This is a genomic window from Myxococcota bacterium (assembly GCA_041389495.1).
Lineage (GTDB): Bacteria > Myxococcota_A > UBA9160 > UBA9160 > UBA4427 > JAWKRT01.
Genome location: JAWKRT010000007.1, coordinates 1 through 115,343 on the forward strand (window position 1 = coordinate 1; position 115,343 = coordinate 115,343).

Here is a 115,343-nt window from a genome sequence, read left to right on the forward strand (position 1 = left end):
ACTGCGAGCCGGCGGCGGTCTTGATCTCGACCGGGCCCGGCCGCAGCGCCGAGAGGAACCGCTCGTGCTGCTCGAGCACGCCGAAGTCGCCTTCGGTACCCGGGAGCACGACCTGCTCGACGGCGCCGTCGAAGGCCTGGCCGGTCGGCGTCACGACGGTGAGGTGCAGACCCATGGCCTACGCCATGCCCTCCGCCTTCTTGATGGCGTCCTCGATCGTTCCGACCATGTAGAAGGCCTGCTCGGGCAGCGCGTCGTGCTTGCCCTCGAGGATCTCCTTGAAGCCGCGGATCGTGTCCTCGAGCCGCACGTAGACACCGGGCGTTCCCGTGAACTGCTCCGCGACGTGGAAGGGCTGCGAGAAGAAGCGCTCGATCCGGCGCGCGCGGGCGACCGTCAGCTTGTCCTCCTCGCTGAGCTCGTCCATGCCGAGGATGGCGATGATGTCCTGCAGGTCCTTGTACTTCTGCAGCGTCGCCTGCACCTGCCGCGCGACCGTGTAGTGCTCGTGGCCGACGACCTGCGGGTCGAGGATGCGGCTCGTCGAGTCGAGCGGATCGACCGCGGGGTAGATGCCGAGCTCCGAGATGCGGCGCGAGAGCACCGTCGTCGCGTCGAGGTGCGTGAACGCCGTCGCCGGGGCCGGGTCGGTCAGGTCGTCGGCGGGCACGTAGATCGCCTGCACCGACGTGATCGACCCCTTCTTCGTCGACGTGATGCGCTCCTGCAGCTCGCCCATGTCCGTCGACAACGTCGGCTGGTAGCCCACCGCGGACGGGATGCGGCCGAGCAGCGCCGACACCTCCGAGCCCGCCTGCGTGAAGCGGAAGATGTTGTCGATGAACAGGAGCACGTCCTTGCCCTCGACGTCGCGGAAGTACTCGGCGACGGTGAGCGCCGAGAGCGCGACGCGGGCGCGGGCGCCCGGCGGCTCGTTCATCTGCCCGTACACGAGCGCGGCCTTCTGGAGCACGGTGGTGCCGTCGGAGAGCACCGAGTCCTCCATCTCGTGCCAGAGGTCGTTGCCCTCGCGCGTGCGCTCGCCGACCCCGCCGAACACGGAGTAGCCCGAGTGCTCCTTCGCGATGTTGTTGATGAGCTCCATGATGACGACCGTCTTGCCGACGCCGGCGCCGCCGAACAGGCCGATCTTCCCGCCCTTCTGGTAGGGCGCGATCAGGTCGACGACCTTGATGCCCGTCTCGAAGGCCTCGACCGAGGTCGCCTGGTCGACGTACTCCGGTGCGGCGCGGTGGATCGGGTGCTCCGCGTCGGCGCCGACGGGGCCGCGCTCGTCCACCGGCTCGCCGATCACGTTGATGATGCGTCCGAGCGTCTTCGGGCCCACCGGCACCTTGATCGGCGACCCGGTGTTCTTCACTTCCTGGCCGCGCATCAGGCCGTCGGTGCCGTCCATCGCGATGCAGCGCACCGTGTTCTCGCCGAGGTGCTGGGCGACCTCGACGACGAGGTTGTCCGGCCGGTCGTCGATCGCCGCGTTCGTCGTGCGAAGCGCGGTGTTCACCTCGGGCAGCGCGCCGGGCGGGAACTCCACGTCCACGACGGGACCCATCACCTGCACGATCTTGCCATTCTGCGACATGCCTGTTCTCCGTGGCCTCCGGTGCGCGGGCGTGCGGCGCCGCGCCCGGGGCGCGTTAGTCGAGCGCCTGCGCGCCGCTGACGATCTCGACGAGTTCCTTGGTGATCGCGGCCTGGCGCGCGCGGTTGTACTGCAGCGTCAGGGACTCGATCAGGTCCTTCGTGTTGCGCGTGGCGCTCTCCATCGCCGTCATGCGCGCGGCGTGCTCGCCCGCCTGGTTCTCGAGCGCCGCGCGGAAGACCTCGACCTCGATCGCGCGCGGCACGAGCGTCGTCAGGAGCTTCTCGGCGTTCGGCTCGAACTCGTACGGGAGCGCGGCGCCCGCGCCCTCGGCCTGCTCCGGCGTCGCGAAGGGGAGCAGCTGCACGGCGACCGGCGTCTGCGTCATGACGGTCTTGAACTCGTTGTAGACGAGCACGACCTGGTCGACCTCGCCGCTCGCGTAGCGCGCGGCGAGCTTGCGGCCGATCGCGGCCGCCCACTCGTACTCGACCCAGCCCGTGCCGACCTCGATGGCCTCGCGCAGCGCGCTCGCGTGGCGCCGGCGCACGTGGTCCGCCCCCTTGCGGCCGATCGCCGTGATCGACAGCGCGTCGATGCCGTGGCGCCGCTCGGCGATCCAGGCGTCGGCGCGCTTCGCCGCGCCGGCGTTGAACGCGCCGGCGAGGCCGCGATCCGACGTGAGCACGACGAGCTCGACGTTGTGGATCTCGTTGCGCGCCGCGAGCAGCGGGTGCTCGACGTCCGTCCCCGCCGCCGCGACCTCCGCGACCGTCTGCCGCATGCGCTCGGCGTAGGGACGCGCCTTCTTGATCGCCTGCTCCGCGCGCCGCAGCTTCGCCGCCGCGACCATGCGCATCGCCGACGTGATCTGCTGCGTCTTCTGGACGCTGCCGATCCGGCGCTTGATGTCCTTGAGGCTCGGCACCGTCAGGCGGCCTCGCTCGAGGCGGGCGCGCGGCTCGGCTGGAAGACGTTCGCGAACGCGTCGAGCGCCGCGTCGAGCTTCGCCTTCGTGGCGTCCGAGAGCACCTTCGTCTCGCGGATGTCCGCCAGCACGGCCGCGTGCTCGGCGCGCAGGAACTCGAGCATCTCGCGCTCGTAGCGCCCGATGTCGTCGAGCTCGAGCCCGCGGATCCACGACTCGCGCGACTTCTGCGGCGTCGACGCGTAGATGGAGACGACCTGCTCCTCCATCTTGAGCGGCGAGTACTGCGGCTGCTTCAGGATCTCCGTCTGCCGCACGCCGTTCGCGAGCTGCTCCTGCGTCGCCTTGTCGAGGTCGGAGCCGAACTGCGAGAAGGCCGCCATCTCGCGGTACTGCGCGAGATTCAGCTTGAGCGTGCCCGCCACCGACTTCATCGCCTTCGTCTGCGCCGCGCCACCCACGCGCGACACGGAGAGGCCGACGTTCACCGCCGGGCGCACGCCCGAGTTGAACAGATCCGTCTCGAGGAAGATCTGGCCGTCGGTGATCGAGATGACGTTGGTCGGGATGTAGGCCGACACGTCGCCGGCCTGCGTCTCGATGATCGGCAGCGCGGTGAGCGAGCCGCCGCCGAGCTCGTCGTTGAGCTTGGCCGCGCGCTCGAGCAGCCGCGAGTGCAGGTAGAAGACGTCGCCCGGGTACGCCTCGCGGCCCGGCGGGCGGCGGAGCAGCAGCGACAGCTGGCGGTACGCGACGGCCTGCTTCGAGAGATCGTCGTAGATGATGAGCGCGTGCTTGCCGTTGTCGCGGAACCACTCGCCCATCGTGCAGCCGGTGTAGGGTGAGAGGAACTGCAGCGGCGCGGGATCGGACGCGGTGGCCGCGACGACGATCGTGTAGTCCATCGCGCCGTGCTGCGTGAGCTTGTCGACCACCTGCGCGACGGTCGACTGCTTCTGCCCGGTCGCCACGTAGATGCAGAAGACGTCCGTGTCCTTCTGGTTGATGATCGTGTCGATCGCGATCGCCGTCTTGCCGGTCTGGCGGTCGCCGATGATCAGCTCGCGCTGGCCGCGGCCGACCGGCGTCATCGCGTCGATCGCCTTGATGCCCGTCATGAGCGGCTCGTTCACCGACTTGCGCGTGACGATGCCCGGCGCCTTCAGCTCGATGCGGCGCTGCTCCGCCGTCTGGATCGGGCCCTTGCCGTCGATCGGCTGGCCGAGCGCGTCGACCACGCGCCCGAGCAGCGCCTCGCCGACCGGCACCTGCACGATGCGCCCCGTGCGGCGAACGAGGTCGCCCTCGCGGATGGCGTGCGACTCGCCCATCACGGCGATGCCGACGTTGTCCTCTTCGAGGTTCAGCACCATCCCGTTCACGCCGTTCGCGAACTCGACGAGCTCGCCCGCGAGCGCGCGCTCGAGGCCGTACACGCGCGCGATGCCGTCGCCCGCGTTGAGCACGGTGCCGGTCTCGGCGACGTCGATCTCGCGGTCGTAGTCGCGGATCTCGCGCTTCAGGATGTCGGTGATCTCGCCGGGCTTGATGTCCATCGCTCAGGATCCCTTCGTGAGAGTGCTGCGCAGCCGTCCGAGCTGCGTGCGAACGCTGCCGTCGAAGACCATGTCGCCCACCGTGGCGATCGCGCCGCCGACGAGGCTCGGGTCGACCCGGATGTCGAGACGGACCTCGCGGCCCGTGCGCTGCGAGAGCGCGCGGCGCAAGCGATCCTGCTTGCGCTCGTCGAGCTCGCTCGCCGCGCGCACGTGCGCGGTGACGAGCCCGGACGCCTCGTTCGCGAGCCGCTCGAACTCCTCGTGGATGGCCTCGAAGTGCACGAGCCGGCGCTGGTCGATCAGGAACTGCAGGAAGTGCGCGACCGTCTGGGAGAGCCCTCCCTGCCGCGCGATCGCCGTCAGCACCGACTTGCGCTCCGACGCGCGGAAGCGCGGCGTGAGCAGCGCGTCGCGCAGCGGCTTGTTCTCGGCGAACAGGCTCGCGAGCTCGCCGAGCTCGCGACGGACCTCGGTCGTCGCGTTCGTCTCGCGCGCGAGCTGGAAGAGAGCGCGTGCGTAGCGGCGCGAAGATGCGGAGCCGCGCATGGCCTAGGCCCTCCCTCGGGCGCCGGTCGCGCCGTCGGCCTGCTCGACGCGCGCGATGAACTCGTCCATCAGACGGTCGCGGTCGCCCGACCCGACCTCGCGCGAGAGGATCCCCGCCGCGAGCTCGATCGAGAGGTTCGCGGCCTCCTCGCGAAGCGCGGACTGCGCGCGGCGCAGCTCCTGCTCGACGGAGGCCACGGCGTCGCGGCGGATGCGCTCCGCGGCGTCGGCCGCCTCCGCGAGGATGCGCTCCCGCTCCTCCTCCGCGCGGCGACGCGCGCTCGCGCGGATGTCGTCGAGCTCGCGGTCGAGGTCGGCGAGGCGCCGCTGCCACTCCGCGTTGCGGTGCTCGGCCTGCGAGAGCAGCTCGCTCGCCGACTTGATGTCGCCCGTGATGCGCGCGTGGCGCGCGCCGAACATCTCGCGCAGCGGCCCGCGCCCGAAGTACACGAGCGCGACGACGAGGATCGCGAAGTTGACGATCTCCGACGTCGGCAGGGCGGCTTCGCCGTGGCCGTGCTCGCCCTCGCCGCCGGAGGCGAGCGCGGGAAGCGCAGCCAGCAGCAGCGCGGCGACGCGACGCACGACGGGGGCGACGCGACCGAATCGGGAGGCGCGGGTCGCGCGGCTCATGCCACCGTCCTTCCGAGGATGCGCTCCGCGGCCTGGCGGGCGAGCTGCTCGGCCGCACCGCGCAGGCTCGCGCGCGCGTCGGCGAGCGACGCATCGAGCTCGCGGCGGCTCTGCGCGATCTCGCGCTCCGCCTCGCTGCGCGCCTCGCTCGCGATCTCGGTCTGCTGCGCGCGCGCGGCGTCGAGGTGCGCGCGGCGATCGCGGTCGCACGCTTCGCGCGTCTCGCGCACCGCCTCCTCGTAGCGCGCGAGCACGGCGTCCGCGTCGCGCTCGAGCTTCTCGGCGCGGCGGCGCGCGCCGGCGATCTTGTCCTCGCGCTCGTCGACGACCTTGAGCACGGGCTGCACGATGAGCGCGTTCACGACGGGGATGAGGAGCGCGAAGCCGACGACCAGCACGATGACGACGTTCCAGTCGTCGGGGATCAGCTTGAGCTGGCCCGCCGCGTGCGCGGCCGGTGCGGCGAGCGCCGTCGCAGCGCCGGCGAGCCACGCACCCGAGCCCGCGCGGCGAACGAACCGTCTGCGTGTCGTCACTTGCGGATGACTCCTGTCGGCGGGGCGAAGCCCGGCGCGCTCCGCTCGGAGCCTCGGCCGGGTCGGCGTTCGCCGCGCGCTCGGTCTCTCGTCGGTCCTCGTCGGTCCGTTCGCTCTCGCTCGCCGGCAGCGGGCCGCCTAACGTCGAGCCGGGTCGGAGGCGCGATCGCGTCGGCGCGATCGGCGGCAGCGAACGACTCTTCGGGAACGTGCGCGAGCACCTGGCCAACGCGTGCGGTGTCGAGAGCGAAGCCGCTCTCCGCGCCCTGGCGAGGCGGCGGCGATTCTTGCACAGGCGCGCCGAGATTCAAGGCACAGCGGGGAGCGAATCCGGCGCGGCGGCGGGGAGTTCGGGCAGTTCGAGGCGTTCGTTCCCGCTCGGCATGCGAAGCCGCCCGCGCACGCGGCATCCCTCGCGGAACACGACGCGCGGCGCGTCGATCGCTCCCACGACGGTCGCGGTGGCGGCGAGCTCCACGCGACCGCGCGCGACGATGTCGCCCTCTACCGCGCCCTCGACGCGCAGATCGTCGACGTCGATGCGACCCGCGACGCGCGCCTCGGGTCCGACGCGCAGCGCGCCGTCGGCGACGACGTCCCCGCACAGCTCGCCGAGCACGCTCGCCCGCCCGCGGAAGACGAGGAGCCCGACGAAGCGTCCACCGCGCGGCACGGCGACCGGCGCTTCGTCGCGCTGCGCGTCGGCGAGGCGGGGTGCAGCAGTTCGTTGCGGCGCCGCGACCGGCTCGCGCGCCGCGCGATCCGCCGCTGCGCGATCGGGGGTCGCGGAGTGGGCGGCTCGCTCGATCGGGTGCGTCTGCATGGCTGTCACCTCGGTTTCGCTCGTGGCCTCGCTCGGGGCCGATCGCGCGCATCGCGGCGCGCGCTCTCGCGATCGTCGCACGCGACCGCCCGCGGCGCGCGTGCTCGCGCCGCGGGTGCGGATCGCTTCAGCGCCCGCCCAGCAGGAGATCGGTGATCCGCTCCAGGTCCTCGTCGCCGAAGAACTCGATCTCGATCCGGCCTCGCTCGACCTCGCCGGTGATGCGGACACGCGTCTGGAGGCGCTGGCGAAGCTGCTCGGCGACGGGCTCGAGCGCACGGTTCACCGCGCGCGCGTCGCCATCGGACGCGGGCGGCGCATCGGCCGCGTCGGCGCGCGCGCGCTTGCGGGGTCGATCGGGGCCTGCGTAGTCGCGCGCGAGCGCCTCGCTCGCGCGGACCGAGAGCGCGTCGCGCAGGATGCGCTCGCGGAGCAGGCGCTGGCGCTCGGGGCTCGTCACCTGCAGCAGTGCCTTCGCGTGCCCCATCGTTAGGCGGCCGGCCTCGACGTCCTCCTGCATCTCGCGCGGCAGCTCGAGCAGGCGCAGGTGGTTCGCGACGCTCGAGCGGTCGAGCCCGACGCGCGCGCCGATGTCGTCCTGGGTCGCGCCGGTCGCCGCGAGCGCACGATAGGCGTGCGCGAGCTCGATCGGGTTCAGGTCGTGGCGCTGCACGTTCTCGACGATCGCGAGCTCGAGGCGGTCGCGCGGCTCGACGTCGGCGACGACGGCCGGAATCGTCTCGCGACCCGCCGCGCGCGATGCGCGCCAGCGGCGCTCGCCGACCACGAGCTCGTAGTGCCCGTCGCCCGCGCTGCGCACGACGACGGGCTGCAGGACGCCGTGGCGTGCGATCGATTCCGCGAGCTCCTTCAGGTGCTCGGGGTCGAACACGCGGCGCGGCTGGTCGGGGTTCGGGCGGATCGCGTCGACGGGAAGCTCGAGCGGGCCGGGCGCCGGTAGCGCCGGCGCGGCGGCGGCGCCGGGAGCAGCGGGCGGGCGCGGCGCGGGCGCAGCGGCGTCCGGCGTCCTCGCAGTCGGGATGAGAGCGCCGAGCCCGCGGCCGAGCGCGCTTCGCTTCGCGGTCATGCTTCGTCTCCCTCGTCCTCGGCGTCGCTCTCTGCGTCGTGCGCGCGCGACGGCAGCGCGAAGCCGCTCGCACTCGCGCTTCCGCTCGCGCGCGCCCCCGCCGCGAGGGGAGGTGGCGCGCTGCCGCCCGCCGGCACGTCGAGGCGCGCGAGCAGCTCGTCGGCGAGCTCGAGATACGCGAGCGCGCCCTTCGACTGCAGGTCGTAGAGCAGGATGGGCTTGCCGTGGCTCGGCGCTTCCGAGAGGCGCACGTTGCGCGGGATCGTCGTCTGCAGGACGCGATCGCCGAAGTGGGCGCGCACCTCGGTCTCGACCTGGCGCGCGAGGTTGTTCCGGCGATCGAACATCGTGAGGACGATGCCATCGAGCTCGAGCGCGGGGTTGAGACCAGAGCGCACGAGCTCGACGGTCTCGGTGAGCCGCGCGAGGCCCTCGAGCGCGTAGTACTCGCACTGGAGCGGGATCAGCACGCTGTCGGCCGCGGTCAGCGCGTTGAGCGTGAGGATGCCGAGCGAGGGCGGACAATCGATCAGGATCAGGTCGTAGAGGTCGCGGACGTCGGCGAGTGCGCGCTCGAGGCAGCGCTCGCGCGCTTCGGCCGTGACGAGCTCGATCTCGGCGCCGACCAGATCGGGGCCCGACGGGACCAGGTGCAGGTGCTCGAGCGCGGTCGCGCAGGTCGCGTCCTTCATGACGCACGCGCCGATCAGCGCGTCATAGACCTGGGTCTCCGGGTCGCGGACGCCGTACGCGCTCGATGCGTTCCCTTGGGGGTCCAGATCGATCAGGAGGGTCGGGTGCTCGGAGACCGCGAAGCTCGCAGCGAGGTTGACCGCGGTTGTGGTTTTTCCCACCCCACCCTTCTGGTTGACGATCGCGATGACTCGGCTGCGAGGCGGCATCGGCGGAACCTGGGCGCTCGGGATTCGCGGTCGGGGGGATGGCAGCGTAGGTACCACAGGCGCCGGATGCGCGCAGGGCGAGCCGCATCAGGTCGCGCGCGACAGCCAGACGGCGCGCTCCTCGAAGCGGCCAGGCGCATCGGGATCGGGTGTCCGGTAGCGACGCACTTCGATCGCTGACGTGCCCGCCGCACTCGTGGGAGGAGTGGCGTGGCCGGACGCCGGAATGCCGAGCAGGCCGCCGGGCCGAACCCAGCCGCGAATCATGGCGAGCACCTCGCTCGGTGGGCCCACTGCCTGGGCCAGGGCCACGTCGTGCGGGATCGCCTCGATCTCCTCGATCCGGCCTCGAAGCGGCGTGGCGTTCGCGATCTCGATCTCGCGGATTGCAGCCCGCTGGAAGTGGTGGCGCCGCTCGCGCGACTCGACGAGCGTGATTCGGGCCTCGGGCCGCAGGATGGCGATGGGGAGGCCCGGGAAGCCGGCGCCCGACCCGAGGTCTGCAAGCGAGCCGAAATCGGGGAGGGCCTCGGCGAGGCAGACGGCCGGGACCGCAAGCCGATCGGCAATGCGCTCCGGCTCGCGGTGCCCGGTGAGGTTCATTCGCTCATTCCACTGGGCGACCAGCAGCGACAGAGCGGCAAGCCGGCGTCGCGCTCCGGCGTCGACCGCGATTGCGAGCGACTCGAGCGACGCTTCGATTCGCGCATCGATCCGGTCGAGATCCCGAGCCACGGCGAGTCCTCGTCGGCGTCGTCCCGCGCCCGGGACGCTTGCGTTCCCCGTGGAACGCTCCAGAGCAGGTCGGGCGCGCCCCCTGCAGCTCTCGATACGCCCCGAATGAGAAAGGGCCGGCGGGCACCATCGCCCGCCGGCCCCTCATTCTTGCGCAGCCGCTCGCGCAGAGCTGCGCGGAACCTCCGGAATCCCGCGTTCCACGTGGAACCCGGAATCTCCGGATCGGACCCATCACCCCCCGTTGCCGGACTTCTCCGAGCTGCGAACGGCGTCCTCGTACTCGGGCGCTCCCTCCGGGACCACGAGCACCTGGCGATAGCGGCCGGAGCCCTCGCTCAACGTCGCGATTCCCTCCGCGTCGCGCAGCGCGACGTGGATGATGCGGCGGTCCTTCGGACTCATGGGGTCGAGTGCAACGGTCCGCCCGGAGTCCGCGGCGCGCTTCGCGGCGCGGTCCGCGAGCCGGCCGAGGAACTCCTCTCGCTTCTCCGATCGCCCATCCGCATCCACGATCACGCGGGGCGCATCGGCGTCGAGCTGCAGCGCCGCCTGGTTCGCAAGCATCTGGAGCGCGTCGATCGCGCGCCCATCACCCGCACTCAGGCGCTCGACTGCTTCGCCTCGGATCTGGAAGATCGTGAAGTCCCCCTCGGCGCTCTGCTCGATCTCGAACCCACCGAGCACCATGCGCTCGATGGCCCCGACCAGGAAGCGCCCCGCATCACTCAGCTCGCCGCGAACGGTTCCCTTCGACTCGCCGATCGGAGCGGAGGGCGCGGGCCCGGGCTCGTCGTCTTCGGCCGCTCGCGCTCGCGCACGGTCGCGACCACGACCGCCGTCGCGGTCCCGATCGCCGTCGCGATCGCGGCCTCCGTCGCGGTCGCGGCCCCCGTCGCGATCCCTCCGACCGTCCCGGTCTCTCCCGCGGCCGCGCTCGCGATCACCGCGGTCCCCTCGCTCTCCGCGCCCGCCGCGGTCGCGCCGGCCGCCCCTGTCGCCGCGATCTCCGCGATCGTCGGAGGCGCCGCCTCCCGCCGGTACGCGCGGCGCAGACGCCGGCGCCGCCACGACCAGCGCGCGGCCGGCCAGTCCGTGGACGGACAGCACGTCGAGCGTCGCGATCCGCAGCTCCGCGGCCTCGACGCCGAAGTATCGGGCGGCCTCCGCGACCGCGTCCTCGCGCGTCTCGGCGACGAACTCCCTGGGCTCTCTCTTGTGGTCGTACATCGATGACTCTCCCTCGTCGGATGCCGCTATGCGCCGTCTCTCAGGCGCCCGCCGGCTTCATGTTCCGCCCGATCCACCACTGGTGCGCGATGCCGAGGAAGTTGCTCAGCATGTAGTAGAGCACCAGGCCGGACGGAAACTGGTAGAAGAGCACCAGCATCATGATGGGCATCATCACCATCATCATGCGCTGCTGCGCGGGATCGGGGCCGGCGGGCTGGAACTTCGCCTGCACCGCCATGCTCACCGACATCAGGATCGGGAGCACGCGGAACGGGAGGCCGACCCCCGGAATCGTGAACAGGGATTCCGGAGCTGACAGATCTGTCATCCAGAGCACGAACGGCGCGTGCCGCAGCTCGATCGAGCTCTGCAGCGCGTAGAAGAGCCCGATGAACACCGGCATCTGCAGGAGCAGCGGCAGACACCCACCGAGCGGGTTGACGCCGCTCTCGCGGTAGAGCGACATCATCGCCTGCGACTGCTTCTCGCGGTCGTCTCCGTACTTCTCCTGGATCTCCTTCATCTGCGGCTGCAGCTTCCGCATCTTCTCCATCGACTTCATCTGCTTCTGGAGGATGGGAAGCGTCGCGACGCGCACGAGCAGCGTCAGCGCGATGATCGCGACGCCATAGTTCGGCACGATGCTGTACAGCGCGCGCAGCAGCCAGAGGAAGAAGTGCGTGAGCGGCTCGAGCCAGCGATAGCCGAGGTCGATCGACCGCTGCAGGTTCGCGCCGAACGCGAGCAGCTCGTTTTCGAGCTTCGGCCCGACGTAGCCCTCGAACTCCTGCGTGATGCGGTTGCCCGACGGCAACGCGATCGGCGCATAGCGGAACACGTTGACCGCCGACGCTCCGAACAGTCCGTCGCGCGCGGGCGTGCCCACTGAAGTCCGCGCGTAGATCGTCGCTGCACCGGCCGTGCGACGCGGTGCGAGCACGCCGATGAAGTACTTCGTATCGACGCCGAACCACTCGAGGCCGCCTTCGCCCGCCTCGTTCGGCTCGCCCTTGTCGCCGCCGAGCCCGAGGAAGCCGCTCGAACCCACGCTCTCGACGGCCACGCGACGCACCGAGCCGTCGTGCAACGTCACGAGCGAGAGCTGTCGATAGTCGTTTCCGTGCACCTGGTTCGCGGGCCACTCGACCGCGAACCGCGGCGAGAGCAGCTCGCCCGACGCGTTCTCGACCGACACCGAGAACTCGAACGCGTGACCGTCCGGCTCGAACCGGAACGTCTTCCGAACGGTGACGCCGCGCCGCGTGAGCACGAACGACGCTCCGTGCTCGCTCCGCTCTTCGACGGCGAAGGACGCGGCGCGCAGATCGCCGAGCCCGAGCTCCTCGAAGGGCGTCGCTCCCACGCGCACCGGCGCCGTCTCGGGCGCCAGGAGCAGATCGATCGGCGCCTCGCCCGGCGGGTCCCAGCTCACGTAGTCCGTGATCTCGTACGAGACGAGCACGGCGCCGCGACTGCTCAGGACGGCGCGGTAGTCGTCGCCGCGGATCTCGATCCGCTCCTCCGGTGCATCGGGAAGCGCCGGCGGCGCGCTCGCTTCGAGCGCCGGCGACTCCGCGACGGTGCGCGGGTCCGCTTGCGCCGCCGCGGCGTTCGCCTCGGACGCGACGCCCGGGGACGCGCCCTGTTCGACCTTCTCGGCGTCCGCACCTTCCGGTGTGCGCGACTGCTGGCTCGTCCACAGCGTGACGACGAGCAGCGACAGCACCACGGCGAGCAGGAAGTTCCGATCCAAGGCCTGACGCTCCTAGCTCGCTCGGCGCGCCGACGGACGCGCGGGAGGTACGGGATCGAATCCGCCCTCGCAGAGCGGATGACACCGAGCGATTCGAGTCGCGGCGAGTCGGCTGCCGCGCACGACGCCGTGCACCTGCAGCGCCTGCGACGCGTAGGACGAGCAGCTCGGGTGGAAGCGGCAGCGCGGCCCGAAGAACGGCGAGACGAAGCGCTGATAGACGCCGATCGATGCGCACGCCGTTCGAACGACAGCGTCGCCGAGACGTCCCCCCGCCGCGCTCACGACTGCGCCCGCGCGCGGCGCCGGAACATCGCGCTGAGCCGCTCGCCGACGACGTCGGGGCGGAGCTCCGCCGCCTCCCGCCTCGCGATCACGACGATGTCGAGACCCGCTTCGGGCACCGGAAGTGCAGACGCACAGGTGCGGAACCACGTGCGAACGGCGCGCTTCACGCGATTTCGCGCGACCGCGTTTCCGACCCTTCGACTCGCCGTGATGCCGAGACGCGCGCGACCGGTCGCTCGTGGCCCCGGTGGCGACAGCAGCACGACGAACTCGCGCGAGCTCATGCGCTCCGAGTTCGCGGACACCCGTCGGTAGTCACGCGACGAACGGAGGCGATCCGACCGCCGGAAACGGCCGGTACCCGAGCTCATTGCTATTTGGACGGCGTGGTCGCGGCCAGCCGCTTGCGACCCTTTGCGCGGCGCCGCTTCAGAACGTTGCGACCACCTGCGGTCTTCATTCGGGCGCGGAAGCCGTGCGTTCGACGGCGGCGGATTCGGCTCGGCTGATACGTTCGCTTCATGGTCTCGCGTCTTTCCCGGATCCCCGAGGTCGAGGGGATCGGTCGGCGTGGTCTCGCTGTGTGGATGGCGCGCGGCGATGGAGCCGCGGCCGAGCGCTCGGAACGGGTGCGCTCGAGAGCCCGCGGAGGATACCGGCGGCGCGGCGTGTCGCCACCCGAATCCGCCGCCGGTCGGCGCCTTCCAATCGCGTTCGCGACGACGTGCCGACGCCGCGGTCGTGGTAGTATCGCCGCCGCGAACCCCTCTGGCTCCGAGCCCTGCCGGGCAGGCGTCGGGAAGTCGCCACCCGGTCGGTCCCGCGCACCGAGCGCACCGAGAAGAACCTTCCTCCGATCGCGGAGATACGTGGGTTCTGTCGATCCGATCCGACGCCTTCTCCTACGACTTCCTCCTTCCTTCGAGAGAGTCGGAAAGAGAGGAGAGGCGAACGTGATCCAGAAGAACCGCAAGGAGATCATGCGGCCATGAAGCTCGTGATTGCGAAGAGTGAGCTGCAGAGGGGCCTGAACCGGATCCAGGCCATCGTCGAGAAGCGCAACTCGATGCCGATCCTCGCGAACGTCCTCCTCGAGGCCCAGGGCAAGGGCGAGGAGGGCTCGCTCCGCCTCGCCGCGACCGACCTCGAGGTGGGCATCCAGGACGTCCATCGGGCGGAGGTCAAGAAGGACGGCGGCCTCACCGTCTCCGCGAAGAAGCTCTACGAGATCGTGCGCGAGCTCCCCGACGAGCCCATCGAGCTCGAGGCGACCAAGAACTCGTTCCTCTCGATCCGCTGTGCGCGAGTCAGCTTCACGCTCGCCGGCACGGCGCCGGAGGAGTACCCGACGCTCCCGAGCTTCGCGCCCGAGAAGACCGTCGTGGTCCCCGCGGCCGTGCTCGCTGCGATGATCGAGCGGACGATGTACGCGGCCTCGCTCGACGAGACCCGGTACAACCTCAACGGCGTGCACCTCGAGGTGCTCGCGGACAGCGGCAAGCTGCGCATGGTGGCGACGGACGGCCACCGCCTCGCGAGCGTCGACCGCAGCTTCGGCGACGACGTGAGCGCGCTCGCCAGCGGCGTGATCATTCCCCGCAAGGGGCTGGGCGAGCTGAAGCGGCTCGTCGACGAGGACGACGCCGACGAGATCGAGCTCGCTTTCGAGGGCAACAGCGGTCTCGCGCGCAAGGGCGCCGTCACGCTCGTCATGCGCCTGATCGAGGGCGAGTTCCCGAACTACGGGCAGGTCGTCCCGAAGAACGTGACACGGCGGGTCACGCTCCCCGCCGAGAACCTCGCCCACGCGCTGCGCCGCGTCGCCCTGCTCTCCTCGGAGCGGAGCCGCGCGGTCAAGCTCGAGATCGGCGACCACAAGCTCGCCGTCTCGTCGAGCAACCCCGACCTCGGCGATGCCCGCGAGGAGCTCGACATCGACTACGACGGCGAGCCGCTCGCGATCGGCTTCAACGCGCGATACCTGCTCGACGTGCTCGGAGCGCTCCGCACCAAGGAGGTGACGCTCGGGTTCCAGGACGAGCTGTCACCGGCGAAGCTCGCACCGACCGACGACGAGGACACCCTCGCGGTCGTCATGCCCATGCGGATCTAGCCGGCGCGGGGGCTTTGCGAACGCGCTCGCACGAGCGGGCGCGCTCCGCGTCGCGAGTGGGCGCGAAAAGGCGAACTCGGAGCCTTTACGCGCACTTACCCTTCGACTACGCTCGCCCTCGCGCTCGCCCCGTCCCATCCTTAGAGGGCGGCTCCACCACCTGCGGTGGAGCCGCGACTCCCGAAGGCGGACGGAGGTCACCCCCGACCGGGCGCAGCACGTGACTGCCGGCCTTCGTGGCGCGTGACCCGAGGCGACGACGGGACTGGACAGGACTTGGCCGACGCTGACGAGCCGGACGGCGTTTGCTCGCCGATCCACGCTCGACCTGCAGCAGTGCAGCGACCCGCAGGCTGCGCTGCCTTGACGAGCTGGCGCGATGTCGGCTCGAGGATCGACGGGATCGAGCACCTGTGAGCTACGACGCGAGTTCGATCGAGGTCCTCGAAGGCCTCGAGCCGGTCCGCAAGCGACCGGCGATGTACATCGGGACGACCGGCCCGGACGGCCTCCACCATCTCGTCTACGAGGTCGTCGACAACTCGATCGACGAGGCGCTCGCCGGCTACTGCAAGGAGGTCGGCGTCACGATCCACGCCGACAACAGCGTCACCGTCGTCGACGACGGACGCGGCATTCCGGTCGACGAGCATCCCACCGAGAAGCGGTCCGCCGCCGAGGTCGTGATGACGACCCTCCACGCCGGCGGGAAGTTCAACGAGAACAGCTACAAGGTCTCGGGCGGCCTGCACGGCGTCGGCGTCTCGTGCGTGAACGCGCTGTCGAGCCGTCTCGAGCTCGAGATCCGCCGCGAGGGCAAGGTCTGGCGGCAGACCTACGAGCGCGGTGTCCCGACGAGCGCGCTCGAGGCCATCGGGACGACGGACAAGACGGGCACGCGCGTCACCTTCCATCCCGACCCCGACATCTTCCCCATCACCGAGTACTCGTTCGACACGCTCTCGCAGCGTCTGCGCGAGCTCTCGTTCCTGAACGCGGGAGTGCGCATCCAGATCTCGGACGAGCGCACCAAGAAGAGCCACGACTTCTGCTACGAGGGCGGCATCCGCTCGTTCGTCGAGCACCTCAACAAGAACCGCGCGCCGCTGCACCCCGAGCCCGTCTACATCGCGGGCGAGCGCACCTTCTCGGATCACGGCCGCGAGGTGCCCGTCACCGTCGACATCGCCCTCCAGTACAACGACTCGTACAACGAGGCCGTCTACTCGTTCGCGAACAACATCAACACCGTCGAGGGCGGAACGCATCTCGTCGGCTTCCGCACCGCACTCACGCGCACGCTCAACCGCTACATCCAGACCTCGCAGGGCGGCAAGGACGCGAAGTCGAAGGCCGAGAACGTCTCGGGCGACGACCTGCGCGAGGGGCTGACGGCCGTGGTCTCCGTGAAGCTCCCGCAGCCCGAGTTCGAAGGGCAGACCAAGGCGAAGCTCGGCACGAGCGACGTGCGCGGCATCGTCGAGCAGATCGTCTACGACCAGCTCGGCGCGTTCCTCGAAGAGAACCCCAACGTCGCGAAGCCGATCGTCGCGAAGGTCGTCGAGGCGATGAAGGCGCGCGAGGCGGCCCGCAAGGCGCGCGACCTCGCGCGGCGCAAGGGCGCGCTCTCCGACTTCAGCCTTCCCGGCAAGCTCGCCGACTGCCAGGAGCGCGACCCGACGTTGTGCGAGCTGTTCATCGTCGAGGGCGACTCGGCCGGCGGCACGGCCAAGCAGGGACGCTCGCGCGAGACGCAGGCCATCCTGCCGATCCGCGGAAAGATCCTCAACGTCGAGCGCGCGCGCCTCGATCGCATGCTCGCGAGCGCGGAGATCCAGGCGATCACGGCGGCGATCGGATGCGGCATCGGCCCCGACTTCGAGCTCGCGAAGGCGCGCTACCACAAGATCATCATCATGACGGACGCGGATGTGGACGGCTCGCACATCCGCACGCTGCTGCTGACGTTCTTCTACCGCCAGATGCGCCCGCTCGTCGAGGCCGGCTACCTCTACATCGCACAGCCGCCGCTGTTCAAGGTCAAGCGCGGACGCAGCGAGCGCTACATCAAGGACGAGGCGGCGCTCGAGACGCACCTGCTCGACAACGCGCTCGGCAACCTGAGCGTCACGGCCGAAGGACAGGCCTCGCCGCTCGCCGAGCCGGCGTTGCGCGAGCTGCTGCGCCACGCGAGCGCCGCGAAGCGGCTGCTCGACCTGCTCGCGCTGCGGAAGATCGACGAGCGCGTCGTGCGCGCGGCCGTCGTCTCGGGCACGCCGAGCGAGCAGGATCTCGCCGACGCCGAGCGCCTGCGCGGCCCGGTCGCCGACCGGCTCGAAGCCGAGCTCGCGCGCATCGATCCCGAAAGCGACGGCGTGCAGTGGAGCGTCGAGCCGGACACCGAGCACGGCGCGCACCGCCTCGTCGCGACGACGCGCCGCGCGGGCGCCACGCAGCGCACCGTCTTCGACACGCCCTTCCTGCGCTCGCCGGACTTCCAGCGGCTCCAGCAGCTGCAGGCGGCGATCCGCGAGGTCGGCGCGCCGCCCTACGCGCTGCGCCAGGGCGACGACGAGGCGCTGGCGATTCCCGGCGCGGTGCGGCTGCTCGAGGCGGTGCTCGACATCGGGCGCAAGGGCATCTCGATCCAGCGCTACAAGGGCCTCGGCGAGATGAACCCCGACCAGCTCGCCGACACCACGATGAACAAGGATCGGCGCACGCTGCTCCAGGTGCGCATCGAGGACGCGATCGCATCGGACGACGTGTTCGCGACGCTCATGGGCGACGACGTCGAGCCGCGGCGGGCCTTCATCGAGGAGAACGCGCTGAACGTCGAGAACCTCGACATCTAGCGCGCGGAGAGGGACGTGGCGGACGAGCCGAACCAGCCCGGTCAGCCGGACGCGCCGCAGGACGACGCGGCGGCGACCGCCGCATCGTCGTCCGGCGGTGCCGGCGGCAACGGAGCCGACGGCGGCGGGGCGACGCCGCCCGGCGGCGCGTCGAGCTCCCAGCCGATCGCGATCGAGGACGAGGTCCGCTCGTCGTTCCTCGCGTACTCGATGTCCGTCATCATCTCCCGCGCGCTGCCCGACGTGCGCGACGGTCTGAAGCCCGTCCACCGCCGCATCCTCTACGCGATGAACCAGGAGGGCCTGCTCTCCAACCGCGCGTACAGCAAGAGCGCGGGCGTCGTCGGCGAGGTGCTCAAGCACTACCACCCGCACGGCGACTCGGCCGTCTACGACGCCATGGTGCGCATGGCGCAGGACTTCTCGCTCCGGTACCCGCTCGTCGACGGCCAGGGGAACTTCGGCTCGATCGACGGCGACCCGGCCGCCGCCTACCGCTACACCGAGGCCCGCCTCAACCGGCTCGCCGAGGAGATGCTGCGCGACATCGACCGCGACACGGTCGGCTTCGCGCCGAACTTCGACGGCTCGATGCAGGAGCCCGTCGTCCTGCCGACGCGCGTCGCGAACCTGCTCGCGAACGGCTCGTCCGGCATCGCGGTCGGCATGGCGACCAACATCCCGCCTCACAACCTGCGCGAGCTCACCGAGGCCATCGTGCTCGAAGCGCGCAACCCCGACTGCACCGTCGACGACCTGCTCGAGAAGATGCCCGGGCCCGACTTCCCGACGGCCGGGCTGATCTGCGGGCGCGAGGGAATCCGCAGCTACTACATGACGGGCCGCGGCCACCTCACGCTGCGCGGCCGCGCGCAGATCGAGGAGACGAAGAAGGGCACGCCGCGCATCGTCGTCACCGAGATTCCGTACCAGGTGAACAAGGCCGCGATGCTCGAGCGCATGGCCGAGCTCGTGCGCGAGGGGCGCATCGAGGGCATCACCGACCTCCGCGACGAGAGCAATCGCGAGGGCATGCGCGTCGTGATCGAGCTGCGCAAGGATGCGCCCGACGAGGTGATCCTGAACCAGCTCTACAAGCTCACGCCGCTGCAGCAGACGTTCGGCGTGAACCTGGTCGCGCTCGTGAACGGGCGCCCGCAGACGCTCTCGGTGAAGCAGTGCCTGCGCCACTTCATCGACTTCCGCCGCGAGGTCGTGATCCGACGCGCGGTCTACGACCTCGAGCAGGCGCGCGCGCGCGCCCACATCCTCGAGGGCTTCGAGATCGCGCTCGACCACCTCGACGAGGTGATCGCGATCATCCGCGCCGCCTCGGACACGGCCAACGCGCGCGAGCAGCTGATGGCGCGCTTCGGCCTGTCGGAGCGCCAGGCGCAGGCCATCCTCGACATGCGCCTGCGCGCGCTCACCGCGCTCGAGCGACAGCGCGTGCTCGACGAGCTCGCCGAGCTTCGCGCGCGCATCGCCGACCTCGAGGACCTGCTCGCGAGCGACGCGCGCGTGCTCGACGTCGTGATCGAGGAGGTGCAGGAGGTCGCCACCGCGTTCGGCGACGACCGCCGCAGCGAGATCACGGGCGCCGTCGAGGACTTCCACGCCGAGGACCTGATCGTCGAGGAGGACATGGTCGTCACCCTGTCCCACTCGGGGTACATCAAGCGCAACCCGCTCACGCAGTACCGCGCGCAGCGCCGCGGCGGCAAGGGCGCTCGCGGCATGCAGACGCGCGAGGAGGACTTCGTCCGCCACCTGTTCGTCGCGAGCACGCACGCGTACCTGCTGTTCTTCACGAACCGCGGCCGCGTGCACTGGCTCAAGGTGCACGAGCTGCCGCAGCTCGGGCGCGCGGCGAAGGGCAAGCCGCTCGTGAACCTGCTGCAGCTGCAGAAGGACGAGCGCGTCCAGACGATGCTCGCGGTGCGCAGCTTCGACGACGTCGAGGGCGACTGCGTGCTGCTCGTGACGCGCGCGGGCGTCGTGAAGAAGACGACGCTCGACGCGTTCTCGAACCCCCGCCGCGGCGGCATCATCGCGATCAACCTGTCCGAGGACGACGAGCTCATCTCGGCGGGCCGCACGCGCTCCGGCAACGAGGTGATCCTCGCTTCGCGCACGGGCAAGTCGATCCGCTTCGACGAGAGCCAGGTGCGCCCGATGGGCCGCGCGGCCGGCGGCGTGCGCGGCATGACGCTCGCCGCGGGCGACGAGATCGTCGGCATGGAGATCCTGTCGCCCGGCGCCACGGTGCTCACCGTGACCGAGCGCGGCTACGGCAAGCGCACCCCGCTCGAGGACTACCGCGTCCAGCGCCGCGGCGGCCAGGGCATCATCACGATCCGCGCCAACGAGCGGAACGGCTCGGTCGTCGGCGTCGCCCAGGTGGTCGACGACGACGATCTCATGCTCATCACCGACGGCGGCAAGGTCCTCCGCTGCCGCGTCTCCGGCATCTCGACGATGGGCCGCAACACGCAGGGCGTGCGCGTCATGGACCTCGAGGAAGGCGAGACGCTCGTCGCCATCGCGCGGCTCGCGGAGGGCGACGTCTCCGAGGGAGACGGCGAGGCCGGCACCGCCTAGCACCGAGGAGCGCGCGAGCCCCGTGCCTTCCCGCAAGACGACGAAGTCGAGCCAGCTCTTCCGGCGCGCGAAGCGGCGCATCCCGGGCGGCGTGAACTCGCCCGTGCGCGCATTCGGCTCGGTCGGCATCTCGCCGCCACCCTTCATCGCGCGGGGCAAGGGGAGCCGCATCGTCGACGTCGACGGCAACGAGTACGTCGACTACGTGGGCTCGTGGGGGCCGCTCATCCTCGGCCACGCCGACCGCGAGGTGCTGCGCGCGATCGAGCGCGCGGCGAAGAGCGGCACCACGTTCGGCGCGCCGACGGCGCGCGAGATCGACCTGGCCGACGCCGTGCGCCGCGCGCTGCCGTCCATCGAGATGATGCGCATGGTGAGCTCGGGGACGGAGGCGACGATGAGCGCCATCCGCCTCGCGCGCGCCGCGACGGGGCGCGAGCGCGTGCTCAAGTTCGAGGGCTGCTACCACGGCCACAGCGACGGGCTGCTCGTCGGGGCCGGGAGCGGCGTCGCGACGCTCGGCATCCCGGGCTCGCCCGGCGTTCCGAAGGCCATGACGCGCCTCACGGTGCAGGCGCCGTACAACGACCTCGACGCGACGTTCGAGGCCTTCGAGCGCTGGGGCGACGACATCGCCTGCGTCATCGTCGAGCCGATCGCGGGCAACATGGGCTTCGTGCCGCCGGTGCCGGGCTTCCTGCCCGGCCTGCGCCGCCTGTGCGACCAGTTCGGCGCGCTGCTGATCTTCGACGAGGTGATGACGGGCTTCCGCGTCGCGCACGGCGGCGCGCAGCGTCTCTACGACGTGAAGCCCGACCTCACGACGCTCGGCAAGGTGATCGGCGGCGGCCTGCCCGCGGCGGCCTACGGCGGCCGCGCGGAGCTGATGGAGCGCATCGCGCCGGCCGGCGACGTCTACCAGGCCGGCACGCTCTCCGGGAACCCGCTCGCGGTCGCCGCGGGGCTCGCGACGCTGCGAAGGCTCGCGAAGCCCGGCGTCTACGAGAAGCTCGAGCGGCGCGCCGAGAGCCTCGCGCGCGGGCTCGTCGAGGCGGGCGAGTCGGCGGGCGTCGCCGTGCACGCGGGCTGCGCGGGCGGGATGTTCGGCTTCTTCTTCCTGTCCGAGGGCCAGCAGGGACCGATCCGGAGCTTCGCCGACGCGAAGCGCGCCGACGCCGATCGCTTCCGGCGCTTCTTCGCGGCGATGCTCGACCGCGGCATCTATCTCGCGCCGTCGCCGTTCGAGGCGGGCTTCGTGTCGCTCGCGCACACCGGGCGCGACGTCCGCAAGACGCTCGAGGCGGCGCGCGAAGCGATGCAACGAGTCGCTGCAGACCGTTGAGGCCCCGGGGGCGAGCGGCTAGCATCCGCCGGCCCTCGGACCGCGTGGAGGGCTTCCGCGTTGGGCTTTCCGCGTCCTCGATTGCCGAAGCCTCCCGAGTCCGGAAGGCGTCGGCAGGCCAAGGCCTATGAAGGCGCCTTCGAAGCCGTCGCGGCCGTCATCATCGCGGCGCTGCTCGGATATGGCGCCGACGCGAAGCTCGGCAGCACGCCGTGGGGGCTGCTCGTCGGCGTCGCGATCGGCTTCGCGGCGATGGTGCTTCGATTGTTCCGGCTCGGGCGCGAGCTCGAGCTCGTGGATGCGCCGCGCGCCGGGACACCGGGTGAACGGGAGACCGGCGAGGAAGCTGGCGCGAGCGACGGGAGCGACGACGGGCCCGGCCCGCCCCGCTGACGGCGCGTCGAGTCAGGGCGAGCGCGGGTCGGGTGGAGCCGGCCACCGCAGGATGCAGGCGACGTGAGGATCCGCGACGACATCGAGGGCATGAGCCTCGCCCTGAGCGCCGGCGCCGTCGGCGCCGCGTACGCGCTCGCGCCCGCGCCGTTCGCCGACGGTCTCGCGATCGGCGCGGCGATCGAGGCGCTCAACCTGCGCGCGCAGGTGCGCGCGGCGCGCCACTTCTTCCGCGCGAGCGCCGACGCCGAGCAGGGTGCCGGCCCGTGGATCGGCGGCTTCGGGTTCCGCTTCGGTCTGACGGCCGCGGCCGTGATCGCGGCGCTGCATTTTGGTACCGATCCCGCCGGCCTGCTCCTCGGACTCTCGCTCGCGATGCCCGCGGTCGTGGTCTGGGCGTGGCGCAACCGGCCGCCGGTCGTCGCGCACGAGCTCGCCGCACCCCTCGAGCCCGACGACCCGAGCTGGGACAACTGGAGCATCTGGCGCGCCACCGAGGTCGAGCCGCCGACCGACGAAGAGCGCGACGACAGAGGAATGCAGATCATCCCATGAGCATCTACGACCTCGTTCCCGGCCATCTCCCCGTCGTCTACTCGGCGTCGCTGCTCGCCGCCGCGCTGCTCGTGCTCGCCGGCCTCTCGGTGAAGCGCAAGATCGAGGCCGGCGGTGTCGTGCCCGACCGGGGCATCACGCTGCGCAACGTCTTCGAGGCGATCGTCGAGTACCTGCTCGACATGGCGGACGCGACGATGGGCCACGAGGGGCGCAAGTACCTCGGCGTCGTGTGCTCCATCTTCTTCTTCATCCTGATCGCGAACCTGATGGGACTCGTGCCGCTCGTCGGCGGCGCGACGAGCTACGTCGAAGCGGCGTGCGCCTGGGCCATCATCGCGTTCCTCGTCTACAACTTCGTCGGCATCAAGACGCACGGGTGGAAGTACGTCTACCAGTTCATGGGGCCGTCGCTGCTCGACCTCCACGTCGGCGGCAGGAAGTTCCACGTGCGTGCGCTGGCGCCGCTCTTCCTTCCGCTCGAGCTGCTGCTCCACGGTGCGCGCATCCTCACGCTCACGGTCCGCCTCCTCGCCAACATGTTCGCCGACCACACGGTCGTCGGCGTGTGGATCAGCATGGTGCCCATCGCGGTGCCCGCGATCTTCATGGGCCTCGGGACGCTCGTCGCGTTCCTGCAGGCCTTCGTGTTCGCCCTCCTCACGATGATCTACATCGGATCTGCGCTCGAAGAAGCGCACTAACCAGAACGACGCACCTCACAAAGGAGATCTCGTCATGCGTAAGTTTGCGAAGCTGGTCCTGTGGACCCTGGTTGCGACGGTCCTGCCGGCCGCCGCGATGGCCGAGGACGGCAGCGGCAGCGGCGCGCTCGGCGCGGGCCTCGGCGCCGGCATCGCGATCGGCCTCTCGGCCCTCGGCTGCGGCCTCGGCCAGGGCATCACGGCCGCGAACACGACGGCCGGCATCGCGCGCAACCCCGGCGCGGCGGGCTCGATGTTCACGAACTTCATCCTCGCGATGGTCCTCATCGAGTCGATCGCGATCTACGGCCTCGTGATCGCGTTCCTCCTGCAGGGCAAGGTCTGATCGTTCGCGCCGGGCGCACCCGGCGCGTGCGCCGCGGTCCCCGCTCGCGCGTCTCCCTCGACGGCATCGCGCCGTCGAGGGAGACGCTGGGTGGCGACCAGGAGCGGGGTTCACCCCGTTACGACCCCGCTCCATACCGAGGCCGCCACCCAGCGCCTCCGGACCCGTCGACCCCCGGTCCCGATGAAGGGGTAGGACGGGCGACGCCCAACGGCGTCACCCCGCGAAGAGAGCAAGCAGCGTGCCCGCGCGCGTGCGCGGCGCGCATGCGCGCAACCGCGCGGATTCGCGCGCGCTCGGCGCGCGCACCGGAGCGCGCGCCGCACGTCCGGGTCCGCGCGTTCACGGGCCGCGCGTGAAGCGCGGTTCACTCGTCGCGTTCGAGGGCATCGACGGCTGCGGGAAGTCGACGCAGTGCGAGCGGCTCGCTCGGGCGCTCGGCGCGCGCGGCGTCGACGTGGTGCAGACGCGCGAGCCCACGGACGGGCCGTTCGGTCGGCGCATCCGCTCGATGGCGCGCAGCGGCGCCCCGGTCGCGCGCGAGGAAGAGCTCGCCTGGTTCGTCGAGGATCGCCGCGCGCACGTGCGCGACGAGATCGAGCCCGCCCTCGCGCGCGGCGCCGTCGTGCTCTGCGACCGCTACTTCCACTCGACCGTCGCCTACCAGGGCGCGCGCGGCTTCGACCCGTGGCAGCTGCTCGCCGACAGCGAGCGCGAGTTCCCGTCGCCGGACCTCGTGCTCTACTTCGCGATCGACGTGCGCGCGGCGCTCGCGCGCGTGCGCGCGCGCGGCGGCCCGCCCGAGCCCGCCTTCGAGCGCGCCGACTTCCTCGAGCGCGTGGCCGCCATCTTCGAAGCCCTCGCGGCCGCGTGCCCCGCGTTCGCGCGCATCGACGCGACGGGCGACGAGGACGCCGTCGCCGCTCTCGCGCTGCGCGCCTTCGAGGAGCGCCTTCCCGGCGTCGCCGGGACGCCGCCCGCCGCGCGCCTCCCGTGAGCGCGCGCCGCGCGGCGCTCAGTCGTCGTCGCGCGGGCGGTCGGGCTCGATCGGGAGGACGACCGGCTGCGCGGCGAGCCGCCGCGCCACGAGGACGAAGCCGAGCCCCGCGCTCGCCGTGCACGCGAGCAGGAGCAGCGGCGGTGTGAAGCTCTGGTCGAGCTGGTTGAAGCCGGGGATCGGCAGCGCGTCGCCGAGCGAGATCGCCGCGACGCCGATCGCGTTCCATCCCATGTGGAGCAGGATCGGCGCGAGCAGCGAGCCGCTCGCGACGCGCACGACGCCGAGCAGCGCGCCCGAGCCCACCGACAGCAGCGCCCACGACAGCGGTGTCGTCCCGCCCGCGTTGATCGTGCCGATGCCGACGATCGCCGTGAAGATCACGCCGGCGGCGCGGCCGAGGTAGGCGATCGCACCCTGCTGCACGACGCCGCGCAGCAGCCACTCGACGACGACCGGCTGGATCCCGACGAGGAAGAGCGCGCGCTGCACGACGGCGAGCGTCGTGTCGCTCTCCCGCGCGGCCTCGATGGCGTCGCGAACCGCCTGCGGATCGGCCGGCGGGATCAGGTGTGCGATCCAGTTGTCGACCTCGCTCGCGACGATCACGTACGGCAGCAGCAGCGCGAGCGCGGGAGCGAGGCGCGCGTCGAACCCGACGAGCCCGAGCCGCGGCGCCTGCGGCTCGGGAACGCGGCGCGCGGCGAGCGTCGCGACGAGCCCGAACGCGAGCGTCATCGCGATCCCGACCACGCCGATGTCGAAGCTCCGCTCGACGTGACTCGGGTCGAGCTGCAGCGTGAACAGGAAGAGGGCGAGCACCCACGCGATGCCGACCAGCGCGGCGCCCACGAGCGGGCTCGGGAAGTGCGGCCTCTGCATCGAGACGGAGCCTCAGCGCGCAGCGCGGCGAAGGCGCTCTGCCAGCGCGCGGCCGGTGTGGCTGCGCGCGCAACGCGCGACGTCCTCGGGAGTGCCTTCTACCACGATCTCGCCTCCGTCCTCGCCTCCTTCCGGACCGAGGTCGACGACGTGATCGGCGGCCAGGATCACGTCGACGTGGTGCTCGACGACGACGACGGTGTTGCCGAGCTCGACGAGACGCTGCAGCAGCTCGAGCAGCTTCGCGACGTCCGCGAAGTGCAGGCCGGTGGTCGGCTCGTCGAGCAGGTAGAGCGTGCGCCCGGTCGATCGCTTGCCGAGCTCGCGCGCGAGCTTGATGCGCTGCGCCTCGCCGCCCGACAGCGTGGTCGCGGGCTGGCCGAGCGCGAGATAGCCGAGCCCGACCTCCTCGAGCATGCGCAGCGGCCGCGCCACTGCGCCCGCGTTCTCGAACAGCGTCGCCGCCTCCTCGACCGTCATCTCGAGCACGTCGGCGATGCTCGCGCCCTTGTACTTCACGGCCAGGGTCTCGCGGTCGTAGCGACGGCCGCCGCACGTCTGGCACGTCACGAACGAGTCCGGCAGGAAGTGCATCTCGATGCGCAGGAGGCCGTCGCCCTGGCACGCCTCGCAGCGCCCGCCCTTCACGTTGAACGAGAAGCGACCCGGCCCGAAGCCGCGCACGCGCGCCTCGGGCACCTGGCTGAAGACGCGGCGGATGCCGTCGAACGCGCCGACGTAGGTCGCCGGGTTGCTGCGCGGCGTGCGTCCGATCGGCGACTGGTCGACGGACGTGACCTTGTCGACGTGTTCGAGGCCGGCGAGCGTCGCGAACGCACCGGGCGTCTCGCGCGCGCCGTGGAGGCGGGCGGCGAGCGCGCGGTGCAGCGTGTCGCGCACGAGCGACGACTTGCCCGAGCCCGACACGCCCGTCACGACCGTGAGCGTGCCGAGCGGGATCCGCAGCGTCACATCCTTGAGGTTGTGCTCGCGGCAGCCGCCGAGCACGAGCGCGCGGCCCGAGCCCGCGCGCCGCGTGCGGGGTGCGGCGATGCGCTCGCGTCCCGCGAGGTAGGCGCCCGTGGGCGATGCGGCGTCGGCCTCGATCTCGGCCGGCGTTCCGCACGCGACCACGTGGCCTCCGTGCACGCCAGCCCCGGGCCCCATGTCCACGACCCAGTCCGCGCGCCGGATCGTCTCCTCGTCGTGCTCGACGACGACGACGCTGTTGCCGATGTCGCGCAGCTGCTCGAGGCTCGCGAGCAGCCGCCCGCAGTCGCGCGCGTGCAGGCCGATCGACGGCTCGTCGAGGATGTAGAGCACGCCCATGAGGCGCGACCCGATCTGCGTCGCGAGCCGGATGCGCTGCGCCTCGCCGCCCGACAGCGTCGCGGCCGGCCGGTCGAGCGTGAGATAGGCGAGGCCGACGTCGCACAGGAAGCGCGCGCGATCGCGGATCTCGCCGAGCACGCGCTGCGCGACGGCGGCGCGCGTGCCGGTGAGCGAGGCCTCGAGCTCGTCGACGAACGCGGGCAGCGACGCGATCGGGAGGCGCGCGACGTCGTGGATGCCGCGCCCGAGCAGCGTCACGCTGCGCGCTTCGGGGCGCAGGCGCGCGCCCTCGCACGCCTCGCACGCGACGGGGCTGCGGTAGCGCTCGAGCTCGCGCTCCTCCGCGCCGTCGATCGCGCCGTCCTCGCGCGCCGTCGCCTCGCGCCGCTCGAGCTCGTCGACGACGCCCTCCCAGGTGCGCGCGACGCTCCGCTTGCGCGCGCGCTTGCGCGTCTCGAGCGCGAGCTCGATCGCCGCGTCGCCCGTCCCGAACAGGATGCCGTCGCGCACGCGCGCCGGCAGCTCGCCCCACGGCGTCGCGAGCTCGACGCCGAAGTGCGCGGCGAGCCCTTCGAGGAGACGCTCGTAGTACAGCCCGACGCGCCCGCGCCCGGCGCGCCACGGCGCGATCGCGCGCGCGAGGGGAAGCGTCGGGTCGGGGACGATGCGCGCCGGGTCGAGCACGTGGCGGACGCCGAGGCCGTTGCAGTCCGGGCACGCGCCCGAAGGCGCGTTGAACGAGAACAGGCGCGGCGCGATCTCGGGGAACGACGTGCCGCAGTCCGCGCACGAGGACGACGCGCTGAGCGTCCACTCCTGCGCGCCGGCGCCGGCACTCGCGGCTCGCGCGTCGCCGTGGCCGTGGCCGCCCGCCGCCGCGCCCGCATCGCCGATCGCGATGCGCACGAGGCCGTCGCCGAGGCGCAGCGCCTGCTCGATCGAGTCGCGCAGGCGCGCGCCCACCGACGCCTTGACCGCGATGCGATCGACGACGACGTCGATGTCGTGGCGCTTCGTGCGCTCGATCGCGACGTCGTCGTCGAGGTCGCGCATCGCGCCGTCGATGCGCGCGCGCACGAAGCCCTGCTTGCGCAGCTGCTCGAGCTCCTTCTTGTAGGAGCCCTTGCGCCCGCGCACGACCGGCGCGAGCACCCACGCGCGCGTGCCCTCCGGAAGGCGGAGCACGCGCTCGGCCATCTGCGCCGGCGTCTGGCTCGAGATCGGGTTGCCGCACTCCCAGCAGTGCGGCTCGCCGGCCCGCGCGTAGAGCACGCGCAGGTAGTCGAGGATCTCGGTCACCGTGCCGACGGTCGAGCGCGGGCTGCGGCTCGCCGTCTTCTGCTCGATCGCGATCGCGGGCGAGAGCCCGTCGATCGCGTCGACGTCGGGCTTGCTCATCTGGTCGAGGAACTGGCGCGCGTAGGCGGACAGCGACTCGACATAGCGTCGCTGTCCCTCGGCGTAGAGCGTGTCGAACGCGAGCGACGACTTGCCCGAGCCGGAGAGCCCCGTGACGACGACGAGCTTCCCGCGCGGGATGTCGAGGTCGACGTCGCGCAGGTTGTGCTCGCGCGCGCCGCGGATCGAGATGGCGTCGGGAGCGGGACGCGGCGGAAGCCGCAGCAGCGAGCCCGCCGCACGTGCGCGCGCGTCGCCGCGCGCTGCGCCGGACGTCACGCTCGCCTCAGCGGCGCCCGCCCTGCATCTGCAGGACGCGCGCCCCCTCCGCGTAGACGCCCTTGCGCTCGATGTACGTCTCGGCGCGCACGCTCTCGATCCACTTCACGTACTCCTGCTCCGTCTTGCGCGACCCGATCTCCTGCTCGAGCTCGGGGCGCGCGTCCTCGAACGAGACGGGCCGGAACGAGCGGCGCTCGACCACCTCGAGCAGGTTGCATCCGAAGGGCATCACGACGACGTCGCTGACGCCGCGGTCGCCGATGCCGCGCACGACGGGCGCCATCCAGGCCGCGATCTCGCTCGTGTGGATCCAGCCCATGTCGCCGCCGCGCTCGCCGTTCACGTCCGAGATCTCGCGCGCGAGTGCAGGGAACGAGATCTCGCCGCGCGCGATGCGCTCGCGCCCCTCGGCCGCGATCGCGCACGCCGTGTCCTGATCGCGCAGCGAATCCGTTCCCGATGCCACGAGGATGTGCCGCAGGTACACCTCCTCGCCGCCGCTCGGCTGGCTCGCGTGCCGCTCGGCGTAGAGCGCGCGGAGCTCGCCCTCGCCCACCTTGACGCGCGAGCGGACCATTCCGTTGATCACCTTCGAGCGCTCGATCTCGCTGCGGAGCTTCTCGCGGTACTCGGCGACGGAGAGCCCGTGGCTCGTGACGCTGCGGACGAGCTGCGGAACGCTGATGCCGGCGTCGCGCGCGATGCTCGCGATGGCCTCGTCGACCTCCGGGTCGGTGGCGGAGAGCTCGAGGCGCTTCACCATCGTCGAGACGAGCCGCTGCTCGATCAGGCGCTCGAGCACTTCGCCGCGCATCACCTGGATGTCGGCGTCGGTCGCGCCCTGGTCGCGCATGCGCTTCTCGTAGGGCCGGATCATCGCCTCGACCTCGGAGATCAGGACGATCTCGTCGCCCACCTGTGCGGCGATGCCGTCGACGAGCTCGCGCGCCGACGCGCGCGAGCCGGCGGCGAGCGGGGCGATGACGAGTGCGAGCAGGAGCGCTGCGCGCTTGGCGATGTGCATGGACCCCCCGATGCGGAAGCAGCCTCGGCGCGGCACCGGCCCTCGGCGCGACGGGCGAGCGCGAACGCGCGCGCGGCGAAGGGCCCGGTCGACCCGTTCTGGACCCGGCCCCGGACCCGGACACCCGCGTGGGCGCGCGGACGACGACCGACGCTCGTCGACCGGAAGCGGCGCAGGGCGCCGAGGACGGACGCGAGCGGCGGAGTCTAGCGACCCCGCACGGCCCGACTCGTTCCCGCGCCGTCGTCGCGCGCGGAAGCGCCGCGCATCGGGCGCCGCGCCTGCACCCGGTCGTCGGCGAGGCCCCGACCGCGCGGACTCCCTCCCACCTCGGCGCCGCTCGCTGGCGATGACGCCGATCGATTCACGGAGCCCCGGGGCGATGACGCAAGGCGCGTCCTTCGCGACGCCTCGTCGAACTCCCACGGACCGGCGGGCCGCCGACCCGGACGAGGGGGCGCCTGCGGCCCACTCGCGATGGTCGGGGTGCAGCGCGCGCCCGGCGAGCGGCGAGTGAGGAGTTCGCGGCCGCGGTCCCGCTCGCGCGCGGCGCGGCCCGCCAGCGCGAAGTCGCGAGCGGAAACGACGGGCGCATCGATCTCGCCGATTGATACCTCCGAGCACTCGACACGAGCAGATCGAGAATTCCCATTCTCGATATCGATATCTGTGTCATCATCACGATCGTGAAGCAGCCTCGCGAGACGATTCGCGCGCGCGTGATCGAGGTCGCCCAGCGGCTCCTCGCGGAGCGCGGCATCGAGGGCGTGAACACGAACGAGGTCGCGCGCACCGCGGGCATCGGCGTCGGCACCTTCTACGGGCTCTTCCCCGACAAGCACGCGCTGGCCGACGCGGTCACGTTCTCGGCCTGGGAGCAGCTCGGATCCGCTCTTCTCGACGCACCTTCTGACGCGAGCTCCATGACGCGCGTCATCGTCGATTTCGCGGCCGCATCGCCCGAACGCTTCCGCGCCGCATTCGGGCGGCCGCCCTCGTCGAGGCCCGGCCGCCCGGCTCTCCAGCTCTCGACCCGTCCACTCGCGCGGCGGCTGGCGGCGAGCCGCGAGGCGGGTGAGCTCGACGCCGAGCTCGACGCCGAGATCGCCGCGCGCGCGTGGTGGGCCATGGCGAGTGGCACGCTGATCTGGTGGCTCGAGGATCCGCGCCGCGCGGATCGCGAGGCGCTCGCGAGGACGCTCGCCGCGCTGCACCCGCTGGCCGCCGGCGCGCGGAGGCCGGGGTGACGCGTCGGGGCGGTCGGCGCGCGCCGCGGCGCGCTCCCGCCGGTGCAGGGAGCCGCGACGCGAGGTTCGACGCGCCTGACGCAGCTTCCGCGACGCGCGTCATACCGCCCGCCATGACGCGCGTCGCGATCCAGCTCGCCTGCCTGGCCGCCTGCGTCATCCACCTCGTCGCCGCGGCCGCCGCGGCCGAAGCCGCGTCCTCGCTCGCCACGGAGCGCGTCGTCTTCATCGCGGGCGGGCGGAGCCACGGGTACGGCGAGCACGAGTACCGGGCCGGGGCGCGCCTGCTCGCCACCGCCGTCGAGGAGGCGGGGCTCGGGCTCGACGCGGAGGTCTACGAGGGCTGGCCCGAGGACCCGCACGCGCTCGAGGGCGCCGCGGCCGTCGTGCTCTCGATGGACGGGCGCGGCGCGCACCTCGCGCTCGACCACCTCGACGAGCTCGATGCGCTCGCGCGGCGCGGCGCGGGCATCCTGGCGCTTCACTGGGCCGTCCACGTGCCGCGCGGCGAGGCCGGCCGCGCCTTCGAGCGCTGGATCGGCGGCTACTACGAGACCGGCTACTCGACGAATCCGAAGTGGGACGCGGAGCTCGCGCTCGATCCCGCCCACCCGGTCGCGCGAGGCGTCCACGGCCCGGTCCGCATCCACGACGAGTGGTACTTCCGCATCCGGTTCCCCGAGCCGCCGCGAGGCGCGAGCGAGAGCGCCGGCCCGGGTCGCCTGCGCGCGATCGCGACGGCGGTGCCGACCGACGACGACCGCGCGCGCGTCAGCGCGTTCTGGCCGTGGGCGGCACCGCCCGACGGCGTCGCACGGGAGAGCGGACGGCGCGAGACGCTCGTCTGGTCGCTCGAGCGCCCGGACGGCGGCCGCGGCCTCGGGTTCACCGGCGGCCACTACCACTGGAATCTCGGGAACGACGCGTTCCGCACGCTGCTGCTGAACGCGATCGTGTGGGTCGCGGGTCGCGACGTCCCGCGAGATGGCGTCGCGTCGCGAACGCCGACCTTCGACGAGCTCCGCGCCGGGCAGGACGAGCGCGAGCCGTGGGGGTTCGACGCGGACGCGGTCCGCGAGCGCTTCGGCCTCGCGGTCGCCGCGCCGTCGCACGTGCCACTCGAGCGCTTCCACCTTCCCGACGACCTCGAGATCCGCGTCTTCGCCGAGAGCCCCCTGCTCTACAACCCGACCAACATCGACGTCGACGCGAGCGGCCGGGTCTGGGTGGCGGAGGGCTGGAACTACCGCGGCGCGCCCGGGGCGCGCGCGGCGGGCGACCGCATCGTCGTGCTCGAGGATCGCGACGGCGACGGCGCCGCCGACGCGTCGCACGTCTTCGTGCAGGATCCGTCGCTCGACGCGCCGCTCGGCATCGCGGTCGTCGGCAACCGGGTCCTCGTGTCCATGGCGCCCGCGCTCGTCGAGTACACGGACGTCGACGGCGACCTGCGGTTCGACCCGCGCGTCGACCGGCGGCGCGTGCTGCTCGACGGCTTCGCCGGCCACGACAGCGACCACGCGCTGCACGCGGTCGTCGTCGGCCCCGACGGCGCGTGGTACGGAAGCTTCGGCAACGACGGCGCGGACGTCGTCGACGGCGACGGGCGCCGCTTCCGGTTCAAGGGCCGCGGCGACGCGCCGGACGCGCTCGCACCCGCGAGCGACGACGGGCGCGTCTACGTCGGCGGCGCGTCCTTCCGGTTCGACCCGTCGCCCGGGCGCGAGCAGCGCGCGCGCGCGTTCGAAGTCGTCGCACACAACCTCCGCAACTCCTACGAGCAGGCCTTCACGAGCGCGGGCGAGCTCTTCCAGAACGACAACGACGACGGCGACGCGTCGCGCACGACGTGGGTGATGGAGCACGCCAACGCGGGCTTCGCCTCGAACGACGGCACGCGCACGTGGGTGCTCGACCGCCGTCCCGACGAGCCGGTGGCATCCGCGCACTGGCGCCAGCGCGACCCCGGCATCGCGCCGGCGGGCGACGTCTACGGCTCCGGCGCACCGACCGGGATCGTCGTCAACGAGGGCGACGGGCTCGGCCCTCGCTACCGCGGAGCCGTGATCTCCGCCGACGCCGCGCTCGAGACGCTGCTCGCCTATCGACCCGTCGCGCGCGGCGCGGGCTTCGAGCTGGCGTCGACGCGCTTCGACCTCGTCACGACGAACCCGACGCGCGAGCTCGCGGGCACCGACGTCTCGCGCGGCGAGCGCGCGACGGGGCTCGCCGGCTACTTCGTGCGCAAGGCGATGGAGGCGCGTGGCCGCGGCGCGCAGGAGGCGTGGTTCGAGCCGATCTTCCGCGCGCTCGGCCTCGACCGACGCTATGTCGCTCCCGCCGGCGCCGACCCGGTGCGCTTCCGGCCGTCCGACGTCGCGATCGGGCCCGACGGTGCGCTCTACGTCGCCGACTGGCTCGACGCGTACGTCGGCGGCAGCACGATGGCGGACGCGCAGCGGCTCGGCGCCGTCTACCGCATCGCGCGTCGCGGCGAGCCGCTCCCGCGCCCCGCGCCGCCGGACGTCGGCGCGATCGACGGCGCCGTGCGCGCGCTTCGCAGCCCGGCCGTGCACGTGCGCGCGCTGGGCTTCGACGCGCTCCGCCGGGAGGGCGCGCGCGCGGCGCCTGTGGTGCGCGCGCTGCTCGACGACCCCGACCCGTTCGTGCGCGCGCGCGCCGTGTGGCTGCTGCCGTCCGCGGGCCTCGCGGCGCGCGCACGCGCACTCGTGCACGAGGACGCTGCGCTCCGCGTCGCGGCGTACCGCGCGCTCCGGCGCGCCGGAGAAGCGACCACGGGCGACGCGCTCGCGATGGCGCGCAGCGGCGACGCCGCCGCGCGACGCGAGGCCGCGCTCGCGATGCGCGCGCGCCCGTGGAGCGAGGCGCGCGAGGTGCTGCTCGAGCTGGTCGCGCGCCTCGACGCCGACGACCGCACCGAGCTCGAAGCCCTCGGCGCCGGTGCGGACGGGAAGGAGCGCGAGCTCTACGCGGCCGCCGCCGCGCGCGAGCCGGCCGATGCCACGGCGTGGAGCGCGGCCATGGCGGCGCTCGCCTGGCGCCTCCACCCGCCCGAAGCCGTGCCCGCGCTGCGCGTTCGCGCGCTCTCCCCCGCACTCGACGCGGCCGCCCGCGAGCGCGCGCTCGACGCCCTCGCGTTCACGCCCGCGCGGGAGGCCGCGCTCGCGCTCCGCGACGCGACCCGCATCGCCGACGCGGCGCTCGCGCGACGCGCCGCCTGGTGGCTCGATCGCAACGCCACGACGCACGGGCTCGCGTTCGGCGTCGGCCACGACCTCGAGCCGCAGTACGACCCGGCGCTCTACGTGGACTTCCGCGCGCTCGCGGACGCGGGAGAGGAGGAGCGCGCGCGTGCCGCGCGCGCACTCGGGAGCGCCGAGGAGCTCGCGGCCCGCCCCGCCGACGCCGCGCGCGGCGCGGACCTCTTCGCGCGCGGCGCAGCGCCCTGCCGCGCGTGCCACGCGGTGGGCGGCGAGGGCGGTGCGATCGGGCCCGACCTCGGCGAGGTCGGCGCGCGGCTCTCCCGCCGCGAGATCCTCGCGCGCATGCTCGCGCCCACGTCGGACCTGATGCCGAGCGCGGCCGCACTCGGCCTCGCGCCGCAGGACGCGGCCGACCTCGCGGCGTTCCTCGCGCGCGGGCCGCTGCGCGCCGACGACGCCTCGGCGGGAGACGACGCCATCCGCTCGCAGGACGCCGGAGCTCGCTAGGCGACGCTAGTCGAGCACGATCTCCTTGAAGCGCTGCGAGTCGACGTGCTCCTCGATCTCGACGATCCGGCCGTCCGCGACGCGGTAGACCCAGACGTACTCGTTCGAGTAGTCGCGCCCGTTCGCGGCCTTGCAGGCGTTGTGCGTGCGCATCACGACGCGGTCGCCGTCGGCGACGATCCACTTCACGTCGACCTTCATGGTCGCGAGGTCGAAGAACTTCGCGCCCGCTCCGCCCATCGCGGCGAGCACGGCGTCGCGGCCCTTCGGCGCGCCGAGGCCGGCGGCGGCGGGCGGCGTCCACTGGACGTCGTCGGCGAGCAGCGCGGCCATCTTCGCGCCGTCGCCCTGCGCCTGCGCTCCGAGGTATTCGAAGACGATCTTGCGGGTCTCTTCCGTCGTGCTCATGCGCGCTCCTCGGCTCGTCGTGTCGCGGCCGTGAGGGCCGCGAGCGGGGCCGCGCACTCTACGACGCGCCCGCGAGCCTGGCGAGCACGCTCTTCGCCGCGTCGAGCAGTGCGGGCGCACCGCCGTGGAGCGGTGCGGGTGCGTAGATCCTGTGGTCCGGGCTGACGCGCAGCTCGTTGCTCCCGCCGGTAAGCAGGTTCACGAGCCGCTGCGGGTCGATCTTCGCGCTCGGGCCGACGGTGAGCACGAGCTCGCCGCGCGCGAGATCGACCGCGACGACGCCGAGCCGCGCGGCGAGCGCCTTGATGCGGATGACGTCGACGAGGTGCTCGCCGTCGGGCGGCAGCGGCCCGTAGCGGTCGAGGATCTCGTCGCGGATGCGCGCGATGTCGTCCTCCTCGCGCGCGCTCGACAGGCGCTTGTAGAGCACGAGCCGCTGCGAGACGTCGGCGACGTAGTCCTCGGGGAGTCGCGCCTGCACGGGCAGGCGGATCTCGGGGTCGATCTCGTGCTCGCGCAGCGTGCCGCGCAGCTCCTCGACCGTCTCCTCGAGCAGCTCCATGTAGGTCTCGTAGCCGACGGCCGCGAGGTTTCCCGACTGCTCGGCGCCGAGCATGTTGCCCGCGCCGCGGATCTCGAGGTCCATGTTCGCGAGCCGGAAGCCCGAGCCGAGCTCCGACAGGTCCTGGATGGCCTCGAGGCGGCGCTGTGCGTCGGGCGGCAGCGCGTCCTGCTGGATCGGGATCAGCAGGTACGCGTAGGCGCGGTGGTCGCTGCGCCCGACGCGGCCGCGCAGCTGGTAGAGCTGCGCGAGCCCGAGCGCGTCGGCGCGGTCGATCAGGATCGTGTTCGCGCGCGGGATGTCGATGCCGCTCTCGATGATCGTCGTGCACAGGAGCACGTCCGCGTCGCCGCGCGCGAACGCGTGCATCCTGTCCTCGAGCTCGCTCTCCTTCATCTGCCCGTGCGCGACGATCACGCGGACCTCGGGCACGACGCGCGCGAGCATGTCCGCCACCGCGCCGATCGAGCCGACGCGGTTGTGCACGTAGAACACCTGCCCGCCGCGCCGCACCTCGCGCAGGATGGCCTCGCGGACGAGCGGCTCGCCGAAGCGCGACACCTGCGTGCGCACGGCGAGCCGATCGGCCGGCGGCGTGTTGATGACCGAGAGCTCGCGCACGCCCGTGAACGCGAGCTGCAGCGTGCGCGGGATCGGCGTCGCCGTGAGCGTGAGCACGTCGACCGTCTTCTTGAGCTGCTTGATGCGCTCCTTGTGGCCGACGCCGAAGCGGTGCTCCTCGTCGACGACGAGGAGCCCGAGGTCGCGGAACACGACGCGCTTCTGCAGCAGACGGTGCGTGCCGACGACGATGTCGACCGAACCGTCGGCGAGCCCTTCGAGCGTCGCGCGCGCGTCCTTCGGCGAGCTGAAGCGCGAGAGCATCGCGACGCGGATCGGGTAGCCCGCATAGCGTTTGCACAGCGTCTCGTAGTGCTGCAGGCAGAGCACGGTCGTCGGCACCAGGAAGGCCACCTGCTTGCCGTCCATCGCCGCGCGGAACGCCGCGCGCGCCGCGACCTCCGTCTTCCCGTACCCGACGTCGCCGCACACGAGGCGGTCCATCGGGCGGCCGCTCTGCATGTCGGCGAGCACGTCCTCGATCGCGGCGTGCTGGTCGACCGTCTCCTCGTACGGGAAGGCCGCCTCGAACTCCTCGAAGTAGGCGTCGCGCGGCGAGAACGAGTAGCCGGCCGCGAGCTCGCGCGCGGCGTGCACGGAGAGCAGCTCCTGCGCCATGTTGCGCAGCGACTGCTTCACCTTCGCCTTCGCGCGCTCCCACGTGGCGCCGCCGAGCCGGTCGAGCCGCGGCTGCACGCCGTCGGCCGCGCCGTAGCGCTGCACGAGGTTGAGCCGGTGCACCGGGAGGAAGAGCCGGTCGCCGCCCGCGTAGTCGATGCGCAGCATCTCGTTCGCGAGGTGGCGCACCTTCACCTCGACGAGCCCGCGATACGTCCCGATGCCGTGTTCCTCGTGCACGAGGAAGTCGCCGGGGGCGAGCTGGCCGAGCCCCTCGACGGCCATGCCCTCCTGCCAGCTCTCGCGCACCGCGGCGCGGCGCGAGCGCTCGCGCTGGCCGAAGACCTCCTCCTCGGTCACGACGGCGCGCGCTTCGTCGGGGAGCTCGAAGCCCTCGCCGAGCAGCGCGACGCGCACCTCGATGCGGCCGGGGGCCGACCACTTCCACACGGGGCGCGCGTCGTTCGCGAGCCGCGGCTCGAGGCCGTAGGCGCGCAGCAGCGCGACGAGGCGCTCGGCGGTCGAGAGCGCGTGGCACGCGACCGTCACGCGGTAGCGCTCGGTCTGCCATAGGCCGAGCTGGTCGGCGAGTGGCGTCAGCGCGCGCTCGTGGGTGCGCGAGCGCGCGAGCGCGCGGCGGAGCTCGTCGTGGCCGCGCGTTGCGACCGCGATGCGGTGCGGGCCCGCGTCGTCCTGCACGTCGAGCCGTTCGAGCGCGACCGGCGCGCGCTCCTGCGTGCGCGCGCGCGTCGCATCGGCGTCGAGCAGGAGCTCGGCGGGCGGCGAGCAGATGCGGCCCGCCTCGCGCGCCGTCTCGTAGTTGAACTCGGCGTCGGCGACGTACTGCGCGAGCCGCTCGCCCGCCGCATCCGGGTCGTCGAGCACGACGAGCGCGTCGTCGGGCAGGTAGTCGAAGACGGTCTCCTGCGCGGGCTGCAGGAGGCCGGCGAGGGCCTCGATGCCGGGAGGCAGGTGGCCGCGCACGAGCGCCTCGACGAGCTCGTCCGCCGCCTTCTCGGGCGCGCCCTGCTCGAGCGCGCGCAGGCGGAGGTCGTCCTGGATCGCGATCGCGCGCTCGCGCGTGAGCAGCAGCTCGCGCGGCGGCGGCACGGCGGCGCGGTCGAGCTTCTCCTGCGACCGCTGGCTCGCCGGGTCGAACTCGCGCAGCGACTCGATCTCGTCGCCGAGCAGCTCGATGCGCAGCGGCAGCGCGCGCTGCGGCGGGAACACGTCGACGATGCCGCCGCGCACGGCCACTTCGCCGCGCTCTTCGACGATCGCCATGCGCGCGTAGCCGGCCGCGACGAGCAGCTCGACGAGCGCGTCGCGGTCGATCGCGCGGCCGACCTCGAGGTGCACGGTCGCACCGCGCACGACGTCGCGCGCGGGAACGCGGAGCGCGAGCGCGCTCCACGGCGCGACCGCGACCGGCGGCGGCTCGCGCCGCGCGCTGCCCGCGCGCCCCGGGTCGGCGAGCCAGCGGTAGAGCAGGTCCATCCGCTGCGCGACGACGAACGGCTGCGGCGAGAAGCGCTCGTACGGGAGCGTGTCGTGGCGCGGGAACGCGCAGACGCGCGGTGCGGCTTCGCCGCCGAGCGCGCAGCGGAGGTCCTCGATCGCGCGGTCGCAGGCCTTGGAGCTCGCCTCGACGACGAGCACGGGCCGGTCGCCGTGCGCGCGCACGAGCTCGGCGAGCGCCGCGGTGCGCGCGCCGCCGCGCAGCCCGGTGATGCGCAGCGGGCGCTCGCGCCTCGCGGCCTCGCGCGCGATGTCCTCGAGCGTCCTCACGTCTCCCGCGTCTGCTCCTCGTCGCGCGCGAGTGCGCGCGTCGTCGCACCGTGTTCCGCGTGCCGTCGCGGCGCTGGCGCGGCGTGCGAGCGCACGAACGCCCCGACCTCGCGCGCGCGCCGGGGTGCGCCCGGTGCGTGCGGAGGCGAGACGAGCGCCGCACCCGCTGCGGCGGCCGCGCAGTGTAGCCGCCCGCGCGGCGCGTCAGCGCGCGGACGCGCGCTCGGTCGCCGGGACGCGGTCGTTTCCGTCGTAGGGCGGCGCGTAGACGACGAAGGCGACGGCCGGCTCGGGGCTCTCGTTGATGAACGCGTGCACGACGCCGCGCGGCACGTGCACGATCGAGCCCTCGCCGACCGCGCGCTCCTCGCCCGCGATGTGCATGCGGCCGTGCCCCGCGAGCAGCACCACCGTGATCGCGTGGCGATCGTGGCGGTGGAGCTCCTCGCGGTCGCGCACGGCGACGAGGTGCTGGCTCGTGTCGGCGTCGCGGGCGAGCTCGAGGACGCGCGCCGCGGCGCCGGGCGGAAGCTCCATCCGACGCGCGAGCGCGCGGAGCTCGGTCGTCGTGCGCGCGTGTGCGGTGAGGGCGTCGAGGACGGCGGGCTGCGTGCCCGTCGCGCACGCCGCGACGGCGCAGGCTGCGGCGGTGAGCGCGGTGCAGGCGAGCGCGGCGGCGAGGTGCGAGCGCCTTGCGGCGCGCGGCGATCCGGGCGGTGTGACGAGCGGGGAGCGACGGGACACGGGGTTCCTCCGGGCCTGCGCGGAGCGCGCGCCGTTCGCCGCGGGTCGCGGGCTCGCGGCACACGCGTCGGCGGCTCCCTGCGGCGCGGCCGCCGCGCGGGTCGCGTTGCGTTCGCGATAGGATGACACGTCGCGCGCGCGGCTCGCGCGCGCGCCTGCGTGCTCTCCGCGCGCGGGGGGCCTGCGCGCCGGACGCGCGCGGCGGAGGGCGTCGCCGTGATGATGGGCCACTACGCCGCGGCGTTCGCCGCGTCGCGCGTCGCACCGGCGCTTCCGCTGTGGGCCGCGTTCCTCGCGGTGCAGCTCGTCGACATCGCGTTCGCGGCGCTCGTGCTGGCGGGCGTCGAGACGGTGGCGTTCGACCGCTCGTTGCCCTCCAACCCGCTCGTCCTCGACTGGATGCCGTACACGCACAGCCTGCTCGGAACCGCGCTGTGGTCGGCACTCGCGTTCGCCGCGGTGCGCATCGCGGCGCCGGCGCGCGGCGCGGCGGCGGCCTGGGCGGCGGCGGGCGCGGCCGCCTCGCACTGGCTCGCCGACGTGCTCGTCCACCGGCCCGACATGACGCTCGCGGGCGGGTGGCTCGCCCCGAAGCTCGGCCTCTCGCTGTGGGACGCGCCGGCGGCGGCCCTCGCGCTCGAGCTCGGACTGCTCGTCGCTGCGGCGGTGTGGTGCTGCGCGCCGGGCGCCGCGCTCGCGCACCGCCGCGCCCCCGTGCTCGGCCTCGCGGGTGCGATGGCACTCGTGCAGCTGGCATCGGCGTGGACCGAGCCGCCCGAGGTGACGGCGGCGCAGTTCGCCGTCTCGGCGCTCGCGCTCTTCCTCCTGCTGCCCGCCATCGCGGCGCGCGCGGCGCGCCCCGCTCGTTAGGCGTCGCGAGTCGGGTCTCCTCCGGCGGCGCCGCGCGTGTGCGCGCCGACGGGCGCAGACCCGCGCGCGGTCGGCCGGGTGTCGAGTGCGCGGTCGACGAGGTCGAGGGTGCGCGCGGCGAGCGCGGGCCAGTCGTGCGCGGCCCGCAGGTGCTCGTGCGCCGCGCTCCCGAGCGAGCGCGCGCGCGCGGGGTCGGCGGCGGCGGCGCGGAGCGCCGCGGCGAGCTCGCGCGGCCCGTCGCGCGATCCGAGCAGCAGTGCGGTCTCGCCGTCGACGAGCCCGTCCGCGACGTCCGCGAACGCGACGATGGGACGCGCGGCCTCCATGTAGTTGAGGAGCTTGATCGGGAAGCCGCCCGCGCGACGTCGGGCGAGAACGAGCGCCGTCGCCGCGAACGCGAGCTCGCGGACCTGCGCGAAGTCGTCGAGCTCGACGACGCGGAGGTTCGGAAAGCGGTCGGCTCCCGAGGCGTCGTGCGTGGCGACGACGACCGGAGGCGCGTCGCGGCCGAGCTCGCGCGCGGACGCGTCGAGGAGCGCGAGCTCCTGGTAGCCGTCGAGGTTGCCGGCGTAGAGGAAGAAGCCGCGCGGAGCGAGGCCGTGTCGCGCGCACGCCGCGCGCTGCGCGGCTTCGGACGGCGGCGCGCTCGGGGCGAGGCCGGGCGGAATGCGCGCGAGCGGCCCGCGCGCCGCGCGCGCGAGCACGCGCTCGCTCTGCCGCGCGAGCGCGACGACGCCGTCCGCGGCGCCCGCGACGAGGCGGTCGAGCGCGCGTCCCGCCGCGTCGGCGGCCGGCGCGAGCGACGACGGCGCGTAGGCCGACAGCTCGCGCTCGAGCAGCGTGTGCGCGACGTACACGAAGCGAAGCCCCGTGCACGCGCGCGCGGCCATCGCCACGAGCGCGGCCTCGGCGTTGTGCGCGAGCGCCAGGTCGAAGCGCCGCGCGCGCTGCGCGCGCACGACGGTCGCGACGAGGGCCGGATCGGCGGCGAGCTTCGCGAGCGACGGCCCCGAGCGGCCGGTGCGCGGGGCGATGCGCTGCGACGAGCGCACGAGCGCGACGCCCTCCGGCGCGCGCCCGACGCTCGCGCCGTAGCACGCGAACGCGACCTGCGCGCCGGCGCGGGCGAGCGCCTGCGCCTGCTCGCCCGCGAAGACCTGCGACCCTTGTGGATACGGGAACGGGAAGGCGCCGATCGCGAGGATGCGCCGTCCGCGCGGGCCCGGAGGCACGCCTAGCGTTCGCGCGCGACCGGCGCGGCGACCGGCCCGCGAGCCGCGCGGGAAGCGGTGGGCGCGCGCAGCTCGCGCGCGAGGGCGACGAGCTCCCAGAGCGCGCGCGCGATCACGCGCGGGTGCGCGCCCGACTGCACGCCGCGCCGCCGCCGGCGGTGCGACACCGGAACCTGGTGGACGCGGAAGCCCGCCCCGCGTGCGCGCACGAGGATCTCGGTGTTCACGAACGCGCCGATCGACGCGATCGGGATCGCGTCGACGACGCGCCGGTGGAACAGCTTGAAGGCGCAGTCGATGTCGCGCACGCGCAGACCGAAGAGCGCGCGCACGAGCGCGCCCCATCCGAACGCGAGCGCGCGGCGCGGCCACGGGTCGCGGCGCGGGCTGCGGTAGCCGGCGACGATGTCGAAGTCGCCCGCGTGCGCGAGCAGCTTCTCGATCTCCGCGAGGTCGAACTGCAGATCCGCGTCGCTGAAGAACACGTGCTCGCCGCGCGCCTCGCGCAGGCCCGCGCGCAGCGCGGCGCCGTAGCCCACGTTGCTCGCATGGCGCACGGACCGGATGCGCGGGTTCGCGGCGCAGTAGGCGTCGATCAGCGCGTCGCTGCCGTCGCGCGAGCCGTCGTCGACGAGCACGATCTCGAAGTCGAGTGCGAGGCGGGTGGCGATCTCGAGCGCGGTGTCGACGAGCTCGCCGAGATTCTCGGCCTCGTCGAACACCGGGAAGACGAGCGACAGCGCCCGCGCGGGCAGCTGCGCGACGGCGGCGTCGGCGCTCACTCGAGATACCCCAGTGCGCGAAGACGCTCCGCCACGATGGCGTCCTCGTCGGCGTCGTAGTCTCGCCGCGCGCGCTCGGCTTCGCCACGCGCGTGCGGGTCGGAATGCCACGCGACGCGCATCGCGCGCGCGATGGCCGGGGCCGCGTCGGCGAGGCCGGCCGGGGCGGCGTCGAGTGCGGCGGTGGCGTCGATCCAGATGCCGTCGCGCCGGTGGGTGCCGTTCATGCCGCGGCCGCGGCCGCCTCCCCATTCTTCAGGGGACAGCGCGCGCGCACTCGCAGGGGTGTCGCCCCACGGCGTCGGGACGAGCGACAGGCCGTAGCCGTCCACGAGCGCGAGCTCGACGACGACGTCGGGCGCGCGCTCGACGAAGCGGCCGCGGTAGACCTCCTCGCGCCGCAGCGCGCGCCGGACGACGGGCGCGCCGCCCGGGCCGGGAAGGCGCCAGCTCGCGAGCGCCTCGATCACCGCGTCGCGCGTGGCCTCGTAGTCGGCGGGGGCGACGCAGCCCTTCGCCTCGCGGCCGCGCAGGTTGATCCAGACGCCGGGGCTCGTGTTCGCCTCTTCGCTCCACGCGCGCGTGCGCGCCCAGTCGAAGCCGCCCATGCGCGCCGCGCTCTCGACCCGCGCGGCGGCCGCGCGCGCGCGGCGGAAGAGCGCCTGCGCGACGGGCGCGGGGGGCGCGCGCAGGGCGGCGTCGCGCGCGCGCGCGCGGCGCGGATCGAGGCCCGCCCCCGCGTGGCGCGCGCGCGAGCAGGCCCGCCTCGGCGAGGCGCGCGTTCACGTGCACGACGAAGCGCGCGGCGCCGCCCATCCCGTGGTCGGAGAGCACGAAGCACGCCGGGTCGCGTCCTTCGTGGAGCTGCTCGAAGGCCGCGCGCAACGCGCCGCACGCCGCGTCGAGCCGCGCGTACACCGCCTCGATCGCGCCCTTGCGCGCCGCGCTCGCGCGAGGGTCGTGGCGCGGCGAGTGCGCGTCGTGGTCGCGCCAGTAGTGGTGCCCGACGGTGTCGCTCTCGCTCCACACGACCATCGCGAGCGCGGGCGGGCCCTGCTCGGCGACGACCCGCAGCGCCTCGAGCGCGAAGCGCTCCTTGCGCTCGACGCGCGCGAGCAGCGTCTCGACGGCGCGCTCGTGGAAGCCGGCGTCGCGCGCGCTCTCGTCGATGTCTGGGCGCATCCACGGCCCCACTGCGCTCGCGATGCGGCGGTAGAGAGCAGGGTCGCTCGCGCTCCGCTCGTCGGTCCCGGTCGAGACGGGGGCGTCGAAGCCGCACACGAGCAGGCCGTCGAGCGGCTCGGGCGGGAACGCGGCGGGCATCCCGAGCACGAGCACGCGGCCGCCCGCGTCGCAGACGCGCCGGAAGAGCGACGTGCCCGCGCGATCGCTCGCGTTCGCGAAGCGGAGTCGATAGGCGCCCGGCACCTTCTGCGTGAAGTCGAAGACGCCGTGGTCGCCGGGCTCGAGGCCCGTCGCGAACGACGACCAGGCGGGGAACGTGACGGGCGGGATCACGCTCGGCAGCGGCGCGGCGCGCCCCTCGCGCAGCGCGCGCGCGAGGTGCGGCAGCTCCCCCCGCGCGACCATCGGCTCGATCACCGAGAAGGTCGCGCCGTCGAGTGCGAGCACGAGTGAGGGGCGGAGCGGCGGCGCGTCGGTCACGCGCGGGAGACTACCTAACGACCGGACCCGAGCGCCGCGATGATGGCGCGCGTGAGCGACGCGGTCGTCGCGTCGCCGCCGAGGTCCCGCGTGCGGTTGACGGGGTCGGCGAGCGCCGTGTGCACGGCGCGCACGATGCGGTCGGCGATCGCGTCCTCGCCGACGTGGCGCACCATCTCCGCGGCCGAGAGTACGATGGCCGACGGGTTCGCGACGCCCTTCCCCGCGATGTCGGGCGCGCTCCCGTGCACGGCCTCGAACACGGCGCACGACGCGCCGACGTTGGCGCCCGGCACGAGTCCGAGCCCGCCGACGAGCCCGGCCGCGAGGTCGGAGACGATGTCGCCGTAGAGGTTCGGGAGCAGCAGCACGTCGAACTGCTCGGGCCGCAGCACGAGCTGCATGGCGCAGTTGTCGATGATCATCTCGCGCAGCTCGACGTCGGCGAAGTCGCGCGCGGTGCGGCGGGCGCAGTCGAGGAAGAGCCCGTCCGTGAGCTTCATGATGTTGGCCTTGTGCACGACCGTGACCGTGCGGCGGCCCTGGCGCTGGGCGAGCTCGAACGCGAAGCGCGCGATCCGCAGCGACGCCGCCTCGGTCACGACCTTGATCGACTCGCACACGCCCGGGGCGACGCGGTGCTCGAGGCCGGCGTACAGGTCCTCGGTGTTCTCGCGGACGATCACGAGGTCGATCGCGCGGTCGGCGTAGGGGCCGGCGAGCGTCGGGATGATCTTGACCGGGCGCACGCACGCGTACAGGTCGAGCGACTGGCGGAGCGTCACGTTCGCGCTGCGGAAGCCGGTGCCGATGGGCGTGGCGATCGGACCCTTGAGCGCGAGCCCGACCGCGTGGATCGCGACCAGCACCTCCTTCGGGAGGGGCGTGCCGTGGACGGCGAGCTGGGACGCGCCCGCCTCGAACCGCTGCCAGCGCACGTCGACGCCGGCGGCCTCGACGACGGCGACCGCGGCCTCGCTGACCTCGGGGCCGATCCCGTCGCCCGGGATCAGCACCGCCTCGATCGCCCTCTTCCCCCCCGACGTGGACATGGCCTGGGCCCCCTCCTATATTGCGCCGCCCTCGAGCCCTGCGGCTCGAGCCCCGGCCCGCTGGCACGCGCCGCACGACGATGGCGCAGGGAAGGCGCGCTCCGTTTCGAGCGCACCCGCCATGGCCTTTACGGAGACCCGGAACATGTCCATCGAGCTGATGTGCCGCAAGGTCGGCATGACGCAGATCTTCGACGACGCGGGCGAGTGCATCCCCGTCACCGTGCTCGCCGCCGAGCCGAACGTCGTCGTCCAGAAGAAGACCGAGGAGAGCGACGGCTACACGGCCGTCCAGCTCGGCTACGGCGATCGACGCCGCAGCCTCTTCAACAAGGCCGAGCTCGGGCACTTCGAGAAGGCGGGCGTCGCGCCGCGACGCCACCTGAAGGAGAGCCGCCTCACGGCCGACGAGGCCGCCGGCCTCGAGCCGGGCGCCGAGGTCCGCTGCGACGTCTTCGAGGCGGGTCAGAAGATCGACGTCGTCGGCACCTCGAAGGGCCGCGGCACGGCGGGCGTCGTGAAGCGCCACAACTTCGTCGTCAAGCGCAAGACGCACGGCACGCACGAGAACCGGCGGCACACCGGCTCGATCGGCGCCGGCGCGTTTCCGGCGCGCGTCGTGAAGGGCCTGCCGATGGCGGGCCGCATGGGCAACGAGCGCACGACGCTGCGCAACCTGGTCGTCGTGAAGGTCGACCCGGAGCGCAACCTGCTCTTCGTGCGCGGCGGCGTTCCCGGCCACCGCAACGCGATCGTCCGCGTGCGCGCGGCGATCGCGCCGCGCTAGCGCCGTCGCCTCGCGCGCCCGCTACGACCGCAAGGATCACTTCCACCAGCGCGCCAAGCGCGAGGGCGTCGCGTCGCGCGCCTTCTACAAGCTCGAGGAGCTGCAGCGCGCGCATCGCGTGCTGCGGCGCGGCGACGCCGTCGTCGACCTCGGCTGCTGGCCGGGCGGGTGGCTGCAGTGCGCGGCGGCCGCGGTCGGCCGCGAGGGTCGCGTCGTCGGCGTCGACCTCGCCGCGATCGAGCCGCCGCTCGAGATCGGGAACGCGGTCGCATTGACGGGCGACCTCGAGGACCCGGCGCTCGCCGGCGTCCTGCGCGCGGCGCTCGGGCGCGAGCGCTGCGACGTCCTGCTCTCGGACGCGGCGCCCAAGCTGACGGGCATCCGCGACGTCGACCGCGCCCACGAGGAGCGCCTGCTCGAGGCCGTCGAGCGGCTGCTCGGCGAGCTCCTGCGGCCGGGCGGGCGCCTGCTCGTCAAGATCCTCGAGGGTCCCGAGGCGCAGGCGATCGACAAGCGAATCCGTTCGCGTTTCGCGCGCGCGAAGACCGTGAAGACGGAGGCGACCCGCAAGGGCAGCACCGAGCGCTACCTGCTCGCCGCGGACTTCCGCGGCTGAGCGCCTAGACTGCGCGCCCGCGCCACCCCCGCCCCGAAGGAGCCATCCCGTGTCCGATCGCCCGTTCAAGGTCCTCGGCATCCAGCAGATCGCCGTCGGCGGCCCCGACAAGCAGCGGCTGCGCCATTTCTGGATCGACGTCCTCGGGCTGACGCCGACCGGCACCTACCGGAGCGAGAAGGAGAACGTCGACGAGGACATCGCGACGGCGGGCGCCGGGGCGTTCAAGGTCGAGGTCGACCTGATGCAGCCGATCGATCCCGAAGGCCGGCCGAAGGTGCACGACCCGGCGCTCAACCACGTGGGGCTGTGGATCGACGACCTGCACGCGGCCGTCGCGTGGCTCGAGGCGCAGGGCGTGCGCTTCACGCCCGGCGGCATCCGCAAGGGCGCGGCCGGCCACGACGTCTGCTTCATCCACCCGAAGGGCAACGCCGAGTCGCCGATCGGCGCCGAGGGCGTGCTCGTCGAGCTCGTGCAGGCGCCCGCCGAGGTGCGCGAGGCCTTCGCGAAGCTCGAGCGCTAGGCGGCGCCCGCGCCGCGGCGGCGGCGCAGGAAGTCGTCGAGCAGCCACTGCGAGATGCTGACGTTGCCGGGAAACCGCACCGGCATCTCGTCGCAGTGGAACCAGCGCGCGTCCTCGATCTCGCTCGGGTCGACGCGCACGTCTCCCGCCCGCCAGCGCGTCGTGAAGCCCAGCATGAGCGAGTTCGGGAACGGCCAGGGCTGGCTGCCGAAGTAGCGCACGTCCTCGACCTCGACGCCGACCTCCTCGCGGATCTCGCGCGCCACGCACTCCTCGAGGCTCTCGCCGGGCTCCACGAAGCCCGCGATCGTGCTGTAGAGGCCCTTCGGGAAGTGCGGCGAGCGGGCGAGGAGGATCTCGTCGTCGCGCTCGACGGTCGCGATGATCGCCGGCGCGAGGCGCGGGAACTGCCCGAGGCCGCAGTCGCGGCAGACGCGGGAGCGGTCGGTCGGCGACGGGTCCGTCGGGCCGCCGCACGCGCCGCAGAACTGGTGCGTGCGATCCCAGTCGATGAGCTGGGCGGCGCGGCCCGCGACCTGGTGGTGCGCGACCGGCAGGCTCGCGTAGAGCGACATGAGGTCGCGGTAGGTCATCCCGGGCGGCGGGGTCGACGCGTCCGGCACCTGGGCCGCGAAGCAGTGCACCTCGCCGAACGCGCCGAGGTAGAGCGTTCGCTCGGGCCCGAAACGGTGGCGACGGATCTCGGGCTCGGGCGGCAGCGCGCCGGCAGCCGTGACGAGCAGCTCGCGCTTGCGGAACACGAACCACTGGACGGGCCCGTCGATCGCATCCGGCGCGGCGATCGCGGGGAAGAAGAGCGCGTCCTCGGCGAGCGACATGGCCGCGCAGCCTACACCAGCGCGCGCCGTGCACGACGGCTGCGCGCGGCGCGCCGCCGCTCGCGAGCGCCCGTCGCGAGCAGCCGGCAACTCGGGGCCTCGCCTCAAGAATTCACGCGAGCCCGCCGCTAGGGAGCCGTCGTGGCGCGCGGTCGGCGCGCCTTCGTCCATCTCGCGCGCGTCGGCGCTTCGACGGCACCACGCGCGCGATCGACCGCGCGGAGGTCCTGGATGTGAAGTCGGGGGGAGCCCGGGTCCGTTGGCGGCGCGATCCGCACGGCGCTCGCGACGAGCGTCGTGTCGCGCGGCGTTCGCAGCGCGGCATCACGCTCGTCGAGATCGTCATCGGGCTCGCGATCATCGGAATCATCGCGAGCATGGGCTTCGCGCGCTTCAACGGCTGGATCGACGCGCAGCACGCGCGGGGCGCCGCGCGCGACATCGCCGACGCCTTCACGCTCGCGCGCACCGAGGCGATCCGCACGGGCAACCCGCACGTCGTGCTGTTCGGCATCACGGCGCTCACCGGCGTCGACGGCGCCGGCCTCCCGGTCGACCCGCTCGGCACGCCACTCCAGAACGACCCCGGCGAGATGGCGCCGATCGTCGTCGTCAACGACGCGAACGGCAACTGCTCGATCGACCCGGGCGAGACCACCGTTCCCTTCCCCGCCAAGCCCAACATCAACTGGGACGTCTCGACCGCGACCGTGCGCGCGCCCAACGACACGGGCGCCGTCGCGCTCGGAACGGGCTCCACCTTCGCGAGCCCCGCGAACCCGGCGACGCCGATCCCGTTCGTGCTCTTCCGCGCGGGCGACGGCGTGCCCGTCGCGTTCACGGGCAGCGCCGTCACGGGCTGCGGAACGATCGGGACCACGGGCAGCGGGAGCGGGTCGATCTACGTGACCGATGGCAAGCGCGACTACGCCACGACGCTCGCGCCAATGGGCGGCGTTCGCGTCCACACGTGGGACTCCGGGACGAACACATGGACGAACTGACGACCTCGCGCCGTCTCGCCGCGACGCCCGCGCGCGCGGCGGATCGCCGCCGCGGCGGCGTGACGCTGATCGAGCTCATGGTGGCGCTGACGGTGCTGGCGTTCGGGCTGCTCACGGTCGCCGCGGCGCAGATCCACGCGCTGCGCGGAAGCACGACGGGCCGTCACCAGACGATGGCCGCGTCGATCGCGCAGAGCCAGATGGAGCAGCTCCAGCGCGTCAGCTGGAACGACCCCTCGCTCAACCCCGGCGGCTGGACGGCGCCGATCGTCGTCAACCAGGTCGTCGAAGCGCCCGTCAACATGATCGAGCAGACCTACGCGCTGTCGTGGCGCGTCACCGACCTCGTCGTGGGGCAGCGCCGGTCGATCGACGTGCGCGTCACCTGGAACGATCCGAACCGACCCAACCGGAGCTATGCGGTCTCGAGCGTCCGGTACAACTACGAGAACCTCTGACATGCGGCGACACGCGCACTCTCCGGCACCGCGCCCGCGTCGCGCCCGACGGCGAGCGGGCTTCTCGCTCATCGAGCTCGTCATCGCGATGCTCGTGATGGGCATCGTGATGATCTACGCGATGGAGACGTTCTCGACCAACCAGGACGCGTACCAGGTCGTCGAGCAGGTCTCCGAGACACAGCAGAACATGCGCGCCGTCGCGGACCTGATCGAGCGCGACCTGCGGCACGCGGGCTTCATGGTGCAGGCCGCGGGCGCGGCGTGCGGCCTCGACAACCAGAACGCGAGCGACGTCCTCTACGTGAGCGACGCGAGCGTCGTCGACCCGGGCAACCGCACGAGCGTCGACAACGCGGTCGGCACGACCAACAACGGCACGGGAACGGGAACCCAGAACTTCGGCGGCCTGACGTCGACGGTGCTCGACGGCGCCGCCACCTACGACACCGACGGCAACGGCGCGGCCGATTCCGACTTCCAGATCGGCGGCGGGATCATCGTCTTCGACCGCAACGACGCGAGCCGCGGCACGGCCTGCGGCGAGGTGCTGGCGATCGGGGCGAGCAACGTCCAGGCGTCGATCGACAGCGCGGGCCTCGGCCCTGCCGCCGGCGCGACCGACATCGCGGTCGTTCCCGCGCATCGCTACTTCGTCGACGCGGCCGGGGTGCTCACCCGCGACGGGCTCGAGATCGCGCGCGACGTCGACGACCTGCAGGTCGCCTACTTCGTGGATCTGAACGACGACAACGTCGAGCAGCCGAACGAGACGTTCGGCGACGGCGTCGGCCCCGACTACGTCTCCGGGAACGTCGACATGAGCCAGGGGCGCGAGATCCTCGTGAACCTCGTGCTCCGCACGCGCGTGCAGGACCTCGACTTCACGGACGGCCAGTTCCAGACGACGCTCAACCGCAACCCGGTCGCCGGCAACGACGGCTTCCGCCGGCGCGTCTACACGAGCCGCGAGCTGCTGCGCAACCTCGTGATGCGATAGCGCGGCGCGGGCGGACGCGCGCACGGCGACCCTCGGTCGAGCGAGTGAGGTACGGACGATGACGACGAAGCTCCGGCGACGCTACGAGGCGGCTCGGCGCAACGGGAAGAGCGAGCGCGGCGCCGCGCTCGTGGTGGCGATGTTCCTGCTGCTGCTGATGAGCTTCGTCGGCATCTACGCACTCGACACGGTCGCGCTCGATCGCCAGGTGGCCGGCTTCCAGAACCGCAAGCGCATCGCGTTCTACGCCGCCGAGGCCGCCGTCGCCGAGGCGCTCGACAGCCTCGAGACGACGGGCACGCCGTCGGTCGGCGGCGGCAACATGGGCGACACGACGCTCTACCCGTACGGGACGCCGAGCTATGCGGTCGACCCGACCGTCGCGAACCCGATCGCGCCGATCGGCGCCGCCGGCTCCGAGGGCATGAACCTCTCGATCGGCCAGGGCGGCGCGGCCAAGTTCAACCTGCAGACGTGGCGCATCCAGGTGCAGGGCACCGAGCCGGGCGGCACGACCGCGCGCATCGAGATCGCCGCGCAGCGCTTCAACGGCAACTGACGGCCACGGCGATGTCCGGCGCGAGGGGGAGGGGTTCGATGACACCGGCACTGCGTGCGCTCGCAGCGCTCGCGCTCGCGAGCCTCGCACTCGCGTGCGGCGGCGACGACGCCGCGATCTCGACGACGCCCGACGCGGTCGATCTCGCGGCCGAGCAGGCCGCTGCGACGCCCGCGTCCGAACGCCGCGGCGACGCGGCCGACGAGCACGGCGACCCTTCGATGATCCGCGGCGTCGACCTGCAGTACGAGGAGCTCGTGCCCGGCGCGATCGTGCAGGCGAAGGTGCGCACCGCCGAGCTCGCCGACCCCGAGTACGCGTACGTCTGGAAGCTCGATCGGCGCATCCTCTCGGGCAACTCGCCGACGATCGTGCTCCCCGACGATGCGCGGAAGGGCCAGGTGCTCGAGCTGTCGGTCGTCGTCGCCGAGGGCGAGCGGCGCAGCCGGCGCGAGTTCGCGCACGCGCGGATCGGAAACCGCCCGCCGCGCTGGATCTCGTTGGCGATCGAGCCGACGGCACGCGTGGTTCCCGGAACCGAGCTGCGCGTCACGCCCGTCGCGGACGACCCCGACGAGGACGCGCTGCTCTTCGAGTACTACTGGATCGTGAACGGGCAGATGCAGGGACGCGGCGAGCCGACCTTCGCGACCGACGGGCTCTCGCGCGGGGACGAGGTGCTCGCCGAGGTCGTGCTCTCCGACGGAAGCGAGGAGATCGCGCAGCGCTCCGCCGTCGTCGAGATCGCCAATCGCGACCCGAAGATCGTCTCGCAGCCCGCGCGCATGGACAGCCTGCGCTTCGTGTACCAGGTGGAGGTCGAGGACCCCGACGGCGACCGGCGCTTCCGCTATCGCCTCGGCGCGCACCCGCCCGACATGGAGATCGACCTGCTCGGCGGCGAGCTCGTCTGGGACGCGAGCCATGCGAAGCCCGGGAAGCACTCCGTCGAGATCGTCGTGAGCGACATGAACGGGGGCGAGGCGCGCCAGCAGTTCGACCTCACGCTGCGGGAGCTCGCGCCGGACGGGACGCCGATCGCCGCGGACGCGTCCGCGACGCCCGCGCCCGACGCAGCGGACTCCGCCGCGGCGCCGCCGCCCGCCGCGAACGCCGCTCGTTAGGCGCGCGCGCGTCGGCCCCGGCCGTCGCGAGCCCGCGCCGCTCGAGCTCGCGCGCGACGATCTCCGCGATCCACTCGTTCGCCTCGGCCGTCGGGTGCGCGCCTGCGAAGAGCTCGGCCGCGGGCCGCGAGCCGAGCCGCTCCGCGAAGGCCGGCGCCACGTCGAGCACGTCGACACCCTCGGCCGCGAGCGCGTCGACGAGCGGCCGGTGCGTCCAGCGTCCCGACGCCGCGAAGTACTCGAGATCGAGCTCGGTCGGCAGGATGGCGGGCACGCCCGCGACGCCGCGCGCCTCGGCCTCCTCGGCGAACGCGCGCAGGATGGCGGTCGTGACGCGCAGCGCGTTCGACGGGTGGTCGCGGTCGTAGAACGCGAGGTACCACGGCTCGCTGCGGAGCGCGGCGCGCACGTGGAAGTGTCGGAACGCGCGCAGGATGGCGATCGAGTACGGCGGCTCGAGCTTCGCGAGGCCCGACGGCCCGCCCGGGGCGAAGTACTCGTGGTCGAGGAAGCGCTCGGGGGCCGCGACGAACTCGCCGTACCGGGCGACCGGAATGGCCGGCAGCGGGACGAGTGAGAGCCCGCCCTTCTTCCCGACTTCGAAGCGCGGCTTGAAGCCGAACGGCGAGCCCGCGTAGAGCAGACCGCGGAACTGGTTCACGTTGCGCATCGCGTTCTCGGTGAGGTGCGCGAGCACGGCGAAGCGCTCGCCACCGGTCGCCCGCCCGCGAAAGCGGAGCAGCGCCTGGTCGGAGCCGTATCCGGACACGCCGAAGTTGGCGACGCGGCACCCGAGGTGCGCCGACAGGCGCGCGGGCCAGGTGTCCGCCGGTCCGACCGCCGCCCCGTACGTGAACGAGTCTCCGTACGCCGCCCCGCACGGAGGGGCCGCTCCGTCCCCCGGCTCGGGCCGCGCCCCGTCGGCGCCGAGCGACGGGTCGCCCGGCGGCGGCCACCCGAGCACCGGGTCCCGGGCCGCGAGGTAGCCGGCGTAGTCGGCCAGGGCGGCGGGGCGATAGAGCACGCCGCGGCGCTCGAGCACGCGCCCGGTCGCATACGACATCCCCTCCACGAGCAGCGCGACGACGCACAGCACGGCGAGGGCGAAGCGTCGTTCCCGGGGGTCCACCCACGCAGACTACACCCGCGGCTACACCCGTTTGGGAGGTGTGGAGGCGCCGTCAAGGTTCGCCGGCCCGCGACCGATGCCGCGCGCGCTTCTGCGAACTTTTTCTGACACGTCCGCCCCTCTCGGCGCCACTTCCCACCACGGAGGCCAGGGCCATGAGCGAAGCGGCAGTCGGGTACGAGCGGAGGGAGATCGTGATCTCCGAAGCCGGTGTTCCCGGTCGCGCGAGCGACTTCTGGTCCTTCCTGCACGGTCGTCGGATCTGGCGGAACACCGCCGTCGCGGTCGTCGCGATCGCAGCGGCGGCGAACGCCGGCCTCCTGATCATCACCGCGGGGTGGTGATCCCAGAGTTTTCAGGCCCGACAGAAATCTCCTTCCCAGGATTCTGGGCCCGCGCGCGGTAGGCAGGTTGCCACCGCGCGCGACTCTTTTCGGGCCTCGGTGCCGGCCGGCGGCTCCGCCGCCGCGCCCGCCGCGCCGTCGCCCTACCCCGAGACCCGCCGGCGGATCGCGCTCACCCAGCGGCCGAGGTCGAGCCCCTCGAGCGCGGCGCGGCCGCGCGGGCGCGGGATCTGGAAGTACTGGTCGCCGTCGTCCTTGACGAGCAACCGCACGCGCTGGCCGGCGAGCACCTCCTCGGCAGGCGCGCCCTCCTCGGGAGCGCGGTCGAGGCGCGCGAAGACGCGTCGGCCCCCGATCGACAGCAGCGCGACGTGCACGGGCGCCGGCACGCCGGGCGCCGTCACGTGGATCGTGGTCGCCGCCTCGACGACCGCCTCGCCGTCGGCGAGCGGCGAGCCCTCGCCCGCGCGCGCGCGATCGGGTGCGAGCGACGCGAAGCGCAGCGCGGGCGACGGCACGGGCTCGCGCGCGCGCGCGCTGTCCGTCGCCTCGAGCAGCGTCACGTACACGTTGTTGCCCGGCCCCCCGATCGAGTGGCACAGCCCGAGCTTCGCGTTCGGCACCTGCGCGCGCGGGTTCGGGAAGTCGCCCGCGATCTGCAGATAGGCCTCGGCGATCTGGAACAGGCCCGTTCCGCCCACCGGGTGGCCGCGCGCCTTGAGCCCGCCCGACAGGTTCGTCGGCAGCGTGCCGCGCGCGCCGGTGACGGGGTGCGCGATCGGGTCGCCGGGCGCGGCGTCGAGGTCGCCGACGAGCGCCGTCACCGCGTGCTCCGCGTCGAGCAGGCCGAGGTCGACGAGCCCGATCGGGAGCAGGCTGTTGAACGCGTCGTGCGCCTCGACGACGAGCCCCTCGAGCGCGCGCGGGTCGGCGATGCCCGCGCGCCAGTAGGCCACCTGCGCCGCGCGCGTCGTCGCGTCGAGGCCGGAGAGCCGCTGGCGATCGAGGATCGACGACGTCTCGGTCGCCGAGCCGAGGCCGGCGACGCGCACGCCCTGCGGCTTCGCGGTCAGGATGACGGCCGCCGCGCCGTCGCAGATGGGCGAGCAGTCCTTGCGCATGAGCGGAAGCGCGACCGGCAGGTTCCGCGCCGTGTCGAAGTAGGCCTCGACGGGCTCCGGCCGGCCGTGGAACGCGGCGAGCGGGTTCTCGGCGCCGAGCGCGTGCGCGCGGTGCATGAGGCGCGCGAGCACCCGGGCGACGCGCTCGCTCGGCAGGTTGCGCTCCTGCACCCACGCCTGCGTCACGAGCGCGATGAGCCCCGGCATCGTGAAGCCGAAGCGCCGCTCCACCGGGTCGACCGTCTTCGACATGATCGCGGTCGCGACGTCCGTCGTGACCATCTTCATGCGCTCGCCCGCGAGCACGAGCACGCTGTCGAACTCGCCCGACGCCACCTTGTAGTAGGCCTCGTGGAAGGCCGCGGCGCCCGTCGACGACGCCGTCTCGCTGCGGATCGCGGGGATGCCGGTGAGGCCGATCCGGTCGGCGATCTTCGCCGCGATGTTGGCGCGGTTCTCGAACTCCTCGCTGTCCATGATGCCGATCTGGAGCGCGTCGAACGCGCGCACGGACGAGCGCGCGAGCGCCTCGCGATAGGCCTGGGCGAAGAGGTCGAAGACGCTCTCGAAGATCCTGCCGGTGAGGTCGACCTTCGTGAGCCCGACCGAGGCGACGTAGACCTCGCGCGGCATGGGCGCGCATGATAACGACGGCGGCGGGCGGCGGTACGACGCCGGTGCGGCGGTGGTAGGCTCGCGCGACCGCCCGGGCGACGGCCCCGCGCCGCGGCGCACGGCGAGGAGACCCGACGGAATGGCGCGAACTCGCTGGCTGTGGATCTCGCTCGCATCGCTCGTGCTGCTCGTCGGGATGCTGTGCGCGCGCGGCGGTGCGCGGCTCGAGGTCGAGCCCGGGAGCACGCTCGTCGTCCGCGTGCGCGGCGACTACGTCGAGGCCGCCGAGCCGACGCTGCTCGCGCGCGTGCTCGGCGGCGGTCCCGCGCCGTTCGCGCGCGTGCTCTCGCAGCTCGCACTGGCGCGCCGCGACGACCGTCTCGACGCCGTCGTGCTCGCGATCGAGGACACCTCGCTCGGCTGGGGGAAGGCCGCCGAGCTGCGCGACGCCATCGGTCGCCTGCGCGCGGCGGGCCGCAGGACGGTCGCCTACCTCGAGCTCGACGGCCTCGCCGTGCAGCGCGAGTACTGGATCGCGAGCGCCGCCGACGAGGTCTGGGTCGTGCCGGGCGGCAGCGTTCCGCTCGTCGGCCTCGCGGCCGAGTACCTCTACCTCGGCGACGCGTTCGACAAGCTCGGCGTCGATTTCGAGGTCGCGAAGGCGGGCCGCTACAAGAGCGCCGTCGAGACGATCGCCGGCAACGCGATGTCCGACGCCTCGCGCGAGATGGCGAACGCGCTGCTCGACTCGACGGAGCGCCAGTTCGTCGACGGGATCGCGCGCGGGCGCGGTCTCGAGCCCGACGCCGTGCGCGCGGCGATCGATCGCGCCCCCGTCCTCGCGAGCGAGCTCGCCGACGCGCACCTGATCGACGGCGAAGCCCACCTCGACGCGGTGCTCGAGAAGCTCGGCGGCCCCGTCGTGAAGGGCGAGGAGTACGCCGGCATCGACCCCGCGAGCGTCGGCTTCGACCCGGTGGCGACCTACGCGCTCGTGTACGGGAGCGGCAACGTCGTGACGGGCGAGGAGTCGGCGACGCCGCGCGGCGAGCCCGTGTTCGCGGCGGGCGCGATCCGCGAGGCCGTCGAGAAGGCGGCGAAGGACGACGACGTCGATGCGATCATCGTGCGCATCGACAGCCCGGGCGGCTCGGCGCTCGCGTCCGAGATCATGTGGCGGGCGATCTCGGAGGCGAAGCGCGAGTCGGGCAAGCCGGTCGTCGCGTCGTTCTCGGACGTCGCCGCCTCGGGCGGCTACTACGTCGCGTCGGCGGCCGACTCGATCGTCGCGTCGGGAACGACCGTCACGGGCTCGATCGGCGTCTTCTCGCTGCGTCCGTTGCTCGGCGGGCTGCTCGACAAGCTCGGCGTCCGCACCGAGCTGCTCACGCGCGGCGAGCACGCCGACTTCCTCTCGTCGACGCGCCCGTCCTCGCCCGCCGCACGCGAGCGGCTGCAGAGCGTCGTGCTCGACATCTACCGGCTCTTCCTCGAGCGCGTCGGCACCGGCCGCTCGCTCGCGACCGAGGCGGTCGACGCCGTCGGCCAGGGCCGCGTGTGGACGGGCGAGCAGGCGCTCGAGCGCGGGCTCGTCGACCGCCTCGGCGGCCTGCACGAGGCCGTCCGCGAGGCGAACCGCCTGCGCGGCATCGACGAGGACGCCGACGCGATCCTCGTCGCCTATCCGCCGCCGAAGCCGCTCGCGCAGGAGCTCGCCGAGCTCTTGAACGCGCGCATCGCGGCGGCCGCGCGCGCGAGCGTCGGCCTCCCCGCGCTCTCCGGTCCGCTCGCGACGCTCGAGCGAGCGCTCGCGAGCGCTCCGCCGCTCGCTCCGTTGCTCGTCCCGCCCGCCTGGGTGGAGATTCGTTAGGCGCGCGGCGTCCCGCGCGGCGGGAGCGCGAAGCCGGAGGACACGCCATGGAGACCCGCAAGAGCTTCCGCGTCGCGCTCGACCGCGACGCCGTCGTCGAGCGCCTCTGCGACGACGCGACGCTCGTCGCGCTGCTGCCGGGCGACACCGAGATCGTCGACCGCAAGGGCGACCGCCGCACGACGCGCACGCGCTACAGCGCGCTCGGCCGCGAGGGCACGGCCACCTTCCACTTCGACTTCCTGCTCGACGGCAACGTGCGCTTCGAGAAGGTGTGCGACGGCAAGATCTGGAAGCGGCTCACCGGCAGCGTCGAGGTCGAGGAGGACGGCGACGGCTCGCGCGTCTCGATCGCGATGGAGGGCAGGACGAAGCCGCTCGTGCCCGAGCTCGCGATCAAGGCGCCGCTCGAGGACCAGATGCGACAGATGACGAGCGCGCTGCGCACGGTGCTCGGCGGATGAGCGAGGCCGCGGGCGGCGAGGAGGAGCTCGAGGTCACCTCGAGCGACGGCCTGCGGCTGCGCGTCGTGCGCGCGGGCGAACGGGGCGCGCCGTGCGTCGTCTTCTCGTGCGCCTACACGACGACGCTCGAGAACTGGCGCGGGCAGGTCGCGCCCGTCGTCGGTGCGGGCTTCCAGGTCGCGCTCTGGGACCATCGCGGGCACGGCCGCTCCCAGGCCCCGACCGCGCCCGGCGAGCTCGGCGCCTACGCGTTCGACCGCGTCGTCGACGACCTCGCGAGCGTCGTCGACGCGGTGTCGCCGCACGCGCCGGCCGTGCTCGCGGGGCTGTCGTTCGGCGGCCTCGTCTCGCTGCACCTCGCGCTGCGGCCCGCCTACCGCGCGCGCGTGCGCGCGCTCGTGCTCGCGGGCTCGGGGCCGGGCTTCAAGAACCCCGAGGCCGCGGCGGGCTGGCGCGCGCAGACCGAGCGCACCGCCCGCTACCTCGAGGAGCGCGGGCTCGCCGCGTTCGTCGCGGGCAAGGCCGGCGCCACCTGCATCGGCCGCGACCCCGAGCTGCCCGCGGCGCGGCGCGCGGCCGCCGCGATCGTCGCGCAGTCCCCGGCCGCGCTCGCCGCCTTCGGGCGCCGCGTCACGGCCGACGCCCCCTCCGCGATCGACGAGCTCGGCGCGGTCGACGTCCCCGCGCTCGTGATCGTGGGCGCCGAGGACGCCGCGTTCCGTCGCGCGGCCGAGGTGATGGCGGCGAAGCTGCCGGCGGCCGAGCTGGTCGTCGTCGAGGGCGCGGGCCACATCCTCAACATCGAGCGGCCGGCCGCGTTCGACGCCGCGCTCCTCGCGTTCCTCGACCGGGTCTGATGCGCGCGCGGTCGCGCAACCTGCGCGCGGCCGCCGGGTTCGAGCCCTGTGATGCGGTGAGCGCGAAGCGGGCGGGATGACCGGGACGACGCGGAGCGACACGACGCGGCGCGAGGGAGCGCCGGGAGCCGGCGCGGCGGGTGCGCCCGGCTCCGAGCCCGACGAGGACGCCGGGCTCATGCTCGCGTTCGCGCGCGGCGAGGCCGCGGCGTTCGACCGGCTGTTCGAGCGCTGGGCGGCGAAGCTGCTGCGCTTCCTGGAGCGGATGGTGCACGACACGGCGACGGCGGAGGAGCTGGTGCAGGAGACCTTCCTGCGCGTCTACCGCGCGCGCGACCGCTACGAGCCGAGCGCGCGCTTCTCGACCTGGCTCTTCCACATCGCGACGAACCTCGCGCTCAACGAGCTGCGCCGGCCGCGCCGTTCGCGCGCGCACACGAGCACGGACGGCGCGCCGTCGGGGCCCGCCGAGCTCGGCGACGTGGGCGCGGCGCGCACCGACGACGTCGTGCACGCGCGCCGCGAGAGCGCGCGCGTCGAGCGCGCGCTCGAGACGCTGCCCGAGCGGCAGCGCGCGGCGCTCTGGCTCGCGGCCGTCGAGGGCCTCGCCTACGCGGAGATCGCCGAGTCGCTCGGCACCACGACGCGCTCGGTCAAGTCGCTCGTGCACCGCGCGCGGACCGCGCTCGTGCGTGCACTCGATGCGCGCGACGCATCGTGCGAGCGCGAGGGAGAAGAAGGCGATGACTGAGCGCGACCGACGCGACGCCGGCGACGACGACGAGCTGCTGTCGCGCCTCCTCGACGGCGATCTCGACGACGGGCCGCGCGCGGCGCTGCGCGCGCGCATCGCCGCGGAGCCCGCGCTCGCGACGCGTCTGGCGGAGCTCGCCGCCGCCGACGGCGCGCTGCGTTCCGTGCCGCTCCCGCCCGTGCGCGCCGCCGTCCGCGAGGGCCTCGCGCGCCGCATCGCGGACCTCGACGCGCCGGCGCCGGGCGTCGCGGCGCAAGCGGCCGACGCGCCCACCGGCGCGGCGCGCGCGCCCGTGGTGGCGCTCGACGCTGCGCGCGCGGCGCGGCGCCGCGTGCGCACCGTCCTCGTGCTGGGCGGCGCGCTCGCGGCCGCGCTCGCGCTGTGGATCGCGGTGGGAGGCGCGCCGCGGCTCGCGCCGCCCGGCGCGCCCGTCGACCGCGCGCGCGACGACGCGAGCCTCGCGCGCGAGGACGCGCCGCCGCGCGATGCCGTTCCCGATGTGGCGCCCGATGTCGCTCCCGACGTGGTGCCCGATGGCGCGCCGCCCGCGCCATCGCCTGTCGACCCCACCGCGCTCGCCGCGCGAGCGGCGGATGCGGGCGACGCGGCGGCGGCGCGCTCGATCGCCGAGCCGACCGATGCCGAGCTCGCGCTCGCGCGCGACCTCGATGACCTGCGCGACTTCGACGTCATCGACCAGCTCGAGCTGCTCGAGCTCCTCGCGCAGATCGACAGCGGAGGCGCGAGCGGATGACCGGCCGCGCCCCCGCACCCCGCGCGGCGAGGACGTCGCCGCGCGCGCGGCCCGCGCCGCGCCGCGCGCGCCCACTCGGCGAACGTTCGCGGTCGTCGCCCTCGCGCTGCTCGCGCTCGCGGTCGCGCGCGCGCCGGCCGCGCGCGCCGAGCCCGCGCGCGGCGCGAGCCCTGCCGCGCGGGACGGGGACGCGATGCGCGAACGGATGCGCGAGCGCTGGCGCGACGCGAGCCCGGCCGAGCGGGACGAGCTGCGCGAACGGATGCGCGAGCGCTGGCGCGGTGCGAGCCCCGCCGAGCGGGACGAGATGCGCGAACGGATGCGCGAGCGCTGGCGCGACGCGAGCCCCGCCGAGCGGGACGCGATGCGCGAACGGATGCGCGAGCGTCTGCGGTCGCTTCCGCCGGGCGCGCGCGCGCGCGCGGTGGACGGGCTCCGCGCGCGGCGCGACCTCGCGCGCGGCCTGCGCGATCTCGATCCCGACGAGCGGCGCGAGCTGCGCGCCGCGGTGGAGCGGCTCGACCCGGACGAGCGTGCGGCGCTTCGCCGCGCCTTCACCGAGGCGGGCCCGGGCGAGCGGCGCGAGCTGCTGCGGCGCGTCGCCCGGCTGCGCGAGCTCGCGCCCGAGGAGCGCGACGCGCTGCTCGAGCGATGGGGCGCACTCCAGCGCCGAAGCGACGAGGAGCGCGCGCGCTTCCGCGACAACGCGGAGCGCTGGCGGGCGATGGACGAGGCCGACCGCGAGCGCCTCCGCTCGCAGCTCGAACGGCTCCGCGCCATGACGCCGGAAGAACGGCTCGAGCTGCTCGACGAGGCGCTCGGCCCCACCGCGGAGGAAGCCGGCTCCGCTCCGCCCGCCGACCGTTGATTCGCGACGCGCGACGCGCGACTCGCAGTTCGACGTGCAGGATCTATCGTCCCGACCCTCCCGCGCCGCCGAGAAGGGTCCGCCATGCCGATCGAGGTCGTGTTCGAGCCGGATGCTCCCGTGATGTGGGTGCGCATGGAAGGCGCCGTCGCCGACGCCGACCTCGACCGTCTCGCCACGGGGCTCCTGTCCGACGAACGCGCGGCGGTGTGCAACGCGGTCTACGACCTTCGCGCGTGCACCGACCTCGGCGGCCTCTCGTCCGAGACGGTGCGTCGCCTCGCGCGCGCGCCGCACTGTCGCGACGAGCGCGTGCACGCGATCCGGATCGCGATCCTCGCCGAGGGCGACCTCGCGTTCGGAATCGGTCGCATGTTCCAGACGCTCGCGAGTGATCGCATGCCGAACGTCGCGGTGGTGCGCGATGTCGCCGCCGCCCGCGCGTTCGCAGCCGAGGGCGTGGCGCCTCCGGGCCACGAGTTCGGCGCCGCATCCGCCTGACGGGTCGGTCGCTGCATCCGCCTGCCGTCGGTGCCGCCGGCGGAGCGCGCGCTCGAAGCCCCGAGCGCTATTCGCTCCCGACGTCGCGCGCGCGCGCGGCGTCGAGTCGCCTGCGCAGCGCGGCGGCGCCGCCGCGGATGCTCACCGCCTGCATCCCCTCGGCGCGCATCAGCTCGGCCAGATGTCCGCTCTTCAGCCCGAACTCGCAGTAGAGCGCATAGCGATGTGCGCGGTCGAACGAGGCGTAGGCGCGCACCGCGTCGGCGAAGTCGAGGAAGAGCGCGCCGGGCGCGTGCCACGTCTGATAGGCGGGCTTGCTGCGCAGGTCGAGCAGCGTCGCGCCTTCCGGGACGTCGTCGACCTGCAGCGTCGGGTCGTCGAGCGTCGCGAGGTCGAGCGCGCGCAGGTCGAACACGCTGCGGGCCGCGACGGCGGCGTCGAGCAGGCCCGCGTCGAGCTTCGTCTCCTCGGCCTCGATCGCGCCGAGCGTCGCCGCCGTCGCCGGCTTCGACGGCACGAGCGCGCAGTACTCGCCCACGACCTTCGAGAGCTCGAACGTTCCGATCGCGCGCGCGGACGCGAGGATGTCGTCCTTGTTCATGCCGACGAGCGGCCGCAGGATGGGAACGGTGGTGGCGCGCGAGATCACGGCGAGGTTCTGCAGCGTCTGCGACGAGACCTGGCCGATCGCCTCGCCCGTCGCGATCGCCGCCGCGCCGCGCTCGGCGGCGACGAGCTCGGCCGCGCGCAGCATCCGGCGCTTGAGCACCACCTGCCAGTAGCGCGTCGTGCAGGCGCGCTGGAGATCGGCGGAGACGCTGTCGAAGTCGACCGAGTGGAGCTGCGGGCGCGTGCCATAGGACCACGCGTCGGCGAGATGCTTGGCGACGCGCATGGTGCCGAGCTCGTGCGTGCGCCCACCGAGGTTGCAGAAGACGTAGTCGAGCGCGACGCCGCGCCGCAGCAGCTGCCAGGCGGCGACGGCGGAGTCGAAGCCGCCCGACACGAGCGCGACGGCGCGGCCTTCGACGCCGAGCGGGAGCCCGCCCGGCCCGCGCGCCACGTCGCGGAAGAAGTGCGCGCGCCCGGGCGCGACCTCGACGTGGACGGCGACCTCGGGGTCGTCGAGGTCGACGCCCGCCGCGCGCGGAGCGAGTGCGGCGCCGAGCGCGCGCGCGACGTCGCTCGACGAGGCCGCGATGCGCGCGCGGTCGCCGACGCGCCGCGCGCGCACGGCGAAGCGCCGGCCCGCGACCGCGTCGGCGAACAGGCGCACTCCCTCGCGCACGATGTCGTCGGTCGACGACCACGGCAGCTCGATCGCACCGACGACCGACTGCACGCCGAACGTGCGCGACAGCACGGGCAGCGCGCGCGTCGCGTCGTCGGTGGACGCGAGCTGGATGCGCAGCCGGTCGTGGCCGCGCTCGATGCGCGAGCGGATGCCGAGCGCGCGCAGCCCGTCCTTCACGTTCGCAGCGAGGCGCTTCGAGAAGTAGGCGCGCGTCGGGCGCGCCTTCGTCGTGAGCTCACCGCTGTAGCGCGCGAGGACGAGCGAGCCGGTGCTCTCGGTCGGAGTCGCCATGGAGGGGGCTCGCGGAGGTGGGCGGCCGTCCGGGCCGCGCGCGTGGACGCTCGCTCGGCGCGAGCCGCTCTGCAGCAGTCGGTCTGCGGCAGCGGTGGGAGGGGCGGCAGTCTGGCTCGCGCCGCGCGGAACGCCCGCGCCGCCGCATCGCGGGCAAGCCTACCCGAGGCCGCCGCGGCGGGCCCCGCGTCGGCGCACGCGGCGGGCCGCGCCCGCCGACGCGCGGGCTGCGGCGGCCCGGCGCAGTGCGGCATGCTGCCCGGCCGCATGGCTTGCCGCTCACCCATCCGCGCCGCTGCCGGCCGCTCGTGGCTCGCGGCGCTCGCCGCGACGGTCGCGCTCACCGCACTCTCCGGGTCGTCCGGGTGCGCGGGGGGCGGCGCGGCGCGCGAGCCCCTCGCCGCGGCGCTCCGCGAGGGCGAGACGGCGCTCGCCGTCGGCGAGCTCGAGCGCGCGCTCGCCGACTACGAGCGCGCGCTCGCCCTCGCCCCGGACGACGCGCGGGCGCTCGAGGGGCTGGCGCGCACGCGCCTCGCGCGGCGCGAGGACGCCGCGGCGCTCGACGCGCTGCTCGCGCTGGAGGCGCGGCTCGGCGAGCAGGACGGCGCGCTCCCGGCGCCGCTCGCGCGGGCGCGCTGCGCGCTCGTCGAGCGGGCGGCGCGCGCCGAGCTCGCCGCGGGCGCGCCCGCGGCCGCGCTCCTGCGCGCGACGTCGCCCGCGTACGCGCCCTGCCCGGCCGCCGCGCGCACGGCGCTCGAGGTCGACGCACACCGCCGGCTCGCGCGGGACGCCGCCCACCCCGCCGTGGCTTCCGCCCATCATCGGCGTGTGCTCGCGCTCACGCCCGGCGATCCCGAGGCGAGCCTCGCGCTCGCGCGCCGTCTCGTCGCGCTCGGCGATGCGGACGAGGCGCTGCGCCTGCTCGACGCCGCGCTCGCGGCGCATCCCGCCGACGAGGCGTTGATCGAGCTCACGGTCGAGGTGCTGGCCGGCCCGAAGCGGCTCCGAGCGCAGCGCCCGCCCGACTAGGCTTCGACTAGGGTTCTTGCGATGGCCCGCGGGAACCCTCACAATCCGGCGCGTTTCACGCTTCTTGCCGTCGTCTGCCTCGACGACGATCGCACGTCACGGCTGCCGCGGAGGTCGCGGACGCTTCGAGACGGCGCTTCGAGGCGACGACAGGGAGATCACAAGGAATGAAGCGGCTCTCGTTCTCGACCACGGCGCTCGCAGCCGTGTTGGTGATGGGTCTGTCGGCCTGCCAGCAGACGGGGCAGAAAGAGGAAGCGCCCGACAACGTCAACGAGTTCAAGCAGCCCACGGAGGCGCCGGTCGAGCGCGCGGCCCCGCCGATGGCGACCGACCTCGGCACCGTCTACTTCGACTTCGACAGCTCGCGCATCCGCACGGACGCGCGCGACGTGCTCAAGAAGAACGCGGAGGCGCTCCGCTCGTCCGGCAACGCCGTGACGATCGAGGGCCACTGCGACGAGCGCGGCGACGAGGAGTACAACCTGGCCCTCGGGGAGCGGCGCGCCAACTCGGTGAAGGCGTACCTCGTCGACCTCGGCGTCGGCTCGGGTCAGCTCCGCACGATCAGCTACGGCGAGTCGAAGCCGGCGGTCGTGGGCTCGGGCGAGAGCGCCTGGCAGTGGAACCGCCGCGCCGAGTTCCGCACGCGCTAGCGCGCACGCGAGGCTCGAGGCTTGCGAAGGCCCGCCGTCGTCGACGGCGGGCCTTCTTGCTTTCTCCGCGCGCGCGTCCCGCGTCGTTGTTAGGACGGGCGGCCCGCGTAGCGGAGCAGCGTGGTAACGTGGCCCGTCACCCGAGAAGGAGTCCCCCATGCCCGTTCACGGTGGAAAGCTCGCGGCGCGTGCGCTCAAGGAGGCCGGCGTCGAGGTCATCTTCACGCTCTCCGGCGGCCACATCATGCCCATCTACGACGGCTGCATCGACGAGGGCATCAAGATCATCGACGTGCGCCACGAGCAGGCGGCCGTGCACGCGGCCGACGCGTGGGCGCGCTGCAACCCCGGCAAGATCGGCGTCGCCGCGATCACCGCGGGCCCCGGCGTCACGGACGGCGTCACGGGCGTCGCGAACGCGTGGCGCGCGAACTCGCCGATCCTCGTCTTCGGCGGCCAGGGCCCGTTCGCCAACCTGCGGCGCGGCTCGCTCCAGGAGATGGACCACATCGGCGTGATGCGTCCGATCACCAAGTACGCGGACGCCTGCTACGAGACCTATCGCATCCCCGAGTACATCGAGCTCGCGATCCGGCACGCGGTGTCGGGCATCCCGGGCCCGGCGTACCTCGAGATCCCGATGGACATCTTCATGGGCCAGGCCGAGTGGGAGCAGGCGCGCGTGCCGGTGATCCGCACGCAGCCGCCGCGCATCCAGCCCGACCGCGACTACGTGCGGCAGGCGATCGAGCTGCTCGCGAAGGCGCAGCGCCCGATGCTGATGGCGGGGACGAGCGTGAAGTGGTCGCAGGCGAGCGCGCAGATGCAGCAGTTCGCGGCCGAGACGCACATCCCGACCTACACGAACGGCATGGGCCGCGGCTGCATGGATCCCTCCTCGCCGGAGTTCCTCAACCGCTCGCGGCGCCACGCGCTCGAACGCATCGACTGCATCGTGCTCGCGGGCACGCTGCTCGACTTCCGCATGCGCTTCGGCCAGAGCATCCCGGCCGACGCGAAGATCATCCAGCTCGATCTCGACAACACGCTGATGGGACAGAACCGCCAGACGGACGTGCCGGTCGTCGGCAACCTCGCGTGCAGCTTCGACATGCTGCTCGAGGAGATGAAGAACCAGGGCGTGCGCCTCGACTTCAGCGCGTGGCGCGACGAGCTGCGCGCGATCGAGGACGCCGAGGAGGCGAAGGTCGAGGCGAAGCTGAACAGCGACGAGGTGCCGATCGACCCGCAGCGCATGTGCCGCGAGGTGCGCGACTGGCTCGCGACGCTCGACGACCCGATCGTGATCGGCGACGGCGGCGACATCGTCGCGACCGCCGCGAAGATCCTGCCCGTGAAGAGCGAGGGCGCGTGGATGGACCCGGGCCCGCTCGGCACGCTCGGCGTCGGCATGCCGTTCGCGCTCGCCGCGAAGCTCGCGCACCCGAAGCGCCCCGTCGTGATCGTCTACGGCGACGGCTCGTTCGGACTCAACGGCTTCGAGTACGACACGGCCGTGCGCTTCGGGCTCCCGATCATCGGCATCGTCGGCAACGACGCGGCGTGGGGGCAGATGATGCGCCCGCAGGCCGGCATCTACGGCAAGGACCGCCTCGCCGCGACGCTCCTGAACTACACGCGCTACGACAAGGTGGTCGAGGCGCTCGGCGGCCACGGCGAGCACTGCGAGCGCGCCGAGGAGATCCGTCCCGCGCTCGAGCGCGCGGCGGCGAGCGGCAAGCCCGCGCTCGTCAACGTGATCATCCGCCAGGACGGCGACTACAAGGGCGGCATCTACGTCTAGCCGCGCGCGCGCAGGCGCGAGGGCGGACGCCGCGGGGAACGGGACGCTCGAGGTGTCGAGGTGAGCTTCGCGCAGGGTGGGGATCGCGAGCGAAGCGCGGAGGAGCTCGGCATCGACCTCGAGGCGCTCGCCGAGCTGTGCGCGCAGCTCGGCCCGCTCGCCGTGGTCGACCTCGAGACGACGGGGCTCCCCGACGACCCCGCGTCCGAGATCCTCGAGCTCGGCGTCGTGCAGCTCGACCCCGGACGCGTCGCCACCTTCCAGACGCTCGTGCGGCCGCGCCGGCCGCTCCCGCTGCTGATCCAGCGCCTGACGGGCCTCACCGACGACGACGTGCGCGACGCGCCCGCCCTCGCCGACGTCGCGCCCGCGGCGCGCGCCGCGCTCGCCGGGCGCACGATCATCGCGCACAACGCCGACTTCGAGCGCACCTTCCTCGCGCGCGGCGTCGACCCGTCGCTCGACGGCGCCGCCTATCTCGACACGCAGGACCTGCTCGCGCTCACGCACCCCGACGCGCCCGACCTGCGGCTCGAGTCGTTCACGCGCATGCTGCTGCGCACCGAGGAGCACCACCGCGCGCTCGACGACGCGCTCGACACCGCGCGCGTGCTGTCGCGCGTCGGCGCCGGCGCGCGCGCGGGCGAGCCGCGCTACCTGACTGCGCGCCGCGCGCTGCTCCGCTACTCGCCCGGGTCGCCCTGGCTCGCGCTGCTCGGCAAGGATCTCGTCGTCGACGACGACCTGCCCGGCCAGTTCGTGCACGTCGGCGAATCGCGCGAGAAGCCCGTGCCGTTCGACGAGGACGCGATCGCCGCGGCGCTCGCGGACGAGGAGCGCGGGCGGCGCTACCTGCCCGGCTACCGCGCGCGCAAGGAGCAGATCGAGCTCGCGCGGCAGTTCGTGCGCGCGCTCGGCGAGGGCGGCGCGCTGCTCGTCGAGGGCGGAACGGGCGTCGGGAAGTCGCTCGCCTATCTCGCCGCGGCGATCCCGTTCGCGATGGAGCGCGCGGCGGGCGGCGTGCACGAGCCCGTCGTCGTGTCGACGCGCACGAAGCTCCTGCAGGACCAGCTGCTGCACAAGGACATCGCGGCCGCCGCGCGCTTCCTCGGCCACCCCGGGCTGCGCGCGCTCTCGATCAAGGGCCGCGCGAACTACGTGTGCGAGCGGCGGCTCGAGGCCGTGCTCGCCGAGGGCCGCGAGCCGAGCATCTTCGAGCAGGATCGCATGGCCTACGCGGTGATGATGGCGTGCGCGCGCACGCGTCCGCACGGCGAGGTCGGCACGCTGCCCGCGGCGCTCCTGCGCCGCTACCCGCCGCTGCGCGAGCTGCGCCGGCGCAGCGTCGCCGCGCGCGCGCAGCAGTGCTCGCGCGAGGAGTGCGCCAAGCAGCGCGCGTGCCCGTTCGGACGGCGGCGCGGCGCGCTCGCGAAGGCGCACCTCGTCGTCGCGAACCACGACCTGCTGCTGCGCTGGCCGCCCGACTACCCCGCCTTCACGCACGCGATCGCGGACGAAGGCCACCAGCTCGCGGGCGTGGCCGACGAGGTCTACGCGACGAGCGTGAGCCCCGACGAGGTGCTCGAGCTCGTCGACGAGCTGTTCGGGCGCCCGGGCGAGCGCGGCCGGCCGACGCTCGTGGCGCGCGCGCGTGCGCGCGCGTCCGAGAAGGACGTGCTCGCGTGGCGCCGCAGCCTGGCGCTCGACCTCGCCGAGCTCGGCCGCGCGCTCGCGCACCGCGCGAACGAGTACGGCGAGGTGCAGCTCCCGCCGCGTCCCGAGCGCGAGTTCCCGGAGGCCACCGCGCTCGCCGAGACGGCCGCGCGCCGCATCGAGCAGGTCGCCGACCACGCGCTCTCGCTCGACGACGACGGCGACGAGGGCGAGGGGCCGAGCCCCGTCGCGCGCACGGCTGCCGAGCTCCGCGACGCGGCGCGCGGCCTGCGCCTCGCGTTCGCCGACGAGTCGGGCGACAACGTCTCCTCGTTCGAGCGCCTCGAGGCGCCGTTCGACCGCTGGCGGCTCGCGATCCGCGCCGTCTCGCCCGCGCCCGCGTTCCACGAGGCGTTCCTGCAGAAGCTCGAGTCGTTCACCGTCGTGTCGGCGAGCCTGTTCGTGAACGGCGACCCGTTCGCCGCGCTCGGCGAGCTCGAGATCGAGGAGCGCGCGCTGCTCCCGACCGGGCGCGTCTCGGTGGAGAGCCCGTTCCCGTACGCCGAGCACATGCGCGTCGCCGCGCTCGACACGCCGACGGCCGCGGTCGTCGACGAGACGGCGGCCGTCGTCGCCGAGCTCGCGCGCACGCTGCGCGGCCGCACGCTCGGTCTCTTCACGAGCCTCGCGCGCATGAACCAGGTGGCCGAGCTGCTCGACCGCGAGCTGCGCGGCGAGGGCTTCGAGATCCTCGCGCCGCGGCGCGCGAGCGACGACCCGGCCGCACTCGTCGAGCGCTTCACGCGCGCGAAGGGCGGCGCCATCCTGCTCGGCGCGCGCACGTTCTGGCAGGGGCTCGACATCCCCGGCGAGGACCTGCAGGCCGTCGTGATCGAGAAGCTCCCGTTCGAGGTGCCGACCGAGCTCCTCAAGCGCCGCGAGGCGCGCGTGCGCGAGGCGGGCGGCGACCCGTTCGAGCGCGTCGCGCTCGGGAAGATGCTGCTGAACCTGAAGCAGATGGCGGGCCGGCTGATCCGCAGCGAGTCCGATCGCGGCATCGTCGTCGTCGTCGAGGGGCGGACGAGCAAGGGCTACTTCCGCAAGCTCGCGAGCGCGCTCCCGCCCGGCGTCGCGATGCACAAGGCGCGCCGCTCGGACCTGCGCGCACTGCTCGCGGAGATCGGCCTGTGAGCGGCGCGGCGAGCCGGCCCGCCGCCGGTCTGCACGCCGAGATCCTCGCCGGAGAGCCGCTCGACGGGCCGCGGAGCCTGCCCGTCGCGCACGGCGAGGCCTGGGCCTACACGCGCCGCGCGCCCGACAAGACGGGCCCCAACGAGGATTGCGCGGCGATCTGGGAAGTGGGCGAGGTGGGCGCCGTGCTCGCCGTCGCCGACGGCATCGGCGGCGCGCCGAGCGGTGCGCGCGCGTCGCGCATGGCGGTCGACGCGCTCGGCGCCTGCCTCGCGCGCGCCGTCGAGACGGGCGCGAGCGATCTGCGGCCGTTCGTCCTCGACGGCTTCGAGGAGGCGAACGCCGACGTGCTCGGCATGCGCATCGGGGCGGGCACGACGCTCGTCGCCGTCGAGCTCGGCGCCGACTTCGTGCGCACCTATCACGCGGGCGACTCGGTCGCGCTCGTCGTCGGGCAGCGCGGCCGCGTGCGCCTGCACACGATCCCGCACTCGCCGGTCGGCTACGGCGTCGCGTCCGGCATGCTCGACCCCGAGAAGGTGATGGACCACGAGGAGCGCAGCTTCATCTCGAACTGCGTGGGCTCGCAGGACATGCGGCTCGAGGTGGGCGCGCCGATCGAGATGGCGGAGCGCGACACGCTGCTCGTCGCGTCGGACGGCGTGCTCGACAACGTGCGCCCGAGCGACCTCGTCGAGCTGATCCGGCGCGGCGCGCTCGGCGACGCCGCGCACGCGCTCGCGCAGCGCGTCGCCGAGGTGATGGAGCACGGCGACCGCGAGATCGCCGGGCACTGCGACGACGCGACCTTCCTGCTCTACCGCACGCGCTCGCCCCGCGCGCGCACACGCCGCGCCGCGCGCGCGCGCAGGCCGGGAGGCGCCGCGTGACCCGTCGGCTCGTCCGCGGGAGCAAGCTCGGCAAGTACCGGTGCGAGCACCGCATCGCGACGGGTGCGACGGCCGACGTCTGGCGCGCGCGCGACCCGATCGAGGGGCGGCGCGTCGCGCTCAAGGTCGTGCATCCCGCGATCGTCGCGGAGTTCGGGCGCGACGCGATCGAGCACGAAGCGCGCATCGCCGCCCACCTCGAGCACCCGAACATCGTCGCGATCCGCAACGCGGACTGGATCGACGGGCGCTTCGTGATCGTCACCGAGCTCGCGACGACGAGCCTCGACGACTATCCGCGCGCGCGGCGCTCGGCGCGCGCGGCGCTCGCGATCGTGCGCGACGTCGCGGCGGGCCTCGCGCACGCGCACTCGCGCGGCGTGCTGCACCGCGACGTGAAGCCCGAGAACGTCGTGGTGATGAGCGACGGCACGGCGAAGCTCACGGACTTCGGCACCGCGCGCCTCGCGCCGCGCTCGACGCGCGTCCTGACCGAGGTCGGCACGTTCGGCTACATGGCGCCCGAGCAGGCCTACGGGCGCCCGCGTTTCGCGAGCGACGTGTTCAGCTGGGGGCTCACGGCCTACCAGCTCTTCGCCGGCGTGCTCCCGGGCTGGCCGTTCGTGTGGCCGCTCGAGGGCCACGAGCGCTTCGAGCGCCGCTGTCCCGCGCCCGTGCAGGCGGTGATCCGGCGCGCGCTCGAGCCCGACCCGAAGCGGCGCTGGCGCGACGCGGGCGAGCTGCACGCGGCGCTCGTCGCGGCGATCGCGCGCCACGAGTCGCGCGAGAGCGCGCCGGCGAAGGGCGCGCGTCGGCGCAAGGCGCCGTCGCACCGCGCGGCGACGAACGACCCCTTCGCGCTCGAGACGCGCTGGTTCCGCAGGCACTTCGGCAAGGCGCTCCGCGCCGACTTCGACTGCCACAAGTGCGGCGGGCCGATCGCGGAGGCGATGCGCTGCTGCCCGTGGTGCGGCACGGATCGCAACGCCTTCACCTACGTCACGAGCTACCCGCTCGTGTGTCCCGACTGCGAGCGCGGCGTGCGCCCCGAATGGAAGGCGTGCCCGTGGTGCGCCACGGCGCGGCTCGAGAGCAACGGCCGGCGTCCGCCGCTCGACCGGCGCGCGACGCGCACGTGCCGCCGCAAGGGCTGCGAAGGGCAGCTGCGCCCGTTCATGCGCTACTGCCCGATGTGCAAGACGAAGGTCGCGCGGCCGTGGAAGGTCGAGTCGCTGCCGCCGTGCCCCTCGTGCCGCTGGCCGATGGCGCCGCGCTGGCGCTGGTGCGCGTGGTGCGGGCGAAGGAACGCCGCCGCGCTGTCGATCGGCCGCGCCTCGGGTCGTTAGGCGTGGAGAGGAGGTCGCGCATGGCCAGGTCGCGTCGCCGCGGCTCCGCAGCGATCGCCGCTCTCGCCGCCGCCGCGGCGCTCGCGGCCGCGATCGCGACGCTCGCCGGCGGCGCGCGCGACGCGCGCGCGCAGGCGCCTTCCCTGCTCGACGCCGCGCGCGGCGCGACGGGCGCGGACACCGCGAACGGCTCGAGCGGAGCGAACGGCTCGAACGGGTCGAACGGCGCGACGGCGCCGAACGGCGACGCGGCCACCGCGTCCGGCCCGCCCGACGCGGCCGACATCGCCGCCGCGCGCGCGGCGCTCGCCACCGAGCTCGCGGCGCTGCGCGCGGAGGAGCCCGTGCCGCGCAGCTCGATCGCGCTCGTCGAGCGCCTCGACGACATGCTCGCCGAGCACGCGACGCTGCTCGAACGCATGCAGAGTCCGCCGCCCGAGGCGCCGCTGCCGGCGCCGCCCGGCCCGCCCTTCGCGCTCGCCGACGTCGATGCGACGGCGCGGCGGCTCGCCGACGCGAACGCCGCGGGAGAGCGCGCGGAGAAGGCGATCGAGGCCGCGAAGGCCTCCGTCGAGCGCGCGCGCAGCGACCGCGAGAAGGCCGAACGCACGCGCCGCCAGCTGAAGGAGCAGGTCGCGAACGGCGAGTCGAGCGCGCCGAAGCTCCGCAAGGCGGAGCTCGCGAGCCGTGTCGCCGACGCCGAGGTGTCGCTGCGCCGCGCCGAGCTCCGTTACTGGGAGCGCCAGCGCGCCGCTGCGGGCGAGGACGCGGCGGCGCTCGAGACCGCGCTCGCGGAGCAGGAGGCGGCGCGCAGCGCCGACGCCTCCGAGCTCGCGAGCGTCGTGTCCGGCATCGACAAGCAGCTCTTCGATCTCGAGCGCGCGCAGCAGAAGCAGCGCTTCGCCGAGGACGAGGCGGAGCGCCAGCTCGAGCGCGCCCGCTCGCGCTCCGACGGCTCGGCCGAAGGCGCGGCAGCGGTCGAGGCGCGCCGCGTCGTCGCGGCGGGCGAGCAGCGCATCGGCTCGCTGCTCTCCGAGCACCGCGCGCGGCTCGAGGCGAGCAAGGAGCTGTGGCAGCAACGCTATGCGCTCGCGCGCGGCGAGGCCGACGTCGAGCAGGCCGCCGCGTGGCTCGACCAGACGACGGCCGCGATCGGCGAGGTCGATCGCAGCCTCGCGCTCGCGCGCGTCCGCCTCGAGGAGCTGCAGGCCGAGATCGGCGGGCTCGACGCCGACGCGCCCGAGGCGGCCGTCGTGCGCGACTCGCTACGCAGGCGCATCGCCGCCTATCGCACCGAGGTCCAGCGGCTCTCCGATCACCGCTTCCTGCTCGATCGCTTCGCCGGCGAGCTCCGCGCGCACGAGAGCGACCTCGGCCTGGCCGAGCGGCTCGAGGTGCTCGCCGGCCGGGCGGCAGCGGTGTGGGAGTACGAGGTCTGGTCGGCCGAGGACAACCCGATCACGGTCGGGAAGCTCGTCTCGGCGCTGCTCGTCTTCTTCGTCGGGCTCTACGGCGTGCGCTGGGTGGCGCGTGCGCTGCGGCTCCACGTCTTCCCGCGGCTCGGGCTCGACGAGGGCGGCGCGCGCGCCTTCGAGTCGCTCGCCTTCTACGCCTTCCTCGTCGCGCTCGTGCTCGTCGTGCTGCGCTTCGCGAGCATCCCGCTCACGGCCTTCGCGTTCGTCGGCGGCGCACTCGCGATCGGGGTCGGCTTCGGCAGCCAGAACATCGTCAACAACTTCATCAGCGGCGTGATCCTGCTGGCCGAGCGCCCGGTGAAGATCGGCGACCTCGTCGAGGTGGGCGGCGACGTCTACGGCATCGTCGAGCAGATCGGTCTGCGCAGCACGCGCATCCGCACGGGCACGAACATCCACATCGTGGTGCCGAACGCGTCGATCCTCGAGAACCAGGTCGTGAACTGGACGCTCAACGACCCGAACGTCCGGCTCGTCGTGAAGGTCGGCGTGGCCTACGGCTCGCCGACGCGCGACGTCGAGCGGCTGCTGCTCCAGGCGCTGAACGAGCACCCGCGCGTGCACGCGCACCCGGCGCCGTCCGTGCTGTTCGCCGACTTCGGCGACAACGCGCTCGCCTTCGAGGTGCACTTCTGGGCGGCGATCCGCCGGCTCATGGACCGCCTCACGATCGAGAGCGAGGTGCGCTTCCGCATCGACGAGCTCTTCCGCGAGGCGGGCATCACGATCGCGTTCCCGCAGCGCGACGTGCACCTCGACACGCTCTCGCCGCTCGCCGTGCGGCTCGTGCGCGAAGGCGGGAGCGCGGACGACGGGGGCGGCGCGTGAGCGACTTCCCCATCCACCGCCCCGCCGCGGGGGCGCGGCCCGGCGCGCTCGCCATTCCGCCGGGCTCGCCGCCGCCCGTCGTGCGGCTGATGCAGTACGACGAGGCCGGCCTCGAGGAGCGCGAGGTCGCCGACCTCGACGAGCTCGTGCCCTACGCGAACACGGAGACGACGACCTGGATCGACGTCCAGGGCCTCGGCGACGAGCGCAAGCTGCTGCGCATCGCCGAGATCTTCGGTCTGCACCCGCTCGCGATCTCCGATGCCGTGAACGTGCCGCAGCGCGCCGGCATCGAGTCGTACCCCGACCAGCTGCTCGTCGTCGCGCGCGCGCCGTGGCGCACCGTCGACGGCGCGACGCGCGTGCCGCAGGTGTGCCTGCTCGTCGGGCGTGGCTACGTGCTGAGCTTCCAGGAGCGCTACTTCGGCTTCTTCGACGCGGTGCGCGAGCGCATCCGCCGCGGCGGCGGCCCCATCCGGCGCTCCGGGCCCTGCTACCTCGCGTACGCGCTCGTCGACGCGCTCGTCGACCACTACTTCCCGGTCGTCGACGAGCTCGCCGACGCGCTCGACGAGCTCGAGGAGGAGGTGCTCGCCGACCCGACGCCCGCGTTGATCGCGCGCGTGCACCGGCTGCAGCGGCGCGTGCTCGTGCTGCGGCGCGTCGCGCGTCCGATGACGGAGATGGTCGCGCGTCTCGCCATCGAGCCCTCGCCGTTCGTCACCGAGTCGACGCGGCTCTACCTGCGCGACACGCGCGACCAGGCGCAGCAGGTGCTCGGGCGCCTCGAGTCGACGCGCGAGGCCTCGCTCGACCTGATGAACGCGGCGCTCGCGACGCTCGGGCACCGCCAGAACGAGGTGATGAAGCTGCTCACGCTCGTCGGCAGCATCTTCATCCCGCTCACGTTCATCGCGGGCATCTACGGCATGAACTTCGAGCACATGCCGGAGCTGCACGCGCGCCGCGGCTACTTCGTGGTGCTCGGCGTGATGGCGGCGGTCGCGATCGCGATGCTCGGCTACTTCCGGCGCCGCGGCTGGCTCGGGCGCCGCTCGCGCCGCAGACGCTAGGCGGAGCGGCCGCGCGGCGCGGATGCCCGCTCACTCGCCCGCGGCGATCACGTCCGCGACGTCGACGCCCGCGACGTCCTTCGCCATCTCGGCCAGTGCGTCGGGCGTGAGCGGGACGCGACGGCGCGCGATCTCCCGCGCGACGTCGTCGAGCGAGTGCGCGCCCTCGGAGCGCTCCTGGAGGGCGGCGTCGAGGCGCGCGTAGAGCGCCATGCCCGCCGATGCGCGCAGCTCGCGCTTGCGGCGCTGCCGGCGCGCGAGCGTGCGGTGGCGCGCGAGCGTCGCCTCGTAGCGCGATTCCGAGATCGTCCCCGAGCGGTGCAGCAGCACGACCGAGTAGTACTCGACGAGCCCCTCGACGAGCCACTGGTGCGCGGCGTCGGCGCGCGCCGCGAGCGTGCTGTGCAGCACCTCGTGCAGGACGGGGCTCGTGCCGTCGGCCGAGATCAGCGGGCGGTCGGAGTGGAGGTAGGCGGAGCCCGGGCCCGAGAGGCCGCCGCGCCACATCGGATCGCCCGCGCCGACGATCAGGTAGCGCGGCGGGAGCTCGCCGAGCAGGTCGCGCAGCGACGGCGCCGCCCAGTGCAGGAGCGCGAGGATGTCGTTGCGCCGCATGTGCTGCGAGCGCGGCGCGGCGATCGCGACCTTCATGCCGAGGATGTCCTCGCGCAGCACGCCGAGGTCGCCGATCGCGATCCAGCCGGTCGGTCGGTCGAAGCGCCGCAGCGGGTTGTCGACGACGTACTCGCCCGTCGCCGTCTGCGCGTAGGGCGTCGCAGCGGCCCAGCCTTCGGGAAGCCGCAGGCGCAGCCGCGTCTCGGACGTCTCCCGGCCCTTCGTCGTGACGCTCGCCGGCGGAACGAGGTCGTCGCCGCGGAAGAGCGCCCACTTGCGCGTGCACCAGGCGTCGTAGGTGCGCGGGTTGCGCAGGTGCTCGATGCGGAAGCGATAGCGGAGCGAGCCGCCCGAGCGCGGAGGCGTCCACGCGACCTCGTCGCCGTTCACCTCGACGGTGCCGTTCCCCTTGAAGTCGAGGTGGCGCTCGGGGTCGATGCGGAAGACGACCTTCTCGACCGCGCCGGAGCCGTCGCCGAGCGAGAGCCGCACGTGCGCGGTGCGCTCGGTGGCGACGATGCGCGCGTCGACGCGCAGGTCGTAGGTCGCGGGCGTCGCCTCGGCCTCGTCGTCGGTCGCTTCCTCGGCGTCGCCCGCGTCGGGACGCGCGCCCTCGGCCATCGCGCTCGCGTCGGCGGCGTGCGCGTCCGCCTCGCCTTCGTCGTCCGCGCGCGCGCCCGAGGCGACCGCGACGGCGAGCGCCGCTCCGAGCAGCGCGCCGGCGACGCGCCGTCCGCCGCGCATCGCGCGCTCCGATGCCCTACGCCACATCGCGCCCCCCAAGCTCGCTCGCGTCCTCTGCCGCGCCCGCCGCGCCCGCGCGCCGTGCGATCGCGACGCCGAGCGCGATGCGCGCGCGCCAGTCGAGCTCGGGCCTCGCCTCGAGGTCGATGGCGTCGAGCCGGCGCGACAGGCCCGCTCCGTTCGCGAGCTGGATGGCGAGGCCGGGTCGCGCGTTCAGCTCGAGCACGAGCGGGCCGTGCGACGCGTCGACGACCACGTCGGCGCCGACGTAGCCGAGGCCCGTGCAGTCCGCCGCGCGCACCGCGATCTCGAGCACCTTCGCGAAGTGCGGCAGCCGGCGCCCCTCGATCGGCTCGAGCGTGTCGGGGTGGCGATCGATCGGGTGGCCGTGCTGGACGGCGCGCGTGAGCCGGCCCGTGGCCAGGTCGACGCCCGCGCCGAGCGCGCCCTGGTGCAGGTTCGCGCGCCCGCGCGACGCGCGCGTCGGCAGGCGCGTCATCGCCATCGCCGGCACGCCGCGGTAGACGACGACGCGGATGTCGGGCACGCCGTCGACCGCGATCGCCGCGAACGACGGGTCGACGTGCAGCAGCTCCTCGGCGAACGCCTCGTCCGGCTGCCCGCCGAGCGCGTAGAGGCCGGAGATGATCGCGGCCGCGTGGAACTCGAGGTCGTCGCGCGTCAGCACGTCGCCGCCCGCGCGCACGAAGCGGCCGTCCTCGGTGCGTCCGCGCACGACCAGGATGCCGTTGCCCATCGCGCCGCGCGCGGGCTTCAGCGCGAAGCCCGCGGCGTCGAGCAGCGACGCGACGAGCTTCGGCACGTCGCCCTGCGCCGACGCGACGCCGAGGATCTTCGCCGTCGGGATGCCGGCCTTCTCGCACAGCGCCTTCGTCGCGAGCTTGTTGTCGACGAGCGGGTAGCGCGCGCGGTCGTTGACGGCGAGCGTGTAGTGGACGTTGCGCTCGTTCATGCCGAGCACGCCGAGCTCGCGCAGTCGGCGCGGCGACGCGAAGAGGCTCACGGTGCGCCGCCTCCCCCGACGCCCGCGCGCGCGGGCGCGAACGTGCGGAAGCGCAACAGCTCGGAAAGCCGGTAGCCCGTGTAGCCGCCGATCCAGATCAGCAGCCCGGCCACGACGAGCACGAGCTCGGGGAAGCCGAACATCCAGTGGTCGAGCAGCGCGTTCTGCAGGATGGGGTGGATCATCGCCGCGACGGCGAACGTCCACGCGAGTCGCGTCAGCGCGTGGCGCGCGCCCTCCTCCTGCAGCGTCACGGTGAAGCGCTCGACCAGCATGACGAGGATGACGACGGGCAGCAGCGAGCCGCCGAAGAGCGCGGCGATCTCGCTCTCGCGCCCGACCACGGCGAGTGCGGCGAGCCCGAGCACGACGACGCACAGCAGCACGCACAGGCGCGGCACGAGCAGCAGGTGCAGGCGTCCGAGCAGGAGCCGGCTCAGCAGGCCGAGCGATGCGACGGCGACGACGAGCCCCATGCCGGTCACGAGGTCGGTCAGCCGCAGCGCGAGCGCGAACAGGATGGGCGTGAACGTCCCGAACGTGCGGATGCCGACGACGTTGCGAAGCACGGCGATGCCGAGCGCGCCGATCGGCAGCAGCAGCAGCACGCGCAGCGCGGCCTGCGTGGCGAGCGGCAGGCGGAAGAGCGACAGCCGCGCCGCGATCGCGTTCGGCGGCGTCATCAGCGTCGCGAGCTCGTCGTGGCCGAGCCACTCGCGCCGCGCGCGGTGGCGCGCGTCGACCGCGTTCGTGCTCGTCGACGACAGCGTCGGCCCCTCGTCGCGCGAGAGCGCGAGCCAGCGCGCGGGGCGAAGCCCGAGCAGGCCGTCCTCGGGCGACATCGGCACCCACTCGCCGATCCACGCCTCGACCCACGTCTTCGGGCGCGGCCGCCCGTTGTCCTGCAGGTCGAGCCCCTGCACGCGCCGCGCGGGAACGCCGCTCGCGCGGAGCATCGCCGTCAGCAGCCGCGCCTTGCCGACGGGGCTGCCGACGCGGTGGGCGAGCGCGATCAGCGCGTCGTCCGACTCCTCGTTGTCGAGCGACACCTCGTTCGCGACGAAGGCGAAGATCGCGCGCACGGTGCCGGCCGGGTCGTCGCCCGCCGGCAGCGAGAGCGAGCCGAGCAGCGACGCGAGCTCGCGCGACTTCGCGGGGATCGTGGCCGTCGAGATCAGGAAGCTCTGCGCGATCTCGTCGGGCACCTTCGGCATCGGCGTGCTCGGGAGCGCGAGCTCGACGCGCTGCAGCTCGACGCGATAGGCCTGGCGCAGCTCGACCATGCCGTCGAGCCGCCCGCCCCACACCGCGACGCGCCCGCCCGGCTCGTTGCGCACCGAGTGGTCGAGCTGCTGCGAGACGACGCCCTCGTCCATGATGCGCTGGCCGGGCTCGGTCGACGGCAGCGCGGCGCGCACGCTCCCGCGCTGACCGCGCCCGCGCACGGAGATCTCGAGCTCGACGCGCCACAGGCGCTCGCCCTGCGCCGGGAGGAGCGGAACGCGCGCGACGAGCACCTTCCACGCGAACACCGACGCGCCGAGCGCGATCAGCGCCGCGCCCGTCCATCTCACCGACGGCAGCATGCGGGGGCGTCCTGCACCGCGCGCGCGGCGCGCGGCGGGCGGCTACTCGGGGCGTTCATCGGGCTCCACTTCCGGATCCTCGGGGCGCACGTCGCCCTCGAGCGCCGAGCTCGGCAGGCCCGCGCCCTCCTGCGCGGCGAGCGCGAGGTGGAACGCGGCGAAGCCGGGCATCACGACCTGGTCGAGCGCCTGCCCGATGATCGTCCCCGCGTAGGGCGAGCGGATCTCGCCGCGCGCGCTCGACAGCGGGTCGATCACCGTGCCGAGCAGCTGCCCGCGCTTCACGGTCTCGCCGATCTGGACGATCGCGAGCATGAGCCCGCCGCGGTCGACGCGCACCCAGTGCGTGCGGCGGATGACCTGGCGCGGCGGCGTCGGCTCGGCGTACGGCTGCAGCATGCGCAGCGCGTGCATCGCGCGCGTCGTGCCGGCGACCCCCTGCTCGATCTCGTCCTCGCGCAGGCGCATCGGCTCGCCCGCCTCGTAGATCACCGACGGGATGCCCGCGTCGGCGGCCGCGCGCCGCAGCGTCCCGAGCCGCCCGCGGTTGTGCACGACCAGGTCGGCGCCGAACGCCTTCGCGAACTCCGCGGTCTTCGCGTCGTCGAGGTTCGCGCGGATGTGCGGGAGGTTCGTGCGGTGGAACGAGCCCGTGTGGAAGTCGATCAGGTACGTGCACGGACGGATCACGTCCTCGAACAGCACGAACGCGATGCGCGAGGCCGAGCTGCCCGTCGTGCGGCCGGGGAAGTAGCGGTTCAGGTCGCGGCGGTCGGGCAGGTAGCGGGAGCTGCGGTTGTAGCCGTGCGGGTTCGCGATCGGCACGGCGACGAGCGTCCCGGCGAGCAGCTCGGGGTCGAGCTGCTCGACGATGCGGCGGACGATCTCGACGCCGTTGAGCTCGTCGCCGTGGATGCCGGCGACCAGGCAGAGCGTCGGGCCGGGCAGGCGGCCTCGCGTCACGAAGACGGGCGTCTCGACCGACACGCCCGCGAACGATTCGCTCGAGCGCACCTCGAAGCGGCGCTTCTCGCCGCGCGGCGTGCCGAACTCGGGAGCGGGCTCGCGCGCCGCTGCCGGCGGCGTGGCGACGGCCGCGGCGAGGAGGACGACCGCGGTGGCCGCGAGCGCGCGCATGGCGCGCATGGTACTGCGTCCCGCAACGGTCGCGCGCCGCGACTTCCGGAACGCCGTCCGCGCGGGCGCGGGCGACGCCGGCTGCCGCCGCGCGGCTCGACGCGGCACCGGTCGGTGCGATGCCGGTCGGCGCGAGGCGGCGGCGGCGGTGCTCGGCGATACTCCGCGCCCACCCCGGCCCGGAGCGCCCCCCTCATGAAGATCGCCATCCTCTCGCGTGGCACGCGCCTGTACAGCACGCGCCGCCTCAAGGAGGCCTGCGCGGCGCGCGGTCACAAGGCGAAGGTGCTCGACACGCTCGACTTCGCGATCGAGACGCAGCAGGGACAGCCCGAGCTCTTCTACAAGAACCGCCCGCTCTCGACCTACGACGCCGTGATCCCGCGCATCGGCGCGTCGATCACGCTCTACGGCACGGCCGTCGTGCGCCAGTTCGAGCAGATGGGCGTCTTCTGTCTCAACAGCTCGCAGGCGATCGGCGTGTCGCGCGACAAGCTGCGCTCGATGCAGATCCTGAGTCGCCACCGCGTCGGCATCCCGCGCACCGCGTTCGTGCACGAGCTCGACGAGATCGTGCCGACGATCGATCGCATGGGCGGCCCGCCCGTCGTGATCAAGCTGCTCGAGGGGACGCAGGGCATCGGCGTCCTGCTCGCGGACACCGCCAACGTCGCGCAGTCGATCATCGAGGTGTTGCGGAGCGCGGCCAACCAGCACGTGTTGATCCAGGAGTTCGTGAAGGAGAGCAAGGGCCGCGACGTGCGCGCGTTCGTCGTCGGCAACCGCGTCGTCGCGGCGATGCGCCGCGTGGCGCAGGGCGGCGAGTTCCGCAGCAACGTCCACCGCGGCGGCCGGGCCGAGGCCATCGCCCGGCTCGACCCCGAGTTCGAGCGCACGGCCCTCCACGCGGCGCAGATCATGGGCCTGCGCGTGGCCGGCGTCGACATGCTCGAGGCGGCGGACGGGCCGCGCGTCATGGAGGTGAACTCGTCGCCCGGCCTCGAGGGCATCGAGGCGGCGACCGGCGTCGACGTCGCGGGCGCGGTCGTCGAGCTGATCGAGGAGGAGGTGCTCTTCCCCGAGGTCGACATCCGCCAGCGCCTGACGCTGCAGAGCGGCTACTCCGTGCTCGAGGTGCCCGTCGACGACCGCTCGGAGCTGTGCGGCAAGTCGATCAAGGAGACGGGGCTGCGCGACCGCGACGTGGTCGTCATGGCCATCCACCGCGGCAGCGTGTCGATCCCGAACCCGAAGGGCTCGCGCGAGATCCTGGCCGGCGACGTGCTGCTCTGCTTCGGGAAGACGCTGCACCTCAAGAGCCTCGCGCCGCGGCGCCGCCGGCCGCCCGGGCGGCGGCGCGCCTCCGCGCCCGCGCCGCCCGTGCGGCTCGCGGGCGACGAGCCGGTCGCGAGCGTTCCCGCGCCCGAGGCGCCCGAGGCGCCCGCGGTCGGCGACGCGGCGGCCGGCGCGTCCGGCGGAGGCGCGCCGAGCGATGGCTGAGCGCGCGCCGCTCGTCATCGCGGGAACGCCCGTCGCGCCGGGCCAGCGCGCGAACGTCCGCATTCCCGTCGCACGCCGCATGACCTCGGGCGAGGTCGAGATCCCCGCCTGCGTCGTGCGCGGGAAGCGCGACGGGCCCGTCCTCTTCGTGTGCGCCGCGCTCCACGGCGACGAGATCAACGGCACGGCGATCGTGCGCGAGCTGCTGCGCATGCCGCAGCTCGCCGGGCTCGCCGGAACGCTGATCGCCGTGCCCGTCGTGAACGTCTACGGCTTCGTCTCGCACAATCGCTACCTGCCCGATCGCCGCGATCTGAACCGCTCCTTCCCCGGCTCGGCGACGGGCTCGCTCGCGAGCCGGCTCGCGCACGCGTTCGTGAGCGAGGTGGTCGAGAAGAGCACGCACGGCGTCGACCTGCACACGGGCGCGCTCCACCGCGCGAACCTGCCGCAGGTGCGCGCGATGCTCGATTCGAAGGAGGTCGTCGCGATGGCGCGCGCCTTCGGCACGCCGGTCGTGCTCGACTCGCCGCTGCGCGACGGCTCGCTGCGCGAGGCGGCGCACGAGCGCGGCATCCCGATGGTCGTCTACGAGGGCGGGGAGGCGCTGCGCTTCGACGAGCTCGCGATCCGCGCGGGGCTGCGCGGCGTCGTCGCCGTGATGCGCGAGCTCGGCATGCTGCGCGCGTCGCGCCGCGCGAGCGCGCCGCGCAAGCCCTACGTCGCGCGCGGCAGCCAGTGGGTGCGCGCGCCCGAGACGGGCGTGCTCGTCACGCGCGTGCGGCTCGGCGCGCGCGTCGAGAAGGGCGCCGTGCTCGGCGCGATCTCCGACCCGCTCGGCGAGGACGAGACGCTCGTGCGCTCGCCGATCGACGGCGTGCTGATCGGCCGCACGAACCTCCCGCTCGCGAACGAGGGCGACGCGCTCTTCCACGTCGCGAGCTTCCGGCGCACGCGCACGGTGGCCGAGGAGGTCGAGACCTTCCGCGAGGAGGTCGTCGCGGACCCGGAGCTGCTGTAGCGCGCGCTCGCTTGTCGCGCGCGCACGCGCGCGCGAAGCTCGCGCGCGGAGGTCTCCGCATGCCCGTCACGACCGAGCGCCGCGGCCGCATCCTCGTCGCGCGCCTCGACCGCCCCGAGAAGCGCAACGCCATGAACGCCGAGATGACGCGGGGCCTCGACGACGCGATGAACGAGCTCGAGGACGACGACGCGCTCTGGGCCGGCGTGCTCGCCGGCGCCGACGGCGTCTTCTCGGCGGGCAGCGACCTGCGCGACGGCCAGCACAACACGACGGAGCGCGGCGGGCCCTACGGCGTCGTGCGGCGGCGGCGCGCGAAGCCGCTCGTCGCCGCGGTCGACGGGCTCGCCTACGGCGGCGGCTTCGAGATGGTGCTCGCGTGCGATCTCGTCGTGGCCTCGCGGCGCGCGAGCTTCGCGCTGCCCGAGGTGAAGCGCGGCCTCTTCGCGCTCTACGGAGGGCCGCTGCGCGCCGCGCACGCGCTGCCGCTCAACGTCGCGCGCGAGCTCGCGCTGACCGGCGACCCGCTCGCGGCCGAGCGCGCCGAGCGGCTCGGGCTCGTGAACGTGCTGTGCGAGGAGGGGCGCGCCGTCGACGAGGCGGTCGCGCTCGCCGAGCGCATCTGCGCGAACGGCCCGGTCGCCGTGCGCGCGACGCTGCGCGCCATCAACGAGCCGATCGAGGCGGCGGACGAGCTCGCGTGGGAGGTCTCGCGCGAGGGCGCCGAGGCGATCTTCGCCGCCGAGGACACGCGCGAGGGCGTCGCCGCGTTCTTCGAGAAGCGCGCGCCGCAGTGGAAGGGACGCTAGGGCGCGACCGGCGCGAGGAGCTCCGCGAGCCGCGCGCTGTAGACGCTCGCCGCCTCGTGCGTCAGGTGGTTCGGCGAGTCGTAGAAGTCGTCGAGCGCGTAGAAGAACTCCTCCGGCTCGCCGAGCAGCGCGACGTCCATGTCGGCGTAGAGCGCGCGGATCGCGCCCAGCACGTCGCCGCGCGGCGCGTCGCCGACGTAGGCGGCGGGCCAGACGGCGACGACGTCGACGCCGCGCGCGCGCGCCTCGCGCACGAAGCGGCGGAGCTCGCGCACGGACTCGTCGCGCTCGTCGACGCGCAGGTCGGCGAGCCGCAGCGGCGCCTCGGCGATGCGCGCGAAGCGGTCCGCGCGGCGGTCGGCGCGGCGGTTGCCCGTCCAGTCGCCCGCGCTCGAGAACGTGCCGCCGTCGGCGTTCGTCGCGAGGTGCCAGGCGACCGGCGGGGCGGGCCACGCCTGTGGCCCCGCGACGGCGCGCACGGCCTTGCGCGCGTAGGCCTCGACCACCTGCGCCATGTCCTGGCGCGCGAGGAAGGTGAGCTCGTAGCGCAGCGGCAGCCGCCAGAAGCCCTGCGTCGGACACGAGAAGACGAGGTCCTTCACCACCTGCTGCTGCACGTCGAGCGTCGTCGCGCGCTGGTAGGACCAGTGCGGGAGCGACAGCACGACGAGGTCGCCCGGCCGCGCCGCGCGCGCGGCCGCCTCGAACACCATTCCCGTGCTCAGGTTCGCGATCAGCCCGAAGTTGATCGCGGGCCGTTCGAGCGCCGCGCCGATCTCGTCGGCGCGCACGCTCATCAGCACGTTCGAGAGGCCGACGAAGAGCACGCGCCCTCGCGCGTCCGGGGCCGTGTGCGCGGCGAGCGCCTGCTTGAACGCGAGGAAGTCGCACGCGTGGAGCGCCGCGCCGTTCGCGATGCGCTCGTCGCGCCGCGCGAGGTTGAGCGCGAGCCACGCGGTCGCGACGCACGCGAGCGCGGCCGCGACGAGCGCCGCGAATCCGACGGCCGCGCGCCACCCGCCCCGCTCGCGCGTCCCGCCCTCGGGCGGGCGCGCTCTAGAACTGGAAGTAGATGAACTGCTGGGTTCCCGCATCGAGCGAGCTCCCGACGATGGCGAACAGCAGGACGCCGAACGCGAGCGCGCTCGGCACGGCGCCGATGCGACGCGCACCGAGCTGCAGGTGCACGACCGGCCGCGACGCCTCGCCTATGAGCTCGCGCGAAGTCGGCAGCGTCCACACGGCCGCGAAGCCCGCGGCGAGCCAGAGCGCTTGATAGGCGCCCGCGAACGTCGGTGCGTCCCCGCCCGCGCCGTGCGCGCCCGCCATGCTCGCGAGCATGGCGGCCGCGGTTCCGAACGAATCGGCGCGGAAGAAGACCCAGGCCACGACGACGGCGAGCGTCGTCGCGAGCGTGGCGAGCGCGCGGCCCGGCGCCGAGGTTCCCGTCCATCCCCGCGCGCGCCGCAGCCTTCGGAAGCCGTGGTTCGCGACGAGCAGCGCGCCGTGCAGCCCGCCCCACGCGACGAACGTCCACGACGCGCCGTGCCAGAGGCCGCCGAGCAGCATCGTCGCCATGAGGTTCGCGTAGCGGCGCGGGCGGCCGTGGCGGTTGCCGCCGAGCGGGATGTAGACGTAGTCGCGCAGGAAGCGCGAGAGCGTCACGTGCCAGCGTCGCCAGAAGTCGACGATGCTCGTCGCCTTGTACGGCGACAGGAAGTTGTCGGGCAGGGCGACGCCGAACATGCGACCGAGACCGATCGCCATGTCCGTGTAGCCCGAGAAGTCGAAGTAGATCTGCAGCGAGAACGCGAGCGTCGCGCCCCAGGCCGCGAGCGCGCCGAGCGGTGCGTCGGCGCCGCCGCCCGTGCTCGCGGCTGCCGCGGCGAAGCCCGGGTCGGCGAAGAGCGCGAGCCGGTCGGCGACCACGACCTTCTTGAAGAGCCCGACGACGAAGATCGCCGCGCCCGTCGCGAGGCGCGCCGCATCGGGGCGCAGCGCGTCCGCGCGCCGCAGCTGCGGGATCAGCTCCTCGTGGTGGACGATCGGCCCCGCGATCAGCTGCGGGAAGAACGCGATGAAGAGCGCGTACTCGAGCAGGCCGTAGGTGCGCGCGCGCCCGCGCTGCGCGTCGACGAGATAGGCGACGTTCTGGAAGGTGAAGAACGAGATGCCGATCGGGAGCGCGACGTCGAGTGCGGGCGACGCGCGCCCCGCGATCCAGGCGACGTTGTCGAGGAAGAAGCCCGCGTACTTGAACCAGCCGAGGAGCGCGAGGTTCGCCGCGACGCCGAACGCGAGCACGCCGCGCGCACCGCCCTGCGGCGCCGCGCCCTCGAGCCGCCGCCCGACGGCGAAGTTGAACGCGACCGAGCCGCCGAGCAGCAGCGCCCACGCCGGCACCGCCCACGCGTAGAAGACGAAGGAGGCCGCGACGAGCCACGCGATCGCGGCCCGCCGCCCGAAGAGGCGATCGAGCGCGAAGGTGCCCGCGAGCACGGCGGGCAGGAACGCGAACAGGAACGCCGCGGAGTGGAAGAGCACGCTTCACATCCTGCGCCGGTGCGCGCGCCGCGTCGAGCGCACATCGCGCGCCGTGCGGGCGCACGCCTTCGGTGCGTGCCGCGCGCTCAGAACGGCCAGACGAGCCCGCGGAAGACGGAGACGAGCCCGCGCAGCGGCAGCTGCGGCGGATACATCACCGTCATGTGGCCGACGCTCGTGAAGAGGAGCGTCGCGGCGACGACCGCCGCGCCGCGCAGTCCGAGCTTCGCCGGGCGCTTCATCGCCCGCGTCGCGATCACGGCCGTCCCCGTCATCGCCGCCCAGACCGCCCACGGCACGATCGCCGTCCACGGATACCACGCGAGGCCGAGCAGCTTGAGCCCGCCGACCCAGTGGTAGACGGCGACCGCGCCGAACACCGCGAACGTGTTGCGCCACTCGAGGTGGCGCTGGCCGTCGCGGCCGCGGATCAGCGCGCCGCCGAGCGGCAGGTAGATGAAGCGCCGCAGCCAGACCATGAACGTGATGTTCCAGCGCCGCCAGAAGTCGGCCGGGCCCCACGCGAGGTGCGGGGCGTCGAAGTTCTCGGGCAGGTCGACGCCCGCGAGCCGCCCGAGACCGATCGCCGCCTCGGTCCACGCGCTGAACGCGAGGTACCACCACAGATAGGTATAGATCGCGTTCGGCCACGCCATGAGCGGGTTCGTGCGCGATGCGACGCCGAGCTCGTCGCGGTACGAGAGCAGGACGCCGTAGGTGAAGGCGCCGAGCGCGAGGCCGACCGCGAGCCGGCGGAACGCCGTCGCGACGCCGGACGGTCCGACGTCGACGCGGCGCTCGGCGAACTCGAGGTGCGTCACGATCGGGCCGTTCAGGAAGGCGGGGAAGAACGTCATGAAGAGCGCATAGTCGGCGAAGCGCGGCGTCTCGGGCTCGCGGCGCCGGCTGCGGTCCCACGCGTAGCCCCAGAAGCGCAGCATCGTGAGGTTGCTCGCGAACGCCACGAAGTCGCGCGGCGGGCCCTGGTAGCCGGGAAGCGCCGGCAGCAGGAAGATCGGGCCGAGCGCGTGCGCGGCGACGAGCGCGACGAGCAGCGCGCTCCGCACGTGGCCTTGCGGGACGCGCTCGACGACCGCGTAGAATACGACGAGGTACGCGGCGAAGATCGCGGCGACCGAGGGGAGCGAGAGCAGCGCGAGCGCGGCGAGGCTGAGCCCGACGAGCCCCCACGTGCGCACCGCATGCGGCGCGAGGCGGAGCGGGGCGGCGAGCGCGGCGAACGCGAGCCCCGTCGCGACGTACCGGACGAGGATGCCGGACTGGCCTAGCAGGAAGGGGCGCAGCGCGGGCGGAAGCGCTTCGATGATCGGCGCGAGGTCCATGGCAGGTCGCCACCGGCAGCGCCGCAGCGCGCGAAGTCGAGGCCCCGCCGCGAACGTGCGCGGGGCGCGGCGGCGAGCCTAAGGCGCGGCCCCGGGCTTGTCGACCAACGCGAGCGCGCGCGCGCCGGCCGCGCGCGCGCCGACGGAGACGATCGTGGACTGGCGCGAGCTCGACCTCTTCCACCCGACGCCCGAGCACCGCCTGCTCGCCGACACGCTGCGCGAGTTCGTCGCGCGCGAGGTCGAGCCGCGCGCCGCCGAGCACGACCGCGCCGAGCGCTTCGATTCCGAGCTCTTCCGCAAGGCGGGTGCACTCGGACTGCTGGGCGTCACGATCCCCGAGGCCTGGGGCGGAGCGGGCCTCGACGCGACCGCGGCGGTGCAGGTCTTCGAGACGCTCGCCTCGTCGGACCCGGGCTTCGCCTTCTCGGTCCTCGCGCACTCCATCCTCTACGCGCACGGCGTCGCCGCGAACGGGAGCGACGAGCAGCGCGCGCGCCTGCTCCCGAAGGCCGTCTCGGGCGAGTGGCTCTGCGGCATGGCCATGACCGAGCCCGAGGGCGGCACCGACGTCATGGCGATGCGCACGCGCGCCGAGCGCGACGGCGACGACTACGTCGTCACGGGCACGAAGACCTTCATCACGAACGGCGGCACGGACGACGGCGCGACCGGCGACGCCTTCGTCGTCTACGCCGCGACCGGGCGCCGCGGCATCACGCCCTTCGTCGTCGAGCGCGGCATGGAGGGCTTCGCGCTCGGCCAGAAGTGGCGCGACAAGCTCGGCGTCCGCCAGTCCTTCACGGCCGAGCTGCTCTTCGACGGCGTGCGCGTGCCCGCCGCGAACCGCCTCGGCGAAGAGGGCTTCGGCGCGATGGCGATGATCCGCACGCTCGAGATCGAGCGGCTCACGCTCGCCGCCCTGTCGCTCGGCATCGCGCAGCGCTCGCTCGACGAGATGGTCGCGCACGCGAGCGAGCGCAGGAGCTTCGGCGTTCCCATCCGCGAGCACGGGCAGGTGCAGCGCTACATCGGCGAGGCGTTCGCGGAGTATCGCGCCGCGCGCTCGCTCGTCTACGACGCCGCGCGACGCCTCGACCCGGCGTCGTCGACGAGCCGACTCGACGGCGACGCCGCGAAGCTCTTCGCGTCGCAGGCCGCGAAGCGCGCCGCCGACGCCGCCATCCAGGTGCTCGGCGGCTACGGCTACATGGGCGAGTACGTCGTCTCGCGCCTGTGGCGCGACGCGAAGATCGTCGAGATCGCGGGCGGCACGCTCGAGGCCCACCACCGCAACATCGCGCTCGGCCTCGCGCGCGCGCCGGGGCTCGTGCGGGAGTAGGTGCGCGCGCCGCGCAGGCGCGCGCGGCGACTTCGATGCTAGGCGAGCGCGCGGTCGACGAGGTCCGCGACGTCGCGCAGGATGCGCACGCGGCCGAGCGCGCTGTCGTCGAACTCGACGCCGAAGTGGCGCTCCATCGCGATCACCATCATGCCGAGCTCGAGCGAGTTGGCGAGGTTCTCGACGCGCGCGTCGAGGTCGACGCCGTCGAGCGCGAGGCCGAGGTGCTCGGCGACGACTTCGCGAACCTGCTGGTCGACCTGGGCGCGATCCACGCGGCCTCCGCCGTGGTGAGGGGGGCGCACGATACCGGCGGCGTTCGCGGGGCGTCAACGCGGCGCGCGCGGCCCGCGATGCGGGCGCGCGGCCGCCGGCAGTGCGCGCGCAGGCCGCGCGCACGTCGCGCGGAAGGCCGGCGCATCGCGCTGGAACCGCGGCCGGCGCGCCTCTAGGCTCGCGCGCGATGAGCCGCCGCCCATGACGCTCGACCGCGCGCCCGCCCCGCTCGACGTGCTCGACACGGCCCCGACGCTGACGGCCGCGCTGCGCGCGCTCGTCGAGGCGCGCCCCGACGCGACGGCGCTCGTCGTGCTCGACCGCCGCGGCCGCGAGCGCGCCGTGAAGCTCGCCGACCTCTGGCGCCGCGCGGGCGCCTATCGCGCGCACTTCGCGGCCCTCGGCCTCGCGCCCGGCGAGGTCGTCGTGCTCGTGCTGCCGACGGGCACGGACCTGATCGAGGCCTACTTCGGCGCCGTGCTCGCCGGCGGCATCCCGGCGCTGCTCTCGACGCCGCAGCGCCGCATCGCCGACCCCGACGTGTTCACGCGCCGCGTCGCGCACGTCGTCGCGAACTCGACGCCGCGCGCGCTCGTGTGCCCGCCGGACGTCGCCGCGATGTTCGCGGGCGAGCGCGCCGCGCTCCTCGGCGCGACGCGCGTCGTGCTGCCGGAGGACGTGCGCGACGCGACGGACGCCGGCGCGTCGCCGCCCGCGCCGCACGACCCGCGCCCCGACGAGCTCGCCACGATGCAGTACTCGTCGGGCACGACGGGGACGCCGAAGGGCGTGCTCGTCACGCACGCCGCCGTGATGGCCGACCTGCGCGGCATGGCGCGCGCGCTCGCGCTCGGGCCCGACGACGTCGGCGTGAACTGGATCCCGCTCTTCCACGACATGGGCCTGTTCGGCGCGTTCCTGCTGCCGCTCCTCGCCGGCTGTCGCACGGTGCTGATCCCGACCGAGGAGTTCATGCGCGACCCCGGCTGCTGGCTGCGCGCGATCGCGTCGCAGCGCGGCACGTTCTCGTGGGCGCCGAACCTCGCGTATGCGCTCTGCGCGACGCGCCTCTCGGACCGCGACCTCGCGGGCCTCGACCTCTCGAGCTGGCGGATGGCGATGAACGGCTCGGAGCCCGTGCTCGCGAGCACGCTCGACGCGTTCGCACAGCGCATGGCGCCCTACGGATTCGCGCCCGAGGCGATGAGCCCGGCGTGGGGGCTCGCCGAGGCGACGGTGCTCGGCACCGTGCACCCGCCGGGCGAGCCGCCGCGCTGCGAGGTGCTCGACCGCACCGCGCTCGCGCGCGACGACCGCGCCGTTCCGGTCGCCGGCGACGGGGTGCAGGTCGTGTCGGTGGGGCGGCCCATTCCGGGCTGCGAGCTCGAGGTGCGCGACGCGAGCGGCCGCGCGCTGCCGGACCGCGGCGTCGGCGAGCTCTGGCTGCGCGGCCCGTCCGTCTTCGCGGGCTACCACCGCGACGCCGAGCGCACCGCGCGCACGCTCGTCGACGGCTGGCTGCGCACGGGCGACCGCGCCTATCTCGTCGACGGCTACCTCTACTTCGTCGCGCGCGAGAAGGATCTGATCGTGATCGGCGGCGAGAAGTACGTGCCCGACGACGTCGAGAACGCGATCAACCGCGTGCCCGGCGTGCGGATCGGATGCGCGGTGGCGTTCGGCCTGCTCGACGAGGCCGCGGGCACCGAGGCGATCGCGGCCGTCGTCGAGACGCGCGAGACCGAGCCGCGCGCGCTCGCCGTGCTCGAGCGCGCGATCGCGGACGCCGTGCTCGGCGCGACGGGCGTCGCGCTGCGCCACCTCCTGCTCGTGGCGCCCGACGGCGTCGAGAAGACGACGGGCGGCAAGCTCTCGCGCAGCGCGACGCGCGAGCGCTACCGCGACGCGCTGCTCGCGGGCCCGGGCGCGGGCCGCCGCGCGTAGAACACGAGCAGCGCGACGAGCGACGCGGCCGACAGCACGTGCCAGATCGCGTGTCCCTGGATCCAGTGGTCGTCGGGGTCGCACCACGCGCGCGAGAGGTCGGCGGCCGAGAACGCGGCCGCCGCGGCGAGCAGCGCGATCGCCGCCGCGTACGCCGCATAGCCTGCGCGCGGGCCGCGCCGCCACAGCACGGCCTCCTGCGCGATCGACGCGACGATCAGCACGAACACGGTGGCCTGGATCGGCGCGCCCGACCAGAAGAGCGGCGGCACGCACGCGCTCGCGAGCGCCGTCCCGCCGAGCCAGACGGCGCGCTCGCGCCCGGGCGCCACGTGGCCGAGCCGCACGGCGTTGCGCGCCAGCACGAGGAAGCAGAACACGAACATCCCGACGAAGTCGAAGAACTGCAGCATCCACGTGTAGGACATGTGGTACGCGAACGAGAAGACGCCGACGAGCGCGGAGGCGGGCGCGAAGTGCGCGAGGTCGGCGCGCCCGCGCGCGAGCCGCCACATGACGAGCGCGCCGACGAGGTAGGCGACGTTCGACCAGGTGTCGGCGGGGTTCACGATCCAGGCGCAGAGCTCGCGCTCGCACCAGTCGAGGTTCGGCGGCGTGAACCCGCTCCACGGGCAGCCGGGAGCGAGCGGAGGGGCGAGGGCCGGCACGCGCGCAGCCTAACACGGAGCCGAGCCGCGTCGGCCGCCGCGGCGGGCTAGGATCGCGCGATGCGCCCCGACGGCCCGCCCGCCCCGTCCGAAGCGCCTCGCGCGCGCGGCGCGGGGGCGCTCGTCGCGGCGGCGGTCGCCGTCGCGACGGGTCTCGTGGCGTGCGCGATCGCGACCTCGCAGGGCCCGTTCGGGGCGACGGTCGGCGGCGCCGACCTCTACGCCATGTATCTCGCGAAGCACGACCTGATCGCCGCCACCTGGCGCGCGGGCCGGCTCCCGCTGTGGAACCCGTACGAGTTCGCGGGCCTTCCGCTCCACGGCACGTCGCAGGGCAGCGCGCTCTACCCGCCCGTCGTCGTTCCCAACCTCTTCCTCGATCGCGAGTCGGCGCTGCAGGTCGCGTTCTGGCTGCACGTCGTCGGATTCTGCGTCGGGCTCGTCGCCTACCTGCGCGCGCAGGGCATCGCGCTCGCGGCGGCGGCCGTCGGTGCCTTCCTCGGCATCGCGTGGTTCTTCGAGTCGGCGGGTGGCGCGGCGACGAACCAGGCGCACTACTGCTTCGAGATCGCGTGGGTGCCGGCCATCCTGCTCGCGTGGCATCGCTTCGCGGGCGGGAGCGCGCGCGCGGGCGTCGCGCTGCCGCTGCTCGTCGCCGCGCAGTGGCTGCCCGGCTATCCCGAGTTCCCGATGGACACGGCCGTGCTGCTCGGCATCGTCGCGCTCGCGACACCCGGCCCGCCGCTCGCGCGCCGCGCCGCGTGGGTCGTCGGGCTCGTCGCACTCGGCGCGCTCGTCGCGGCCGTGCAGCTCGTTCCGCTCGCCGAGGCGACGCGCGAGAGCATCCGCATCGACTGGGCGCGCGAGGGCTTCGATCCCATCCTCTCGGGCTTCGCGATCGGCCTCGCGAACCTCGACGACCGCGCGCTCGGCCTGTTCGGCGCGGCCGGGCTCGCGCTCGTCGCCGTCGGCGCGCGGGTCGCGCGCGGCGCCGAGCGCGGCTGGCTCGCCGCCTTCCTCGTCGCGTTCTTCGCGGCGACGTGGCCGCTCTCGCTCATGTACGAGGTCTATCCGTATCGCCTGTTCCGCTTCGCGTGGGGCTGGGTGCACATGGCGCCCGTCTTCGGCGCGTGCCTCGCGGCGCTCGCCCTCGACCGCCTCGCGTTCGCGCGCCGCGACGGCGCGCGGCCCGCGCGCTTCGCGATCGCGGCGGCGCTCGCGGTCGCCGCGGCGGCCGCCGCCTACGGCCGCGCGTTCGACGCGGGCATCGCGCTCGCGGCGGCGGTCGCGCTCGCCGTCGGAGTCGCCGCTCCGGCGCGCATGTCGCGCTTCGTCGGCCCGCGCGCGCCGCTCGCCGCGGCGGCGCTCGTCGGCCTGCTCGCCGTCGCGCCCGTCGCGTTCGGCCTCCGCGATCTCACGGTGCGCCGCGCGCAGCGCGCGCCCGACCTCGAGGCGCAGGCCGCGCGCGCCGCGCTCCTCCGCGAGCTGCGCGCCTCGCTCCCGAACGACCCGCGCGTCTTCGGCGAGACCGAGCTCCGCGCGGGGAGCTTCGTCGCCGATCGCCTGCCCTCGCCGCTCGGGCACGAGGCCGCCGTGCCGCCGCGGCGCGTCGCCGAGCTCGTGCGCAGCGTCGGCATGTGGGCCGTCTTCAACCACTTCGAGGAGCGCGCGCGGCTGTGGAACGGAATGGCCGACGCACCCGGGGTGATGGCGTCGCTCGGCATCGGCATCGTGACGGGCACGCCGCGCGAGGTGCGCCCGCTGCTCGCGGCGGGCTACCGCGTGGTCGGACGCTTCGCGGACGGCGGCGTCGCCGTCTATCGCGAGCCCGTTCCGCGCGCCGCCGTCCACCATCGCATCGTGCGCGCGCGCGACGAGGCCGAGAGCCTGGCGCTCGCGACCGCGCCGGGCTTCGACCCGTTCCGCGAGGCGATCGCGCTCTCGGACGCGCCGATCGAGGCGGAGCCCGCGCCGCCGGGCGCGCGCGAGGAGGCGCGCGTCGTCGTCGACGAGCCCGAGCGCGTGGTCGTGCGCGCGACGCTCGCGTCGCCGGGCCTGCTCGTGCTGCGCGACGCGCAGTACCCGGGCTGGAGCGTGCGCGTCGACGGCGCGCCGCGCGCCGGCGCGACGGCGAACCACGCGCTGCGCGCCGTCGCGCTCGCGGCGGGCGAGCACGAGGTCGAGTGGCGTTACCGCCCGGCGTCGGTCGCGCTCGGCGCGGCGCTCTCGGCGCTCGGCCTCGCGCTCGTCGCGGCCGTCGGCGTCGCGCTCGCGCGCGGCGTGGTGCGCGGAGCGTGAGCGCTGCGCTCACGCGCGGCCCGGGCGCCGCGGCGCGCGCGGACGCGCTCGTCGCCGCCGCCATCGCCGCGCTCGGCGCGGCCGTCGCCTGGCACTACGGGACGCGCGGCTTCATGCCCCTCGACCAGTCGATCGTCTTCGACGGCGGCTGGCGCGTCGCGTCGGGCCAGGTTCCCTTCCGCGACTTCGGAACGCCGTCGGGCCTCGTCCCGATCGCGATGCAGGCGCTCGCGTTCCGCGCCTTCGGCGTTTCGTGGGGATGCTATGTCGCGCACGCGTCCGCCGTGAACGCGGTGTACGGCGCGCTCGCGTTCGCGCTGCTCCGCCTCTACGGCGCGCCGCGCTGGCTCGCGGCGGTGTGCGGCGCCGGCTCGACCTGGCTCCTCTATCCGCCGATCGGGACGCCCTACGCCGAGCAGCACGCGTTCGCGTTCGCCCTCGCGGCGTGCGTCGCGGGCGCGCTGTCGGCGCGCGCGGCCGGGCCGCGCGCGGAGCGCGGCGCCGCGCTCGCCGCGGGCGCGCTCGCGTGGCTCGCGGTCGCTTCGAAGCTCAACGTCGCGGCGGCGAGCGCTCCGGCGATCGCGTGTGCGCTCGCGCTCGCGCCGGGCGGCGCGGGGAGCGCCGCGCCGGACGGTGCTCGCTCGCTCGCGCCGGACGGCACGAGGGCCGGCGCGCGGAGCACCGCGCGCGGCGGCGCGGAGCGCGTTGCACTCGCCGCGCTCGGCGCCGCCGCGGCCGCGGCGGCGACGCTCGGCGCGCTCTTCGCGGCCGGTGCGTCGCCCGCGATGCTGCACCTCTACGCGCTCGAGCTCCCGCTCGCGGCCGGCGGCCCGCGGCTCGCGCGGATGGCGACGGCGGCCGCGCTGACGCGCGGGCTCGACGCGCCGCTCGTCGCGCCGGCCGCGACGCTCGTCGCGGTCGCGCTCGCCGCCGCGCTCTCCGCACGCGAGAGGGCGCGCGGCGCGGCGTCGCGCGACGGCGATCGGCCGGGCGCGCGGGTCGCGGCGCCGCTCGCGCTCGCGACCGCGCTCGTCGCGTCGTGCGCCCTCTTCCTCGCGACGGTCGTGAACCAGCCCGAGATCGGCGTCGCGCCCGTCTTTGCCGCGGCGGGGCTCGCCGCGGTCGGGCTCGCGCGCGCGCTCGCAGGCCGGCCGCGCGCGCGTGCGGCCGCGCTCGCCGCCGTCGCCGCGATGGTCGCGGTCGACACCGCGCGCTTCGATCGCGCGGCGGTCGCGCCGCGCAGCGTGCTCGACCTCGCGTTCGACCCGGCCCGCGCCGAGCGGCCGGCGGCGCCCGGCCTCGAGGCGATGTGGTTCCAGGCGCCGCGCCGCAGCCCCGTCTCGGCGCGCGACCTCGACGAGCTGCTCGCGTTCCTGCGCGCCGAGCCCGGCGACTTCGTGCTCGTCGGCGACCACTCGATCCTCTACGGGCTCGCGGGCCGGCCGTCGCTCTCGCCGTCGCTGTGGTTCCATGCGGGGCTCGCGCATCCCGCGCCGTCGCATCCGGCGCGCGCGGCGTGGGAGGCGGCGCTCGCGTCGGCTCCCGCGCGCTTCGCGATCGTCGAGGGCGAGAGGACCTGGATGGGAACGCAGCTCTCGGAGATCGAAGGGCTCGCGCGGCGCGTGCGCCGCCCGGGCCGGCGCTTCGGCGGCTTCCGCGTGTTCGAGCTCGCGCCGGCGTCGCCCGCGGCGCCCGCGGCGCCGCCGGCGCCGGCCGCAGGCGCGCGCTAGTGCGCACCGCGGCGCGCGCGCTGCTCGTGCTCGCCGGCCTCGCGGTCGGGCTCGCGATCGTCGAGCTCGGCGTGCGCGTGCTCGACGCGCGGCGCGAGACGGCCGACCTGCGCGCGCTCCACGTCCTGCGCCCGGACGCGGGCTGGCTGTACGAGCTGCGCGCGAACGCGGTCGCGCAGCCCGCGGGCGGGCCTCGTTATGCGACGAACTCGCTCGGCTTCCGCGATCGCGAACGCGCGCTCGCGAAGCCGCCCGGCGCGTTCCGCGTCGTCGCGATCGGCGACTCGGTGACGTTCGGCTTCGGCGTCGAGCTCGAGGAGGCCTGGCCGAGCCGGCTCGAGGAGCGGCTGCGCGCGGTGCGACCGGACGCCGAGGTGCTCGACCTCGGCATCGGCGGCTACAACCCGTACACCGAGTCCGAGCTCCTGCGCGGGCGCGGGCTCGCGTTCGCGCCCGACGTCGTGCTCGTGCAGTTCTGCGTGAACGACCTCGCCGACCCGACCATCCACTTCGACCACCACGCGCGCACGCGGCTCGGCGCGCTCCCGGACGCGGCCTTCCCCGACCCTTCCCAGCGCACGCACGCGGCGCGCGGCCTGTCGCTGCTCGAGCGGGCGTGCCTCGCGTCGCGCGCGTGCTCACGCGCCTACGACGCGTGGCTCGCGCGCGCGCAGGCGACGCTCGACGAGCCGACGCGGCGCGCCGGCGCGCGTCCGGCCGACGCCGCCGACGGCCCGGCGTGGGACTGGCTCGCGGCGCGCTACCGCGAGATGGCGCGCGCCTCGCGCGCGTCGGGCGCGCGCTTCGCGCTCGTGCTGTTCCCGCACTTCGAGCAGCTCGCGGGCGCGCCCGGCAGTGCGCCCGACCCGCTGCAGCAGCGGCTCGTGCGGCTCGCGCGCGACGAAGGCATCGCGGCGGTCGACCTGCTCGAGCCGTTCCGGCGCGCCTCGCGTGCGGGCCGCCCGCCCATGCTCGACTACTTCCACCCCGACGCGCGCGGCCACGCAATCGCCGCGCAGGTCGTCGCGGAGGAGCTCGGACGCGCGGGCATCCTGCCTTCGGGCGGTGCGCCGGCCGCGGGCGCGCCGGCGCCGGCAGCGGCGAGCGCGAAGGGCGAGCCTCGTTGACGCCGCGGGATGCGGCGTGATACCGACCCGCTCCGTGCCTGTCTCCTCCCCGGCGCCGCGTCGCGCACTGCTGCTGCTCTTCTTCGGCTCCGGCGCCTCGGGCCTGGTCTACCAGGTGCTGTGGATGCGGGCGCTGTCGCTCACGATGTCGGTCAGCGTCTACGCCGCGACCACCGTGCTGTGCGCGTTCATGGCCGGGCTCGCCCTCGGCGCGATGCTCGCCGGCCGCGTCGCCGACCGCCTGACGCGGCCCTTCCTCGCCTTCGGCCTCGCCGAGATGGGCGTCGGCGTGACGGGCTTCTTCGCGCTGCGGCTGCTCTTCGGGCTCGCGCCGGCGGAGGTCTGGATCCACGACGCGTTCGGCGGCGGCGGCATCGCCATGACCGCGGCGCGCTTCGTCGTGGCGTTCGCCGTGCTCGTCGTTCCCTGCACGCTGATGGGCGCGACGCTGCCCCTGCTCTCGCGCGCGATCGTCGACGACGACGGCGCGATCGGGCGCGGCACGGGCTCGCTCTACGCGATCAACACGTTCGGCGCGGTCGCGGGCTGCGTCGCGTCGGGCTTCGCGCTGATCCCGAGCCTCGGGCTCTCGGCGACGAACACGGTCGCCGCGTGCCTCAACGTGACGGTGGGCGCGATCGCCGTCGCGCTCGGCCGGCGCGCCGTGCGCGCGCCCGAGGTGGCTGCGCGGGCGGACGCCGCGGCGCCGCTCTCGCGCGGGGCGCTCGCGGTCGCGGCGGGCTTCGGCGTGTCGGGGTTCACCGCGCTCGGCTACGAGGTGCTGTGGACGCGCGCGCTCGAGCAGTTCACGCACAACTCGACCTACGCCTACACGTCCATGCTCGCGACGTTCCTCGCGGGCATCGCGCTCGGCAGCGCCGTCGCCTCGCGCATCGCCGACCGCGTGCGCCGGCCGACGGCGGTGCTCGGGTGGCTGTGGATCGCGGTCGCCGCGACGGTGCTCGCCTCGCTGCTGCTCTACACGCACCTGCTCCACTGGATGCCCGCGATCGCCGGCGCGATCGGCGGGCTCGGCTCGTGGTGGCGCGTGATCGTGCTGATCTTCGCAGTCACGACGCTCACGCTGCTCGGCACGACGCTGCTCTTCGGCGCGACCTTCCCGTTCGTGACGCGCGCGATCGTCGAGTCCGAGGCCGTCGTCGGCCGCCGCGTCGCGCAGGCCTACACGCTCAACACGGTGGGCTCGATCTTCGGCGCGGTCGCGATCGGCTTCGTGCTGCTGCCGTGGATCGGCATGGCGGGCACGTTCACGGCGCTGCTCCTCGTGAACCTCGCGCTCGGCGCGGCCTTCGTGCTGCCCGCGGCGTCGCCGAACGCGCGCGCGCTCGCGGCCGGCGCGCTCGGCGCGCTCGCGCTCGGCGCCTTCGCGATGATCCCGGGCGACCTCTTCAAGTCCATCTTCGCCGAGCGCTACGGGAAGCTCCTCATGTACAAGGAGCAGGTCACGGACATCGTGATGGTGACCGAGGACCGGCTCGGCACGCGCCTCATCCGGTACGGCGACGGGCGCGGCACGGCGGGCACGTCGACCGTCTTCGAGGACCGCTCGTACGCGCACGTCGCGATGGTTCCGCACGCGGCGCCGCGCGAGGTGCTGAGCATCTGCTTCGGCGTCGGGAACTCGCTGTCGTCGCTCACGCAGTATCCGGTCGAGCGCATCGACGCGGTCGAGCTCTCGCCGGGCGTCGTCGACGCGGCGCCGCACTTCGCGTCGACGAACCGCGACGTGCTCGCGGACCCGCGCGTGCACCTGACGATCCAGGACGGGCGCAACTTCCTGCTCACGACCGATCGGCGCTTCGACGTCATCCGCCTCGACCCGCCCGAGCTGCACACCGCCGGCGTCGTGAACCTCTACACGCGCGAGTTCTTCGAGCTCGCTCGCGATCACCTGGCCGAGGGCGGCATCTTCAGCATCTGGCTCAACGTCTCCTACACGCCCGAGGAGTCGCTGCGGATGGTGATGCGAACGGCGGCCGAGGTGTTCCCGCACGTGCAGGTCTGGCACGGCCCGCTCTTCTACGGCTGGGTGATCAACGGGAGCGTCGAGCCGAACCCGCCCGACCTGCGCCGCGTGCGCGCGGCGTTCGCGAACCCGAAGGTGCGCGCCGACCTCGATTCGATCCACGTGCGCACGCCGTGGGACTTCCTCGCGCTCTTCGTGATGGAGGACGCGGCGGTGCGCGCGTTCGCGGGCGACGCGCCCGTCATCACCGACGACCGCACGCGGCTCGACTTCGACGTGCCGCGCGCGCGCGAGTCGGCCTACGGCGTGTCGAACCACATCACGGGGTCGTACCTGCAGGAGTTCACGCGCTCGCACGAGGCCGCGCGCGAGCTGCTCCAGCGCTACTGCCGCTACAAGGAGCCCGTGCTGCCGCACCTGCGCGGGCTCGCCGAGCTCGGCGTCACGCCGGCGGACGCGCAGGCGCGCCTCGATCGCGCGCTCGCGAAGGGGCCGTGCGCGCGTCTGCTCGCGCGCGCGCCCGTGCGTGCGTCGGTGGGCGCGCCGGTGGGCGGGCCGCGCGCGGCCGCCGACTAGCGCGGGCCGCGCGTCGCGCGCGCGGTGCGCGCACCGCGGCGGCCGAGCAGGAAGCGCCGGCTCACGTCGACGACGAAGTCGCCCGCGATCGCGGTGCGACCGAGCAGCATGCGGTGCGTCATGGAGCTGCGGTCGACGAGGCTCAGCTCGATCGCGCGCTCGACGGCGCCGAGCGCGAGCGTCGTCGCGACGAAGTAGCGGGTCTCGTAGGCGCCGTTGCTCGAGCGCACGCGCGCGCGCCGCGTGACGCGGGCGACGACGGGAACCGGCGCGCGGGCGGAGCCGCGCCCGACGACGACCTCGAAGGCGACGCGCCCGCGCGCGAGCGGGCGGATGCGGGCGACGTGGAGCGCGCTCGTGCGCGCGCCGGTGTCGACCTTCGCGCGCAGCCGGGGAATGCCCCACTCCGGGAGCGCGACCTCCTCGATCCAGCCGATCCTGTCTTTCTGCGACAAGCCGTCGCTCTCCCCGGCTCCCTGCGGGTGAGGGATGTAGCGAACCGGGCGGTCCGGCCGCCCGCTCGCGCGCGGCCAGCCGGGCCGGGCGCCCGGCGGCGAGGAGTGGGCGCGCGATCTCGAGTGCCACCTACTGACTTCGAGTCAGCGGCGTGCTACTCGATCGCCGTTCCCGCGCACGCCCCCCGCGCTCGAGGAATCCGTTCGGCGAGATTTTGCAGAGCGTTCGCAATCGGCGCGGACCGGCCGGGCTACGTTCCGGCGCACGCAACTCGGCTGCAGCGTCGTCCGCAGCCGGTGGGGGCCGTCCGCGAACAGTCCGGATCAGCTGGGTCGGCGCGCTCGGAGCGGGCGCGCCCTCCCCTCGATCGGAGATCGGCGTACGCAGGAGCCGCGCGACCGGCCGTCGCGCGGCTCGCGTGCGTGAAGGCGCGGAGTGAGCTGCGCAGGAGGGCGAGCAGTGGCGAGTGAGTTCCCCAACGATTCGTGGGCGCTGATCCTCGGCGGCTCGAGCGGCTTCGGGCTGGCGACCGCGATGCGGCTCGCCGAAGCCGGCATGAACGTCGCGATCGTGCACCGCGACCGGCGCGGCGCGATGGCCCGCATCGAGCCCGAGTTCGAGAAGATCCGCGGCCTCGGCGTCGAGGTCCGGACCTGGAACGTCGACGCCACGAGCCCCGAGCGCCGCGAGGAGGTCGTCGCCGACCTCCGCGGTGCGCTCGGCGCGAACGGCCGGGTGCGCGTCCTCCTCCACTCGATCGCGTTCGGGAACCTGAAGCTCATCGCGCCCGAGAAGGCCGAGCCGCGCAGCGCGGCGGCGGCGCTCGCGCGCAAGCTCGGCGTCGACCCGGAGAAGGTCGTCGCGGCGGCCGACGAGATCTTCGCCGAGGGCGCGGAGGACGGGCTCCACACGCTGACCTCGGCCCCGACCTACCCCGAGAAGTCCTACCTCGACGAGGAGGACTTCGGCCGAACGATCCTCTCGATGGGCACGAGCCTGCTCGGCTGGGTGCAGGGCGTCTTCCACGCCGGGCTGTTCGCGGACGACGCGCGCGTCTTCGGCCTCACGAGCGAGGGCAACGAGGTCGCGTGGAAGGGCTATGCGGCGGTGTCCGCCGCCAAGGTCTCGCTCGAGGCGCTGGCGCGCTCGATCGCGGTCGAGTTCGGGCCCTACGGCGTGCGCTGCAACGTGGTGCAGGCCGGCGTCACCGAGACGCCCGCGCTCGCCGCCATCCCCGGCAGCGACCACCTGAAGGCGCAGGCGCGGCTCCGCAACCCGCTCGGCCGGCTCACGACGCCGCGCGACGTCGCGGGCGTCATCCACCTGCTCTCGCTGCCGGCCGCCGGCTGGATCAACGGCGAGGTGATCCGCGTCGACGGCGGCGAACACATCTCGGGGGCCACGCGGTGACGCTGCACCTGCACGGCCTCGGGCACTTCCACCCGACGAACGAGATCACGAACCGCTTCCTCGAGGATCTCGACATCGGGACGAACGACGAGTGGATCATGGAGCGCGTCGGCATCCGCTCGCGCCGCACGACGCTCCCGCTCGACTACATCCAGGCCACGAAGAACGTCGACCCGCGCGCGGGGCTCGAGGCGGCGACCGTCACGAACCCGCAGATGGCCGCGCGCGCCGCGCGCATGGCGATCGAGCGCGCGGGCATCGACGCGAGCCAGATCGGCATGGTCGTGTCCGGCTGCTCGGCGCCCGACAGCGCGTCGCCGTGCGAGGCCGCGTACATCGCGCGCGAGCTCGGGCTCGAGGTGCCCGTCTTCGACGTGAACAGCGCCTGCACGAGCCTGTTCGCGCAGCTCTACGTGCTCTCGCTGATGCGCGACGACGCGCTCCCGCCCTTCGTGCTGGTGTGCGCGCCCGAGGCGCTCTCGCGCACCGTCGACTACCGCGACCGCTCGGCCGCCGTGCTGTGGGGCGACGCCGCGGCCGCCGCCGTCGTCTCGCTGCGCGAGCCCGGCCGCGCGCGCATCCTCGGCAACCGCCTGCGCTCGAGCCCGGAGGGCGCGCCCTTCGTCGTCGTGCCGCGCCTCGGTCACTTCGCGCAGGAGGGCCGCAAGGTCCAGATGTTCGCCATCCGCAAGACGTGCGACGTCTTCGAGGAGCTGCGCGCGGAGTTCGAGGACGCCGACCGGGCGCTCCACTTCGTGGGCCACCAGGCGAACCTGCGCATGCTCGAGAACGTGTGCCGGCGCTGCGAGGTCGCGGACGACCGCCACCACTTCAACGTCGACTGGTACGGCAACACGGGCGCGGCGAGCGCGGCGACCGTCGTCTCGATGCGCTGGGAGAAGTGGACGGAGCGCGACGACGTCGGCGTCGTCGGCGTCGGGTCCGGGCTCACGTGGTCGGGCTACCTGCTGCGCTTCGGCGCGGCGGCGGGCGGAGGCGCCTAGCCGTGCCGCTCACGTACGAGGAGTTCAAGGCGCGCGATCACTTCACGAAGGAGGAGATCCTCGCCTTCACGTACGGGCGGCTCGTGAAGGACGCGCCCGACGGGTTCGTGACGCGCCTGCCGACGCCGCCGATGCTGATGGTCGACCGCGTCGTCGAGATCTCCGCGCGCGGCGCGCGCGGGAAGATCGTGGCCGAGCAGGACGTGCTGCTCGACGCCTGGTACTTCCAGTGCCACTTCAACGCCGACCCGGTGCAGCCCGGCTGCCTCGGCGTCGACGCGGTGTGGCAGATGCTCGGCTTCTACTGCGTGTGGCGCGGCGGGCTCGGCGCCGGCCGCGCGCTCGGCTGCAAGGAGGTCGACTTCTTCGGCCAGATCCGGCCGCACGACGCGGTCGTCACCTACGACATCGACGTGCGCCGCTTCAGCGACATGCCCGACAAGGGCGCCTCGCTCGTGCTCGGCAACGCGCGCGTGCTCGTCGACGGCGAGGAGATCTACACGGTGAACGACGCGCGCGTCGGGCTCTTCCGCGGCATCCAGTACCCGGACTACCCGCTCGAGTCGGAGAACGCGCGAGGAGGGCGGATCGAGCGATGAGCGAGGCTTCCGAGCGTCCCGTGGCCCTCGTGACCGGCGGCGGAACCGGCATCGGCTCCGCGTGCTGCCGCGCGCTCGCGGCCGAGGGCTTCCGCGTCGCCGTGCACTACCGCTCGAGCGCGGAGAGCGCGCTGAAGCTCGCGTCCGAGCTCGCGGGCGCGTTCACCGTGCAGGGCGACATCGCCGACCCGGCCGCGGTCGACGGCATCGTCGCGCAGCTGAAGGACGAGGCGGGCCGCGTCGACGTGCTCGTCAACAACGCGGGCTACAACGTGAACGCGCCCGTGCTCACGATGAAGCTCGACGACTACGACGCCGTGGCGTCGCTCGCGCGCGGCACGTGGTACCTCACGAAGCTCGTGCTGCGCCGCTTCATGCTGCGCGCGGGCACGGGGCGCGTCATCAACGTGTCGAGCGTCGTCGGCCACACCGGCAACGCGGGCCAGATCCCGTACACGATGGTGAAGGCGGGCCTCGACGCGTTCACGAAGTCGCTCGCCCAGGAGCTCGCCGGGCGCGAGATCCTCGTGAACTCCGTGGCGCCCGGGTTCATCGATACGGAGATGACGGAAGAGCTGCCGGCCGACGTGAAGGACTCGATCCTCGGGCGCATCCCGCAGGGCCGCATGGGCCGCGCCGACGAGGTCGCCGACGTCGTCGCCTTCCTCGCGACGCGCGGCTCGTACGTGAACGGCACGGTCCTGCACGTGAACGGAGGCATGTACGGTGGCTGATCCCGTCCCGTTCACGGCCGCCGAGACGCTCGCGCGCGTGCCGCAGCAGGAGCCGTTCCGCTTCATCGACGAGATCGTCGAGCTCGACGCCGACCACATCGTCGCGCGCTACACGTTCCGCCCCGACGCCGACTTCTACCGCGGTCACTTCCCGGGCAACCCGATCACGCCCGGCGTCCTCCTCACCGAGGCGATGGCGCAGGCCGGCATCGTGGCGCTCGGCATCTACCTCATGTCGTGCGAAGCGGGCGGCCGCGAGGCGCTCGAGAAGACGCTCACGATCTTCACCGACGCGGCGGTCGACTTCACCGGCCAGGTGCTCCCCGGCCAGCGCGTCACGACCGTCGGCCGCAAGCAGTTCTGGCGCCGCCGCAAGCTGCGCTCGCAGGTCGAGATGACGCTCGACGACGGCACCGTCGTGGCGTCGGGAACCGTCTCCGGGATGGGGGTGCAGGGATGAGCGACGCGCGCGTCGTCGTGACGGGCATCGGCGTCGTGGCGCCGAACGCGAACGGCAAGGACGCGTTCGCGCGGGCGCTGCGCGAAGGGCGCTCGGGCCTCGCCTACCAGGCGGCGATGGAGGAGCACGGCTTCGCGTGCCGCGTCGCCGGCGTGCCGCAGGGCGTCGACGCGCTCGCCGAGGCGACGTTCGACCCCGACGAGCTGCTCGCGATGAACATGAGCCATCGCTATGCGAGCCTCGCGGCCGTCGAGGCGTGGCTCGACGCCGGCCTCGCGCGCCCGGCGCGCGACGACGACCGCGTCGACTGGGACACGGGCGCCATCCTCGGCACGGGCATCGGCGGCATGGACACGACCGCCGAGCGCGTCGTGCCGTTCACGAACGCCGGCAAGATCCGGCGGCTCGGCTCGACCGCCGTCGAGCAGGTGATGGCGAGCGGCATCTCGGCGCGCGTCTCGGGCCAGCTCGCGCTCGGCAACCAGGTGACGACGAACTCGAGCGCGTGCAGCACGGGCACCGAGGCCATCGCGATGGGCGCCGAGCGCATCCGCCGCGGCCAGGCCGTGCGCATGCTCTGCGGCGGCGCCGAGGCGGCGAGCCCGTACATCTGGGCCGGCTTCGACGCGATGCGCGTGCTGTGCCGCGACTTCAACGACGCGCCCGAGAAGGCGTCGCGGCCGATGTCGGCCTCGGCCGGCGGCTTCATCCCCGGCTCGGGCGCGGGCGTCGTGATGCTCGAGAGCCTCGCGTCCGCGCGCGCGCGCGGCGCGCGCGTCTACGCCGAGGTGCTCGGCTCCGCGATCAACTGCGGCGGCCACCGCGGCGGCGGAAGCATGACCGCGCCGAACCCCGAGAGCGTCGTGCGCTGCGTGCAGGGCGCGCTCGCCGACGCGCGCGTCGAGCCTGGCGAAGTCGACCTGATCAGCGGCCATCTCACCGCGACCGGCGCCGACCCGCGCGAGGTCGCGTCCTGGGCGAAGGCGCTCGGCCGCTCCGCCTCGGACTTCCCGACGCTCGTCGCGACGAAGTCGCTGATCGGCCACGCGCTCGGCGCGGCCGGCGCGATCGAGTCCGTCGCGGCGCTGCTCATGCTCGACGGCGGCTTCGCGCACCCGTCGATCAACTGCGAGGACGTGCACCCGGAGATCGCCGCCTTCGACGGCGCCATCCCGCACGCGCTCCGCGAGCTGCCCGAGCTGCGCACGGTCGTGAAGGCCGGCTTCGGCTTCGGCGACGTCAACGCCTGCCTCGTCCTCCGGAAGTGGACGGGCGAGTAGGCGCGGCAACGAACGATCGTACCCGACGGTACCCAACAGGAGGATCGAGCAATGGATCAGGCCGAGGTCATGCAGCGCGTCGTGAAGATCCTGACGCCGTGGGCCAAGAACGAGGAGGCGCTCGCGAACGCGGGCATGGACACGAGCATCCTCGACGACCTCAAGGTCAACTCGGCGCGCCTCGTCGACGTCGTGATCGCCTTCGAGGACGAGTTCGACATCGAGATCGCGGACGAGGACGTCGACTCGGTGAACACGGTCGGCGACGCCGTCACGCTCATCACGTCGAAGCTCTAGCGGAAGCGCATGGCCGCGGCGGCGGCCCGCGTCCGCGCGCCGCGAGGCGCGCGGATCGGCGCGGACGCGCGGAGTGCCAACGGGGGCGGAGCACGCTCGATGGGCGGGATCTCGCAGACAGCGGTCGCGCGTTCGACGTCGCGCGAGGCGCAGCAGATGCGCCGCCGGCACGCCGTGCAACGCGCGCTCGTGGCGGCGATCGCGCCGCTGTGGATCCCGCTCGCGATCGTCTACTTCCGCTTCGTCCGCGGCTACCGCATCCGCGACCTCGCGCGCGTGCGCGCCGACTACGCGCGCCTGCGCGCCGAGAGCCGGCGTCCGCTCCTCGTCTGCGCGAACCACCTGACGCTGATCGACTCGTTCATCGTCGGGTGGGCGCTGCGCAGCCCGTGGGGCTATCTGCGCGACTTCGACTCGTTCCCCTGGAACACGCCCGAGCGCACGAACTTCGCCGGCACGCGCCTCCACTCGGTGCTCGTCTACCTCGCGAAGTGCATCCCGATCACGCGCGGCGGGCGGCGCGAGGACACGGGCGCGGTGCTCGACCGCGTCGCGTACCTGCTCGAGCGCGGCGAGGTGGCGCTGCTCTTCCCGGAAGGCGGGCGGAGCCGCACGGGTCGCGTCGAGGTCGACGCCGGCGGCGCGTGGGGCGTCGGGCGCGTGGTCGGCGCGACGGCGGACTGCCGCGTCCTCTGCGTCTACCTGCGCGGCGACGCGCAGGCGACGTGGAGCGCGTTCCCGGCGAAGGGCGACGTGTTCTCGATCGCGCTCGCGTGCATCGAGCCGAAGTCGGACGAGCGCGGCGCGCGCCGCTCGCGCGACCTCGCCGGGCAGATCGTCGCGAAGCTCGCGGCGATGGAGCGGGAGTACCTCGATGATCGGCAATGACGTCGTCGACCTGCTCGATCCCGAGTCGCGCCCCGAGACGCTCCACCCGCGCTTCGACACGCGCGTGTTCACGGCGGCCGAGCGCGCGGCGCTCGCCGCGCACGAGCCCGCGCGCGCCGCGCGTCTGCGCTGGAAGCTCTGGGCCGCGAAGGAGGCCGCCTACAAGCTCGCGCGCAAGCGCAGCGCCGCGACCGTCTTCTCGCCGACGCGCTTCGAGATCGCCGCGCCCGAGGCCGCTGCGGACGCGAGCGAGCTCGTCGTGACGCACGAGGGTTCGCGCCACCGCGTCGTCTTCGCCGAGACGGACGGCGCGCTGCACGCGGTGGCGACCGACCTGCGGCCGGCGCGCGGCGCGGTGCTCACCGGGTGGCGGCGGCTCGCGCTCGGCGACCTCGACGCCGCCGATCCCGAAGCGCCGGGCCGCGCCGTGCGCGCGCTCGTCTGCGAGCAGGTCGCGCCGCGCCTCGGCGTGCGCGCCGACGAGCTCGAGGTGCGACGCCGCGGCCGCATCCCGTACCTCTGCCTGCGCGGCGAGCCGCTCGACGCCGACCTCTCGCTCTCGCACCACGGCGAGTGGCTCGGGTTCGCGTGCGAGCTCGCGCCCGGGACGGCGGCGGGCGGCGCACCCGCGCCGGCCGGAGGCGAGCGATGAGCGCCGAGCGCCGCGTGCTGCGACGCCTCGCCATCGTGAACCGCGGCGAGGCGGCCATGCGCTGCATCCGCGCGGTGAAGGCGCTGCGCGAGCTCGAGGGCGCTCGGCTCGACGCGATTGCGCTCTACACCGACGCCGACCGCGACGCGCCGTTCGTGCGCCACGCCGACCACGCGCTGCGGCTCGAGTCGCCGCGCGGCGCGGTCGCCGCCTATCTCGACCACGACGGGCTCGTCGAGGCGCTGCGCGCGACGCGCGCCGACGCGGTCTGGCCGGGCTGGGGGTTCGTCGCCGAGGACGCGGAGTTCGTCGAGCGGCTGCGCGAAGCCGGCATCGCCTTCCTCGGGCCGAGCCCCGAGGCGATGCGCGCGGTCGGCGACAAGATCGCCGCGAAGCAGCTCGCCGAGCGCGCGGGCGTTCCCGTCTCGCGCTGGAACGGCGGCCCGCTCGCCGACGCCGACGAGGCGCGCCGCGAGGCCGACGCGATCGGCTACCCGATCGTGCTGAAGGCATCGGCCGGCGGCGGCGGCCGCGGCATCCGCATGATCGCGAAGGGCGACGAGATCGCGGCCGCGTTCGCGTCGGCGTCGTCCGAGGCGCTCGCGGCCTTCGGCGACGGACGGCTCTTCCTCGAGGAGCGCGTCGTCGGCGGGCGGCACATCGAGGTGCAGATCGCGGCCGACCTCTACGGCCACGTCTTCGCGCTCGGCTCGCGCGACTGCTCGGTGCAGCGCCGCCACCAGAAGGTGCTCGAGGAGGCGCCGCCGCCGCACATGGCGCCCGAGCTGCGCGCGCGCGTCGAGGCGTCGGCCGTGAACATCGCGCGCGAGGTCGGCTACGCGGGCGTCGGCACCGTCGAGTTCCTCGTCGCCGGCGATCGCTTCGTGTTCCTCGAGGTGAACCCGCGGCTGCAGGTCGAGCACGGCATCACCGAGATGCTGATCGGGCTCGACCTCGTGCAGCTGCAGATCCGCATCGCGCGCGGCGAGTCGCTCGCCGGTCTCGCGGTGAGCGAGCGCGGCGTGGCGATCGAGGCGCGCGTGTGCGCCGAGGACCCCGACCAGGGCTTCATCCCGTCGCCCGGTCGCATCGCGTGCTTCAACCCGATGGTGGGCTCGGGCGTGCGCGTCGACACCGGCGTCGCGGCGGGCACGACGGTGCCGGCCGACTTCGACTCGCTCGTGGCGAAGGTGATCGCGACGGGCGACACGCGCGAGGAGGCGCGCGCGCGGCTCGCGTGCGCGCTGCGCGACTTCGAGCTCGTCGTCGAGGGCGGCGCGACGAACAAGGGCTACCTGCTCGAGATGCTCGCGTCGCGCGACTACCGCGAGGGCGGCGTCGACACGGCGTGGCTCGACCGCTGGTCGCAGGCGCGCGAGGCGAGCGCGGCCGGCGCCGACATCGCGCTCGTGGCCGCCGGCATCCTCGCCTACCAGCGCCAGCGCGGGCTCGCGCGGCTCAACTTCTACGCCGATCCGACGTCGCTCTCCGCGCAGCTCGTGCCGCCCTCGCAGGGCCGGCAGATCGACCTGAGCCACGGCGCGGACACGTACCGGCTCGACGTCTACGCGATCGGCTCGTGGCGCTATCGCGTGCACCTCGACGGCCGCGCCATCACGGCCGCGATGAGCGAGGAGGGCTCGCACTCGGCGCGCCTCGTCATCGACGACCGCGTGCACCGCGTGCTCTACGACGCGACCGAGGTCGGGCTCCGCATCGAGCTCGACGGTCACCCGCACCGCTTCGGCTGGCAGACGCTCGGCCAGGTGCGCAGCTCGACGCCGGCGATGGTGGTCGCGATCCACGTGCAGCCGGGCGACCGCGTCGAGGCGGGGCAGCGGCTCGGCCTCGTCGAGGCCATGAAGATGGAGATCGGCTTCGAGGCGCCGGTCTCGGGCACGGTGACGGAGGTGATCGCGCGCCCCGGCCAGAAGGTCGCGGCGGGCGAGCTGCTGCTCGCGATCGATCCCGGCGACGAGAGCGCCGACGGCGGGTCGCCCGCCGAGCGCCTCGCGCTGCCCGCGCAGGACGATCCGCTCGCGCTGCTCTTCCGCGGCGCGAGCGCCGGCGCCGGCGGCCTCGGCGGGGCGGACCTCACGGGCGCGGCCGCGGCCGAGGCCGCGCTTCGGCGCAAGGCGCTCGAGACCGTGCGCGACGAGATCCGCCGCGTGCTGCTCGGCTACGACGCGAACCCCGAGCGCACGCGCAGCCTGATCGACTTCCTCGAGGCCGAGCTGCCCGACGAGCTTCCCGTCGACTTCCTGCGCGGGCTCGCCGCGCTGCGCCGCGAGCTCCCGCTCTTCGCGGACGTCGAGCGGCTCTTCATCCGCTCGCCGCGCGCGTCGGTGTCGGGCGAGCTCGGGCCGTCGAACAACGCGCGGCTCCGCGTGTACCTGCGGCGCATGCGCGCGGCGGGGAGCGGCATCGCCGAGGAGTTCCTCGAGCTGCTGCGCGCCGCGCTGCGCCACTACGACATTCCCGACCTCGAGCACTCCGACCCGCTCGAGCGCGCCGTGCTGCGCATGCTCGCGACGCAGCAGGGCCCGACGCTGCGGCGCGACCTCGTGCGCGCGCTCGTCTCGATGCTGACGCGGCTCGCCGCGCGCGTGGATCTGACGAACGACTCGCGGCTCGAGGCGGCGCTCGGCCTGATCGGCGGGATGCGCGGTCTCGTCCCGGACGCGCTCGCCGACGCCGCGATCGACGCGCGCTACTCGATCTTCGAAGGCCCGCGGATGGAGAAGCGCATCGAGCCGAGCAGCAAGGAGCTCGAGGCGTGGCTCTCGTCGGCGGAGAGCCGGCCGACGCTGCCCGCCGATCACGTGCTCTACGAGCTCGCCGTCGCGCCGCAGACGATCTTCCAGCGCGTCGGACGCTGGCTCGATTCACCCGACCCGGCGCGCCGCGACATCGCGCTCGCCGCGCACCTGCAGCGACGCTATGCGAGCGACACGGCGCTCGAGCGCGGCGCGCTGCTCGGCAACGGCGCGAGCGTGCAGTGGGTGCGCGCGGGCGAGCGCGGCGTCGTGCTCGCGACCGTGTGCAACGAGAAGGACGCGCCGGGCTGCGCGCGCACGCTCGTCGAGACCGCGGGCGAGTGGCACCGCGACGGCGAGGCCGTCGCGGCGATCGAGCTCGTGATCCCGGGCGTCGAGGCCGAGCGGACGGGCGAGGTGGCGGCCGCGATCGCGGACGTCGTCGCGGCGCAGCGCGTGGCGCCGCGCTTCACGATCGAGCTGCACACGGACGAGGGCGAGGTGGCGTGCCGGACGTACGAGCTCGTGCTCGGCGGCATGGAGCACGCGGCGCGCTACTGCGACGTCCACCCCGAGATCGCCGAGCGCATCGACCTGCAGCGCCTGTCGGCCTTCGACCTCGAGCGCATGCCCGGCGAGGAGGGCATCTACGCGTTCCACGGTCGCAGCCGCGACGTGCCGGGTGACGAGCGCATCTTCGTGCTCGCCGACGTGCCCGGGCGCTTCCCGCACGCGGGCCGCGAGGCGGAGCCCTACATCGCGAACTTCGAGCGCGCGTTCCACCGCGCGACGAGCCGCCTGCGCGGCGCGCTGCAGGAGCGCGACCCGCGGCGCAACCTGCAGTGGAACCGGATCGCGCTCTACGTCGGCGCGGCCATCCAGCTCGACGCCGACACCGCCGCCTCGCTCGCGCACCGGCTCGCGCCGGCGACGCGGCACCTCGGGCTCGAGAAGCTGCTCGTGCGGCTCAACCTGTTCGACCCGAGCGACGCCGAGCGCCCGCCGCGCCCGGTCGAGCTCGTGTTCACCGACCCGACCGGCCACCAGATGGAGATCAACTGGCGGCCCCCGCACCGCGCTCCGCTCCACCCGGCGCAGGACTACGAGCGCAAGGTCGCGCTCGCCCGCAGCCGGGGGCTCGTCTACCCGTACGAGATCGTCCGCATGCTCACGAGCGACGATGCGCGCGCCGTGGGCGCGGACTTCGCGGACGGCGACGTGCGCGTCGCGCTGCCGAAGGGGACGTTCGAGGAGTACGACGTCACGACGGGCGGGCGGATCGCGATGTCCGTCGACGGCCGCGAGTACGGCAGCAACCGCTCGGGCATCGTGTTCGGGATCATCACGACGCCGACGCCGAAGGTGCCCGAGGGCATGCAGCGCGTGCTCGTGCTGTCCGACCCGACGGCGGGCATGGGCGCGCTCTCCGCGCCCGAGTGCGACCGCATCGTCGCCGCGATCGACCTGGCCGAGCGGCGCGGGCTGCCCGTCGAGTGGGTGCCCGTCTCGTCGGGCGCGAAGATCGCGATGGACAGCGGCACCGAGAACCTCGACGCCACCGCGCGCGTCGTCCGCCGCATCGTCACGTTCACGCAGGGCGGCGGCGAGATCCACGTGATCGTGCAGGGCGTCAACGTCGGCGCGCAGAGCTACTTCGACGCGCTCGCCACGATGCTCATGCACACGCGCGGCGTGCTGATCATGACGCCCGGCGCGTCGATGGTGCTGACGGGGCGCGCGGCGCTCGAGGCGTCGGGCGCGGTGTCGGCCGAGGACGAGGTCGCGATCGGCGGCTTCGAGCGCATCATGGGGCCGAACGGCGAGGGCCAGTACTACGCGCGCAACCTCGCCGACGCGTACCGCACGCTCTACGACTACTACGACGTGAGCTACGTGGTGCCCGGCGAGTCGCGCCCGCGGCGCGCCGCGACGAGCGACCCCGCCGCGCGCTCGGTCTGCGACTTCCCGCTCGAGGGCGCCGACGCGCAGGGCTTCGCGACGGTCGGCGAGATCTTCGACGCGAGCGCGAACCCGGGCCGCAAGAAGCCCTTCCCGATGCGCGCCGTGATGCGCGCGCTGCTCGACCAGGACGCCGGCGCGATCGAGCGCTGGCGGCAGCTCACGGGCGGCGAGACGGCGGTCGTCTGGGACGCGCACCTCGGCGGCTTCCCGGTGACGCTGATCGGCATCGAGAGCCACACGCTCCCGCGCGACGGCTATCGCCCGCTCGACGGCCCCGAGAGCTGGACGGGCGGCACGCTCTTCCCGCACTCGTCCAAGAAGGTCGCCCGCGCGATCAACGCGGCGAGCGGCAACCGGCCCGTCGTGGTGCTCGCGAACCTGTCGGGCTTCGACGGCTCGCCCGAGAGCCTGCGCAAGCTGCAGCTCGAGTACGGGGCGGAGATCGCGCGCGCGGTGGTGAACTTCGAGGGCCCGATCCTCTTCCTCGTCGTCTCGCGCTACCACGGCGGCGCGTACGTCGTGTTCTCGCAGGAGCTGAACGAGGGGCTCGAGGCGTCCGCGCTCACGGGCTCCTACGCGTCGGTGATCGGCGGAAGCGCCGCGGCGGCGGTCGTGTTCGCGCGCGACGTGCGCGCGCGCGCGTCGGCCGACCCGCGCGTCGCCGAGGCGCGCCGACGCCTGCGCCAGCGCTGGTCGGCCGACGCGCAGGCCGCCTTCGACCAGCTGCTCGACGACGTCACGCTCGAGCACCAGTCCGCCCTCGCGCAGGAGTTCGACGCCGTGCACAGCGTCGAGCGGGCGCGCGACGTCGGCTCGATCGGCGCGATCTACGACGCGTCCGACATGCGCGCGCGCCTGATCGAGCGCCTCGAAGCCGCGCTCGGCTGAGCGCGCCCGGCGGGCTCGCGGGCCGCTCGCGCTCCCCGAGCGCGCGCGACGGCCCGGGCCGCCCTCCCGCTCCGGCGTTCCGCCGAGCGGTGCGCGCGCGGCGCGAGCCCGCCGCTCCCGCGCGGCATCGAAGCGCCCCGATGGCGCGCCCCTCCCCCGTTCAGACCCGCCGTTCCGCTGCCGATGAACGCCCGGTCGCTCGCCGGCCGCTCCGCGAGCCGTCGAACGCATCGGGGGGTCGCTTGGCAGCGCAGTCGGGTCGGCGGAGGACGAGCGCGGCCGCGCTCGCGGCGGTCGCGCTCTTCGGGTGCGCGAGCGGGTCGAGCGGCGTCGCGGGGCTCCTCCCCTCGAGCCTCTCCTGGATGCGCTCCGGCCGCACGGCAGAGCCCGCCGAGTCGACCGAGATCGACGCCGCCGTGTACCGGCGCGCCGAGAGCGTGCGCGCCGAGCGCCTCGGGCGCGAGGTCGAGCGCCTGCGCGCCGACCTGCGCCAGGCCGAGGAGGCGCTGATCGCGGCCGAGTCGGGCATGCGCGGCAACCACTCGCGCGCCGACGCCGTGTCGTCGCTCGCCGAGGCGCGCATCGAGGTCGAGCGCGCGGCGCGCCGGACGCCGTGGCGGCGCGGCGAGATCGACGAGGCGCGCTCCAAGCTCGACGACGCCGACGCCCAGGTCGAGAAGGCGAACTTCGGCGCCGCCATGTTCTTCGTGTACAGCGCGAAGCGCATCGCGCAGGGGCTCGAGCGCGAGGCCAGCGTGCTCGCCGACGCGCCCGATGCGCGCTTCGTGCTCGGACAGCGCGTCAATCTCCGCAGCGGGCCTTCGACGCACGAGGCAGTGGTCGACGTGCTGAACGAGGGCACGCCCGTCTTCGCCGAGCGCAGCGGCGACACCTGGACGCTCGTCCGCACGCTGCACGGCGAGGTCGGCTGGGTGCACTCGAGCCTGCTGGCCCACCGCTAGCCCGGAGCGACGACGCGCGAGTCGCGCTCAGTCGCCCTCGGCGACGACGCAGTCGCGTCCGTCGCTCTTGGCCCGGTAGAGCGCCTCGTCGGCGGCGGTGAAGAGCGCCTTGCGATCGCCGCGGTAGAGCGCGACGCCCGCCGAGATCGTGAGGCGCTCGTCCTCGGTCTCGGGCGCGACGACGAGCTGCGTTCCGCTCACGAGCGAGCGCGCCTTCTCCGCGAGCGCGCGCGCGCCGTCGAGCTCGGTGTTCGGAAGCAGCAGCGCGAACTCCTCGCCGCCGTAGCGCGCCAGCAGGTCGGACGAGCGCGTCGCCTCGGAGAGCACGCCCGCGATCTTGCGCAGGATCTCGTCGCCCGCCGCGTGGCCCAGCCGGTCGTTCCAGCGCTTGAAGTGATCGATGTCGATCAGCACGAGCGCGAGCGGCTCGCCCGTGCGGTCGGCGCGTCGCGTCTCCCGCACGAGCTGATCCTGGAAGAAGCGGTGGTTGTGGAGCTTCGTCAGGCCGTCGGTGATCGAGAGCTGCTCGAGGATCTCGTTCGCGCGCTGCAGCTCGCGCTTGTCGGCCGTGAGCTGCGCGTTCGCCGCGGCCACCTCGGCGTGGCTGCGCTCGATCTCCTGCCGGCTCGCGGCGAGGCGCGCGAGCATCGACGCGATCGTGCGCGCGAGCAGGCCGACCTCGTCGCGGTTCGCGATCGCGGGGATCGCGACGTCGCGCTCGCCGTGGCTGATGCGGGACGCGGCCTCGGCGAGGCCGCGGATCGGATGCGAGATCGAGCGCGCGATCGCGGCGCCCGCGGCGCAGAGCGCGAGCGCCAGTGCGAGCTCGAGCCCGAGGATGCGGCGCACGGCGGCCGTCGCCGGCGCGAACGCGTCCGCGTAGCTCTCCTCGACGACGAGCGTCCACCCGAACCGTTCGAGCGCGCGGGCCGCGCCGACCATGCGCTCGCCGTTCGGCTTCTCGTACTCGCGGACGCGGCCGTCGGCCTCCTCGGCCAGCGCGGCGGCGGCCGGGCCGCCCGCGGCCGTTCCGAGCACGAGCTGGCCGCGCCCGTCGACGACGTACACGGCGCCGGTCGGCCCGAGATCGTCGCTCGCGAGCTGCGCCTCGACGGTGTCCGTGCGCAGCAGCGCGTGCAGGCTGCCGATCCGCTCGCCGTCCGGCGCGACGACGGCCGCGGTCGCGAGCTTGTGACGCGACCCGAGCGCGTAGAGCGTGCTGCTCTCGACCTGCGCGCGCGCGCGGCTCTCGATCGCGGCGCGCTCGGTCGGCGTGAGCGCGACGGCCTGCCCGACGCTCGCGACGGTCGCGCCGCCGGCGTCGAGGACGAACAGCGCCGCGTAGGGCGGCGAGCTCTCGCTGACGTAGCGCGCGTAGGTCTCGATCTCGCCGCGCGCGCGGTCGAGGCGCGCACCCGCGACGCCCGCGCGGATCGAGCCGAGGTTGTCGACGACGACGCCGCTGCTGGCGAAGACGCCGAGCTCGAGGCGTCGCTGGTCGAACCACAGGTCGAGCTTGTCGCTCGCGGAGGACAGGATCTCGGGGAACTTCTGGTCGATCTTCGCGCGCAGGAAGGAGCGCATCGAGAAGACGGAGAGTGCGGTCACGGTGACGGAGGTGATGATCGTGGCCGCGAGCACGAAGAGCGTGATGCGGACCGGCAGCGAGCGCAGGCCGAGGCGCCAGTGTTCACCGCTGCGATCCGGCATCGCGCGAAGCCCCTCCATCCGGCGCCCGGCTTCCCGCACGGGGAGCCCCGCCCGCGAGCCGCTCGGCGCGGGCGGACGAGGGCTCGTTTCGTCGGCCGGCGGGCGGGGCTTGAAGCCGCATTCCCCCGGCGCGCGGGGCTCGCGGACCGACGCGAGCCCCTACACTGGGCCGGCGCGCGCCCGACCAAGGAAGGGGGACGGCCCATGTCCACCCCGTTCGAGTCCGAGAGCCCGCACGGCCCGCCTCTCGCGGCGGGCCCCGGCGGCGCGATCGCCCTCCCCGCGATCCCCGTCCGGCGCCCGCGGCTCGACCTCTCGCCCGACGTGCCGCGCCACTGGTGCCGGGGCGAGCCGTTCGCGACGCACGTCCTCGACGCGCTCTCCTCGGTGTTCCCGATCGGCGAGGCCTTCTTCGTCCGGGCCGTCCTGCACTACTCGGATGCGATCGAGCGCGACGGCGGCCGCGATCTGGCCCGCGCCGTGCGGGGCTTCGCCGGGCAGGAGGGCCGGCACAGCCACGAGCA

The 115,343-nt window shown here is 74.1% G+C and carries 96 protein-coding genes and 1 pseudogene (1 of these 97 running past the window's edge); 58 read left to right on the plus strand and 39 right to left on the minus strand.

Annotated elements, in window-relative coordinates; translation table 11 throughout:
- Window positions 1–178: 178 nt before the first annotated feature.
- From atpD to R3E88_22020, 10 genes are all read right to left on the minus strand, one after another.
- Window positions 179–1,603: a F0F1 ATP synthase subunit beta gene (atpD, locus tag R3E88_21975; GenBank protein ID MEZ4219148.1), complete on the minus strand. Its 1,425-nt coding sequence runs from the start codon at window positions 1,601–1,603 to the stop codon at window positions 179–181.
- Window positions 1,604–1,658: 55 nt separating this feature from the next.
- Window positions 1,659–2,531: an ATP synthase F1 subunit gamma gene (gene atpG, locus R3E88_21980; protein ID MEZ4219149.1), complete on the minus strand. Its 873-nt coding sequence runs from the start codon at window positions 2,529–2,531 to the stop codon at window positions 1,659–1,661.
- A gap of 2 nt (window positions 2,532–2,533) precedes the next feature.
- Window positions 2,534–4,087 carry a F0F1 ATP synthase subunit alpha gene (gene atpA / locus R3E88_21985; protein MEZ4219150.1) on the minus strand — a complete coding sequence of 518 codons (1,554 nt, stop codon included), beginning with the start codon at window positions 4,085–4,087 and terminating at the stop codon, window positions 2,534–2,536.
- Between the two features lie 3 nt (window positions 4,088–4,090).
- The gene (atpH, locus tag R3E88_21990) at window positions 4,091–4,636 is read right to left on the minus strand and encodes an ATP synthase F1 subunit delta (GenBank protein MEZ4219151.1); all 546 of its coding nucleotides are present in this window, start codon (window positions 4,634–4,636) and stop codon (window positions 4,091–4,093) included.
- A gap of 3 nt (window positions 4,637–4,639) precedes the next feature.
- Window positions 4,640–5,269, minus strand: coding sequence for a F0F1 ATP synthase subunit B (atpF, locus tag R3E88_21995; protein MEZ4219152.1), 630 nt, complete (start codon window positions 5,267–5,269; stop codon window positions 4,640–4,642).
- Window positions 5,266–5,805, minus strand: a complete 540-nt coding sequence (locus R3E88_22000; protein MEZ4219153.1) for an ATP synthase F0 subunit B — start codon at window positions 5,803–5,805, stop codon at window positions 5,266–5,268. The genes atpF and R3E88_22000 overlap by 4 nt, the downstream gene beginning before the upstream one ends.
- A 307-nt stretch (window positions 5,806–6,112) precedes the next feature.
- Window positions 6,113–6,628: a polymer-forming cytoskeletal protein gene (locus R3E88_22005; GenBank protein MEZ4219154.1), complete on the minus strand. Its 516-nt coding sequence runs from the start codon at window positions 6,626–6,628 to the stop codon at window positions 6,113–6,115.
- Between the two features lie 127 nt (window positions 6,629–6,755).
- Window positions 6,756–7,715 carry a ParB/RepB/Spo0J family partition protein gene (locus R3E88_22010; GenBank protein ID MEZ4219155.1) on the minus strand — a complete coding sequence of 320 codons (960 nt, stop codon included), beginning with the start codon at window positions 7,713–7,715 and terminating at the stop codon, window positions 6,756–6,758.
- Window positions 7,712–8,617, minus strand: a complete 906-nt coding sequence (locus R3E88_22015; protein MEZ4219156.1) for a ParA family protein — start codon at window positions 8,615–8,617, stop codon at window positions 7,712–7,714. Before R3E88_22015 ends, R3E88_22010 begins: the two co-directional genes overlap by 4 nt.
- A gap of 87 nt (window positions 8,618–8,704) precedes the next feature.
- The gene (locus R3E88_22020) at window positions 8,705–9,352 is read right to left on the minus strand and encodes a 16S rRNA (guanine(527)-N(7))-methyltransferase RsmG (GenBank protein MEZ4219157.1); all 648 of its coding nucleotides are present in this window, start codon (window positions 9,350–9,352) and stop codon (window positions 8,705–8,707) included.
- Window positions 9,353–9,727: 375 nt separating this feature from the next.
- On the opposite strand from R3E88_22020, the gene R3E88_22025 reads away from it, so the two are divergent.
- Window positions 9,728–10,588: a hypothetical protein gene (locus tag R3E88_22025; protein ID MEZ4219158.1), complete on the plus strand. Its 861-nt coding sequence runs from the start codon at window positions 9,728–9,730 to the stop codon at window positions 10,586–10,588.
- A 34-nt stretch (window positions 10,589–10,622) separates the two neighbouring features.
- On the opposite strand, the gene yidC is transcribed toward R3E88_22025, so the two are convergent.
- From yidC to rpmH, 4 genes are read right to left on the minus strand one after another with little or no spacing between them, the layout of a single operon-like run.
- Window positions 10,623–12,338, minus strand: coding sequence for a membrane protein insertase YidC (gene yidC / locus R3E88_22030; protein ID MEZ4219159.1), 1,716 nt, complete (start codon window positions 12,336–12,338; stop codon window positions 10,623–10,625).
- A 12-nt stretch (window positions 12,339–12,350) separates the two neighbouring features.
- The gene (gene yidD / locus R3E88_22035; GenBank protein MEZ4219160.1) at window positions 12,351–12,566 is read right to left on the minus strand and encodes a membrane protein insertion efficiency factor YidD; all 216 of its coding nucleotides are present in this window, start codon (window positions 12,564–12,566) and stop codon (window positions 12,351–12,353) included.
- A 53-nt stretch (window positions 12,567–12,619) separates the two neighbouring features.
- Entirely contained in the window at window positions 12,620–12,997 is a 378-nt protein-coding gene (gene rnpA / locus R3E88_22040) for a ribonuclease P protein component (protein MEZ4219161.1), read from the minus strand.
- A 2-nt stretch (window positions 12,998–12,999) separates the two neighbouring features.
- Window positions 13,000–13,149, minus strand: coding sequence for a 50S ribosomal protein L34 (gene rpmH / locus R3E88_22045; GenBank protein ID MEZ4219162.1), 150 nt, complete (start codon window positions 13,147–13,149; stop codon window positions 13,000–13,002).
- Window positions 13,150–13,614: 465 nt separating this feature from the next.
- Here rpmH and dnaN point away from each other — a divergent pair, with 465 nt between their 5' ends.
- The 9 genes from dnaN (at window position 13,615) to tmk (ending at window position 24,532) form a co-directional block, all read left to right on the plus strand.
- A complete protein-coding gene (gene dnaN / locus R3E88_22050) occupies window positions 13,615–14,739 on the plus strand; it encodes a DNA polymerase III subunit beta (GenBank protein ID MEZ4219163.1) in 1,125 nt (374 codons plus the stop codon).
- A gap of 413 nt (window positions 14,740–15,152) precedes the next feature.
- Window positions 15,153–17,594: a DNA topoisomerase (ATP-hydrolyzing) subunit B gene (gene gyrB, locus R3E88_22055; GenBank protein MEZ4219164.1), complete on the plus strand. Its 2,442-nt coding sequence runs from the start codon at window positions 15,153–15,155 to the stop codon at window positions 17,592–17,594.
- A gap of 15 nt (window positions 17,595–17,609) precedes the next feature.
- A complete protein-coding gene (gene gyrA / locus R3E88_22060; GenBank protein MEZ4219165.1) occupies window positions 17,610–20,195 on the plus strand; it encodes a DNA gyrase subunit A in 2,586 nt (861 codons plus the stop codon).
- Window positions 20,196–20,217: 22 nt separating this feature from the next.
- Window positions 20,218–21,537 (plus strand): glutamate-1-semialdehyde 2,1-aminomutase, encoded by a 1,320-nt coding sequence (gene hemL / locus R3E88_22065; GenBank protein ID MEZ4219166.1) that lies wholly within the window; start codon window positions 20,218–20,220, stop codon window positions 21,535–21,537.
- 81 nt (window positions 21,538–21,618) lie between these two features.
- Complete coding sequence (locus R3E88_22070) at window positions 21,619–21,930, plus strand: AtpZ/AtpI family protein (protein ID MEZ4219167.1); 312 nt, start codon at window positions 21,619–21,621, stop codon at window positions 21,928–21,930.
- A 63-nt stretch (window positions 21,931–21,993) separates the two neighbouring features.
- Window positions 21,994–22,485 carry an ATP synthase subunit I gene (locus R3E88_22075; GenBank protein MEZ4219168.1) on the plus strand — a complete coding sequence of 164 codons (492 nt, stop codon included), beginning with the start codon at window positions 21,994–21,996 and terminating at the stop codon, window positions 22,483–22,485.
- Window positions 22,482–23,189: a F0F1 ATP synthase subunit A gene (locus R3E88_22080; GenBank protein MEZ4219169.1), complete on the plus strand. Its 708-nt coding sequence runs from the start codon at window positions 22,482–22,484 to the stop codon at window positions 23,187–23,189. The genes R3E88_22075 and R3E88_22080 overlap by 4 nt, the downstream gene beginning before the upstream one ends.
- A gap of 34 nt (window positions 23,190–23,223) precedes the next feature.
- A complete protein-coding gene (locus tag R3E88_22085) occupies window positions 23,224–23,535 on the plus strand; it encodes an ATP synthase F0 subunit C (protein MEZ4219170.1) in 312 nt (103 codons plus the stop codon).
- Window positions 23,536–23,890: 355 nt separating this feature from the next.
- On the plus strand, window positions 23,891–24,532 hold the full coding sequence (gene tmk / locus R3E88_22090; GenBank protein MEZ4219171.1) for a dTMP kinase: 642 nt from the start codon (window positions 23,891–23,893) through the stop codon (window positions 24,530–24,532).
- An 18-nt stretch (window positions 24,533–24,550) separates the two neighbouring features.
- Here the strand turns inward: tmk and R3E88_22095 are convergent, their stop codons facing one another.
- Genes R3E88_22095 through R3E88_22105 form a run of 3 tightly spaced genes read right to left on the minus strand, consistent with a single transcriptional unit; the run spans window position 24,551 to window position 29,450 of the window.
- Window positions 24,551–25,414 carry a CPBP family intramembrane glutamic endopeptidase gene (locus R3E88_22095; GenBank protein ID MEZ4219172.1) on the minus strand — a complete coding sequence of 288 codons (864 nt, stop codon included), beginning with the start codon at window positions 25,412–25,414 and terminating at the stop codon, window positions 24,551–24,553.
- 12 nt (window positions 25,415–25,426) lie between these two features.
- Window positions 25,427–28,423, minus strand: coding sequence for an excinuclease ABC subunit UvrA (gene uvrA / locus R3E88_22100; GenBank protein ID MEZ4219173.1), 2,997 nt, complete (start codon window positions 28,421–28,423; stop codon window positions 25,427–25,429).
- Window positions 28,424–28,430: 7 nt separating this feature from the next.
- Window positions 28,431–29,450, minus strand: a complete 1,020-nt coding sequence (locus tag R3E88_22105) for a SurA N-terminal domain-containing protein (GenBank protein MEZ4219174.1) — start codon at window positions 29,448–29,450, stop codon at window positions 28,431–28,433.
- A 686-nt stretch (window positions 29,451–30,136) separates the two neighbouring features.
- Here R3E88_22105 and R3E88_22110 point away from each other — a divergent pair.
- The gene (locus R3E88_22110; protein ID MEZ4219175.1) at window positions 30,137–30,697 is read left to right on the plus strand and encodes a TetR/AcrR family transcriptional regulator; all 561 of its coding nucleotides are present in this window, start codon (window positions 30,137–30,139) and stop codon (window positions 30,695–30,697) included.
- 113 nt (window positions 30,698–30,810) lie between these two features.
- Window positions 30,811–34,428, plus strand: a complete 3,618-nt coding sequence (locus R3E88_22115; GenBank protein ID MEZ4219176.1) for a ThuA domain-containing protein — start codon at window positions 30,811–30,813, stop codon at window positions 34,426–34,428.
- Window positions 34,429–34,434: 6 nt separating this feature from the next.
- Here the strand turns inward: R3E88_22115 and R3E88_22120 are convergent, their stop codons facing one another.
- From R3E88_22120 to R3E88_22130, 3 genes are all read right to left on the minus strand, one after another.
- Window positions 34,435–34,836, minus strand: a complete 402-nt coding sequence (locus tag R3E88_22120) for a nuclear transport factor 2 family protein (GenBank protein MEZ4219177.1) — start codon at window positions 34,834–34,836, stop codon at window positions 34,435–34,437.
- Between the two features lie 58 nt (window positions 34,837–34,894).
- Window positions 34,895–38,425: a transcription-repair coupling factor gene (gene mfd, locus R3E88_22125; protein MEZ4219178.1), complete on the minus strand. Its 3,531-nt coding sequence runs from the start codon at window positions 38,423–38,425 to the stop codon at window positions 34,895–34,897.
- A gap of 204 nt (window positions 38,426–38,629) precedes the next feature.
- The gene (locus R3E88_22130) at window positions 38,630–39,169 is read right to left on the minus strand and encodes a cupin domain-containing protein (protein ID MEZ4219179.1); all 540 of its coding nucleotides are present in this window, start codon (window positions 39,167–39,169) and stop codon (window positions 38,630–38,632) included.
- Window positions 39,170–39,385: 216 nt separating this feature from the next.
- On the opposite strand from R3E88_22130, the gene R3E88_22135 reads away from it, so the two are divergent.
- Window positions 39,386–40,039, plus strand: a complete 654-nt coding sequence (locus R3E88_22135; protein MEZ4219180.1) for a hypothetical protein — start codon at window positions 39,386–39,388, stop codon at window positions 40,037–40,039.
- On the opposite strand, the gene R3E88_22140 is transcribed toward R3E88_22135, so the two are convergent.
- From R3E88_22140 to R3E88_22150, 3 genes are read right to left on the minus strand one after another with little or no spacing between them, the layout of a single operon-like run.
- Window positions 40,036–41,271, minus strand: coding sequence for a glycosyltransferase (locus R3E88_22140; protein MEZ4219181.1), 1,236 nt, complete (start codon window positions 41,269–41,271; stop codon window positions 40,036–40,038). The two genes, R3E88_22135 and R3E88_22140, sit on opposite strands and share 4 nt — an antisense overlap.
- Before the next feature lie 2 nt (window positions 41,272–41,273).
- On the minus strand, window positions 41,274–42,053 hold the full coding sequence (locus tag R3E88_22145) for a glycosyltransferase family 2 protein (protein MEZ4219182.1): 780 nt from the start codon (window positions 42,051–42,053) through the stop codon (window positions 41,274–41,276).
- The gene (locus tag R3E88_22150) at window positions 42,050–42,661 is read right to left on the minus strand and encodes a hypothetical protein (GenBank protein ID MEZ4219183.1); all 612 of its coding nucleotides are present in this window, start codon (window positions 42,659–42,661) and stop codon (window positions 42,050–42,052) included. Before R3E88_22150 ends, R3E88_22145 begins: the two co-directional genes overlap by 4 nt.
- On the opposite strand from R3E88_22150, the gene R3E88_22155 reads away from it, so the two are divergent.
- Window positions 42,660–43,691 carry a hypothetical protein gene (locus R3E88_22155; protein ID MEZ4219184.1) on the plus strand — a complete coding sequence of 344 codons (1,032 nt, stop codon included), beginning with the start codon at window positions 42,660–42,662 and terminating at the stop codon, window positions 43,689–43,691. The genes R3E88_22150 and R3E88_22155 overlap by 2 nt on opposite strands.
- Before the next feature lie 41 nt (window positions 43,692–43,732).
- Here R3E88_22155 and R3E88_22160 read toward each other — a convergent pair whose 3' ends face one another.
- Window positions 43,733–44,770 carry an isocitrate/isopropylmalate dehydrogenase family protein gene (locus tag R3E88_22160; GenBank protein ID MEZ4219185.1) on the minus strand — a complete coding sequence of 346 codons (1,038 nt, stop codon included), beginning with the start codon at window positions 44,768–44,770 and terminating at the stop codon, window positions 43,733–43,735.
- A gap of 145 nt (window positions 44,771–44,915) precedes the next feature.
- Here R3E88_22160 and rplC point away from each other — a divergent pair, with 145 nt between their 5' ends.
- The 3 genes and pseudogenes from rplC (at window position 44,916) to R3E88_22175 (ending at window position 46,699) form a co-directional block, all read left to right on the plus strand.
- Window positions 44,916–45,557: a 50S ribosomal protein L3 gene (rplC, locus tag R3E88_22165; protein MEZ4219186.1), complete on the plus strand. Its 642-nt coding sequence runs from the start codon at window positions 44,916–44,918 to the stop codon at window positions 45,555–45,557.
- Window positions 45,558–45,642: 85 nt separating this feature from the next.
- Window positions 45,643–46,173, plus strand: a pseudogene (locus R3E88_22170) (RlmE family RNA methyltransferase).
- Between the two features lie 49 nt (window positions 46,174–46,222).
- Window positions 46,223–46,699 carry a VOC family protein gene (locus R3E88_22175; protein ID MEZ4219187.1) on the plus strand — a complete coding sequence of 159 codons (477 nt, stop codon included), beginning with the start codon at window positions 46,223–46,225 and terminating at the stop codon, window positions 46,697–46,699.
- On the opposite strand, the gene nudC is transcribed toward R3E88_22175, so the two are convergent.
- Window positions 46,696–47,538 carry an NAD(+) diphosphatase gene (nudC, locus tag R3E88_22180; protein ID MEZ4219188.1) on the minus strand — a complete coding sequence of 281 codons (843 nt, stop codon included), beginning with the start codon at window positions 47,536–47,538 and terminating at the stop codon, window positions 46,696–46,698. The genes R3E88_22175 and nudC overlap by 4 nt on opposite strands.
- 233 nt (window positions 47,539–47,771) lie before the next feature.
- Between nudC and R3E88_22185 the strand changes: the two genes are divergently transcribed.
- The 4 genes from R3E88_22185 to R3E88_22200 are packed head-to-tail and all read left to right on the plus strand — an operon-like array spanning window position 47,772 to window position 50,559.
- Entirely contained in the window at window positions 47,772–48,542 is a 771-nt protein-coding gene (locus tag R3E88_22185) for a prepilin-type N-terminal cleavage/methylation domain-containing protein (protein MEZ4219189.1), read from the plus strand.
- Complete coding sequence (locus R3E88_22190) at window positions 48,530–49,000, plus strand: prepilin-type N-terminal cleavage/methylation domain-containing protein (GenBank protein ID MEZ4219190.1); 471 nt, start codon at window positions 48,530–48,532, stop codon at window positions 48,998–49,000. The genes R3E88_22185 and R3E88_22190 overlap by 13 nt, the downstream gene beginning before the upstream one ends.
- Before the next feature lies 1 nt (window position 49,001).
- Entirely contained in the window at window positions 49,002–50,000 is a 999-nt protein-coding gene (locus tag R3E88_22195; GenBank protein MEZ4219191.1) for a prepilin-type N-terminal cleavage/methylation domain-containing protein, read from the plus strand.
- Between the two features lie 58 nt (window positions 50,001–50,058).
- Window positions 50,059–50,559 (plus strand): pilus assembly PilX N-terminal domain-containing protein, encoded by a 501-nt coding sequence (locus R3E88_22200; GenBank protein MEZ4219192.1) that lies wholly within the window; start codon window positions 50,059–50,061, stop codon window positions 50,557–50,559.
- Between the two features lie 1,002 nt (window positions 50,560–51,561).
- On the opposite strand, the gene R3E88_22205 is transcribed toward R3E88_22200, so the two are convergent.
- Entirely contained in the window at window positions 51,562–52,812 is a 1,251-nt protein-coding gene (locus R3E88_22205) for a hypothetical protein (protein ID MEZ4219193.1), read from the minus strand.
- Window positions 52,813–52,967: 155 nt separating this feature from the next.
- Here R3E88_22205 and R3E88_22210 point away from each other — a divergent pair, with 155 nt between their 5' ends.
- Window positions 52,968–53,156, plus strand: coding sequence for a hypothetical protein (locus R3E88_22210; protein MEZ4219194.1), 189 nt, complete (start codon window positions 52,968–52,970; stop codon window positions 53,154–53,156).
- A 143-nt stretch (window positions 53,157–53,299) separates the two neighbouring features.
- Here the strand turns inward: R3E88_22210 and R3E88_22215 are convergent, their stop codons facing one another.
- Window positions 53,300–54,910, minus strand: a complete 1,611-nt coding sequence (locus R3E88_22215; GenBank protein MEZ4219195.1) for a beta-ketoacyl synthase N-terminal-like domain-containing protein — start codon at window positions 54,908–54,910, stop codon at window positions 53,300–53,302.
- A gap of 121 nt (window positions 54,911–55,031) precedes the next feature.
- Between R3E88_22215 and sppA the strand changes: the two genes are divergently transcribed.
- The 7 genes from sppA (at window position 55,032) to R3E88_22250 (ending at window position 60,960) form a co-directional block, all read left to right on the plus strand.
- Window positions 55,032–56,762 (plus strand): signal peptide peptidase SppA, encoded by a 1,731-nt coding sequence (gene sppA, locus R3E88_22220; protein ID MEZ4219196.1) that lies wholly within the window; start codon window positions 55,032–55,034, stop codon window positions 56,760–56,762.
- Window positions 56,763–56,809: 47 nt separating this feature from the next.
- On the plus strand, window positions 56,810–57,226 hold the full coding sequence (locus R3E88_22225; GenBank protein ID MEZ4219197.1) for a hypothetical protein: 417 nt from the start codon (window positions 56,810–56,812) through the stop codon (window positions 57,224–57,226).
- Window positions 57,223–58,083, plus strand: a complete 861-nt coding sequence (locus tag R3E88_22230) for an alpha/beta hydrolase (GenBank protein ID MEZ4219198.1) — start codon at window positions 57,223–57,225, stop codon at window positions 58,081–58,083. Before R3E88_22225 ends, R3E88_22230 begins: the two co-directional genes overlap by 4 nt.
- A gap of 76 nt (window positions 58,084–58,159) precedes the next feature.
- The gene (locus R3E88_22235; GenBank protein ID MEZ4219199.1) at window positions 58,160–58,834 is read left to right on the plus strand and encodes a sigma-70 family RNA polymerase sigma factor; all 675 of its coding nucleotides are present in this window, start codon (window positions 58,160–58,162) and stop codon (window positions 58,832–58,834) included.
- Entirely contained in the window at window positions 58,827–59,591 is a 765-nt protein-coding gene (locus R3E88_22240; GenBank protein MEZ4219200.1) for a hypothetical protein, read from the plus strand. Before R3E88_22235 ends, R3E88_22240 begins: the two co-directional genes overlap by 8 nt.
- Window positions 59,592–59,784: 193 nt before the next feature.
- Window positions 59,785–60,459 (plus strand): DUF3106 domain-containing protein, encoded by a 675-nt coding sequence (locus R3E88_22245; protein ID MEZ4219201.1) that lies wholly within the window; start codon window positions 59,785–59,787, stop codon window positions 60,457–60,459.
- Between the two features lie 84 nt (window positions 60,460–60,543).
- On the plus strand, window positions 60,544–60,960 hold the full coding sequence (locus tag R3E88_22250) for a hypothetical protein (GenBank protein MEZ4219202.1): 417 nt from the start codon (window positions 60,544–60,546) through the stop codon (window positions 60,958–60,960).
- A 67-nt stretch (window positions 60,961–61,027) separates the two neighbouring features.
- On the opposite strand, the gene thiI is transcribed toward R3E88_22250, so the two are convergent.
- Window positions 61,028–62,545, minus strand: a complete 1,518-nt coding sequence (gene thiI, locus R3E88_22255; protein ID MEZ4219203.1) for a tRNA uracil 4-sulfurtransferase ThiI — start codon at window positions 62,543–62,545, stop codon at window positions 61,028–61,030.
- A 267-nt stretch (window positions 62,546–62,812) separates the two neighbouring features.
- Here thiI and R3E88_22260 point away from each other — a divergent pair, with 267 nt between their 5' ends.
- The 8 genes from R3E88_22260 to corA all read left to right on the plus strand — a co-directional run bounded on the left by R3E88_22260 (window position 62,813) and on the right by corA (window position 74,490).
- The gene (locus R3E88_22260) at window positions 62,813–63,574 is read left to right on the plus strand and encodes a tetratricopeptide repeat protein (protein ID MEZ4219204.1); all 762 of its coding nucleotides are present in this window, start codon (window positions 62,813–62,815) and stop codon (window positions 63,572–63,574) included.
- A gap of 167 nt (window positions 63,575–63,741) precedes the next feature.
- Window positions 63,742–64,230: a peptidoglycan-associated lipoprotein Pal gene (gene pal, locus R3E88_22265; protein ID MEZ4219205.1), complete on the plus strand. Its 489-nt coding sequence runs from the start codon at window positions 63,742–63,744 to the stop codon at window positions 64,228–64,230.
- A gap of 157 nt (window positions 64,231–64,387) precedes the next feature.
- Window positions 64,388–66,034, plus strand: coding sequence for a thiamine pyrophosphate-binding protein (locus tag R3E88_22270; GenBank protein MEZ4219206.1), 1,647 nt, complete (start codon window positions 64,388–64,390; stop codon window positions 66,032–66,034).
- Window positions 66,035–66,094: 60 nt separating this feature from the next.
- Window positions 66,095–68,878, plus strand: coding sequence for a helicase C-terminal domain-containing protein (locus tag R3E88_22275; GenBank protein MEZ4219207.1), 2,784 nt, complete (start codon window positions 66,095–66,097; stop codon window positions 68,876–68,878).
- Window positions 68,875–69,768: a protein phosphatase 2C domain-containing protein gene (locus tag R3E88_22280; protein MEZ4219208.1), complete on the plus strand. Its 894-nt coding sequence runs from the start codon at window positions 68,875–68,877 to the stop codon at window positions 69,766–69,768. Before R3E88_22275 ends, R3E88_22280 begins: the two co-directional genes overlap by 4 nt.
- Entirely contained in the window at window positions 69,765–71,114 is a 1,350-nt protein-coding gene (locus R3E88_22285) for a serine/threonine-protein kinase (GenBank protein MEZ4219209.1), read from the plus strand. Before R3E88_22280 ends, R3E88_22285 begins: the two co-directional genes overlap by 4 nt.
- A gap of 20 nt (window positions 71,115–71,134) precedes the next feature.
- Complete coding sequence (locus tag R3E88_22290) at window positions 71,135–73,417, plus strand: mechanosensitive ion channel (GenBank protein MEZ4219210.1); 2,283 nt, start codon at window positions 71,135–71,137, stop codon at window positions 73,415–73,417.
- The gene (gene corA, locus R3E88_22295) at window positions 73,414–74,490 is read left to right on the plus strand and encodes a magnesium/cobalt transporter CorA (protein MEZ4219211.1); all 1,077 of its coding nucleotides are present in this window, start codon (window positions 73,414–73,416) and stop codon (window positions 74,488–74,490) included. The genes R3E88_22290 and corA overlap by 4 nt, the downstream gene beginning before the upstream one ends.
- A 30-nt stretch (window positions 74,491–74,520) precedes the next feature.
- Here the strand turns inward: corA and R3E88_22300 are convergent, their stop codons facing one another.
- From R3E88_22300 to R3E88_22315, 4 genes are read right to left on the minus strand one after another with little or no spacing between them, the layout of a single operon-like run.
- Window positions 74,521–75,849, minus strand: coding sequence for a hypothetical protein (locus R3E88_22300; GenBank protein MEZ4219212.1), 1,329 nt, complete (start codon window positions 75,847–75,849; stop codon window positions 74,521–74,523).
- Window positions 75,850–75,865: 16 nt separating this feature from the next.
- Window positions 75,866–76,873 carry an alpha-L-glutamate ligase-like protein gene (locus R3E88_22305; GenBank protein MEZ4219213.1) on the minus strand — a complete coding sequence of 336 codons (1,008 nt, stop codon included), beginning with the start codon at window positions 76,871–76,873 and terminating at the stop codon, window positions 75,866–75,868.
- Window positions 76,870–78,459, minus strand: a complete 1,590-nt coding sequence (locus R3E88_22310) for a UUP1 family membrane protein (protein MEZ4219214.1) — start codon at window positions 78,457–78,459, stop codon at window positions 76,870–76,872. Before R3E88_22310 ends, R3E88_22305 begins: the two co-directional genes overlap by 4 nt.
- A 42-nt stretch (window positions 78,460–78,501) precedes the next feature.
- Window positions 78,502–79,605 carry a succinylglutamate desuccinylase/aspartoacylase family protein gene (locus R3E88_22315; protein MEZ4219215.1) on the minus strand — a complete coding sequence of 368 codons (1,104 nt, stop codon included), beginning with the start codon at window positions 79,603–79,605 and terminating at the stop codon, window positions 78,502–78,504.
- A gap of 186 nt (window positions 79,606–79,791) precedes the next feature.
- Between R3E88_22315 and rimK the strand changes: the two genes are divergently transcribed.
- From rimK to R3E88_22330, 3 genes are read left to right on the plus strand one after another with little or no spacing between them, the layout of a single operon-like run.
- Complete coding sequence (rimK, locus tag R3E88_22320) at window positions 79,792–81,096, plus strand: 30S ribosomal protein S6--L-glutamate ligase (protein ID MEZ4219216.1); 1,305 nt, start codon at window positions 79,792–79,794, stop codon at window positions 81,094–81,096.
- Window positions 81,089–82,117 carry a succinylglutamate desuccinylase/aspartoacylase family protein gene (locus R3E88_22325; protein MEZ4219217.1) on the plus strand — a complete coding sequence of 343 codons (1,029 nt, stop codon included), beginning with the start codon at window positions 81,089–81,091 and terminating at the stop codon, window positions 82,115–82,117. Before rimK ends, R3E88_22325 begins: the two co-directional genes overlap by 8 nt.
- A 59-nt stretch (window positions 82,118–82,176) precedes the next feature.
- Complete coding sequence (locus R3E88_22330; GenBank protein MEZ4219218.1) at window positions 82,177–82,926, plus strand: enoyl-CoA hydratase-related protein; 750 nt, start codon at window positions 82,177–82,179, stop codon at window positions 82,924–82,926.
- Here R3E88_22330 and R3E88_22335 read toward each other — a convergent pair.
- From R3E88_22335 to R3E88_22345, 3 genes are all read right to left on the minus strand, one after another.
- Window positions 82,923–84,020, minus strand: a complete 1,098-nt coding sequence (locus R3E88_22335) for a hypothetical protein (GenBank protein MEZ4219219.1) — start codon at window positions 84,018–84,020, stop codon at window positions 82,923–82,925. The genes R3E88_22330 and R3E88_22335 overlap by 4 nt on opposite strands.
- On the minus strand, window positions 83,983–85,470 hold the full coding sequence (locus tag R3E88_22340; GenBank protein MEZ4219220.1) for an MBOAT family O-acyltransferase: 1,488 nt from the start codon (window positions 85,468–85,470) through the stop codon (window positions 83,983–83,985). Before R3E88_22340 ends, R3E88_22335 begins: the two co-directional genes overlap by 38 nt.
- Window positions 85,471–85,556: 86 nt before the next feature.
- Window positions 85,557–86,813, minus strand: coding sequence for an MBOAT family O-acyltransferase (locus R3E88_22345; GenBank protein MEZ4219221.1), 1,257 nt, complete (start codon window positions 86,811–86,813; stop codon window positions 85,557–85,559).
- Window positions 86,814–86,910: 97 nt separating this feature from the next.
- Here R3E88_22345 and R3E88_22350 point away from each other — a divergent pair, with 97 nt between their 5' ends.
- Window positions 86,911–88,155, plus strand: coding sequence for an acyl-CoA dehydrogenase family protein (locus R3E88_22350; GenBank protein MEZ4219222.1), 1,245 nt, complete (start codon window positions 86,911–86,913; stop codon window positions 88,153–88,155).
- 38 nt (window positions 88,156–88,193) lie between these two features.
- Here the strand turns inward: R3E88_22350 and R3E88_22355 are convergent, their stop codons facing one another.
- Entirely contained in the window at window positions 88,194–88,430 is a 237-nt protein-coding gene (locus R3E88_22355) for a phosphopantetheine-binding protein (GenBank protein ID MEZ4219223.1), read from the minus strand.
- Between the two features lie 202 nt (window positions 88,431–88,632).
- On the opposite strand from R3E88_22355, the gene R3E88_22360 reads away from it, so the two are divergent.
- A complete protein-coding gene (locus R3E88_22360) occupies window positions 88,633–90,375 on the plus strand; it encodes a fatty acyl-AMP ligase (GenBank protein MEZ4219224.1) in 1,743 nt (580 codons plus the stop codon).
- On the opposite strand, the gene R3E88_22365 is transcribed toward R3E88_22360, so the two are convergent.
- The gene (locus tag R3E88_22365) at window positions 90,327–91,043 is read right to left on the minus strand and encodes a ceramidase domain-containing protein (protein ID MEZ4219225.1); all 717 of its coding nucleotides are present in this window, start codon (window positions 91,041–91,043) and stop codon (window positions 90,327–90,329) included. The genes R3E88_22360 and R3E88_22365 overlap by 49 nt on opposite strands.
- A 60-nt stretch (window positions 91,044–91,103) precedes the next feature.
- Here R3E88_22365 and R3E88_22370 point away from each other — a divergent pair, with 60 nt between their 5' ends.
- Genes R3E88_22370 through R3E88_22385 form a run of 4 tightly spaced genes read left to right on the plus strand, consistent with a single transcriptional unit; the run spans window position 91,104 to window position 98,761 of the window.
- Window positions 91,104–93,341: a hypothetical protein gene (locus R3E88_22370; protein MEZ4219226.1), complete on the plus strand. Its 2,238-nt coding sequence runs from the start codon at window positions 91,104–91,106 to the stop codon at window positions 93,339–93,341.
- Window positions 93,338–95,071 carry a hypothetical protein gene (locus R3E88_22375; protein MEZ4219227.1) on the plus strand — a complete coding sequence of 578 codons (1,734 nt, stop codon included), beginning with the start codon at window positions 93,338–93,340 and terminating at the stop codon, window positions 95,069–95,071. Before R3E88_22370 ends, R3E88_22375 begins: the two co-directional genes overlap by 4 nt.
- Window positions 95,071–96,198 carry a GDSL-type esterase/lipase family protein gene (locus R3E88_22380; GenBank protein ID MEZ4219228.1) on the plus strand — a complete coding sequence of 376 codons (1,128 nt, stop codon included), beginning with the start codon at window positions 95,071–95,073 and terminating at the stop codon, window positions 96,196–96,198. Before R3E88_22375 ends, R3E88_22380 begins: the two co-directional genes overlap by 1 nt.
- Before the next feature lie 34 nt (window positions 96,199–96,232).
- Window positions 96,233–98,761 (plus strand): fused MFS/spermidine synthase, encoded by a 2,529-nt coding sequence (locus R3E88_22385; GenBank protein MEZ4219229.1) that lies wholly within the window; start codon window positions 96,233–96,235, stop codon window positions 98,759–98,761.
- On the opposite strand, the gene R3E88_22390 is transcribed toward R3E88_22385, so the two are convergent.
- Complete coding sequence (locus R3E88_22390; GenBank protein ID MEZ4219230.1) at window positions 98,758–99,216, minus strand: RimK/LysX family protein; 459 nt, start codon at window positions 99,214–99,216, stop codon at window positions 98,758–98,760. The two genes, R3E88_22385 and R3E88_22390, sit on opposite strands and share 4 nt — an antisense overlap.
- 460 nt (window positions 99,217–99,676) lie before the next feature.
- On the opposite strand from R3E88_22390, the gene R3E88_22395 reads away from it, so the two are divergent.
- From R3E88_22395 to R3E88_22445, 11 genes are all read left to right on the plus strand, one after another.
- Window positions 99,677–100,627 (plus strand): SDR family oxidoreductase, encoded by a 951-nt coding sequence (locus R3E88_22395; GenBank protein MEZ4219231.1) that lies wholly within the window; start codon window positions 99,677–99,679, stop codon window positions 100,625–100,627.
- Window positions 100,624–101,631, plus strand: coding sequence for a 3-oxoacyl-[acyl-carrier-protein] synthase III C-terminal domain-containing protein (locus tag R3E88_22400; protein ID MEZ4219232.1), 1,008 nt, complete (start codon window positions 100,624–100,626; stop codon window positions 101,629–101,631). The genes R3E88_22395 and R3E88_22400 overlap by 4 nt, the downstream gene beginning before the upstream one ends.
- 2 nt (window positions 101,632–101,633) lie before the next feature.
- Entirely contained in the window at window positions 101,634–102,230 is a 597-nt protein-coding gene (fabA, locus tag R3E88_22405) for a bifunctional 3-hydroxydecanoyl-ACP dehydratase/trans-2-decenoyl-ACP isomerase (protein ID MEZ4219233.1), read from the plus strand.
- Window positions 102,227–102,964 (plus strand): 3-oxoacyl-ACP reductase family protein, encoded by a 738-nt coding sequence (locus tag R3E88_22410; GenBank protein MEZ4219234.1) that lies wholly within the window; start codon window positions 102,227–102,229, stop codon window positions 102,962–102,964. Before fabA ends, R3E88_22410 begins: the two co-directional genes overlap by 4 nt.
- Window positions 102,957–103,424, plus strand: coding sequence for a 3-hydroxyacyl-ACP dehydratase FabZ family protein (locus R3E88_22415; GenBank protein MEZ4219235.1), 468 nt, complete (start codon window positions 102,957–102,959; stop codon window positions 103,422–103,424). Before R3E88_22410 ends, R3E88_22415 begins: the two co-directional genes overlap by 8 nt.
- Window positions 103,421–104,704 carry a beta-ketoacyl-[acyl-carrier-protein] synthase family protein gene (locus R3E88_22420; protein MEZ4219236.1) on the plus strand — a complete coding sequence of 428 codons (1,284 nt, stop codon included), beginning with the start codon at window positions 103,421–103,423 and terminating at the stop codon, window positions 104,702–104,704. Before R3E88_22415 ends, R3E88_22420 begins: the two co-directional genes overlap by 4 nt.
- 51 nt (window positions 104,705–104,755) lie before the next feature.
- Complete coding sequence (locus R3E88_22425) at window positions 104,756–105,001, plus strand: acyl carrier protein (protein MEZ4219237.1); 246 nt, start codon at window positions 104,756–104,758, stop codon at window positions 104,999–105,001.
- A 156-nt stretch (window positions 105,002–105,157) separates the two neighbouring features.
- Window positions 105,158–105,889 (plus strand): lysophospholipid acyltransferase family protein, encoded by a 732-nt coding sequence (locus tag R3E88_22430; GenBank protein ID MEZ4219238.1) that lies wholly within the window; start codon window positions 105,158–105,160, stop codon window positions 105,887–105,889.
- Window positions 105,876–106,541, plus strand: coding sequence for a 4'-phosphopantetheinyl transferase superfamily protein (locus R3E88_22435; protein MEZ4219239.1), 666 nt, complete (start codon window positions 105,876–105,878; stop codon window positions 106,539–106,541). Before R3E88_22430 ends, R3E88_22435 begins: the two co-directional genes overlap by 14 nt.
- Window positions 106,538–112,147, plus strand: a complete 5,610-nt coding sequence (locus R3E88_22440) for a biotin carboxylase N-terminal domain-containing protein (protein MEZ4219240.1) — start codon at window positions 106,538–106,540, stop codon at window positions 112,145–112,147. The genes R3E88_22435 and R3E88_22440 overlap by 4 nt, the downstream gene beginning before the upstream one ends.
- Window positions 112,148–112,509: 362 nt before the next feature.
- The gene (locus tag R3E88_22445) at window positions 112,510–113,109 is read left to right on the plus strand and encodes an SH3 domain-containing protein (protein MEZ4219241.1); all 600 of its coding nucleotides are present in this window, start codon (window positions 112,510–112,512) and stop codon (window positions 113,107–113,109) included.
- A gap of 27 nt (window positions 113,110–113,136) precedes the next feature.
- Here the strand turns inward: R3E88_22445 and R3E88_22450 are convergent, their stop codons facing one another.
- The gene (locus R3E88_22450) at window positions 113,137–114,819 is read right to left on the minus strand and encodes a diguanylate cyclase (protein MEZ4219242.1); all 1,683 of its coding nucleotides are present in this window, start codon (window positions 114,817–114,819) and stop codon (window positions 113,137–113,139) included.
- Window positions 114,820–115,023: 204 nt separating this feature from the next.
- On the opposite strand from R3E88_22450, the gene R3E88_22455 reads away from it, so the two are divergent.
- Window positions 115,024–115,343: the 5' end (the start) of a metal-dependent hydrolase gene (locus R3E88_22455; GenBank protein ID MEZ4219243.1), read on the plus strand. The gene runs 598 nt beyond the window's last position; the window shows 320 of its 918 coding nt (coding positions 1–320); its start codon is at window positions 115,024–115,026; its stop codon lies beyond the right edge, outside the window.

Bases quoted from the DNA above. Each gene is read 5' to 3' on its own strand.
- R3E88_22085 (MEZ4219170.1), top strand. From the start codon at position 23,224: ATGCGTAAGTTTGCGAAGCTGGTCCTGTGGACCCTGGTTGCGACGGTC.
- R3E88_22120 (MEZ4219177.1), bottom strand. From the start codon at position 34,836: ATGAGCACGACGGAAGAGACCCGCAAGATCGTCTTCGAATACCTCGGA.
- atpA (MEZ4219150.1), bottom strand. From the start codon at position 4,087: ATGGACATCAAGCCCGGCGAGATCACCGACATCCTGAAGCGCGAGATC.
- R3E88_22345 (MEZ4219221.1), bottom strand. From the start codon at position 86,813: ATGGACCTCGCGCCGATCATCGAAGCGCTTCCGCCCGCGCTGCGCCCC.
- R3E88_22115 (MEZ4219176.1), top strand. From the start codon at position 30,811: ATGACGCGCGTCGCGATCCAGCTCGCCTGCCTGGCCGCCTGCGTCATC.
- R3E88_22430 (MEZ4219238.1), top strand. From the start codon at position 105,158: ATGCGCCGCCGGCACGCCGTGCAACGCGCGCTCGTGGCGGCGATCGCG.
- R3E88_22010 (MEZ4219155.1), bottom strand. From the start codon at position 7,715: ATGACCGCGAAGCGAAGCGCGCTCGGCCGCGGGCTCGGCGCTCTCATC.
- rimK (MEZ4219216.1), top strand. From the start codon at position 79,792: ATGAAGATCGCCATCCTCTCGCGTGGCACGCGCCTGTACAGCACGCGC.
- R3E88_22290 (MEZ4219210.1), top strand. From the start codon at position 71,135: ATGGCCAGGTCGCGTCGCCGCGGCTCCGCAGCGATCGCCGCTCTCGCC.
- R3E88_22245 (MEZ4219201.1), top strand. From the start codon at position 59,785: ATGCGCGAACGGATGCGCGAGCGCTGGCGCGACGCGAGCCCGGCCGAG.
- R3E88_22095 (MEZ4219172.1), bottom strand. From the start codon at position 25,414: ATGCAGAGGCCGCACTTCCCGAGCCCGCTCGTGGGCGCCGCGCTGGTC.
- sppA (MEZ4219196.1), top strand. From the start codon at position 55,032: ATGGCGCGAACTCGCTGGCTGTGGATCTCGCTCGCATCGCTCGTGCTG.
- R3E88_22190 (MEZ4219190.1), top strand. From the start codon at position 48,530: ATGGACGAACTGACGACCTCGCGCCGTCTCGCCGCGACGCCCGCGCGC.
- R3E88_22225 (MEZ4219197.1), top strand. From the start codon at position 56,810: ATGGAGACCCGCAAGAGCTTCCGCGTCGCGCTCGACCGCGACGCCGTC.
- R3E88_22200 (MEZ4219192.1), top strand. From the start codon at position 50,059: ATGACGACGAAGCTCCGGCGACGCTACGAGGCGGCTCGGCGCAACGGG.
- R3E88_22270 (MEZ4219206.1), top strand. From the start codon at position 64,388: ATGCCCGTTCACGGTGGAAAGCTCGCGGCGCGTGCGCTCAAGGAGGCC.
- R3E88_22335 (MEZ4219219.1), bottom strand. From the start codon at position 84,020: ATGCGGGAACCCAGCAGTTCATCTACTTCCAGTTCTAGAGCGCGCCCG.
- R3E88_22440 (MEZ4219240.1), top strand. From the start codon at position 106,538: ATGAGCGCCGAGCGCCGCGTGCTGCGACGCCTCGCCATCGTGAACCGC.
- R3E88_22080 (MEZ4219169.1), top strand. From the start codon at position 22,482: ATGAGCATCTACGACCTCGTTCCCGGCCATCTCCCCGTCGTCTACTCG.
- R3E88_22235 (MEZ4219199.1), top strand. From the start codon at position 58,160: ATGACCGGGACGACGCGGAGCGACACGACGCGGCGCGAGGGAGCGCCG.
- R3E88_22260 (MEZ4219204.1), top strand. From the start codon at position 62,813: ATGGCTTGCCGCTCACCCATCCGCGCCGCTGCCGGCCGCTCGTGGCTC.
- rpmH (MEZ4219162.1), bottom strand. From the start codon at position 13,149: ATGAAGCGAACGTATCAGCCGAGCCGAATCCGCCGCCGTCGAACGCAC.
- R3E88_22210 (MEZ4219194.1), top strand. From the start codon at position 52,968: ATGAGCGAAGCGGCAGTCGGGTACGAGCGGAGGGAGATCGTGATCTCC.
- R3E88_22160 (MEZ4219185.1), bottom strand. From the start codon at position 44,770: ATGTCCACGTCGGGGGGGAAGAGGGCGATCGAGGCGGTGCTGATCCCG.
- R3E88_22150 (MEZ4219183.1), bottom strand. From the start codon at position 42,661: ATGGGCGGCTTCGACTGGGCGCGCACGCGCGCGTGGAGCGAAGAGGCG.
- R3E88_22425 (MEZ4219237.1), top strand. From the start codon at position 104,756: ATGGATCAGGCCGAGGTCATGCAGCGCGTCGTGAAGATCCTGACGCCG.
- nudC (MEZ4219188.1), bottom strand. From the start codon at position 47,538: ATGTCGCTCGCCGAGGACGCGCTCTTCTTCCCCGCGATCGCCGCGCCG.
- R3E88_22360 (MEZ4219224.1), top strand. From the start codon at position 88,633: ATGACGCTCGACCGCGCGCCCGCCCCGCTCGACGTGCTCGACACGGCC.
- R3E88_22420 (MEZ4219236.1), top strand. From the start codon at position 103,421: ATGAGCGACGCGCGCGTCGTCGTGACGGGCATCGGCGTCGTGGCGCCG.
- rplC (MEZ4219186.1), top strand. From the start codon at position 44,916: ATGTCCATCGAGCTGATGTGCCGCAAGGTCGGCATGACGCAGATCTTC.
- R3E88_22370 (MEZ4219226.1), top strand. From the start codon at position 91,104: ATGCGCCCCGACGGCCCGCCCGCCCCGTCCGAAGCGCCTCGCGCGCGC.
- R3E88_22325 (MEZ4219217.1), top strand. From the start codon at position 81,089: ATGGCTGAGCGCGCGCCGCTCGTCATCGCGGGAACGCCCGTCGCGCCG.
- atpH (MEZ4219151.1), bottom strand. From the start codon at position 4,636: ATGCGCGGCTCCGCATCTTCGCGCCGCTACGCACGCGCTCTCTTCCAG.
- R3E88_22250 (MEZ4219202.1), top strand. From the start codon at position 60,544: ATGCCGATCGAGGTCGTGTTCGAGCCGGATGCTCCCGTGATGTGGGTG.
- R3E88_22315 (MEZ4219215.1), bottom strand. From the start codon at position 79,605: ATGCGCGCCATGCGCGCGCTCGCGGCCACCGCGGTCGTCCTCCTCGCC.
- R3E88_22155 (MEZ4219184.1), top strand. From the start codon at position 42,660: ATGCGCGCCGCGCTCTCGACCCGCGCGGCGGCCGCGCGCGCGCGGCGG.
- R3E88_22445 (MEZ4219241.1), top strand. From the start codon at position 112,510: ATGCGCTCCGGCCGCACGGCAGAGCCCGCCGAGTCGACCGAGATCGAC.
- R3E88_22435 (MEZ4219239.1), top strand. From the start codon at position 105,876: ATGATCGGCAATGACGTCGTCGACCTGCTCGATCCCGAGTCGCGCCCC.
- pal (MEZ4219205.1), top strand. From the start codon at position 63,742: ATGAAGCGGCTCTCGTTCTCGACCACGGCGCTCGCAGCCGTGTTGGTG.
- R3E88_22215 (MEZ4219195.1), bottom strand. From the start codon at position 54,910: ATGCCGCGCGAGGTCTACGTCGCCTCGGTCGGGCTCACGAAGGTCGAC.
- R3E88_22330 (MEZ4219218.1), top strand. From the start codon at position 82,177: ATGCCCGTCACGACCGAGCGCCGCGGCCGCATCCTCGTCGCGCGCCTC.
- R3E88_22230 (MEZ4219198.1), top strand. From the start codon at position 57,223: ATGAGCGAGGCCGCGGGCGGCGAGGAGGAGCTCGAGGTCACCTCGAGC.
- atpD (MEZ4219148.1), bottom strand. From the start codon at position 1,603: ATGTCGCAGAATGGCAAGATCGTGCAGGTGATGGGTCCCGTCGTGGAC.
- R3E88_22005 (MEZ4219154.1), bottom strand. From the start codon at position 6,628: ATGCAGACGCACCCGATCGAGCGAGCCGCCCACTCCGCGACCCCCGAT.
- R3E88_22300 (MEZ4219212.1), bottom strand. From the start codon at position 75,849: ATGCGCGGCGGACGGCGCGTCGCCGGCGCGCTGCTCGGAGCGGCGCTC.
- rnpA (MEZ4219161.1), bottom strand. From the start codon at position 12,997: ATGAGCTCGGGTACCGGCCGTTTCCGGCGGTCGGATCGCCTCCGTTCG.
- R3E88_22410 (MEZ4219234.1), top strand. From the start codon at position 102,227: ATGAGCGAGGCTTCCGAGCGTCCCGTGGCCCTCGTGACCGGCGGCGGA.
- R3E88_22105 (MEZ4219174.1), bottom strand. From the start codon at position 29,450: ATGCACATCGCCAAGCGCGCAGCGCTCCTGCTCGCACTCGTCATCGCC.
- R3E88_22310 (MEZ4219214.1), bottom strand. From the start codon at position 78,459: ATGCTGCCGTCGGTGAGATGGACGGGCGCGGCGCTGATCGCGCTCGGC.
- R3E88_22015 (MEZ4219156.1), bottom strand. From the start codon at position 8,617: ATGCCGCCTCGCAGCCGAGTCATCGCGATCGTCAACCAGAAGGGTGGG.
- dnaN (MEZ4219163.1), top strand. From the start codon at position 13,615: ATGAAGCTCGTGATTGCGAAGAGTGAGCTGCAGAGGGGCCTGAACCGG.
- R3E88_22450 (MEZ4219242.1), bottom strand. From the start codon at position 114,819: ATGCCGGATCGCAGCGGTGAACACTGGCGCCTCGGCCTGCGCTCGCTG.
- R3E88_22195 (MEZ4219191.1), top strand. From the start codon at position 49,002: ATGCGGCGACACGCGCACTCTCCGGCACCGCGCCCGCGTCGCGCCCGA.
- atpF (MEZ4219152.1), bottom strand. From the start codon at position 5,269: ATGAGCCGCGCGACCCGCGCCTCCCGATTCGGTCGCGTCGCCCCCGTC.
- R3E88_22240 (MEZ4219200.1), top strand. From the start codon at position 58,827: ATGACTGAGCGCGACCGACGCGACGCCGGCGACGACGACGAGCTGCTG.
- thiI (MEZ4219203.1), bottom strand. From the start codon at position 62,545: ATGGCGACTCCGACCGAGAGCACCGGCTCGCTCGTCCTCGCGCGCTAC.